A 115,343-nucleotide genomic window follows, 5' to 3' on the forward strand; every position below is an offset into this window, starting at 1 on the left:
CTTTGTTCAAACAGACGCGAATGAAGTCACGGTTGCCAGCATTGAATTCGCTGATGTTAATTCGGTAGCAGGCGGTGGTGCAAATGACAGTGTCGATTTAAATAATGATGATGCAGCGATTAATGCTGCCTCAGACTTTACCAGTAGCGGCATTCGATACACGAACGTCAACAGTGCCACGAACACCGATACTCTTACTGGTACTATTGGTGATGACAGCTTTGTTCAAACAGACGCGAATGAAGTAACGGTTGCCAGCATTGAATTCGCCGATGTGAGTTCAGTGGAAGGTAATGGTGGGAATGACAGCGTCGATTTAAATAATGACGACGCAACGATTAATGCTGCGTCAGATTTCACCAGTAATGGTATTCAATACACCAACGTTAATAACGCCATCAACACCGATGTGCTGACTGGCACGGCGGGTGATGACAGCTTTGTTCAAACAGACGCGAATGAAGTCACGGTTGCAAGCATTGAATTCGCCGATGTGAGTTCAGTGGAAGGTAATGGTGGGAATGACAGCGTCGATTTAAATAATGATGACGCAGCGATTAATGCTGCGTCAGATTTCACCAGTAACGGCATTCGATACACGAACGTCAACAGTGCCACGAACACCAATGCGCTGACTGGCACGGCGGGTGATGACAGCTTTGTTCAAACAGACGCGAATGAAGTCACGGTTGCAAGTATTGAGTTCGCTGATGTTAATTCGGTAGCAGGCGGTGGTGCGAATGACAGTGTCGATTTAAATAATGATGATGCAGCGATTAATGCTACGTCGGATTTCACCAGTAGCGGCATTCGATACACGAACGTCAACAGTGCCACGAACACCGATACTCTTACTGGTACTATTGGTGATGACAGCTTTGCTCAAACAGATACGAGTGAAGTAACGGTTGCAAGTATTGAGTTCGCTGGCGTTAATTTGGTGGAGGGCAATGGTGGCGTAAACGATACCGCTGATCTCAATAGCTTGGGAGCTAATTTAAGCGCTTCCAGTTTTGATAGCAGTGGAACTGTGTATTCGAATGTTGTTCTTGTGACTGGTACAGGTTCATTATTGGGAACTGCAAACGATGATAATTTTGTCCAAACCGGAAATGACCAGATTACTGTCAATGGATTAGAATTCTCAGATGTATCTGCTGTTGATGGTAATTCTGGTTCGAATTCAGTGGATTTAAATTCTAGGAATGCCGTGCTTAATAGCTCTGGCTTTTCGGCCAATAGCATCAGTTATGAGAATATAGCGTCTGTCACTGAAACTGCTGGTTTAACCGGACAAGCAGTGGATGATCAGTTTGAGTTTTTAAGCGAACAAGAAATTCGTGTGTCGGGAATTGAGTTTTCTAATGTCACGAGCCTTGATGGTGGTAATGGCAACGATACGATTGATGCAAATAATTTATCGATATTTTTAGGCGCGTCTGATTTTTCTGTTGGAGTTGCAAATCGCACATCCGTTTCTCAAGTTGAATTGGTAACTAACACGGGGAATTTGTCTGGAAGTGGAAGTTCCGAAAACTTTGATTTATCAGGTAGTAGTCTAGTTGTTGATACATTAGCCAGCACAGAATTCCAAAATGTAGCGTCAATTGACGGAAATGGCGGCACGGGCAGTATTGATATTAATGATAATAATGCCAGTTTATTTGTCTCCGGTTTTACGACCGACTCTGGTGTCAATATTACTGATATTGATACAGTTAATAACACAGGTGTACTAACTGGCACGGCAAATAATGATCTATTCACAGAGACAGGCAACAACTCTATCTCAGCAAGCGCTATAGCGTTCAATGGTGTTAATACCGTCGTAGGTAATAATAGTTCTGCTGGAGACGAAGTTAGTTTAAGAGCAGGCGCGACTGTATCTATTATTGATTCGAACGCTTTCACCTCCAATAGTGGTATTCAGTTCGAGGGCATTACCACAGTAACTAACGCCGCAAATATTGTGGGTACCGCTGGTGATGATTCTTTTACTGTAGAAGAAACCGGCTCCCAGACTACCGTTACTTTCGAAAATAGTGTTGATTTCTTTGATGTTGAAAGTATTGACGGCGGTGATGGTCGAGACTTTGTTGGATTAATTAACGGTACTATTAATGGTGATCGATCTTTAATTTCAGGTCTTGCCGAAAACGATATTTTTACTTTTAACATCGAAGGTGCTTCAACCATTGGTGGTGTTGCCGAAGGCTCTTCTGGGCAAGATACATTTACTGTAACGTTTAATGGCACCACTATTGATGTGTTAGTGACTCAATCGGGAGCTGAAATTAATGTTATTGGTGCAGAATCGATTAATGGATTTGATGGGGACGATACCTTAGTTTTAGATTTGTCGGGAAGTTCTGTCAGTACCTTTGATCCAGAGTTGTTGGTCGCTGCTGGATTTTCAATTTTCGATTCTTTTGAAGTCTTAAATGTAGAATTTGTTTCCAACACAGGCACCTTGGCCTCAGCAGGCAACGCAACATTTACGGTTGGTGGTGATAATCTATTGTCTGTATCTGGTATACAGTTCTCAGATACAGACTCCTTGTTTGGTGCCGCGACCGATACGCTCAGTGTTATTTCCCAGGTTAATTTGGTTTCTGGTAGTTCAAATTTATTATCCAGCAATATTTCTTTTTCAGGCTTTACTAACGTCATTAATGTTGGGTCTTTGATTGCAACCGACGATAATGAAGTCTTCAATGTTACTGGTAATGAAAGTATTAATGTCTCTCTCGCTGGAACTGACGTTAACTTTTCTGGCGTCACCTCTGTAGATAACGGTCTTGCCGGTGTTGATTCTGTTATTAATAATGCCGGTGCTGACGTTGAATTGAGTCAAACTGATTCGATTAGCGTTGCCGGTATCGATTTTTCATCGGTTGGTTCAGTAGACAATACGGGCACATTACTGGGAACCTCTGGAAACGATAGCTTCGAAATTAATGGTACCAATTCAGTATCTGCTAACAATATTGATTTTGCAGGTGTAAGTTTTATTGAAGCGGGTGGCGGTGTTTCGGATTCTCTTGTTGCCGATGGTAATGTTTTATTAAATTCCTCTGGTGCTATTGATTTTGATGCATCTGGTATTGAGGTCGCTAATGTAGAACTGGTTTCTAATACAGGTGACTTAACAGGAACAGATAATTCCGACAGCTTTGTTATCGAGGGAACAGAAAGCGTTACCTTTGATAACATCACATTCTCGGATGTACAAAGTTTAGATGCTCTAGATGGCACTGATCAGATTTCTCTCTCTAATAGCGGCGCCTTGTTGTCAGAGCAATCTGGTTCTGACCAATTCGTATCGAGTCAAATTACGGTTTTTAATGTTGAAAATATCTCAAATACAGGATTGTTAACCGGCAGCTCTCAGTCTGAAGTTTTTAACGCTAGTCTAGCCCAAGAAGTTTCAGTTGAAGGTACTAACCTGATTTTCTCTGAAGTGGATTCTCTTGATGGAAGTGGCGGTAGTGATACATTAAATGTTTTTGATACTGCAGTCAGTCTGAGCGATAGCTCCCAGTCTTTCGATTTCACGGCTCAAGATATTTCTGTTTCAGGCGTCGAGAGCATTCTTCAAATCTCTGGTTTGACTGGATCTTCAGAATCAGAGACTTTTGACGTCACGGGCCAAAATCAGATTTTGATTTCAACTGCAACAGGTTCAAACTTGACCGTCGAAGGCGCTGGAAGTATTTCTGGTGGCACTTCTGATGACGATATTGTTATCAACACGTTGGCCTCAGATGTCGTCTTGTTAAATGATAATTCAGTCGCACTTGGTAACTTTTCTTTCTCTGAAATCAACACAGTTAATCTAACCAGTGCTCTGGTAGGTACTCAAAACGATGATCAATTTATTGATTTAGGCACGGGTACAATTAATGCTGGGAATATTATTTTCAACAGCGTGAATCAAATTGATGGCTCCGGTGGCAACGATAATTTCGTCATTGACGACAGTAATTTAACCATCGTCGGCGGCAACGGAGCTGATTCAATTTCCGGGGATGGAGATTGGAATATTACTGATGCTTCAGTTAGTGCAACCGGTCAAGTTGCTAATGTTCAATTCAGTGAAATTGAAAGCTTAGTTGGCGATGGTAACGATGCTACTTCATTGACTGGGCCGAACCAATCGGCGGTTTATAATCTTGAGAGTGATGGTACGGGCAGTTTCCAAGTCACCGGTGGTAACGAGATTAGCTTCAGTGGAATCAATAACATCAATGCAGGTGATGGAGCCGATCAAATTGTTCTTGCTACAGGGACTGTTTTTGGTGACATTGTTGGCGGCGCTGGTAATGATGTTATTACCCTCAACTCTTCAAGTGTAGGGTCTGTTTCTGGTGGACTTGGGGATGATCAGTTTAATCTTTCCAATTCCGAATTTGCGACGATCAGCGGGGGTGATGGATCAGATTCAATTTCTGTTGCTAGTGGCGATAACATTATTAGTATCGATAGCGACTTTGCAGGATCATTAAATGGCGACGTTTTTGATGGAATCGAGAGTATCGCTACTGCTGACGGACAAGATCAAGTTACTGTACTTGCGCAAATTACCAATGTATCAACCGGAGCAGGTGATGACGTTATTACTGTTAACGGTGGCGCTATTTCTGGATTATTAGATGCAGGTGCTGGATCTGATAACCTTCAAGGTAGCGGTATTTTGGAAATCGTAACATTGTCTAACTTAGGTTCAATCGACGGTTCCCTTAATGACTCTGCGATTAGTAATTTTGAATCGTTTACCAGCATCGGTGATTCGATCCTATCCGGTTCTGATCAAGATTCCGAGTATGAATGGGATTCTGAGAACAATGGCGCTGTTTCGTTAACCGGTGGCAGTGAAGCTTTTGTCTTTACTGGTGTAAACACATTGCGAGCTGGATCGGGAGTTGATTCTGTTACGATTGGTGGCGAAGCTCGCGAATATACCATTACTAACGGTGACTCAACCGTCGGTGACAGCGTATTTTCTGGTTTTGAGAATATTACGGATACTACAGGAGGACCAATCGAAATTACTTCGTCTCTTGCGGCCGTTTTAGAATCAAACAGCCAGTTGACACTGGGTACTATTAATTTTGATTATTCCGGCTCTTTGTTAACCCTTATCGGTGCCCAAAGTGTAACAGCCACTGATATCGTCGCCGAAAATGACTTTGTATTAAATGATATTGTCGGTGATATTAATTTGTCGGGCGACTTTATGAGTGTTACTGCCTCGGTAACCGGTGCTAACTCTTCGATTACGATTAGCGAGACCGAAAACGGTATTATTTTACCTAGTTTGGTGACCGCTGGGGGCAACGTTTCAGTTACCGCGGTTAACGATATTTCCTTTGATTTAATTGATACGGGTACAAATAATGGATCAATGGTAGAAGTTACAAGTACCGTTGGAAGCATTCTCCCCGTATTTGTTGGCGGAGAGTCCGGTGACTTAAACTTGATTGCCGATACAGCTAATTTTAATGCCATTTTCGGCGCTATTGGTGCTCAGATTAATGCCTTTAATATTGATGTAACAACCGAGTTTTTGTCTGCTTCATCTACATTTGTTCCCGTTATTGAAATTAATGGGCGTAATTTAGCGACTCAAACAGGTGTTAGAACAGAATCCTTTGCCCAAACAGCGGGTAATTCGGGTGTTCGAAGTGCCACGCAAAATAATCTAGAAAACGCTGGTAATGTTGACCCTGCTATTTTTGCTGAGTTGCAGCCATTTGGTGTTGGAGAGGATCCAGTTCAGTTACCAGAAGATCAGCGAGAGGAAGAGTTTGAAGAAGAATATGTTGAACTCGAAGAGAAAGATCAATTGACTTTAAATTAAAATCAACTGTAATTCTTGCGATAAAAAAACCAGCTTAATTGCTGGTTTTTTTATGCCTGTAAAAATTTGATAAAAAGTAAATAGGAAGTAAATGCTAACTGAGTGCTTTGTTTATTAATATTTTTTGCGTTTTGTTAAAAATTTTTAACGATTCGTGACTTTATATTCTTTGTCCTTTAAGTCCTATTTTGTGTTACTGGAATTTATGATTTTTATCAAAAGATAGGTCATTTTATTTTTCCAGATTGATTAAAACACTGCGTCAATACGTCACAATTCAATTGTTTTAAATTAATTACGAATTTTCCAGGTCTTGTGGGGAAGGTTCAGTTATTGATTGTTTGACCGGATATAGGAGGCTTTTTAAATACAATAATGGAAATTATGAGTTAAAAATACCGAAACGTACCAAAACAATTAAATGAATTATATTTATGAAATTTAATAAGATTAAAAATCATTTAGAAAAAAGATTGGTCCTTTTGGAAGCCCATTTGAATAAGATTGACCGAGAGCTGTCAAATAAAGTGGTAGGTGATGGAGTTGAGGTTTCAGCTAATGTTAAAGTAATCAACGAAAATGTTGTTGATAAAATTCACAACGAAGTGCGATTAATTAACCTTGCGCTGGATCAAATGGTAGAAGGATCTTATGGAATCTGCCGATACTGTGGCAAATTAATAGCTGTTGAGCAGTTGGAGCGGTTTCCTTATTCGCAACAATGCGCTAGCTGCCGCAATCACTAAAAGGTTAACAGCCAAACTTCTTATTTGAGGTTTGGCTGTTAAGAGTTTTAATGCAATTACAGTTTCTGAACGTCAAGCTCTAACTTATCAAACACCGCCGCATTATTTGAGTTACTAACGACTGCAATACTTGCTTTATCCTGTGTTAGATATTGTTTTGCGACTCGTTTCAGATCTTCAATCGAAACCGCAAGAATTCTTTTACGAAACTCTTCGCGTTGGCTTTGGTTTTTGCCAAACAATTCTGCATGGAACGTTTGCTTTGCTTCGCCCGCGGGTGAGCTGGGTTTATCCAACGATGCAACTACGCCCAAAATAGCTTCTTCTAACGACTGAGCACTGTGATCATGTGTCAGTAACCAGTCGATAGAGGCATCAAAATCCGTGAGAGTTTCTTCTAAGCGAGGGTCGCGATAGGAGAAAAAGCGAAAACTGCCTATGCTGCTGTCGTGACTCGCACCACCACCGTAGGCACCGCCTTGCTCACGAATAGAGCGATGTAAAAAGCCATTTCTTAAGAATCCGGCTAATACCGTTAGCACGGGAGCGTCGGCGTGAGTCATCGGAACAGTCGGATACGCTTTAGCGCAAAAGTTAACTTGGGTATTGGTGATCCAAGCTTGATTAACGGTTGTATTGACCGGTTCACAGGAGAAACGACTTGGATTTTCTCCCGAAGGCTTGCGCCAGTATTTTTCTATTTCAGCAATGCTGTTATCTAGGTGATGTTCTTCGGTTGCTAGGAAAAATTGTCGCGTTTGTTTTTTGACAACATTGTGTATTTTCGCGAGGTTCTCTGCAAAATCAGCAAGTTCGGTTTCACTCGATTTTATGCTGTCATCCAATGCTTTTAGCGCTTGAATACCTGCAAGTCCTGAAAGTGTGTGAGAAATTTTCGCTCCAGCACTCATACCGGCACACGCCGCAGCCATTGCTAAGCTATGCCCTGAGCCAGTGACACTCATTTCTCTTCGGGCTCTGATTTGTGCAACCAATTCTTTGATTCGAGCGTGTTCATCAAATCTGACGCCGTCGAGGGTTTGTTGCATTAAATCGGTCAGTTCTGATTGATTTCTTGCCAGAGCTTTACCCGATAAAGTAATCACACCTGACACGTTTTGAACATCGTCAATTTTACCGCGAATAGTCGAAAAAGCGTTGAAGCTACCCGCGACATTTGCTTGCCATTGCTGCACAGCTAAGTAGTCTTTTTCACCAACACCAAGTTCGGTTAAGCAGACGGAATATAACGGTAAAAGTTGTAAAAGTTCAGGCGATAATTCTGGTAAATCAATAACCATTTGTTGATAGACCAGACCGTTAGTTCCTGCGTTGTACACGCTCAGTGAACTATCACCGACTTGGCGAGTATTTCCTTCGCAGTAGTGGGTAGATGCCGGAACATCGCTGACGGTTACTTTAGGTAAAATGCTTTCGTCATCAACCTGGTTTTGACGCTCAACCAGTTTTGCCGCTTGATCGACAATTTTGCTTTTCTGTTCATCGCTCAGAGAGTCTTTTAGCAGCGACAAACGCAGTTTCTCGGCGGCTTGTTTGCGATCACTGATCTGTGTGTCAGGGCGCATGGCCAAAGTAACGCGGTGCGGATTGTTCAGTAGCAGCTTCTTGATGAGGTTTTGAACGAAATCAGGAGCTTTTGCAGCATCACGTAATCTCTCAAGTGCCGGTTCTAAATCGAGGAGTTCGATTGGATTACCGCGGTGAGTGGCGGAATTTAGTGCACTGAGAATGAGCTGCAGTCCATACGGGTAACCATCTCCGCCAATTTCTCGCTGATGCAATTCCAATTGGTGCAGACAAGCGTCCAGTTGTTCTTGAGGAACACCTTCTTCAGCGATTTTTTCAACGAGTGACAAAATCTGTGCTTCAAACTCATTGATCTTGTCGGTGTTGCTGCCCTCAATACCGCACAAAAACGACAGCTCTTTTTGAGAGTCATCGAGGCCACACATCGGTGAAGGCGATGTGCCGAGGTCTGAGGTTTCCAGTAAATGTTGCAGCGGAGAAGCACTGTTGTCGAGCAAAATACTGTTTAACAACTGAGCTTGAAGAACGGAGTCCAGATCGGTGCTGGTGCCTAATAGCCAACCAATAACAATGTGAGTTTTATCGTTCAGGTCATCACTGTCATCGAGCGGATAACATTCCTCGACTCTTAACGGCGCGTGATAGCGTTTCTCTTCGCCCACGCTCACAGTGTAGTTTAAGCGGTCAAACTGAGAGAGTGCTTGATTTTCAAACTTCTCTTGATGCTCCGCCGCACTGATATCCCCATAAGTCATGAAGATAGCGTTACTGGGGTGATAATGGTTTTTGTAGAAGCTTTTTAACTGATCATAAGACAGATCGGGAATCGCTTCTGGATCACCGCCACTGTTGTAGTGGTATGTGGTGGTTGGGAACAAGTATTTACACATCGTGTGCCAAAGCTGAGACGGCACAGAACTCATTGCACCCTTCATTTCATTGAAAACCACACCTTTAAACACCAATGGTGAGGTTGGATCATCCGGCTTTTCAAACTCAACTCGATGGCCTTCTTGAGCAAAGTCTAATTCGTCCAAACGAGAGAAAAATACTGCGTCTAAATACACATCCAGCAGATTATTGAAATCCTTACGGTTCTGGCTGGCAAAAGGGTAGGCGGTCCAATCAGAGCTTGTGAACGCATTCATGAAGGTATTCAATGAACGGCGGATCATCATGAAAAACGGATCTCTCACCGGGTATTTTTTACTGCCGCACAGAGCGGTATGTTCCAGGATATGAGCCACACCACTCGAATCCATTGGCACCGTTCGCAATGCTACCAAGAACACATTTTCGTTATTGTCTGCCTGAATGTGAATGTGTTGAGCCCCGGTTTTTTTATGAGCGTATTCCTCAACCGTGATATTGAGTGATTCAATCACTTTGCTTTGGATTGGTTCAAATGCTGGATGGGCGGCAAGTTGCATAAATTTCCTCGGATCGTTTATAAAATCGCGATGACGAATGAGTCGTTATTGTGTGCTTATCACTAAAATATAGTCAGCGGTTTGAAGCAATGAAAATCCGCTGGTCTCGCGAAAGACTAGATAGTTTTATTCGCTATCTAGTCAGTAATGTTCAATTCTATTTCTGAGCGATAAACACTCAATTTATCGGTGTTATCGGCCTCTTAGCTCTCACTGGCTAAATCCCCCTGTTTAATATAGGCACATGCTATAAACAGGTAACGCCTTATTATGCCTAAGTTAGCTAGGTTTCTTGAGAATTAAAAGCAGTTTATCGGGGCGCGCACTAATAGAGTACAAATGAGTACGATTGATTTCATCAATAGGATTTGAGCTAACACTCTCTTTTGATCATTGGGAAAACGCGAGATGCCCAGAACCGTCAATGATATAGGCACGCAAGACGGTGTTGGGACTAAAATGCAGAGCTAGCGGTATTGAAGTCAAAGTATTGAGCCAAAAATTCTGGGCTGAAAAAGTGGAACAACTGATTTATTTTTATAAGTCTGGCTCGTGTACTGGTTATCGTAAAAAAATCTTTGTTGGCTTATCTAGAGTTAACACCAGTTTTTTGCGCCTTGGCCATTTCTTTATTTCATACTCTCGCTTGCTGGCGCTGGACCTGGTATGACCCGATTCGCTCCAGACGATAAATCTTGGTGGGTCGCTGCGAAAATACTTGGCACCTTTGCCTCGGTAATGAGCTTGGAATCTTTTTTCAAGATTGTTTGTTATCCCGGTGTATAATTTGCCGGATTGGGTTTCAATGATGTAAACACACCAAGTCTCCTCGGTATTTATTGCCATTTTGTCGATATCTATTGTGTCTTATTCAGTCAGTGTGAGTAGGTCTGTGTTTGAGAGATCATCATATCATCGTTATCTTCCCGATCTTGTTCTCAGTTTGTCTGAGCCGCGTGAGCAGTAAATTTTGAAATTGAATTTTATATGACCAGTGATAGAAATTTTGATGATTTGGCACACCGTTTTGAGAAAAACGTGTATCAGTCCCTAAAGGGGCGTATTCGATTGGGTGTGCTAGAGCGGGATTTAAGAGAATTTGAATCGGATTTGTTTGTTGGCGAGCGTAAAAACGCTTTAAATATTCTCGATGCCGGGGCGGGGAAAGCCCCTATGTCGCTATCTTTTGCCGCCGCCAGTCATAACGTAACCTTAGTTGATTTATCGGTTGAAATGCTTAAGCACGCAGTAGCCGAGGTGGAATCTAAAGATTTTAGTAATCGAGTATCGGTTTATCACGGTTCGGTGCAGCAGTTTTGTGAAGAAAGTAAAACCCGAGATGACAATCAATACGATCTGATTTTATGCCATGCAGTAGTTGAATGGCTGAGTGATCCCTTGTCGGTAATCACAGCATTGGTTGAGCGTTTGTCTATTGGTGGAAAATTGTCGTTAAGTTTTTACAACAAAGACGGTTCGGTCTTTAAAAATTTACTGCGCACGAATTTTAAAAAAATCGAAACCCAAGACTTTTCCGGTGGACGACGAAGCCTGACTCCGAGCTTTCCCCGCGAAATTGATGAAGTAAAGGCGTGGTTGAGTGATTTACCGCTAAGGCTTTTGTGTCACAGCGGTATTCGGGTTTTTCACGATTATATTTTTAATCGCGATGATCTAAATCGAGATCCCGATTCGCTTTATCAATGGGAATTGCATTACTCCAGAATTTCCCCGTTTCGGGAGTTGGGTCGTTACCAGCATTTTTTGCTTGAAAAAACTACTGGTTGAATCAGAGTTTGATTTTTTATGCACTCGAAACACAAGTTATTTCCGAAACATAAGCCATTTCTGAGATATAAGGTCATTTGCAGACAGATCACAGTAAATCGAGTAGCACGTCTTTTGCCGTGTTAATTTTTGCGGCCAAATAATCTGAACCACCACGATCCGGATGAAATTTTTGCATCAGCTTTCGGTGGGCAGCGACCACCTCTGTTTTTGAATAATCCCCCGCTAATCCTAAGATTTCCAGAGCTTCACTTTCGCTCATGTCGCTTTGGGTTCGTGATTTCGTCTGAAGCAGGTGCGGGTGATATTTTCGAATAAACGCGGTGATGAGCTGGTGCGAATCACGATCCTGCTGACAAAACTGCATTAATTCCAGCAGCTCTGATTCGGATAAATCATCAATTTTTCTGCCCGAATGTGGGCCGCTAATCACGGTTCCGCCCATGTTGCCTGAGTCATCAACAACAAAGTGCAATATCGTGGTATTGGCTGATTTTGCGTCGACATTTTGAGAACGCATTTTTCGCATAAACCACGGTTGGATAAAAGGAAAGATTCGAGGCGTGTAAGACAGCAGTGTTCGCAGTACTGGCAATATTGCTGCGAACGCTGCACCAATCCAATGAACCCGCCCGGTGAGCGCTAACACAATCAGAACCGCAGCCGTTCCGTAAATGGCTACTTGAATCCACAAGCGTTTTTTCTTCGCTGGTGGCTGCCGGTTAATGTACTTTGCCCCCCAAATTATTGCGATTAGGGCAAGAATAACCAAAATACTGCGAATCATCGTGATAGCTGCCGAAGTTAAGCGGGTGAGATACTTTTCATGGGTTTAATGCTTAGTAATAGTTTAATGTAATCCCAATGCGCGACAAATACTCGGCTTCCTGCGTTAAAGACCGCTGCGTTAGCGGGTTGTTTTCGAGCCATTGTGTTTCAAAGGTCAGCGTGATGCTCTTATCTGTCCACGCGATTGAAGGTGGAAACTCCAAGTCGTCTCGTTTGCGATTGAGTACGGTGGCCAATCGTAGGCAGATTGCCATCGAAAGAATCGCGTCTCTGTGAGCAGGGTTGAGAGCTTCAATGCGGTTTTGATTGATTTTCCGGCGGTGCATGCCTACCAGCGTTGCCAGCAAATACTGCTCATACCGATTGAAACCGGCTAAATCAGAATTTTCTAAAATATAGCGGCCGTGATGGTGGTATCCAGAGTGAGAAATCGTCAGGCCAATTTCGTGCAGCAATGCCGACCAACCCAACACGCTGGTGCAATTTATGCCGTCTACACAGGCGGGTTGAAGTTGCTGAAACAACGACAGCGCAATGTGTTTCACGCGTTCGGCTTGTGAGCGATCGACGTGGTATTTCGCGATGTGTTTAGTCACGGTTTCATCGCGAATATCGTGATGCTTGAGTCGCCCGATGGTTTCGTGAATCAATCCCTCTTTAAGGGCTGCGTCTGAGACATGCAGCTCTTCAATATCCAGCTGATCTAAAATCGCCTTTAGAATCGCGATACCGGCGGGCATAACAAAACGACGTTGCTTGGTAACGTTATCGATTTTGATTTCTTTGTTTTCGCCCAACTGTCGATACAGTTCGTTCACGCCCTCGCGGCTGATAATGCCCGCTGGCGTCATGATTGGCATGATCTCCGTTACCGATTTCATGGTTCCCGAAGCGCCGTAGGTGATGTCCCAGCCTTCACTGCGGTAAATTGAACGTATTCCTTCCAGCTCTTCACTGGCAGCGATGTAAACGTTATTGAGCGTTTTAGGGGTGATGTCTAACTCACCTTTGGCGTTGGTCAGATACTTTTCGGTAAACGTGACGCAACCAATGCTGAGGCTTTCTAGCAGACGAGGTGAATAATCTTGACCGACGATAAATTCTGTACTGGCGCCGCCGATATCAATCACTAAGCGTTTTTGATGATCTTGAGAGATATTATTGGAGACACCAACGTAAACCAGCCGTGCTTCTTCGTAGCCCGATACCAGTTGAATAGGTACTCCCAAGGCTTTTTCTGCTTGATACAAAAATTCAGGGCCGTTTGACGCTGCTCTTAAGGCTTTGGTGCCAACTGCCTTGATGTGTTCGGCGGGGATTTCTTGGATTCGTTCGTTGAAGCACTGTAAACATTCGAGTGCGCGGTTTTGTGCTTCTTCTGATAAAACACCGTTTTTTAGCCCTCGGGCTATTTGAACCATGTCTTTGACGCGATCGACCACTTCAATCAGTCCACGATTTTCTCGGACGATGAGCATGTGAAAACTGTTTGAGCCAAGATCTATGGCTACGTAATAGTGATCTGTTTCGTTATTGAGCGTTATATCCACATTTACATCCATCGATAATTTAATCCAGTATATCAATCTCAGTGCACCCAGAAGAAGATGAAATTACACTAAAATCTAAGGCTCTCTCTTTGAATGATTGGTACGTTAAGCTTGAAAAGGTGAGGAATTTTCATTGAGCGATAGCAGTGGTTAAAAACTGCACGTTGTTATCCGATTTATTGATTGGATTAATTCTAGGAATAGTTTGTGCGAATGCGAAAGAAAGGGAAGACTGAGAAGGTGGAAAGATAGAAAAGGAAAAGAAAGATTAGGTGTTAAAAGCTTTCAAAACGTCAAAAGAATTAAAAGAGTGAATCATTGGCTCCTAAACAAATGGTTAACGTGTTTTGTGAAGACCGTGTTCTGTGCAGACACGCTGACAGTAATTGACTGCTCTTTTAACTGCCTGATTAGGTCAGGGTTAGTACAGATTGTTGCTTGGGCTTTTGTGTTTTAGAGAAATCTTTGGAATGTATTACCTTTAATGAACGTCTTTAATAAAAACGCCTGGTGTTTATGTCTAATCAGTATTTAATGTCTTGTTGGGTCATTTCCGCGATGATGTATCAGTTGTATATCGATTCGTAAAATCCATAATTCATCGTCAATACGTAATGATACCATTGTAATTTAATGACGAGTGCGTATTAGGCATGATGTAAGGAACGTCATACAATCATTAAATAATTTGTTTTATGCGAGACACTATGTTGTTTGATAAGCGACAAAAGCTACAATTTCCTGAGCCGAGCCAATGCTTGCCAGGCAGAACTGAAGCCCTTGAGATAGAAAACACCCATTATGTGTTCGGAACACCGCTTAAAATGACCGACACAGAGCTAGAAAAAGCCTACTTCGCTATGGGGTGTTTCTGGGGGGCTGAACGAAAATATTGGCAAATACCCGGTGTTCGATCAACATCGGTTGGTTACAGCGGTGGTTACACGCCAAATCCTACCTACGAAGAAGTCTGTTCTGGCCTAACCGGTCATACAGAAATTGTCCAAGTTTATTACGATCCAAAAATTGTTAGCTATACTGAATTGCTCAAGGTGTTTTGGGAATCTCACGATCCAACACAGGGTATGAAGCAAGGTAACGATGTTGGTACACAGTATCGGTCTGCAATTTATTGCACTACGCCGCAGCAGTTAGCGCAGGCAGAATCTTCAAAAAGCGAATTTCAAAACAGCTTAGATAAAGCGGGTTTTAGCTCAATCACAAGCGAAATCAAAATGTTAGTTCATTTTTATTATGCCGAAACTTATCATCAGCAATATTTAGCAAAAAACCCCAGAGGTTATTGCGGCCTAAAGTCGGTTGGTGTGGAGTTTGCGAGTACCAATTAATCAGCCATGATTAGCTGTGATATTTATAATATTCGTTATTTGATCAAAAAAAATTCATAGAATTTCGATGTGCACTAGGTTAGTCTTCATCTGCCAGTGCGAATGGGTTGGTAGTTCATATTCCTTAAAGCAATCGCTTTTAGAATTTGATTTGTATTAATTAGATCTTCAAATAGTTGGTGTGCAAAAAGAGAGCATTATGTCTGAAATTATTTCTGGTAAAGTTAAGTGGTTTAACGACGAAAAAGGTTACGGTTTTATTGAACAAGAAGGCGGTAAAGACGTTTTTGTTCATTTCAGTGCAATTAATGGTGAAGGGCGCAAAACCCTAACCGAAGGCCAACAGGTAACCATGGAAGTGACTCAAGGACAAAAAGGTCCTCAAGCCGAGAATGTTACGCCACTGTAACAATTTAGCTTGCCTAAATTAAGAAGTGTTAAGTTTAAGATTGATTAGGTCAACATTTCGTTTTCAGATATAAAAGATTCATATCTGATATTTGAAAACAAAATAATTGCTTACTGAACGATTCACGCACTCAGTAATTCTTTTGATCAATTCAACAGTACTTATCGTTTAGTGGGCTTGTAATTATTAGCCCACGAATATTCTGCTGACCTTATAATTCTGATTTTTTCTTATTTATTAAGACTTAATCGGTTTTTTAGGATTAACTCCGCACCATTGGCTCCATCCTCCGCTGTATAAGGCCGGTGGTTTGTGCCCTGCAATAATAATCGACAGTATGTTCACACACGCGGTCACGCCTGATCCGCAGTAATGGACAGAGTCACTGTCTTTTTCTTGAAGAAAACTCCAGTAGTCTGCGAGAAACTCTTTAGATTTAAAAAATCCCTCAGAATCGATTACATCCAGCCAGGTTTTGTTTATTGCACCAGGAATGTGCCCAGCGTAAGGATCAATAGGTTCTACTTCACCGATAAAACGTTGATTTTCTCTCGCGTCAATTAAGAAAAAACTGTCTTGAGATTGCGCTGTTTTTACCTTCTCAACAGACGCGGTAGGAAGCTGCCAGTTGATTGGCTTTTGACTGCTTATTTGTTTTTCTGGAGGCTCAGGTATTTCGCTGTTGGTGGTAAATCCTTGTTGTTTCCAATTCGAAAATCCGCCATTTAATACGACTGTTTTGGTGTAGCCCAAGGCGTGAAGCATCCACCACGCCCTTGAGGCATAACAGTGATTCTTGTCATCGTAAACAACTACCGTTGAATCTGGAGTTATTCCATATGACGCCACCAGTGCTGAAAATTGTTCTGGCTTGGGAAGTGGGTGTCGACCGTTTTCTGAAGCAATTTGTCCTGACAGGTCATTGTTTAAGTGGAGATAGTGGGCGTTCGGAATGTGTTCCGATTGGTATTGGTTAAAGCCGACGTCGGGATTGAAGAGGTCAAATCGACAATCGAAGATAAACACGTTGTTATCTAAAATGGCGTTAAGTTCACTGGCAGAAATTAGCGTATTCGTCATAGTGTCTCAGCGGTAGGGGTCAATGAATTTCATAATACAAGTATGTATTAAGAGACTTTAACGCTTGAGTGTACAACAGATATTGACACCAGTGCCATTATTGCAAAATGGCGTTAATTTCCTGATGGTTTGCCAATGATTTCGGTGTTATCGAGTTCCGAGAAATTCGATAAAAAATTGAGCGTAATAGCCAGTGATTCCAGGATTTCAATGGGGATATCTTCCTGATTTTCCAGCGCCAGTAATATTTCTGCTAATACTTTATTTTGCAGAGTATTGGATTTGAAATAATCTGAGTTTGCGTGTTGTTCTAATTCGCTTGTTTCGTCTTTTTGGCTGACAATTTTAAACGTGTCATTCTCTTGATAGAACAGCGCAATCAGCAAATCGCTCGGTGTTATTGTGTTCATATGTGCAAATCTATTAAATTGATTTCAACAGCTTTTTTCATTGTTTTGGGAAGTCTTTCAAAAAAAGACAGTGTGATTTTTATGCCCTGGTTTTTGTGTTGTTCAGTTAGTCGATGAGAGTATTGTTTTAATTTATTTAAGGTGTCTGCGTGCTGGCAAAAAATCGATGTTCTATTGATTAGTCGATTCGCTGGTTCCCTTTGGAACTCAAGAGTAAAGTAGACTTGAATGTTGTTTTTTAGTGTTGTCGATAAATTGATGTTCCATTTGGTGGTTTGTTCTTGGTCGGTATGTTGGTTTTTGTCGCTGTTATTTCTCGTCAGCTTTTTTATAAATTCAATGTGAGTGTTTGTTGTTTGGTTGAGAACCGTTGTTGGAATGTCGACGTCAAACGAATATGTGTCGCTGTTGCGATTTTTCTCAATATTTTCCCATTGCTTAGTGTGAATGGAAAATAAGTACTGCAACAATAAGGTAGTTAACTGATTTCTTAATGCGGGTGATTCAGTTGAAGGAAGTGTTAATAACGAAGTAATTGATGAGCTTTGCGTGTGTTGTTGAATGTGCGCTAGTAATTTTTTAGCGATTGCTTCTGCACTTTTGGTCGTGCTTGCGCTGTTATGAACATCAATCAGCGCTGACGATAAAAGATTCTTTAAACTAGCTGTACGTTGTTGGTTGCTCGACATCGATTCGTGTAAATAACCAAAGTTTTTTATCAGGCTTGGAAGGTTAGAAGAACTGAACGTGTTGTTGTTTCGTAAAAAAGATTGAATATTTTCCAGCGTTTGTTCTGATAATAGCTGGCGTGTTGACTGCGTTTTTGTCAGCAACTGTAACGTTTGAAAAACTTCGTGCGCTTTGAATTTTTCAGAATAGGGCTTCGAAAACTGCAATTGATTTTTAACAATTTGATTAATTAACGTATCTTTTGCCAGTAAATAAGTCGAATTATTTAACGTTGCTTGCTTTTGAGATAGATGTTGTAAGGGTAAAAGTTGCCCTAATTGAAATTCATGCGTTGTCGTTAGAAAAAGTGGGGATGATTTTGAGGTTGATGTCAGGTTTTGGGTATTTGCTTTCGCGAGCGTGAGAATGTAGTTCACCGGACTATTTGATTTTCTTTGATGACCAAGTAATTGGTCGTCAATAAGTCGGGCAGCGTTATTTATTGATTGTGCTGATTGAGAATTTATTGATCGAACGTTGATGACCTTGTACCACGTGGTGTTTTGAGAGGAGATAGTCGTGTTGGTCTGAACAGCGTTAGCATTTTTGTTAACTTCACCCGTGTTGGGTGGTGACCGATGGCTGTTGAGAATCTGTGTTGGATGATTGGATTTAGGAATATCCATTGGGTGGTCGAATGTTGTGAGTTTTGCACCGCGCTGTTTGTCTATTGTTAATGATAGATCATTTTTTGATATTCAATTTTCTTTATCAGAATTACCAAAATCTGAGCAAACTTACCTCAGTGGTATTGAGTAAAAAATGTGGTTTAGTAATTGATCTAAATCAGATGCTTGCGGTGTAGAGTTTCGTATAGACGATCCTAATATTGCCGATTATAAAGATATTCAAATCGACTAATGGATTAATATAAGGTACTTTACGCCGCCTTTATTGGTTCCTTAGTCGTGTTTTATTGCGTGTACCTTAAAAAATCTCTGCAAGGCGGTATAATCGCGCACTCTCACGGTAAATGATGTTTTTGTTTGTTTGTTCCAAATGGGGCTAGTGAAAAACCTTGTTAGATTTAAGCTTGGAATTGCGTGACTTATCTTGTGAACGAGATGATCGGGTATTATTCGCTGGTCTTTGTGCGCAGTTTAACAGCGGTGATGTTGTTCAAATTGAAGGCCCTAACGGCAGCGGCAAAACCACATTACTGAAGGTTTTGACGACCATATCAAACGACTACCGTGGCGAAATCTACTGGGACCGAAAGCCATTCTCCCAATCAAAGTTCGAATTCTTATCTCAATTGCTGTTTCTCGGCCACTTACCCGGCATAAAGAAAGCACTTTCCCCTGTTGAAAACTTGCTCTGGTACCAACGAATTTCTGGTGAGGTATCGAAAGATCGAATTTTCTCAGCGCTCACCCAGGTTGGCTTAGCGGGTTACGAAGACGTGCCGTGTTATCAATTATCGGCAGGCCAGCACCGACGTGTCGCCTTGTCTCGACTTTATCTCGATCCGTCACCGGTTTGGATATTGGATGAGCCTTTTACAGCAATCGATAAAAAAGGGGTTGCAGCACTTGAGCGCTTGATCGCCGAGCGGGCTGAAAAGGGAGGATTGGTCATTTTAACCACGCATCAAGATATCAATTCACCCTCGTTAAAGAAAGTGAATTTGCAAGACTTTAATACTGTTGAGGCGCAATCATGAGTTCAAAGCCTCAATCGGTTGGCGAAACCCGTGCCGAATCACCGCAAGCGCAGAGTTTGAGTAACGTTGGCTTATTTTCTGGATTTGTCGCCGTTTTCAAACGCGATTTAACTTTGGCCTACAGAAACCAGGGCGAATTGTTCAACCCTCTGACGTTTTTCTTGATTGTTATAACGATGGTGCCATTGGGTATAACACCCGACCCAGAAGTTTTGGCAGAATTGGCCCCCGGAATGATTTGGGTAGTTGCGTTATTGGCAACTCTATTGTCTTTAGATGGTCTATTTAGGTCAGATTTTGAAGACGGTTCATTAGAACAGTTGTTAATCAGTCCGAGCCCCTTGTATTTGTTGGTGTTGGGCAAGGTCGCGGTGCATTGGCTTGTCACGGGTTTACCGCTGACGTTGTTGGCGCCACTGCTTGGGGTGATGTTGTTTTTACCGGATTCTGGCTACGGCCCATTGGTTTTATCGTTATTTCTTGGCACCGCGTCTTTGAGCTTAATTGGCTCCATTGGTGCGGCACTGACGGTAGGTTTGAGAAAAGGCGGGCTGTTGTTGTCTTTAATCATTATGCCGCTGTATTCACCCATACTTATTTTTGGGGCAAGCTCTGTAGCCAGCGCCATTGATGGTTTTGGTTATACCAGTCAAATCGCTGTGCTGGGTGCTTTTTTGTCAATTGCTTTGATTTGCGCGCCGTTTGCTGCCGCTGGTGCATTGCGCGTTAGCGTCAATGGTTAATCGCTAGGATTAAACCATCGTGTCGCATGGTCGATTATCTCTAGATCGACGTATATTTTAGGAGAATTATGCATGGCCTGGACGTGGTTCCATCAATTCGGTTCACCGCGATGGTTTTACGAAAAAACCACGGCGTGGATGCCTTGGCTGTTTGCGCTTTCAATTATATTGCTCATTGTGGGAAGTGCCTGGGGGTTGGGTTTTGCGCCCTCTGATTCCAAACAAGGCAACAGCTACCGAATTATTTTCATTCATGTTCCGGCCGCGTTTTTAGCTCTTGCGGGCTATTACATCATGGCGATCAGCGGTGCCATAGGCATGATTTGGAAGACGAAAGTCTCATACTTAGTCATGCGCTCGGCCGCGCCTATCGGTGCTGTGCTAACGTTTGTTTCATTATTTACCGGCGCCGTTTGGGGGAAGCCGACCTGGGGTACTTGGTGGGTTTGGGATGCACGCATTACCTCGATGTTGATTCTTTTCTTTCTTTATTTGGGTGTTATGGCTTTGCAAAACGCCTTTAATCACGAAGAGTCAGCTAATAAAGCCAGTGCGATATTGGCGTTAGTTGGAACGGTCAATATCCCTATCATTTATAAGTCGGTTGATTGGTGGTACACGCTTCATCAGCCTGCAACAATCAAATTTACAGAAGACAGTACGATCGATCCGTCCATGAAATACCCGTTATTGTTGATGGTTGTCGCGTTCTACGTGCTCTATGCAACGGTTTTGATGATGAGAACTCGTACCGAAATTATTGCCCGTGAACGGAAATCAAAGTGGGTAAAAGAGATGGCGACGGCGAGTTAGTTAAGCGCTCATCCGTTGTGCTAATTGTGTTTTAAAATTTACATGCAGTGAGTCTATTTGATGCAATTTCAGTTTGAATCATTGGCTGATTTTTTTACCATGAGTGGACACGGTCCGTATGTGTGGGCGTGTTACTTTGTAACATTATTAGCTATTGCTTATTTATTAATATCTCCTATTACCGCAAAACGTAAATTGATCAACGATATTAAAAAACAACAAAGAATCGTAGACGCTCAAAATCAAGATTTGAGTGATCAATCGAAAAGTTGGTAGCCGTCAATAAGGTTTAGTTATCATGCACCCCGCTAGAAAGCAGCGTTTGTACATTGTTTTATTCATTGTCGCTTTTGCCTCAATTGCCATTGGTTTAATTGTTTTTGCATTGCGGCAGAATTTAGACCTCTTTTATCCGCCTTCCAAAATCGCCGCGGGCGAAGCGCCGTTAGAAACGCACATTCGCGCCGGTGGCTGTGTGTTGCCGGGCTCAGTTGTTCGTTCAACAACAAATCTTGATGTCGAATTTGAAATCACAGACGGCCCAGCAAAAGTGAAGGTCTATTACAGCGGAATCTTGCCTGATTTGTTCGAAGAGGGCGAGGCCGCCGTTGTCAGCGGTAAGCTCAACCCTGAAGGCCACTTTATGGCCACCCAAGTTCTCGCAAAGCACGATGAAAACTACACGCCGCCTGAGGTTGCCGATCTTGCAGGCGAAGGCGCGGATCATCAAAAAACGTGCGAGGTGATTTCGTATGATTCCTGAGTTGGGTCATTTCAGCTTAATCCTGGCACTTTTTCTGTGTGTTTTGTTGTCCATTGTTCCGTTAGTGGGTTCGTACACCAATCAAACGGTGCTGATGAAGTCGTCCACTTCATTAGCCAGTGGATTTTTCGTCTTCACAACCTTGGCTTACATCTGTTTAACCATTGCCTTTGCGCAAGATGATTTTTCGGTTAAATACGTAGCGTCTCATTCCAACACCTTGCTGCCCATCTATTACAAGCTGTCTGCGGTTTGGGGTGGTCACGAAGGCTCACTGCTGCTTTGGGCGTGGATGCTTGCCGGTTGGACTTTTGCGATCACGCTATTCAGTCGTCATTTGCCATTAGAAATGTTCGCGCGGGTTCTATCCGTAATGGGTATGGTCGCAGTGGGCTTTTTGTTATTTACCTTACTCACTTCAAATCCGTTTGATCGCTTACTGCCTGATCAACCAAGAGAAGGCTCCGATCTAAACCCCTTACTTCAAGACCCAGGCTTTATTTTCCACCCGCCAATGTTGTACATGGGTTATGTCGGTTTCTCGGTAGCGTTTGCGTTTGCGATTGCCGCGTTGATGGGTGGTCGTCTTGACAGTGCTTGGGCGCGTTGGTCTCGTCCTTGGACGACCGTTGCTTGGGTTTCCCTAACCCTAGGTCTAGCTCTTGGCAGTTGGTGGGCGTACTACGAACTCGGCTGGGGCGGCTGGTGGTTTTGGGACCCGGTAGAAAATGCTGCCTTTATGCCCTGGTTGGTTGGTACTGCGTTGATTCACTCTTTGGCGGTAACCGAGAAACGAGGTGTGTTTAAAAGCTGGACAATATTGTTGGCAATCCTGGCGTTTTCGCTCAGCTTGTTAGGAACGTTTTTGGTTCGCTCCGGGGTGATTACCTCGGTACACGCGTTTGCTACCGATCCGGCTCGTGGTGTCTTTATTCTCGGCTTCTTGCTGTTTGTTATTGGTGGCTCACTCACCTTGTACGCCTTTAAAGCCCCGCAGGTTAAAAGCGTAAGCCGTTTCTCCTGGTTATCCCGTGAGTCATTACTGCTCGGAAATAACGTTGTGTTCGTCATTATCACGGCGACTGTATTGTTGGGAACCTTGTACCCAGTGTTTGCCGATATGCTTGGCTGGGGGCGCGTGTCTGTTGGGCCTCCGTTCTTTAACTTCTTCTTTGTACCGTTGATGTTTATTGTGTGTGTGCTGCTTGGCATTGGGCCGATGGTCGCATGGAAAAAGTCACCGCTTAAAAACATCGGTGGGTTGTTGTTGAAGCCCCTGACCATCAGCATTGTTATTGGATTGGTGTTTCCGTTTTTGTACGCAGATGAGTACTCCATTTCGGCGGCGATCAGTGTCATGATTGGCATGTGGGTGGCAACAACGACGTTGGCAGAAGTCATTCACAAAACCCGAAACGCGCCGAGCTTTATGGCGGGACTCAAAAAGCTAACGGCCAGTTTTTACGGCATGGTGCTCGCGCACATAGGCGTGGCGATTACCGTGTTAGGTGTTGCTCTGAACACTATTTACAGTGATCAGAAAGATTTGCGACTGGCGCCGGGCAGTGTCGTGACAGTTGGTGGTTACGAGTACTTATTTTACGGCGTTAAAGAAGTAAAAGGCCCGAACTATATCGCTCAAGAAGGCCGAGTAGAGGTCACCAAAGACGGACGCTTAATTGCCGAACTTAAGCCGCAAAAACGCAATTATTTGTCTGGCGGGAATTCCATGACCGAAGCCTCGATCAAAAGTAGTTTTCTCCGCGATATCTACATTTCCCTTGGCGAGCCTTTGCAAGAAGGTGCCTGGGCGGTACGAGTGTATTTCAAACCATTCGTGGTTTGGATTTGGCTCGGCGCTATCTTTATGTCGATAGGCGGAATCTTAGCCATTTCTGATAAGCGTTATCGAGCACACGTAAAACGTAAACAAGAAAAATTGGCTGCCACCCAAAATTTGGCGGGTGCTAGTTAAGAGTTAATTGAACCCATTGATACTGTAGGTTAGTAAATCTTTATGAGTAGATGGAAACTGTTTATACCATTGGCAGTATTTCTTGCGCTTTCGGTTCTGTTTTATCGCGGTTTGTTTTTAGATCCGACGGAATTGCCGAGTGCGCTAATCGATAAACCTGTGCCAGAGTTTGAGCTGGCCTCTCTCGGGCAGCCGGGTCAGACGATCGAAAATGAAGATTTACTGGGTAAGCCTTACTTGCTCAATGTTTGGGCCACGTGGTGTGTGTCTTGTCGATACGAACATCCCTACTTGATCCAACTGGCCGAGCAGGGCGTGAATATTTATGGCATTAACTACAAAGACGATACCGATGAGGCTGTGCGGTGGTTGGAGCGGTTAGGTGATCCCTACCAGATGAACATCGTTGATCAGGACGGTCGATTGGGTGTTGATTTGGGGGTGTTTGGTGCTCCTGAAACTTACGTAGTCGATAGCCAAGGTGTGATTCGTTACAAGCATGTGGGTGTTGTTAATCAAGAAGTATGGCAATCAACAATGGCACCGATTTATTCTCAATTGTAGTTCTGGCCAATTCTAGTTCTGCTCAAGGGTAATTTAGTACGCAATACAACGCTAAGTTGTGCGATTCAAACAGCAACTTAGCGTTTTCAATCTAAACCTCTCCCAATACGATCAATTATCCTCGGCTAATTATTTTGGCTGGAATTCCCGCAACCGTTAGGTCAGATTCGACCGGTTTTGTAACAACCGCATTCGCACCTACTTGAACATTATCGCCAATGGTTAAGGGCCCCAATACTTTTGCGCCTGCGCCGAGATCCACGTGATAGCCTAAATCCACTTTCCCCGCTAAAGTCACTTGCTGAAAAATAAGGCAATTCGGCCCAATGGTAGAATCTGGGTGAATGACGATGCCGTGTGGATGAGGTAATAATAAACCGCCGCCAATTTGGCAATTAAGATCAATCTCTGCGCCACAGACAACACTCCAGAATCGATGCCTAATTACGCATGTTTTCATGAGAATTTTGCTGAGCACGCCGCCCTTATTTTTCAAAGATTGATAATTGCGAATGGACTTTAATAGTTTTCGGCTTGGGTCCCAAAAACGACGAGGTTTTTCTCGGTCCCACATTGGCGTTTGCCAATCAACAGGTTGCCTAACTCTATCATCCATTAGAAGTGTTACCTCATATAAGCTACATCATATATTAGATATTAAATTCGCTAGCAAAAATAGCAAATAAAAACTGACAAAAATTAGGTGTACAACTCAAATTTGAACATTCTGTTATCGTAATATTAGTATGAGTTTTTGTTCAAAAAGATTTTCAATTCTCTTTTTAATTATACAGCTTATTTACAAACCTATTTTAAAGACAAAGAATTGATTGTGACTTCTGTTTAGGTGCTTAAGTACCCAGGTGTTTAAGTGTTTAGGTACATAGCTGTTTAGATGCTTAGAAAGCTAAATGAACAATTTGCCAGAGAAGTTTATTTGAGAGGGTCGCCTGAAAAGATTGCTGGCAATAACCGTAGGGATTGAATAAAAACAAAGGTGGAGTATTTGTCAAAGATGAATTTAAATACACTTAATCCATTCACCTAATACGCACGAAATAAAATCACTCGCTTAAAGGAAAAATGTGTTGCACGTCCTTGTGCTGAAAAATCTGTGTGTTGAAAAATAGTACTCGTTGTAGAGTATTTATCAGTGACTTGTAAACTCGATTTGCTTTAACGCAATATCAAAGTTTTGGAACGTCATTAATGCTGATTCGATTAATACATTGCTAGGGTGTGAATCAATGTTGATTGAATTTATAGCGTTTAATAAAGATTGCCATTGGTATTCATTGGTTGTAATCGAAAAAAATCCAACAGGCAAATCAGCGTTCATTCTTTTAATGGAATTAGACATCACGGTCGCGCCGGCTTTCGATCCGTGAAATACATACAGCGCGCCGAGTAACGAAAATTCGTCTTGTATCCATGATGTGTTAAAAACGGGTAATTCTTGAGTGTTAATATCGAGCAGCGTTAAATCGTCGGTTAATCGTACGCACTCATGCTCCAGAGAAAAGCTTGGCCACAGGTTGAGTTCCTTTCGTATTCCTTCAATAGACGATACAGCACTAAAGTAACAACTCAGCACTTTAGCGTAAGCATCGTGAGAAATTTCCCTAGAAAACAAGCGTCTCAATGCTGGATTTACGTGCAGTGAGTTATGGGCATGGTTGGTTTTGTCTATTAAATAATTATGCATAATCAATTACAGACTCACTATCAACCAACCTTGGGGAACGTTAATACAATTCGAGTGCCGTCTTGGTAATCGTTGTCGACGTGAATGGTACCGTTGTGCAGTTGAACGATTTGTCGACAAATGGTTAGTCCGAGGCCGGATCCCTCAATATTTTTACTTCTTGAGGCTCGTCTAAACGGTTCGAATATTTCAGATTTATCGGATAACTTAATGCCCATTCCGTTATCTGTGACAAATAGGGTGATATCGTCATTTTCCGTTTGTGAAGAGACAATGACATGCAGTTCAGAATCGGGTTTTTTGAACTTGATTGAATTGCTGAAAAGGTTCTGAAAAAGCGTCACTAGTAAATCATAGTTTCCACGCAAGTCATTCGGTAAGTCTTGTTCGGCAATAAGATTGCATTCCTCTTTAGGGCCTAAAATTCCCCAAGCGTCATCCAAAACACTGTTGAGATCGATCGGTAAAAAATTAATTTGCTGTTGTTCAATAACCAAAAAATCCAGCATAGCGTCAATAGACTTACTCAACCGATTAGCCGACTTCAACGCTTCGTTGCCCATTTTTTCTATGGTTTTATTATTGATTTTTTTGTTTTCTTCACCAATGGTATCGGCGGCAATTCTGATGTATCTCAGTGGTCCTTTAATATCGTGCGCTGCGGCGTAAGAGAAAGTTTTCATGTTTTTATTGTGCTGAATTAGCTCAATTTGGCTAGAGACAATATTAAACATGCGCAGCAGAATTTCTTTTGCTGCGTGAGTATCCGTTGTTGTCCAGTCATCGGATAAATCCTTGTGCACCGACACCCATTTTGAAAACGAATTCCGAGGCATTAACGTATCGGAACCGTCCGGTTGTTTTTCCAGTTGTTTCTGAGTGGGGTCACCTGCCCAATGCTCGGTTTTTGCAATTGGAGGTCTTATCCAAATTAGGTGACAAATCTGATTAAGGTGAATTTGCTCGTAAAGAATGCCGCAACAATTATCAATGTAATCCAACGCGCGCGGCCAATGTTGGTGGAGAGCGTTGGTTGAAAACGACTCATTTTTACTGGCGTATTGTTGCCGTAACCAGGTTACCAACTCTTCAACAAAATCTTCGTCGGGTGTTTCGCCATCGTAATAAGTTTTCATTCCGTATTGGAACACAATGCCTGTACTGTTCAAAAACTCTCTTAATTCAGGCAACACTTGATGAATGGAGTTTTCAAAATCGTCGCCCGAAATAATGCTGTTATTAATACCTTCTTCGATTAAGCGAATATTGTTGATGGTAATAGCACTTTTTTTGGCGTCGATTTGGCGCAGTTTCGACATCAATGTAATCGCCAATTGATTCACAATTCCCCAGGTGTCGAACGGTATCGATTTTTCTTCGTCATGGTGACAAGCAATACAACCCCAGAGGTTGTCGTCATACATTAATGATGTCGTAAAAGAAGACTTGACCCCAAAATTGCGAAGATAGGCAAGGTGCATATTCGAGACGCCTCTGAGCAGAGAGAACGTCAAATCCAGAGCGTGTTCAGACTCATTACCGACCGCAACAATATTTGAAATACTGTCTTTCTCAACACTGGTTATTGCTCTAAAAGGCAATAAAGACATCATTACCCTAGCTTGTCTGGGAATATCAGACGCGGGAAACAGCAATCCTATAAAGGAAGCCATGTGATCAGCGCAAGATTCAGCAACCACTTTTCCGGACCAGTCGGGTTGAAACTGGTAGATCTTAATTCGACTGAATTGCGTAATGGTTCGTATTGCCTTCGCCGCCGAATCCATCGCCTCCTGAAAGGTATCACTTGCCATGATTTTACTGGTGGCGTTATTGAGAACGGTTAAGTTGTCGCGGATGTCACGGGTTTCGATATCTACCTGAGGGATAAACTCCAAAAATCCCAGCGATTGCTGTTCGTGATAAATGCACTGGAACGGGTTGTTCTCGATGCTGATGTCCGCAACGATGGAGTGCACGCCTTGAGATTTTCCAACATGGGGATTCAGTACTTCGTTGATAACCGGTAAAACGTCTTCAAGGGTTTGATTGGATTGCGTTGTGTTTAGGTTGATTAATTTATCAATATTATCCGACGCTGCTACGATTTGGCGTGAATCAATATCGATTGCCAATAAAACGCCGTAGGACTGAATGGTGTTGATGCAATGAATAGGTTCTTTTTCGCAGTTATCGAGCGTGACTTTTTGCTGGTTGTAAAAAAATTCGTCAAGTGAATTTAAGTGGTCGAGGTCTGTTTGATCAGATTTTCTGTTACTGGAGAAAAACTGAATCGGGGCGTTGTGTTTTTCTTCCAAAATTTTTTCCTTTATATAAGTTGTAAGAATAGAAATCGGCGGGAATTATAGAATTAGGTCAAGATTTTGACATCATACTCAAAGTCAATCGTTATGCATACCTAAGTTTGCCACCTTGTGTTTGTCTAAGAATTTACAAAAAACAGTACCGAGGAATTGCCGACTCAATTCAGAAGAATTAACAGCGGTAATTTGTTGTTAAATTGTTAATTTTTCAATTTTTTCCTAATAATTGAGGTTGCTAATTCGAAACCAGAATGTCTATTTGATTTTTATATTCATATCGTTACTGAATGGAATTGGATGAATCTTTTTATTTGTAAATTTATTTCATCATAGACTGACGCTTTTTTGACGAACTAGGGTGTGTTTACTATAAAAAAAATATACTTTATTGGGATAGGTGCGCACAGTGCATTATGAGGGAGAATTACTGACCCAAGCGTCTCAGATTGGAGGACTCAGTTTCCTTGACAGTCTGGATACAGATTCAGTGCTGCTGAGTTGTTTGGATCAACTGATGAACTTTTATCGGTCGGATTACGGCTTCATTTATATTGATACCAACGTCCGCACGAAAAACCTTACACCGGACGTTCCTCAAACTTGGGAGCTGGTTGCTTCTTGTATTATTGATAAAGACCGGCTTCGAATTGTTAAGAGTAGCGTCAGCAGTGCTGGGGTTTCACCTTCGCTTCTTTCTTATTTGAATAATAAAGATTTCTTTTATTCTAATTCTGAAATTCCGGTAAAAATACCTGAGCCAGAAAAAACGGTGAATTCTCTGGCGTGCTTCCCCTTGAAGATTTCCGACGTTGTTTGCGCCGTTTTTTGTTTATGCAATACCGCAACGGAGTTAAAAGAAGAGCAGTTGGTCAGTTTGAGGCCGTTTTTATCGTCTGCCGCGTTGATCTTGCAAACTGAAAAACAAACGAGCCTATCGAATATTTATCCCGCTGTGTTCGATGACCGCCAGTATTGCAGTTTGCTGGCGATTTTAAATAACTTGTTTAATGGTGTTGTTTTCGTTAATGACGACTGTGAAATAACATTTTGTAATAACAGTGCTCTTAGATTGTTGGCGTTATCTCATTCAGAAGCGATTGGCAAACCAATCAAAAATTTTATAACGTCTGATTCGAGTTTAATTCAAGCGTTGGTTGCCAATAATCGGCGGGCAGACGATACCTTTTTTAACTCGGATTCTTGCGCAAAACGTTCGCACTTTCCCGGTGTGCTTATTTCATCGTTTAAGGGTGATAAATCCGTTGTTAACGTTAATCTAATTCGTTGCGTGGTTTCTGAAAGAGTCGTGCGAGGCATTGTCTTTAGCGATTCTGTTGACGATAAAATTATATCCAACGACTACCACTCTATCGTACAGCGATACCAAGTCATTACTAACTATGCACCCGTCGGTTTAATTCAGCTCAACAAAGATTGGGAATGCATTTATGTCAATGACGCCTGGTGCGAATACTGTCATTTAACACCGGATGAATGTTACGGGCTGGGTTGGATCAATGGCATCAACAGTGATGATTTAGAAGGCACCTTAAATTCCATTCGCGTCGATTTAAGTTCCAAAGGTCGATACAGCAACAAGTTACGTTTAAAAACCCCGTTGGGTCGCATTACTTGGGTTACTTTAGATGCTCGCAGCTTATTTTATGAAGATGGCAGCATCAACGGTGTTGTGATTAGCGTTCAGGATATTACCGATTACCTGAAAAAAGAACGTGAATTAAAAGACATTGCTGAAACCGATCAGTTAACCGGGTTGGTTAATCGAAGTTTTTTCAACGATCGTCTCGAAGTTGCTATTAATGGCATCAAGCGCTTTGGTGCCATTGCCTTGCTATTTATTGATTTGGACAAATTCAAACAAATTAACGACACATTAGGCCACGAGTTTGGCGATGAACTGCTAAAGCAAGTGGGTGAACGGTTAAGAAGTTGTTTGCGGCGGGTGGATACCATTGCTCGTATTGGTGGCGATGAATTTACCGTTCTTATGACGAACATCAGCAATGTGCAATCCATCACAACCGCCACAGAAAAGTTAATTGATTCGTTCAGCGAGCCTTTCATTTTAGGGCAGCAGTCTGTTTATGTGACGTGCAGTATTGGTATCACCGTAGGTGAAGACGACCACACTCGATCAAAGTCGTTACTGCGTCAAGCCGACGCTGCTTTGTACAAAGCAAAAGAGGCGGGCAGAAATCAATACAAGTTCTACACGCCTGAATTGGATAAAAGTGTCAATCTGCTAATCGATTTAAGAAAAAGTTTGCGCGAATCCCCTAACGACGATTTTCGCGTGGTTTATCAACCGCAAGTTCATTCGGTTACTGGAAATATTGTGGGCATAGAAGCACTGTCGCGATGGTCTTCGCCTTTGGGGGAAGACATTCATCCAGATATGTTTATTCGTATGATCGAAGATTCTGGCTTAATCAACGAATTTTCTGAGTGGTTGTTTGAAAAGGTTTTTAAAGACGTTCATCAATTAAGAGAGCAATTTACTGAAGCGTCGGATATAAAAATATCGGTTAACTTATCAGTTAAACAGTTTAGAAACCGAGATCTGGTAAAATACCTCGGAAAATTGTGCGTTGAATACGCAATTTCTCCGGCGTGTTTTGTCCTGGAAGTTACCGAGACGGCATTTATTGATGATCCGAAACTGGCAAATTTAACATTGGCGCAATTAAAAGAATTGGGCTTTTCTATTGCTTTGGATGATTTTGGCACCGGTTATTCGTCCTTGTCTCATTTACGGTCCATGCCCATTAAAATTGTCAAAATAGACAAAACCTTTGTTAATGATGTAATTCATGATCCAGAGGATGCAAAAATCGTGTCGTCGATTATTTCTCTGGTTCATACGTTAGAGATGGATGTGATTGCTGAGGGGGTAGAAAATATTGAGATTAAATCTTGGATGGAGGCAAACAACTGCTTTGTTCAACAAGGATTTTATTATTACGAACCTATGCCCTTAGAAGATATTTGTCATTTATTAAAAAATCGATCGTAACCGCTTGATTGTTGACAAAAGATTAATAGCCTATTCATTAAATAAGCGTAATTTTCGGATTAAACGTACGTGTTTTATCCCAATGAATAACTTACAATCAACACAATCTTTTTTGGTAACTGATTTTAAACAATCAGTACTCAATCATTTTTATTTATTTTTTAGTATTTGTTGTCATTATAGAATCTTTAAATAACAAACCGTTATTGATGATTCATTCGGTGCTAAAAATGAGTGAAATTTATCCTACATAGGGCCAGCATGAATAACAAAGTAGATCTTTCTACAGAAATTGTGCCTTCTTATTATATTGGAATTGGGGCATCTGCTGGTGGATTGGAAGCTTTGGCGGATTTTTTCGGTAATTTACCGCCAGAAACCGACGCTGCCTACATCGTGGTTCAGCATTTGTCGCCAGACTTCAAAAGTATGATGCCAGAACTCTTGGCAAAACATACGAACATGCCTATTTTTCCCGTTGAAGACGGCGTTTTGGTGCGTCCGAATTCCATCTATTTAATGCCGCCACGAAAAAATATGTTGTTGGCTGAAGGTAAATTGCTGATTTCCGATCAAATGCCGGCAAATCATCCGCATATGCCGATTGATATATTTTTCCGTGCCTTGGCCGAAGATCAACAGCATAAAGCCATCGGCGTGATTTTATCCGGTACCGGTTCTGATGGCACTCGCGGTATTAAAGCAATTAAAGAATCCGGCGGCTTAATTATTGTTCAAGAGCCAAATTCCGCTAAATTTGACGGCATGCCGATCAGTGCCTACAAAACCGGTTTGGCGGACCTTTCATTGCCGCCAAGCGAAATGGGTGACAGTATTTTGAGATTTATCCGCCATCCTTCCATTTCTGGCGATCACTCTGAGGCGAAACTGTCGAAAAGTTTCAAAGACGAAACCTTAGATGAAATTTTTAAATTACTGAAACAGCAGTCGTCGATTAATTTTTCTCATTACAAAGCGTCCACTGTTGCCCGAAGGATCGAGCGGCGACTTGGTGTTAATCAGCTTGAGTCTTTAGAAGCTTACCGATTACTGCTGTTGGAATCTCCGCGAGAGCTGCAAATTTTAAGTCGTGAACTGCTCATTGGCGTTACGCGATTTTTTCGTGACGAAGAAGCATTTTCGATTTTAAATACTCAAGTCATTCCGGATATCATCGAGAATTCTCTGGATACCCGCGAAGGTATTCGCATTTGGGTGGCGGGGTGCTCGTCGGGCGAAGAAGCCTATTCATTGGCAATCTTGTTTGACGAACATTTGAGAAGTAAAGGGCTTGATATTTCGGTCAAAATTTTTGCCACCGATGTCGATGAAGAAGCCATCGCCAATGCTAGCTCTGGCGTTTATTCCGCCGATATTATTCAAGACGTTAGCTTGGAGCGTTTAGAGCGTTATTTTGATCGCAAAGAAACCACCTATTGTGTGAAACCTAAAGTTCGGCAAATGGTAATTTTTGCCGTGCACAATATGATTGATGATCCACCGTTTTCAAACATTAACATGGTGTGTTGTCGCAATGTCTTAATTTATTTCCAGCACGCCACACAGAAAAAAGTATTGTCATCGTTGTACTTTGCCCTCAAAACCAGTGGTTACCTCTTTTTGGGAACCTCGGAGTCCTTGGGCGATTTACAAACTCATTTTGAATCGGTCAATGAGCGGGCGCGTATTTTTGTCAAAATCAGTAATGCTCGCATTCCGCTTGGCAATCATCCGCCTTCGCTCAGCTATACCTCGTCGAATTCAGAATCGCGCGTGATGTCGCCCGTAACGCGGGTTATTCGAGCCATGAAAGGCAATAACGGCACAAGATCCGGCATTGTGAATGTGCTCGAACGCTTGGTTGAAGAATACGTGCCCGATTGTATTGTGTTGAATGAGTCCTTCGATGCGATCCATGTGTACGGCGATGTTTCAAAATACACCAAAGGCATTCGTCACGGTAAAGTCAGCAATAATATTAAAGATATTATTATTGATGACTTAAGCGTTGCAGTTTCTACTGCGTTATATCGGGCGGAAAAAAATAATTCCGATGTGTTTTATAAAGATGTCACCGTGGGTGATTTATCTCAAAATCCGGCTTATATCGATTTATCGGTTTTGGTCGTTTCCGACAGTGATCAAGCCAATGCAGCCCGGCATTACCTATTGCAGTTTGTCAGTCAAAAAGAAGAAATCCAAAAAGATACGTCCAACAAAAAGATTTCCTTTGACGCTTCCGAACAGTCGCGGCAACGCATTATTGACCTAGAAAATGAACTGATTAAAAAGCAAGAACATCTGCAAGTAACCATTGAAGAACTGGAGACGACCAACGAAGAGTTGCAATCGGCGAATGAAGAGTTGATGTCTGCCAACGAAGAATTGCAAAGCACGAACGAAGAATTGCAATCTGTTAACGAAGAACTGTATACCGTTAATAGCGAGTATCAACAAAAAATCATTGAATTAACCGAAGCCAACGAAGACTTAGACAGCGTCGTTAATGCCACCAAAATTGGCATTATATTCTTGGATGATCAATTGGCCATTCGCAGATACACATCGTACGCAACCAATTACATTAATGTCAGAGAGTCCGATATCGGTCGACCTTTCCATCATATTTCACACGACTTGAGTTATGAAGACTTCTTCTCAGACATTCTGAAAGTCAGCAGCAGTCGCGTTGAGATTGAAAAGACGTGCTCCACTTACATTGGCCACGAAATCTTGGTTCGCCTGATTCCGTTCCAAAGCATTGATGAGGAATCCGAAGCGGGCGTCTTGATTACACTCACCGATATCACCAAGCAGAAAAATATCGAAAAATCGCTCAAAAATACTCACGATAAAATGCTGAGCTATTTTACCACGTCGGGACGACCCAATAAGCTGCTTGAATACATCGGTAATATTTCGCTGTTGGTAATAGATGACGAAGAATTGGATTTGGCCAATATTTGTCAGTTGCTAAAGAAAATTCCCGGCAGAAAATACACCGTATTTACGGCACAAACCATCGAAAGTGCTGTTGAAATTATCAACCAAAACACCATTGATTTGTGTTTGGTCGATTACATTCTTGAAGACTTTACGGCCAAGGATTTTGTTGCAGAATTAGAAACACAAGAAATTAGTGTGCCTATCGTGATCTTGTCGGGTTACTCAGAAAATGGTCTGGATGCGAGCTTTTTAAGAACTCAAGCGTTCGATTTTTTGAGCAAAGACGAACTCAATAGCCAGCTGTTAAAACGCAGTATCGACTACGTTTTAGAGCGTCGAAATCTTCAATCTGTGTTTGAAGAAATTGGGATTGAATAGCGGGGTTTTATCGATATTGTTACAGTAGAAAGGCGAACTCATAGGTCATTAAGATCAACTCAGACCAATTCGGATTGATTCAGGTTAAAAGTCACACAAAGTGACTCGCCTGAATCAATTTCTTGTATGGTCATGTTTCCGTGTTCCCCTTGATTTAGCCGTTCAATTTAACCATTCAATCTAACCGTTCAATACAGTTCCTCAGGTTAGCCAGCCTAAAGGCAGAAGCACAAACTCTGTCTTTGGGTGCAAATCTTATTGCTTTTCCAACAACGCTCTTCCAACACTTTGCCGCCTTCATATTGAGTGGTTTTTGGCAAAGTTCGTCTACTACTGGCTATAACTATCATAAAAAGACCCATGTTAGGGTAACAAAAAAGCACTTACAGAAACTCTTAAACATTTAGCGCCAATTGGTGTTTTTAATTAATCGTGGTGTATCGCGTAGTAATTAAGATGAACCTTAGTTTTTTAGGAAGGCGTAATGATAAACCAAACAATAAGAGCAGCTTTAACCCATTTCTTGCCTAAGCGGAAAGTATTTTATACGGCAAGTAAAGCGGTGCTAGTAACGACGTTATTCAGCAGTTCAGGTTATGCACTAGACGTAGAGGAAGATGCCAATTATCAAAAAGTGTTTTCTAATTTGGCATTACATTGTATTCATCAAGAATTTCCAAATGTAGTTAAACACACCATGAACGCCGCAGCAGATGTAAAGGCGCCCAGTAAATTATATCCGGCGTTTTATGGCTGTTTAGATTGGCACTCGTCGGTACATGGGCATTGGTTGTTAGTGCGCATGCTAAATACCGCAGGCGATAAAGTCGACCGTGAAGAGATTATCCAAAAACTCGGTATTAGTTTTACGAAAGACAATATCGACGGCGAATTAGCTTCATTAGTTCGGGATAACAATTCGGCTTTTGAACGCCCTTATGGACTCGCTTGGTTTTTACAGTTAACGGCGGAATTGCGTCAGTCAACGTTGCCGCAAGCACGCCAATGGTTAGCGATATTAATGCCTTTAGAGGAGGAAATTGTTGCGCGGCTGACGAACTGGTTAGGAAAGCTTACTTATCCAATACGTACAGGCGAGCATAGCCAAACCGCCTTTGCATTCGGCCTAATGCTCGACTGGGCTAAAACGGCAAACAATGCCAGCTTTGAATCGTTGTTAACACAAAAAGTGAAACACTATTATTTAAATGATAAAAATTGCCCGTTGGCTTATGAACCTTCCGGCCAAGATTTTTTATCGCCGTGTTTGGCGCAAGCAGATTTAATGCGACGGGTTTTGCAACCGAAAGAATTTAATGCGTGGCTAAGCGAATTTTTCCCAACGTTGACAGAGCGCTCGTCAGGGTGGCTTGCTCCGGCGGTTGTTACCGATAAAACAGATGGCAAGCTGGCTCATTTGGATGGCTTAAATATCAGTCGAGCCTGGATGTTAGAAGGCATCATCAGCGGCCTTGATAAAAATGACCCAAGAGTGGAAGTGCTTGCTTCAAGTTTAGCAGCGCATCGGTCGGCGGGGCTTAATGCGGTTTTTGGCGATATGCATTATATGGGGAGTCATTGGTTAGGCAGTTTTGCAGCCTATTTAGAGACCCAGCGAGGTGTTGGCGAGTAATTGAAATCAGAGTGTTCACTTAGTAACACGATTTTTTCAGTTATTCTCTTAATAAAAAGGCGAACCCTTGGGTTCGCCTTTTTTGTTACTAATTTACTCTAGCTATACTCTAGCGCAATTGATCAGTTCTTCCTTGAACCGATCAAAGCTCAAACTTAGAGCGGGCAAATACTAACGTCATCAATACCGCATTCAACCAAGTCGCCGCCTGCTGTGCCATCGGAACACTGGGTTCGAATAATCACGTCGGAACCACCTGGAATGGTGCGTGTGGCGGTCTGCCATGCTGCGTTTGATGTTGTATCACCATTGCTCGCCAAGGTTTGGAAACTCACGCCACCATCGGTTGAAACTTCCAAACGGAAGAAATCACCCGCGTCACCGCCAGAATCTCGCTGACCGTGGAAATAAGCCACCGACAGCGTTGAGTTTGAAGGTACAGAGTAGGAAGGCGATTCTGCGATACAAGTACCACCGTCGACATCGTTGACACCCGCAGAGGTATTGGTTGCTGTGAAGATAGCGTTGATACCGCTGTTAGCGCCGCCGACTTGCGTAGTGACTCCGCCGTTGACGATCTCAGTAGGCGTACCCAATACGAACGCGCCTGTTGAACAGGTTGAGGCCGCAGAGTTAGACCAACCGCCTGCGTCGGTTTCGAAGTCTTCTTCAACCACACAACCCGCTGGCGGTGGTGGCGGAGGCGTGGCGTCGGCTGCACAGAATAGAACGCGGTCAACACCGGCTTCAATTAAGTCGCCAGCGCCAGCACCGTCAGTTGCGCGAACACGCAATTGCACATTGCCGGGGTTGTTAAGCACTGTGCTGGCGGGTGTCCATGCGGCGTTGCTTACGACATCGCCAATATTCACCAGTGAATCAACCACGCTTCCATTGTTAAGCACATCAATGGTGAATCCATCAGTAGCATCGTCACCGGCGTCGCGCTGGCCGTGGAAGTACATCAATTCGATGTCAACCGCGCCAATACCCGCTAAATTAACCGACGGAGAAAACGCTTCACAGGTTCCGCCATCGACATCAGCCGTACCTGCTGCGGTGTTAGGTTGGGTAAACCAAGCACTGTTACCACTGAAAGCGCCGCCCACTTGGGTTGTAACGCCAGAGGCAGTAATTAAATTTGGCGTACCTAAGGTAAATGCACCCGTGGTACAGGTGTTAGAGCCAGTAAACCAACCGTCGGCACTGGTTTCAAAGTCCGCCACATACAGCGGCTCTGAGCCGTCGGAACACTGCGCGACCGGTGGTGGCGTAGACGAACACTGCGCCGGTACTGCAAAGCCGTTGGTTGGGTTAGTGCTGTTTGAGCCTCCCGAAATGGCGTCAACACCCAAACCGTAGGCGGCAAATGCATTCCAGACGGTACACATATCTTCACCGCCAAAGCTGTTGGCAACCGCCGTGATAATACCGTCGCGCGCGTCGGTGAAGGTTGGCGAACAAGCGGTGTTTTTCAGGCCTTCGTTAACATAAAACAACGCGCGTTTGTTACCGGCTTCGTTGGCATCGTTTAAATCGAAATTAATTAAATCCGACTCAAAACCGTGCTCGTCGACTAACGCCCAATACACTTCCCAAAGCGCTTGCGCCCAAACGGAACCAACACCGTGTGGAATAACGGAACCGCGCACGGATTCGTAGGTGTAGTTATTAACGGCAGGATCAGTACTGTACTGCTGTGGGCGAATGGTGCCTGTTGGCGGTAGATTAAATAAATAAGCGCCAATGCCGCGAACATCGGTTGCTAAATCGGAAGGACGTGCGGTGTAGACCAAACCGAACCAATCACTCCAGCCTTCGCCGCCTTGCTGGCTGTTGTTCAAACAGCTTGAATTGCTCGGGCCACCCACTTGTCGAGTTGAAATACCGTGGCCGTATTCGTGGGCGATAACGCCGTTATCGAAATCCCCGTCTGCCGATGGATTGCTTTCGTCACACAAAAACATTTGCATACGTGGATTGCTGCCGTCTGCGGGTGTGGCAAAGTTGGCGTTACAGTTTGAGCCGCCAGCAGCGTTATCTTGAGCTTCGGCATTGACGGAGTCTGAACCAAAGCCGCCGCGTCCGAAATTATTTTCCTGGAAATTACCGCCGGATTCATCGAAGCCGTATTGGTATTGCACATCGTGAATTAAATTACTCCAGTAAAATAAATTCGTGATGGCAGCGGGCAGGGAGTTGACCGGATCGCTGTTTAAATTCAGAGGGAAATCACACACTTGTCCTGATGCACAGGCAACCTCAGGCGTATCACAGGCGTTGTTGCCGTTGCGATCGGCACAGGCGTGAGCATTGTTGCCCACCATAATATTGGTGCCGGCATTAAACCATCCGTTAGGTGAAGCCGTTGGATCTTCGGGATCAACGACTAATTGTCGCGCGTCGTTCGGTGGCAGTGGTGTTGTGTGAATTGGGCTTTCGACGGGTTCGGGATAAACGCGGTAGCTCGCGTCTTTCATTAAATCAAAACTGGTCAGCAAAGCGCCGGTTTCTGCATCGATGGTTACATTCGGCCACGCGTGATCCATTTCGAATTGAAAATTCCAAGCGAGCGTCACATTGCCTGGTGCAATCGGTACCAAAACCAAACTGGCTTTAAACGGTTTTGGTGATAACTGTTGCTGACTAATCATCACTGACGATTGAGCATCAGAAAGTGCTTCCATCATCACCGGTTGATTGGTCATTGGAATATTTAATTCCCGCGCCGCATTACTGACCGCGCTTTGCGCATTGATCACAGGTGTCATGGATTTGATCGATTTTGCCAGCTCTGGAATAAATCCGTTATTCACGTGACTGATCGCGCCCGCCTTGGTGACGTGAACTTGCATTTGGCCGTTATAAACCGGAACACCATTGAATGTTTGGCCGAAATAAAAGTGCGTAACGCCACTGATCGACTCGACCACATCCGTAACCTGCATGGCTCGAACGTCTGAGGGCACTAAGCCCAATAAATTCATGTTGCGATTCACAAACGCTCGCGCAACCGCGTTTGGATTTCCGGCATTCGCCGAAGGCCCGGTAAGGTTGCCCATGGCATTGGTCAGTGTTCGAGTTGCACCGAATTCAGAAAATGTCGTCATTAAATTCGGAGACTGCTGGCGCATTGCGTTAATGGCCTGCATTTGTAACGCACTTGGCGCTTTTTGAGCTGTACGAGGAACATTGGTAGGGCGGTTATCAATGTCTCGATTAAAGGTTGTTTGCCCAACTTGTGCAAACACGGTATTGGATATCGCTAAACTTAATAATGACAAGGATAAAATTTTAAACGATTTTTTATGGGGAAAATTGAAACGCTTTTTCCCGCGAGACGTCATGGCATTGTGTATCACAAACACCTCCAAAGGTTAGTATTGATCAAAGCAGTTTGACGAAAAATTCCGCTGAATTATTTTTAATTAAAATTGGGATTATTATTATGAGAAGCACTGATTAACTCAGCGCTTTACGTGAACAAGGACTTATCGAAAATATTGCGACTGCAAATTTCTTAAAAATACAATCAAAAGAAATTGTAGTCAGAATTTTCATTAACATCCTTGTATTGATGCGAGTGAAATGCTCTAAATACCTTTTTAAAAAATTATCGATTAAAAATCTTTGTTCAGACAGCAAACGTACTTTATCTTCTTGTCCTCAACCAAAGAACTTTCTGATTTTCAATAACGGTAAGTATTTTGGAATAATCTGACAGATATGACAGTAAGAGAATGGAAAATATAAATGGCCAAGCATTTAAAACTTGACCATTAAAAATTAAAAGCTTTAAAAAATTATTTTATTTTGCGATGTTATATCGTAGCAATTTATTTTCTGATATTAACAACAAGAGTCTGATTTATTGATTTAAACCAGCGGCTTTATTCGCAATGCCTTTTAATGCGTTGGTGATAACCATCAGGTTTTTTTCGCAACCCGATAATTTATGACGAGCGGCAATGTAATCAGGGGCATTGTAAGAAACGAAAACCTCGCCTTCGCTGTTTTCAGAAATTAACATTTTTTGTGGTAAATCCAGAGCGACGGATTGCTCGCATTTCATCAGTGGCGATCCGGCTTTTGGATTGCCAAAAATAAAAAGCGTAGTTGGCAATAAATCAATTGATACTGATTCAGCCCCTTTTGCGTGATCGACCACGGCAAAAATGGTCATCCCTTTGGCCTTTAAAGTGGCTTCTAATTCTTGAACACTTTGTTCAAAATTCAACTGACTCTTGATGGTTTTAACGCCTTCGGCGGCGATGGATTGAGAGGCACCCACCAACAATGCAATGGCAAAACAGGCTTTCTTAACGGATGAACTGAATTTTACTGGCTTAATCATGTGTCGTAGTTCCTGATGATCATAGAATTTTGGCCAATATTATGGGGTGATTATTAAAACATTTGTGTTAACCGGTCCTAGAGATAACAAATTATGCTCGGGTTAAATTCATTCGGTGTTCATAACTGGCGAGGTATAAATCGTCTTAAAAGCCAGATTGGCAGGCTTGTATTTTTGTCTAACTATTCAATATCTGAGAATTGACACAGTCAATGGATGAACGTCGGTGTAAACGCTATTATAGAAGCATTCTAGTTAGGCTTGATTTGTTTAAAAATCAAACAGTGAAATGAATAAACAGGAGAAACAATGAAGAAACTAATCTGCGCCGTATCTGCAATGGCGATTCTTGCCGGTTGTACCACCTATGATGCGTACACAGGCGAGCAAAAAACGTCAAACACTGCGATTGGAGCCGGTATTGGTGCGAGCGTAGCTGCGGTAATTGCGTATATTGATAACAAAGACGACGACAGTCGTACACGTAACAAGCGTATTTTGGCCGCAGCGGCAACCGGTGGCGCTATTGGTGGTGGCATTGGTTATTACATGGACGCACAGGAAGCAAAACTGCGTAAGCAATTGCGTGGCAGTGGTGTGAGTGTTGAGCGCGTTGGCGATAACATCAATCTAATTATGCCTGGCAACATTACTTTTGCTTCGGCGCGTTCTGAAATCGCCTCTGATTTCTACCCAGTGCTTGAGTCAGTAACCCTAGTACTGAAAGAATACGATAAAACATTGGTTGTTGTGGGCGGACACACCGACAGCGACGGTTCAGAGTCTTACAACCAATCGTTGTCTGTACAGCGTGCAAACTCTGTCTCTGGTTACTTCCAGTCTCAAGGCGTAAAACCAATTCGTTTAGAGCCAATTGGTTTCGGTGAATCTCAGCCAATTGCCACTAATTCAACCCCAGCCGGCAAGCAGTCAAACCGTCGTGTTGAAATTACGTTGGTTCCTGCAACCACCTAATCCCGTTGTTTTATAAAAAATGCCTTGCCGTTTTTACGGTAAGGCATTTTTTGTGTCTAACAGGCGAATTTGTTATTTAGTCGTTACCCAAATAGCGTGAATAATGCCCGGTATATAAAATACAAAGCACAGCAAAATATTAATCAATAAATCTTTGCCAACACCGCTTTTAAAAAATACCGCCAGTGGTGGAATCAAAATCGCCAGAATCACTAATACCGTTTTATTCATTACTCTCTCTTTCGCTGATCTACTTAGTCTTTTTGTTTAAACACGCAGTTTTTTGCGTATTCACCCGCTTCGCTTGCTGTCCAGTCGGATTTCGATTTTTCATTCATATCGTCACACCACGCTTTGCTGCCAACCTCTGGTGCGCAAGCCGATAGTGCGAATACCGTTGCCGAAAGCAATACCGTAAAAAGAATCTTGTTATTCATATTGATGCCCAGGTTCGATAGAATTTGAACAATAGTTATATCGATGTTTTTGTACAGTTTGGGAATCATACTCTTTATGCATCGAAAAACGACGCTTTAAAACGGCTAAAAAGAGACATTTTGCAGTGTTTTACAATGAACACGCATTCGAAAACAGATAAAACCTTAGACGTTGCTTTATTAATGAATTGCTCAAAACCTGGTGCTAATACAATGCGAAAAATGTTAATGGTTCGATTAATTGCTTCTTTTCTTGGTTGTTTATTATGGAGTGGCTTAATAGAAGCAGACGAAGGTAAGGCTAAGTTGAAGGCCATCGGCGAAGATTACTTTTCGGTGTATGCCAACAGACGTGATATTGATCGGTTGATGACTTTCTATGATCCAAAGGTTGTATTGAATGATATGGTGTATGGTAACCACATTCAAGGTCGAGAAAACCTGAAAAAATTTTTTGATTGGGGCAACGATAACTTTAAGCTGGTCAATGGTAATGAATCGTTAAAAGTAACGCGTCAATATTATGATCAGAATACGATCTTTACCGAAGGTTATTTTTATCCGTTTCATTATTATGGTGAACAGTTAGGGCCTGTTCACACTAATTTAATCACACCTGCTGGAGTGTATTTTTTTCGTATTTTTGGCGCAGTGAGTGTGATTTGGTTGTTCCAAATGAACGAGCTGCAACACGAAATACGGGAAAAATACGCCGAGCCCCTAGGGTCGCCCCTAAAACACGCCATTCGTTGTTGTTCGTCGCTTATTTAGCGCGCTAAACTGCACTCCTCACGCCTAGACTGACGCGTTTTAGGCGCGACAGGTGCGGTTAAATTAGTGTGAACAGGCCCTAAGACCTTGGTATTTTTTGATTGTTTTAAAATTAAACTCAGAGCTTAAAATTATTGAGCAAATCGATTGGATTAATTACACACCAAAATCGAAATTTACTGGGGGTGAGAATCTAAACCAACTTATTGTTGAGTAAAAATAAATGTGCCTGTCTTAGTTTAATCGAAAAAACACCCAGAAAATTCTGTTTTTGTGAATTTCTGGGTGCTAGTGCATTAAAACCTAACGTTGTATTTGAGTTTCTGGTGCGTTTATTACCCCATTGAGAACCGCTTTGTATCTTGCAGCTTCTGTACTTTCCGATACGTTCTTAACAATGGCACTGCGCGTAACCGAGGTTGCTCTTTCGGCATGCAGAAAACCGGCATTCAGATAGAAATCGAGAAAATCAATCAACGCTTCTGCTTTGATTATGTTATCGCCTTCGGTGGAATTCCAAATTGACTCCAGCAATTGTTGATTCCATCCCGTTTTGTGGTTATCCACTGTAAACGGCAGAAGAAATGAATTTTGTTCATTTACGGGGAAGGATCGACTCAGGCTGTTGTTGGTTAACCGATGGTAATAGTTAAATACCGAAATTAACTGGTTGTCAGTTTGTAATTGCTGTTCGGGGGCCACAATACCTTCGTCGGCCAGTAAACCGGCTGGCGAGAAGTTGGGTGAATAAAAGTTAAATACGCTAGGAGCGCCCATTATCTGTTGGCCTGTATTCGATAAAAGCCCGATACGCAGCAATGTTGCGTCTTGCTCAAAATTATCGAAATTTGCCGCGTTGATACCGAATTCTCGTTGATCCAAATAAATTCCAGATTGTGCTTCTAACAATCGGAATAGATTGGTTAGCATCAACACGGGCTCTTTTACCTTTCCAAAACGATCACTGTTAACGTTGTTTGGATCTCTTGCTTCTGGGTCTAATAAAATGGCTTTAATAGTTGCGGTCATATCGCCATTGTTGGCAAACTGCGTTGCAACTCGTTCTATGTATTGTGGGCTGGGATTAGACGTAACCAAGCGCTGAATTAAAATACGACTGATATAAGGCGCTGTGCTGGAGTGAGCGGCTAAAGCGTTAGTCACGGTTTGGATTTCTTCTAAAGCGGCGAGAGCGGTTTTTTCTGTGGCCGCAGGAAGAGTCAGCGTAACGCCTTTGTCAGTAAAGAGTACCTTTTCGTCATAGTCGTGCTGGCTGGTAAAAATTTTCATTGGCGCAAGCCATTGGTTTTGGCCTCGATTGAACGGCGGTCTTACGCTTCGGTTAAAACTGGTGTTTTCAATACTTTCACCGTTTGAATCAAACCATCGACTGAACGATAAACCCGTAAATACGCGAGCCATTCCCTCAATCACAGAATTATCGTAGGTAGGAATTGGATTGCCGTTATCATCAGTAATCACCGAACCATCCAACCGTCTTTGCACCAATCCCATACTGAATAACTGCATAACTTCGCGGGCGTAGTTTTCATCGGGGTATATTCCCGTGCCCGGTACGGCTTTGGGATTACTAATGTGGCTCAACCACACTCCCATAACAGGGTGAATCGATACGTCGTAGAGTAAATTTTTGTATTCACCAAACGCGTGGTTCGACAACGTATCCCAATAGGTGAAAACACCTCGGTAAGCGCTTCTAACGGCAACTTGTTGTGTGCTAATTACCAGAATTTGGCTCAGAGCAAAGGCGACTCGCTGACGCAACTGATCTTTTGCCGATGTAAATGTTGTCCAATAGCAGTCGGGTACATCTCGAATCGCAGCGCGTTGAATGTCTGATGTAATACCAGTAATTGCGCTGTTGCAAAATGTATCCATATTGGAGGGTGTTTGTGCGATTTGATCGTTAATCCACTGATCGTAAATTGCTAAACGGTTACTGCCATCGTTGGCTATTTGTGAGCGCAGTGAAGTAAAAGATTCAGGTGTTGCCCCAAAAGTCGCTTGGTTTAAAAATCGAATTACATCGGTATCCACTTGTTCTGACGTGAGTGATTGCGACTGTGCAAATGCACTGTGAATACACAACAAACAGCAAATTTTTATTGTGATTAATAGACGGCTAAACGGTAAAAAATTCATGTCTAACACTCCTTACGCCATAAAATTCAAATTCGCGTTAACAGAAAACGGGCTGTCAAAGTTAGCTAAATTGGGGAACAATTCCGGTAGGTTTTCTTCGGGAACGCCAAACCAATTTGCCAATACAGCGCCACACTGTGACACGCTTGTTTGTGGTATCCACCGACCGCGACCCTGACGATCATCGGAATCCAATTCTTCGCCAATACGTAAATCAGGGTAGGTGCCGTAGAAGTTGCCACCGTTCACAGCGCCGCCCATTACTAAAAAGTTGCCTCCCCAAGCGTGATCGGTTCCAGCAGAGTTGGTGGTACTGTTTGGGGCGAAGGTTCTGCCAAATTCGGAACTGACTAACGTTGTTACGTTATCAAAACAATTTAATTCAACGAGCGTATCTCGAAAGGCTTTTAACGCGCCGTTTAATTGTTTCATCAAAGAGGCCTGAGTAGAAAGAAGATCTTTGTGAGTATCGAATCCACCTAGGCGAACATAAAAAATGGTTCGGTCATTGTTGAGAGTTTCTCGACCAGAAATAATTTTGGCAACCGATTGCAGTTGTCTGCCAAGATTGGTAGAGGTTGCGTTATTATTGCTAAAAATTTCATCGTAATTAACAGTGCTGGCATCAGCGTCATCGAATACGGTTGAAAGCGCTACTTGGGCGTTGGTGGCTGAAAAGAATCTTTCCTGATAATTTCTCGACATTAAATGGTTGGTCGGTGTCGACATGTAGGTAGTATACATATCGGCTGTGGCTCGAATGTTAGAGATGATACGAGGTATTTTTCCTGGGTTCATCGCATAAATATTGAGTAGACCCGATTCTGTAGTCTGAAAAGTATTCAAGCCGTTGAGTGATATTAACGGCGATACTGGCGATCCAGAAATATTAACCCCACTGACACCCGTTAAAATTTCGAGCATTTTTCCGCCCCAACCAAATTGACTTTGCAACATGGGCTGGCTTTGTAATTGTCTGGCTTGGTCGGAGTGGGAAAATAGTTGCGGCGGTAAGGCAACGGAATTGTTTAAGTATTGAGTTCTTGTAACAGGAGCCACTAAATTACCGGCGTTACTGATCACTGCCAGTTCTTGGTTGTTGAACATATCCGCCATATCGCCACAGTTTGGATGAAAACCAAAACCGTTATAGTCAACACCATTAAATATTTTGGGAGCGTTCAAAGCTGTTACGGGCTTCATTAAGTCTGCGTTTAAAGCAACACTACGTCGACCCGATTCGTAGTTATCTCGTAATATTCCAGGTTCTTTCGGTGCAACCATATTAAAACTATCGTTGCCGCCGGCAAGATTAATAAATACTAATGCTTTAAAATTATCAGTCGCAGCAGATACAAGGTTGGAAGCTAATAACGCAGAAGAAGGTACCACAAATTTTTGTAACCCTAGAAGACCTGAATATTTCAACAATGATCTTCTCGATTTGTCTATAGCCATCGTATTAATTCCTGTAAGAATTTAGAAAAATTCTGAAGCTCAAGGACTGGCTTCAAGGTAATTTTATTGATTTAAATGAATCGAAGATTGTTTTAAATCACGAATGAAATATTCAGTTTTATTTTTCTGGTTATATAAACAATATTTTTAATAGGTTTGGTTTTGATGTGAATTTTTGCGGTGATTATAAAAATATTTTAAATTTCTGGTGGGATTGATTTTTTCCTTTTAAATAAAAATAAGAAATATTAATAGTGAGTGGTTCTTATTTAAAAGTTGCATGAGTCGCAAATTTTACAGTGAAGGTTCTAGTGTTCTCGGCTTTTAATCAGAAAAATTTTTAAGCAGAGGGTAGGGTAAATAAAGCTCAAAGATTCAGAGTTGTTGCAAGAATGAAAACGTAAAAACTTGTGAATTGTTCGAGCTGTTCAGTGTGGCAGTGAGACACTGCCAACAGAGAATGGATTGTACTGATTAATGAGTATTAGAGCGTCCATGATTATTAAACGCTAAACTAAAATTCTGACGATTAGCGTTAATCAGAAATTTCTTGTTCTGAATCACTCTCGTAATAATTCATTCCCCACTTACACATTCCATCCAGCATAGGTTGCAATGTTCGGCCTAATTCAGTTAATGAGTATTCAACTTTAGGTGGCACTTCTGGGTAAACTTTGCGATTGATTAAGCCGTCTTTTTCCAATTCTCGCAGTTGTTGAGTCAACATTTTTTGAGTCACGCGGGGCAGGCGCCGTTTGAGTTGGCTGAATCGCAGTGTTTTATGGCATAGGTGCCATAGGATCACGCCTTTCCATTTCCCACCTATAAGCTCCAGTGTAACGGATACGCCGCAGACGTATTCAATGGCGCTGTCTTGGGGTGTATTAACTTTTGTCATTCGTACATCTCAGCAGTGGGTTCCAACAGTAGGTTTTAGCAGTAGAGACTAACAGTAGGTCCTAACAGTAGATCCGTTCAGTTCAATCAATGGTATCTTTTTGGTAACTATACCACTTAAAAGTGCATACTTGATAATTTAACTCATACCGGCAGAATAGTCTCGTACCCAGAATAATATCAAAGAGGAACTTATGTCGGAATCATTCAAGGCACTCGTTGTTGAGCAGGTAGAGAAACGAAAATTCGAATCATCGGTGACGCAGCGAACATTAGATGATCTTCCAGAAGGCGACGTTCTAATTCGGGTTAGATACTCGTCTCTCAATTTTAAAGACGCGCTTTCCACACAAGGTAACCCTGGTGTGACCACCAAATTCCCTCACACGCCAGGAATCGACGCGGCGGGCGAGGTGGTTGCCAGCGAAAGCTCAGATTTCAATGTTGGCGATGAAGTGTTGGTCACCGGCTTTGATTTGGGAATGAATACCTCGGGCGGGTTTGGGCAGTATATCCGCGTACCCAGCAGTTGGGTGTTCGCTTTACCGGAAGGTTTGTCTGCGCGTGAAGCCATGATTTATGGAACCGCCGGATTCACCGCAGCAATCTCGGTTCAAAAACTGGTGGATGCGGGCGTAAAACCTGAGCACGGCGAAGTATTGGTGACCGGCGCCACCGGTGGTGTCGGCTCCGTTGCTGTGGGTATTCTCGCAAAAGCCGGTTATACCGTGGTGGCACTTACCGGCAAGGCGTCGCAAGTGGATTTCTTAAAGCAACTTGGGGCGAGTGACGTAATAAGCCGAGAAGCCTTTTTAGAAAACGCTCATAAACCATTAATGAGAGAGCGTTGGGCCGGTGTTGTCGATTGTGTCGGTGGCGATTATTTGGCGGCGGCCGTGAAATCCAGTCGATACGACGGCGTAGTCACCTGTTGTGGACTAACCGCATCGACCGATTTACCGCTTAACGTATTCCCATTTATATTGCGCGGTGTTTCTTTATTGGGTGTTGATTCTGTTCAATTCCCGAGTCAAAAGCGTTCGCCAATTTGGCAGAAGCTTTCTCAGGAATGGAAACTCGATTCTTTGGATTCACTGGTAAAAGAAATTGGTTTCTCTGAGTTGCAAGATAAAATTGATTCAATTTTAGCGGGTAACATTGTTGGTAGAACCTTACTGAACCTCGATTCAGACGCATAATTTTTTGTAGTTAGAAAATGTAACGGTTGGTATTAGTATTTTCTAATGTCAGCCGTTGCTCTATTGTTTGTTTTTTTCCTTTCTTTTTTACCGTTTTATTTTTCCCTTTCTTTTGGCTTCTTTGAAAAAACCTTCATAACTTGCCGCTGCATAACGGCAAAAGCTTGCCATTATTAACGCTTCAATAACTAAATGATTGATTTTGTTTGAGTATTCGATCTTGGTACGGGTTTGGCATTCTTTCTCGTACAACAGGAATACGACAATAAATATTTAATGTGAGGTTTGGAGTCGATGGCAATTAATTTCGAAACTGCACTGGGTGTTCATCCGTTAGCCTTGATGAAAAGAACCGAGCGTGCAGACATTCTTGCAAACAACATTGCCAACGCTGAAACACCCGGATTTAAAGCGCGTGATTTTGATTTTAAATCTGTATTCGAAAAAGTCGACCAAATGCCGGCGAAAGGTTTGTCAATGAATACCACCAATGATACTCACCGACCCGGTGGTGCGGTGGTCATTGAAAATGATGATTTATTGTATCGGTCACCATTACAACCATCCATTGATGGCAACACCGTTGAAGAACACATTGAGCACGCAGAATTTATGAAAAACTCGCTTGCCTTTGAAACCAGCTTTTTATTTTTGAAAAGTAGCTTCGGCGGAATGTTAACGGCGTTAAGAGGTGAATAAGCATGTCATTAGGTAATATTTTTGCAACCTCTGCTACGGCTCTAAATGCAAACAGTGTTCGTTTAAATACTACGGCCAGCAATTTGGCCAACGCGGAATCTGCGGCATCGAGTATTGATGAAACCTATCGTGCGAGACACCCGGTTTTTTCTGCCATTGCTCAGCAAGTGTCTGATATTCAATTTGAAACGCTGGACGATGGAATAAAAGAAAACAGTGGCGTGCAGGTGCTTGGAATTGTTGAATCGCAAGCGCCATTGCAACAACGTTACGAACCTGGGCATCCGCTGGCGAATGAACAAGGTTACGTATTTTATCCGAACGTAAACGCAGTCGAAGAAATGACAAACATGATAGCCAGTTCCAAAGGCTATCAAATGAATGTTGAAGTATTAAATACTGCAAAAACGATGATGCAACGTCTTTTAACGTTAGGGCAATAACAGAACGTCTTAGGTATTCTCATTATGGATATCTCCAATGTTGACTCGGTTCTCAATCAGTTTTCGATCCGAAATCGCCAAAGCGACGAATCGGAAAACGGCGATGATCTTGGCCGCGATGTATTTTTACAACTGCTGACAACACAGTTGCAAAATCAGAACCCGCTAGAGCCACAGGAAAACAGCGAGTTTGTTGCGCAGTTAGCGCAGTTCACTCAAGTTGAAAGTTTGGATGAGTTGAGCAATAACTTCAGCGATTTTACGGGATCGTTTTTATCGAATCAGGCATTAGCAGCGTCATCGTTGGTGGGCACATCAGTAACTGTGCCGTCGAGTTCGACGTTATTATCGGCCGGTGGTGTGGTTTCTGGGCGAGTAGAACTGCCTACCTCGAGCCCTGATGTGAATATCAGTATTTTCGACGATAACGGTTCGCTCATCGACAGAATTCCGTTGGGAGAGCAAGCCAGTGGTGAATTAATTTTCCGTTGGGACGGTTTGTTTGCTGAATTAAATGGTGAGTTACTCGACTGGCAGTCACAAAATGCTGAAATCCCTCCGGGCGAATACGAAATTAGAGTAACTGCTTTAATCGGTGGGGAATCTACCCAGTTAGACACCGGATTAAGTGCCAATGTTAATAGCGTTACGGTCGGCAATAACAACGAGCTTACGTTGAATTTAGCGGGCATTGGTTCATTCAGTATCGATGACGTTATTCAGTTTAATCAGTAATTTAAAAAGGATGATAAAGAGTCTCTGCAGTAAAACGGCTTTTTAATGTTGTATTTTTGTCATTGGATTTAGGAGTACGTTATGTCTTTCAATATCGGTCTCAGCGGAATTCGTGCAGCGAATATTGATTTGGAAGTAACCGGTAACAATATTTCGAATGCTTCGACAATCGGCTTTAAAGAAAGTCGAACCGAATTTGGAGATATTTACGCAAACTCTTTATTCGGTTCCGGTTCTTTTGAAGTTGGTGATGGTGTTCGAGTGGCAGATGTCGCACAGATTTTTGACCAAGGCAATCTAGCGTACACGGAAAACGAGTTGGATATGGCAATCAGCGGTGAAGGGTTTTTTATCATCGAAGATGCCGGTGAATTAAATTACACCCGCGATGGAACCTTTGGCTTAGATGACAACGGATTCGTGATTAATAACACGGGTGGAACGGTACAGGGGTTTGGTGCAGACGAAAACAATAATATTGTTGGTGTATTGACGGATTTAAGAATTTCTACCGACAATATTCCGCCGCAGCAAACCGGTCGGGTTGACTGGATTTTAAATTTAGATGCGTCACTAGAGGCACCGCTCGTCACACCGTTTGATGCCACAGACGCAAGTACCTACAACAGTGCTACGTCCGTTACGTTATACGACGCACTGGGTGTGAGCCACACCCTGACTCAGTACTTTGTGCAAAATACGGCTGCGGCAGGCAGCTCGCAATGGCAATCGTATTCTTTTATTGATGGTGTTGCGGTAAATCCCGATGCTATGGGCAACGCCATTCCTAATATCTTAGATTTTGATACCACCGGAAATTTAATTGCCGTTGATGGTGTTGCCGGTGGTACCACTTTTGCAATTACTAACTGGACACCGCCAGAAGCAACCGATGCGGCAATCGGTGATTTAATTATCGATTATCGAGGAACCACGCAATTTGGTTCTGATTTTGGGGTAACCGATGTTGAGCAAAATGGATTTGCAACGGGGCGATTGTCAGGATTAGAAATTGACGCCGAAGGAATTATTTTTGCGCGCTTTACCAACGGTCAATCCAGCATTATTGGCCAAGTGGCACTCGCGGAATTTACCAACACCCAAGGTTTAGAACCAGTAGGCAATAATTCATGGGCGCAAACCTTTCGCTCGGGCGAGCCAAACGTGGGTGCACCTGGCTCGGCGGCTCTCGGTTTAATTAACTCCGGTGCATTAGAAGAGTCGAACACTGATTTAACGGAACAACTTGTGCAATTGATTATTGCACAACGTAATTATCAAGCGAATTCGAAAACGGTAGAAACCGCTGACCAGGTAACGCAAACGATTATTAACATACGATAAACAGAATTGACTGTGCGATTTTGGGCGACGAAAGTCGCCTTTTTTTTGCCTTTAAAATTATTGTTTGGCATTTAATTTGCGTAATTTGTGAACAGTTAATTATTGATAAATAAACGATAAATTCTTGGAGTAGTTGGGAATGGATAGAGCAATTTATATTGCCATGACCGGTGCCAAAAATAATATGCTTGCGCAAACCGCACACGCCAATAATTTGGCAAACGCCAATACTCACGGCTTTCGGGCAGACTTCGAACAAGCTCGTAGTATGGGCGTTTATTATGGCGATGGTCTGCCCACACGTGCTTACTCGCAATCCGAACGGCCAGCAACGGATTTTAGTTTTGGCTCGTTAAGTCAAACAGGGCGAAATTTAGACGCGGCCATTGAACGTGACGGATTTTTTGTCGTCACGGCACCTGACGGAACCGAGGCATTAACTCGGGTAGGAAATTTTGTGGTCAGCCCAGAAGGCGTACTTCATACCGGTAATGGTTTGCCGGTCATGGGTGAGGGCGGAATCATCAGTTTGCCGCCCATTGAAAAAATTCAAATTGCCCGCGACGGAACGATTTCAATTCAAATTCAAGGACAAGGCCCAGAAGCATTGGCTAATGTAAATCGTCTTCGTTTAGTGAATCCAGATTTAGATACCATCGAAAAAAGCACCGATGGATTGTTCCGTTTAAAAGACGGTGGTGAATTTTTTGACGACCCGAATGTAACGGTTGTAGCGGGCTTTCTCGAAACCAGTAACGTGAACGTTATTGACGAATTTACCAAAGTGTTGGCGTTGTCGCGTCAATACGAAACGCAAATTAAATTGATGTCCACGGTAGAAGAAAATTCTGATGCTAGCGTTCGCTTATTGCAGTTAACGTAAATTGGTATGCACGATGTTTGAACTGTTCCAATCATTTTAAATTGGAACGTTTTTGGCTTTTATTTGTAAGATTGTGCTTTTGTAAACACGTATCATAATTTTTTTTAGAGAAATTTTCTTACAATATAAATATCGGTAGATGGATCGAAAGCTTTAATAATTGAGGTTACTTATTATGCATGCAGCTCTTTATGTTAGTAAAACCGGATTGAGTGCCCAAGACACTCAATTAACGACGATTTCAAATAATTTAGCGAATGCATCTACTGTAGGTTATAAACGCGACGCTGCTGTATTTGAAGATTTAATTTATCAAATTACTCGTCAACCCGGCGCCCAGTCAACGCAAGATACAACCTTACCTTCGGGTTTGCAGTTAGGCACGGGTGTCCGTGTTGTGAGTACACAAAAGCAATTTACCGAAGGCAGTTTGCAAGTTACGGATCAGGCATTAGATGTGGCAATCAGCGGTCGAGGTTTTTTCCAAATTGCCATGCCCGATGGAACCACAGCCTACACCAGAAATGGTCAGTTTCATTTAAACGCCGACGGTAATATTGTCAACGGAAACGGTTTACTGTTGGAACCTGCCATTGCCGTGCCGCAAAATACCAGCACAGTAACCATCGGTACAGACGGTATTGTTACCGCGAGCATTACCGGTGAGGCAACGCCCACACAAATCGGTACCATTGAAGTCGTGGATTTTATCAATCCTTCGGGTTTAGAAGCCTTTGGCGGAAACTTATTTTACGAGACTGCTTCCAGTGGTAACCCGCAAGCGGGCGTGCCCGGACAAAACGGTTTGGGTGAACTCTTACAAGGTACGCTAGAAAATTCAAACGTCGATATCGTTGAGGAAATGGTGAATATGATCACCACTCAAAGAGTCTACGAATTAAATTCCAAGGTTGTGACTACGGCCGATCAAATGTTGCAATTTATCAGTCAAAACCTATAGCGGTAAATTTCTGATGAACCTAAATACAATAATGCAGTGGAGTTTGTTGGCAGCGAGTTCTTTTTTTATCGGTTGCTCCAGCCAATATTCCGTTCCCGAACCCGATAGCGATCCTTATTACGCACCGGTGGTTGCACCTAACGAAGCAAGAATTCCACCGGAAAACGGATCGCTGTACAGCCGTAACTATTCAGTGTCTTTATTTACCGATGCTAAAGCCATGCGTGTTGGCGATATTATTACGGTAATTCTTGAGGAGCAAACAACGTCGAGCAAATCGTCTAACGTTTCTTTGGCAAAAGACAGTGAATTAGATGTTGATGAAGGCACGTTGCTCGGCACCGGAATCAGTTTTAAAAATTTAAGTTTATTAACGGATTTAGCCTCTGAACGGGAGTTTACTGGCGAAGCCGATGCCGATCAAAGCAACAGTTTAATCGGTGATATTACCGTTACTGTTGCTGAAATTTTGCCGAACGGCAACTTGGTTATTCGCGGAGAAAAGTGGATTACGATTAATCGCGGCGACGAGTACATTCGCATTAGCGGTATGATTCGCCCACAAGATATTGGCACGGATAACAGTATAGTTTCGACTCGCATTGCCAATGCCAGAATCTCCTACAGCGGCACCGGAGAATTAGCCGATACCAATCGTATTGGCTGGTTAGCTCGCTTTTTCAATAAACCTTATTGGCCATTCTGATGTTAGTTAAACTGAGAGTTGGATTACCGATAAAATCAATGTTACCGATAAAGTTAGCATTACTGATAATTTTATTGTCGGTTGTTTTTAAAGCCAGTGCAGAACGCATTAAAGATATTACCAATATTCAAGGCGTGCGTTCGAATCAACTGATTGGTTACGGTTTGGTGGTTGGTTTAGATGGCACCGGTGATCAAACCAACCAAGTCCCATTTACTGCGCAATCGTTTAATTCGATGTTGCGTCAGTTTGGCATTGCCGTGCCCGAAGGTGCTCGTCTGCAATTGGCCAATGTTGCTGCGGTAGCGGTTCATGCCGAATTGCCAGCGTTTTCAAAACCCGGCAACGAAATAGACATTACCGTATCGTCCATTGGTAACGCCGCGTCGCTGCGCGGCGGCACACTGTTATTAACACCGCTAAAAGGTATCGACGGTGAAATTTACGCAATTGCACAAGGTAATTTGGTCGTTGGTGGATTGGGGGTTGAAGGCGCTGACGGTTCACGGGTAACTATTAACGTTCCCAGTGTCGGACGTATTCCCGATGGTGCTACGGTTGAGAGAACCGTGAAAGGTGATTTTGCTTCCGGCGGGCCTATTATTTTAAATCTTCACGAACCGGATTTTACCTCTGCCAAACGCATTGCCGACATTATTAATTTTACCCTAGGGCCAGAAACCGCATTTCCGATGGACGCCGCTTCAATTAATGTTCGCTCCCCGGTTGATCCCGCACAGAAAGTTGAATTTCTCTCGTTAATAGAAAATCTAGAAATAGAACCCGGTGCTGCGCCTGCTCGAGTGGTGATTAATTCTCGAACCGGAACCATTATTGTTGGCAGCCACGTTACCGTTGAACCAGTAGCAATAACCCACGGCAGTCTTACAGTCACTATTCGTGAGAATCCCCAAGTGGTACAACCGAATCCACTGGCCGAAGGGGAGACAGCAATCGTTCCGCAAACGGAAATTGTTGTCGAAGACGGACCCCGGCCCATGTTTCGTTTTGCGCCTGGCCCAACACTCGATGATATTGTTCGGGCAGTTAATGAAGTCGGCGCGGCTCCCGGTGATCTTATGGCGATTCTTGAAGCACTAAAGCAAGCTGGTGCATTACGAGCCGAATTGATTGTAATTTAGGATAATCCAATGTCTATTGCAGGATTAACAGGTCAGGCAACGAGTGAATCTTACACCGATTTGTCGGCGCTCAATAAGATTAAATCGTTGGGGCGAGAAGACAACCCTCAAGCGATTGCCGAAGTGGCCAAACAGTTCGAGTCATTTTTTATTCGAGAAATGCTGAAAGAAATGCGCAAAACCGTGGATGTATTGGCGTCGGATAATCCATTGAATTCCAATGAGTTGCAGTTTCATCAGCAAATGTACGATCAACAGCTTTCTTTAGAATTATCCAGTAATGGCGGTATTGGTTTAGCCAAAGTGTTGGAACAACAACTGACTCAACAATTTAATCTGGGTAACAATCACTCGGAATCCAATACAAAGATTGCGCCGTTAAATGCAGATCAAAAAGAGACCCATTTCGATAAATTGATTGAACCATTAACCGATAAATCCACATCCGTCGAAAATACGAACATCAACGATACTAAGATCAAGGATACCAACACCAACGATACCAACACCAGAGATACACTCTCGTTTGATAGCAAACTGGATTTTATTCGTGCATTAAAACCCATTGCTGAAAAAGCCGCGCAAGATCTGAATTTACCCGCTAATGTGTTGTTGGCTCAGGCAGCGCTTGAAACCGGTTGGGGTAAATTCATTAATTCGCTGGGTGATCGCAGCAGCTTTAATTTATTCAATATTAAAAGTGACGCTCGTTGGTCGGGTGACAGTGTTCAAGTCAACACATTGGAATACCGCGATGGTGTGGCTCGTAAAGAAAATGCGTCGTTTCGAGTGTACGATAATTTCGAGCAGAGTTTTCAAGATTACATAGAATTTATACGATCCAATCCACGCTATGACAGCGCGGTAAAAGCGGCGCATTCACCCGAGCAATATTTGCAGGAACTGCAAAAGTCTGGTTACGCCACAGATCCTAAATACGCGGAAAAAATTATTAATATACTTCAGCAATCTGAATTTAATTAACCTGTTTTAAACGGTAATTGTAGCGAGTGTTTCGATGTCATTAATTAACGTAGGACTTACAGGTTTGCGATCGACTCAAACCTCGCTCGCAACAACCAGCCATAATATTTCTAATGCTAATACAGAAGGCTTCAGCCGACAAAGAACCGAACAGATTACTCAGTTACCCAGCTTTTCGGGAGCCGGATTTGTCGGTAATGGTTCAAGAATTGTTGCTATCGAACGATTCGCCAATGAATTTCTAAATGAAGAATTACGCCTAGCGGGAGAGGCATTATCGGCTTCGGAATCGTTTTTAAACCAGGCGCAACAATTAGACTCACTGCTTGCATCGAGCAATACCAGTTTAACCGGCAGCCTAGAGCGGTTTTTTGCTTCTTTATCCACTGCCGCAGAGGATCCACAAAGTGCCGCCACTCGCCAATTAGTGCTGAGTGAGGCCAGTGGACTGGCAGACCGATTTAATATTTTGCATCAGGAAATTTTCGATCAAAATCAGTTCGTAAACAGTCAGGTGGTTGCTTCTGTTCAGCAAATTAATCAACTTGCCGAAAACATCGCCAGCATTAACGCGGCGGTCGCGGCATCATTTTCGAACGGTCGAGAACCCAATGATCTACTCGATAGCCGAGACGTTGCGATACGTGAATTGAGTCAATTAGTGGGTATTACCGGTGTTGAACAAAACGACGGTACCATCAATATTTTTATTGGAACCGGGCAGCCGTTGGTTGTCGGTGAAGAAGTCACTCAACTTTCAACCGCGTTGTCGTTAGATTCAGGATTTACCCTAGATATCATCCAGCCGGAATCAGGCACCATTGTTACTTCGGTAATAAGCGGCGGTCAGCTCGGTGGTGTGTTAGGCGTTCAGCAAGATGTGCTGCTGCCAGCATTAAATGAAATTGGCCGCCTTGCCGTGGTAACCGCAAATTCAATTAATTTGCAGCAGGCGCAAGGTTTGGATTTAGAAGGCAATTTTGGTTTAAATATTTTTTCTGATATTAATACCAATTCTGCTATGGAAGATCGTGTTTCGGCCAGTTTAGAAAATGTGGGTACGGCGCAATTACAAGTCGCCATTGACGATACATCGTTATTAACGGCTTCTGATTATTTAGTTCGCGTGGTTGGTACTACCTACGAAATCTCCAGATTAGACGATAATACAGTGCTAACCACAGGGGTGCTGCCGATTCCGGCAACCATCGATTTGGCCAGCGAAGGGTTCGATATTCAATTGGTTGGTGGAACCGCTGTTGATGGCGATCGATTTTTGATTTCCCCCACTCGGCGCGGAGCCCAGGGCATCGAATTGGTGTTAAACGAGCCGTCGCAGTTGGCTTTTGCCGATCCCGTTCGCTCGTCGAATGTGTCATCGAATCGCGGTGATATAACGGTATCAACGCCGAATGTTGTCAGCGCCTTAGACGTTAATAATCAATCGCTGCTTGCAACGACCGGCGGTGCCTTACCGTTTGAATTGGTGTACTCCGAGGCAACCAATCAATTCCAAGTCGCAAATTTGCCCGCAGGGTTTACCGCAACTCCGGCCAATTTTGCCTACACCAGCGGTGTAGAAAATACCTTAACTATTAATTTGTCCGACGCCTTGGGTAATAATCTTGATTTAGAAATTCAAATATCCGGTCGGCCGGAAAATTCCGATACAGTGCTGATCGAATTCAACACCGATGGCGTTTCTGATAACCGCAACGCCTTAGAAATGGTTGCCGTACAAACCACGGATTTAATTCGCAGCTCCAGCGCAGTTGCCAACGCTAATCAAAGCTTGGTGGATACCTACGGCCAATTGGTGGAGCGGGTGGGTGTGGTGACGTCGCAAAAAACCATTGAGACCGAAGCCAATCAGAGTATTTTTGATCAAGCCTTTGTTAACCGAGAAGAAATTTCCGGCGTAAATCTGGATGAAGAAGCGGCAAACTTAATTCGCTTTGAGCAAGCCTATAATGCATCCGCGCAAGTGATCGCTATCGCCAGAGACTTGTTTGACCGTATTCTTCAAATTTAATTTGAGTTCATTGTTATGAGAATTTCAACCACTCAAGCATTTACCGGCGGTGTAAACAGCATTCAGGATATTTATGCTGAGTTATTGCGAACACAAGAACAAATCAGTACTGGTAAAGAGGTACTGTCGCCCTCAGACGATCCCGTAGCGGCAACTCGTATCTTAAATTTGCAAGAAGACAACGCGCTTCTGTCTCGCTTTCGATCCAATATTACCTTGGCGTCAAACAGTTTGTTCGAACAAGAAGCGTTACTAAATTCGACATTAATTGCGGTTCAGCGTTTGGAAGAACTCGCTATTCAAGCCGGTGATGGCGCTTTGAGTAATGTTGATAGAGTTGCTATTGGTTTAGAAACGCAGCAAATTTACGAACAGTTGGTCGATATTGCTAACAGCCAAAACGCACGTGGTGAATTTTTATTTGCTGGAAGCCAAGCACAACAGCAACCTTTTTTAGTTCAACCCGATGGCAGCGTTAATTACGCGGGTGACGAAAATGTTCGTGCAGTAGAAATTGCCGGTGGCAGTTTTGTTTCTATTCGCGACAGCGGCCATGAAATTTTTCAGAATATCGATAATACCCAGCGCGTTGTCACGAGTTCCAGCAATGAAGCCATCGCCCGAATTGGCGCTGGTGCTTTGGTGGATGACGATGCCTTCGACAATTACTTTGATTTATACGCAGCGCTGCCAGCACCGCAAACAACCACACTTACATTGACCGATAATCGCGATGCAACCGATCTAAATTTTCCCAATGTTCCTCTCAATTACAGTTTGGAATATTCGCCCCCTGATGGCTCAGGGCCCATCGCCATTACCAATTTTAATTTGGTGAATGAAAACAGCGTTGATTCCGACGGGTTTTTGGAAATTCAAGTGGACTTAAGCGCAGAGTTCGGACAAACGTTTTCATTGTATTTGCCGACGGATGAAAATGGTTTTGTCGTCGGTGCCGGTGATCCCGATGGGGCCGGTGCTACCGTTGGTGAACAAACGCAGTTTTTTATTGAGCGGCAAGAAACTCAAGGGTTATTAAATACAGCGTTTGAACTCACACAATTATTAAATGCGCCCGCAGATGAATCGTCAGCCAATCAAAATCTTTCTGATCGACTGGGCCGAATTTTATCGAATTTAGATTCGGCGGGCAGAAATATCGATAACGTTTCTGCCAGTATTGGTGCGCGATTAAATTTACTGGAATCCACCGATACACTGCACGAAGATTCCGAACTGTTCAATGCCGAAGCGCTATCGACCATTGAAGACCTAGACTTCGTAAGAGCGCTCAGCGATTTAAGTTTGCAACAAACCGTGCTTGAAGCGGCGCAAGCGAGTTATGTGCAAGTAACGCGATTAAGTTTGTTTGATCGCTTATAAACAGTGAATTAAAAATATAATTACAACAGTTTTTTAGACGCTAATTTTAGCGGTCTCTTGTAAATAGGACTCTTATAAACAAGATTCTTATAAAAAACAATCCGTTGCCCAGTCATTAAAGTTTTTTCCGTTTCTGCCGATGCAAAACGACAGAACGAAAGCGGTACTTGCGCGTAGGCTTTATAAACGCGTTTACTCTAATAAGCTATGATGGTGGTAATTATGATCCCTTTGATGATTCCAGATTTACCCACAACCGATGATATTATTCCTTGGTTGCATCAAATTGATCAAAATAAGTGGTATTCCAACTACGGTCCGTTGTCGAAACAGTTCGAGCGTGAAATTGTTGAATTACTAGAAGCGGAAAATTCTGGCGCGCTAGCCTCTGGCATGGTGTCCACGTCTTCAGGTACTTCGGCGTTAGAAGTGGCGTTAAGCGCGTATCGCTTGCGCCCTGGATCCAAAGTATTATTGCCGTCGCTGACCTTTCCGGCAACCGCAACGGCGGTTATTCGCTGCGGTTTAATTCCGGTATTTACTGATGTCGATCCAAATTCCTGGGTGTTAACACCAGACATTGCTGAAAGCGTAATAAAAAAATGCGACGCCGACGTCGTGATTCCCGTATCTGCTTACGGCGTTAAAATTCCCGAAAAACCTTGGCAGCAATTTGCTCACAAACACCAATGCAAAGTGCTTATCGATGCGGCCGGTGCGTTTCCTGGGCAAGTGGCAATGGAAGGCGTTGATGTTACCTACAGTTTTCATGCAACAAAATGTTTGGGTATTGGTGAAGGCGGGGGCATCGTCTCTGTTAACAACGCCTTTTTGGATTGCTGCCGTGAAGTGACTAATTTCGGTTTTTCCCAAGGTACCATTCATACCTCGGGCATTAACGCCAAACTCAGCGAATATCACGCGGCCGTTGGTTTGTGCCAAATCAGACGTTTTAAATCCACTATGCTGAAACGCATTAAATTGCGCAATAAATACGTGGCTGGGTTTTCTCAAAGCGACAATACCGTGGTATTTCAAGAGGGCAAAACCGCAATTTCACCGACGTTATTTGTTGTTTCTGTACCGAATAAAGCCAGCGCTTGTGTAAAACGTTTAACGGAGCAGGGCATTGGTGTACGGCAATGGTATTGTCCGCCGTTGCATCGTCACAAGGCGTTTGCCAGTTATTTACGTAATTTGTCATTAAAATACGGCGAGTTATCGATCAGTGATTACTTGGGCGAGTCTTTGGTGGGTTTACCGTTTCATCCATTTTTAACCGACGCGCAAATTACGACCGTTGTAAACGCCGTGATTGAGGTGGCCAACAATAAACAAAATAACAATAAACAAGCTGCACCAACACGAGCGTTTATATAAATCGGGTGTTAATTTATAGGTTCTGGCGCAGCTTTCTGAAAAAAATGCGTACTAAAAAATAGTGCATTTGGAAAAATGCAGTTGAATAAAAAAACCTCTGATCAAGTCGTAAAACTCAATCAGAGGTTTTTGAAAACTTTTAAAATAAAAAGTTTAAAGAGACGTCAGCAATTACAGCTTAAACTCAGACCAAACCGGGCAGTGATCAGACGGTTTCTCCATGCCACGAACATCGTAATCCACACCTGTGTCGGTACAGGCTTCTAGGAGCGAGTCCGTCACTAGAATATGGTCAATACGCAGGCCGCGTTTAGGCTCTCTCTCAAAGCCTTTTGAGCGGTAATCAAACCAGCTGAAGATTTGATTCTCATCGGGGTTTAAATGTCTGAAGGTATCGGTCAAGCCCCAGCTTTTAAGTGTTTCTAACCATTCACGTTCTTCGGGTAAAAAGCTGCACTTTTTAGTGCGTAACCAACGCTTGCGATTATCGTCGCCAATACCGATGTCAGAATCTTCCGGAGAAATATTCAAATCACCCATAACAATCACTTTTTGCTCGGGTTTGTATTCCTGAGCCAATAAGTCGGTTAGGTTTTTATAAAAGTCGCGTTTGTTTGGGTATTTGGTGGGGTGGTCTTGGCTTTCGCCCTGCGGAAAATAACCGTTAGCGACCACAATTTCTTGGCCGTTAACGTTGTAAGTTCCAAGCACTAACCGGCGCTGAGATTCGTCGGTATCACTGGCAAAGCCTTTCTGAAAAGACACAGGCTCAGACTTTGACAGTAAGGCAACGCCGTAGTGAGTTTTTTGGCCGTGAAAAATCGCGTGATAACCTAGCTCTTTAATGGCCTCAAGCGGAAAATCTTTGTCTTGTACTTTTGTTTCTTGCAGCCCGATAAACTCGGGCTGGTGGGTATTTATAATGGCTTCTAGCTGATGTAATCGAATTCTTAAGCTATTAACGTTGAATGATACTACTTTCATTGAAAACCGTTTCCAAAATTATCGGTTGCTGCTGTTTTGTTTCGGCTTCGTAGTGTAATGAAATCGGCAAGAATTTGCCCGCTCTCTTTTAGCAGAGCGTCATCGGTATTAATTTCAACGCTGGCAACAGCTTCTTCATTTTCTTTGGAATCGTGGTCTTTTAGATCGTCAAAGGTTTTAAACGGCTCTTCGCCTTTGGCCACACGGCGTTTGTTTTCCAGCTCTAGCAATGTGTTTTCTCGATCTTTCTTCTCTTGCTTGCGTTGTTTGATGTTCAACGACAACTCTTTTTGGTCTCGGTTTTCCTGAGCCAAATCGTAAGAATCGGCAATAAAGTTAAGATCTGGATCTTGATCGATTCTAGAGTTGTGTTGCTCTTTCAAAATGGGCAGCAACTGAGAGAAATTGATGTACTTATCGTGGCGCACTGGGTGAATTTGGTCCCACTCTAATGCGGTTTCATAGGTGCTCTCACCAACTTCGTCTGGGTCAATCACCTGCGGCAACATAATGTCTGGAATCACACCACGGTGCTGTGTGCTGTCACCAGAAACGCGATAGAACTTAGATTCGGTAATCTTTAGCTGACCTTCGTGAACGCGAGTCAGAGTTTGTACCGTGCCTTTACCAAACGATTGTGTACCGACAATCAAGCCGCGGTTGTAGTCTTGAATGGCACCGGCAAAAATTTCAGAAGCACTGGCGCTCAAACGGTTGATCATTACCACAAGTGGGCCGCGATAGGTTGCCTTGCGACGGCTGCGATTGCGGCGAGAAATCTCTTGGCTGGTTTCACGAATTTGAACCACTGGACCAACGTCGATAAACAAATCGGTTAATGCCGTAGCTTCTGTGAGTGAACCGCCGCCGTTGTTGCGCAAATCAAGAATGATGCCGTCAACATTTTCTGCTTCTAGCTCTTTCAATAACCGACGCACGTCGTTGGTGGTGCTTTTGTAATCCGGTTCTCTGCGACGATAGCCTTCAAAATCCAGGTAGAACGCAGGAATATCGATGATGCCAAATCGGTAGGCGCTGCCGTCTTTATCTTTCACATCAAGAATGGCTTTTTTGGCGCCTTGTTCTTCCAATTTAACCTTATTACGCTTAATGGTAATGGTTTTGGTGTCGCTCTCGGTGGAGGCTTCCGAGGGAATCACTTGCAAGCGAACAGTTGAACCTTTCGGGCCGCGAATCAAGTCGACAACTTCGTCTAAGCGCCAGCCGATTACATCAACCAGCTCGCCACTTTTACCTTGGCCAACAGCAATAATCTTATCGGCGGCTTTCAGTTCACCTTGCTTATCGGCCGGGCCTGCAGTGACAATGCGAACCACTTTTGTGAACTCGTCTTCGTTTTGCAATACCGCACCAATACCTTCCAACGAAAGCGACATATTAATGTTGAAGTTTTCTTCGGTGCGCGGTGAGAAGTAGCTGGTGTGTGGGTCGTAAAGCTCAGCCAGTGAGTTCACTAGGGTTTCAAACACATCTTCTTGATTTTGCTGATTGATGCGCTTGAGTTGATTGGAAAATCGGCGAACGAGGGTTTCTTTGGCTTCTTCTTCTGTTTTACCGGCAAGAACCAAGTTCAGCGTGGAAGACTTTAAGCGTTTGCGCCAGTATTCATCGGCTTCTTTCTTGTTTTTCAACCAAGGCGTGTTTTCATCGCGATCCAACTCAATGGCTTCGTCTTTACCAAAATCGAACTGAGTTTCTGGGTTTTCTAAGATGGCGACCAGCTTATTCAGTCGGTCCGTTACGCGGTCACGGTAGGTGTTGTATATTTCGTAGCCAGGAGTAATGTTGCCGCGCTTGAGGTGATCATCAATTTTGGTTTCGTATTTTGAGAACTGTTTGATGTCTGAGGCAAGAAAGAACGCTCTGGAAGGGTCAAGATTATCGAGCAGGTTATCGTAGTAGTTCATCGACAGCTCATCGTTCACCGGCTGGGTGCGATAATGCTTGTTGGAAAGCGTGTCGACAATCTCAAAAAGGGTTCGTGATTGCGCTTTAGAGATTTCTATTTGATCTGTTTTGGCCCAAGAAATTGATGTTGGGACACTGATTAAAACGAACGCTGCCGCTTTGAAGATTCGATGCATATTAAAATAACCTGTCCTGTTCTTGCGAACCAATAATCTTAAGAACCTATACCCTTAAGTTAGATAAGCTCAAACTACTCATTGTTGCTAGCTGGTGTCAACCGCCTTTCACCAAAACCGTTTAAATACTCAGCTAATGAATGTGGTAATAATGATTATAAAAGACCACGGATTAGCGATAGTCGTTCCATAATTTGCTTTTTCTTAGGCAAGAATCCCTGACTCAGCCGTCAAATGCTCAACCTAACCTCAAACTGGGCGTTACAAAGCGCATTTCTATCAATTCAGAAAACCGGAGCAAATAGCGGATAAGTGGTTTTTAGTGTAGTTGAACCGAGCCGCATCTGCCTTCAACGGCACACAACGGACCATTGAAGTGGCGTTAGAATCAACTGAGAATTAATCGTTATTGATTGTATATTCAATGACCAAAAGCCCATATTTACACGAATGAGTGTGATAGTGTGTTGATTATGAATGGATAGATAACCACGGTATAAATAGGTATTAGGCAATGTTTTGGAATGAATTTCTTCTTGGTTTGGCAATTATTGTTGTTTATTGGATTCTAAGAAAAAATCTTCACGTGTTGGTTGAACGTATTGGCCTACAAAAGCGTATTGAAAATAAACGTATAAAGTACGTCAATGCGGTTTTACAATTTGTCGTAACCGTATTGTTGTTCATTTGTTTGGGACTGATTATTGGCCTTGGCTACAGCGACGTCAGTATATTTTTGGGGTCGGTGATTGCTGTAATTGGCGTGGCATTATTTGCGCAGTGGTCAATTTTGAGTAACGTTACGGCCAGCGTAATTGTCTTTTTCTTTTTTCCGTATCGCGTGGGCGATTACATTAAAGTTTACGACGGCGATGATTCCGTTGAAGGCGAAGTGCACGAGATTTCTTTGTTTCACGTGATTTTAGATACCAACGACGGCAACCTTGTCACTTACCCAAATACCTTGGTGTTTCAAAAAACCGTAAAAATCTATCGCAACCGAGCCACGCAAGAAACAAGTAAACAAAAAGAACCCGCCGATCAGCAAGACACCCGGCCCGATGCCAAAACCACTGATTAAATCACCGCTAAGTTATTAGGCGAAATGAATGCAAGGACCTTTGGCGGCGTTCGCGTCTTCTATATCGTGAGTTACTAAAACACAAGGTAATTTTGCGGTTTGTATTTTCTCAAAGACGAGCGCCCGAATTTCTGCCCGCAGTTGGCTGTCGAGTTTTGAAAAAGGCTCATCCAACAACACAGCTTTTGGTTCAGAAAGTAATAAGCGGGCCAGTGCGATTCTCGATTGCTGGCCGCCCGATAACGTCGCTGGATCGCGTTTGTTAAAACCGCCTAAACCCACAGATTCTAAAATTGCATTCACTTTGCCTTTGCGATTTTTTTTATTTTTATCCAGCGCGAATAATAAATTGCCTTCGACCGATAAATGCGGATACAACAACGGGTCTTGAAACAACAAACCAATGTTACGTTTTTCTGGCGGTAATCGAGTGATATCTAATCGATTTAAAATCACTTGTCCGTGTGCTGAAAACTCTTCCGGTAAAAAACCTGCAATGTACGCCAACAGCGTTGATTTACCCGAGCCCGACGGCCCCATTACCGTCATCACTTCGCCTGCTTTTATTTCCTCGTTAAAATAAATGAGTGGCTGATTGCCTAATTTAATCTCTATATTGTTGAGTTCCAGCGTATTCTTATTCATCTCTAACAGTCATTCTGTGTTGGCTTGTGAACACCAAAATTTTGCAATTCAGTGTATTACGCGAGTCTGGACCTGTTAACACTAATACATTCAAAAATTTAATGATTAATCATTGATGTTTATAGGTTTGTAGCTCAAGACCGTATAAATTTCCAATTTGGCATTGATTCTGCGTAGCTCAGAAAATTCCATTTAAATTCATCCTTCTTATTTTTAGCGTTAGCGAAATAAGAGCAGTGAACTGCTGTGACGTAATATCCATTCTTAACAACCAGCCACCCTTAACAACAATCGATGCTTACCGACAATGTACGTATTTCTATGCAATTATCGGCCTAATTTTATTTTTAATTAACGTTCAAAATAACAAGAACAGTATTCGCTAATTTTGATTAAGTATCATTATTCAAACTCAGTCACATTCGAATCTTCACATATGGCAAACAGAATGTTTTAATGTAACATTTAGGTGCAAGCAAACCCCTTAATGGCGGCCAAGAGTAATTTGAATGGATCAGTCTAATCTCCCGAATATTGAAGAAAAAAGCTTCAAATCAATCGAACAAGACAAGCTTTTCGTAACCGATAGAAGCATTCATAAACCCAGAATTTTGCTGTTATACGGATCATTGCGCGATCGCTCATTCAGCCGATTGGCCGTAGCCGAATCTGCAAAAATTCTTGAAGAGCTGGATGCAGAAGTCAAAATTTATCACCCAAACGGATTGCCATTACCCGACGACGTCGACGACAGTCACCCAAAAGTACAAGAACTGCGCGAGCTAGTGACTTGGTCTGAAGGCATGGTGTGGTGCAGCCCAGAGCGTCACGGATCAATGACCAGCGTTATGAAAGCCCAAATTGATTGGATTCCTCTCGCCTTAGGTAGCGTTCGACCAACACAAGGTAAAACCTTAGCCTTAATGCAAGTGAGCGGCGGTTCGCAATCATTCAATGCGTTAAACCAAATGCGCATTCTAGGGCGTTGGATGCGTTTATTCACCATTCCCAACCAATCCTCAATTGCTAAAGCCTGGTTAGAATTTGACGACGAAGACAATATGAAACCCTCGTCTTTTTACGACCGTGTAGTTGACGTGATGGAAGAGCTGATTAAATTCACCTTAGTATTGCGTGACAACAAAGATTATTTAGTTGACCGATATTCTGAACGTAAAGAGTCCGCAGAAGAATCTTCAAAAAGAGTAGGAGCGTCGCGAGCCAGTTAATTTTTCTGGTTAATTCCGCTTTTATTTTATCTTTTATAAAAACAAAAAGCCTTAACGAATGTTTAGTTGCATTTATTGGGGCTTTTTTTATGCCTGTGTTTTTTAGTTTAAAAATAGCGAGAGGTATTTATAAGTGATACTTATTTTGGTTTGATAGAGTAAAAATTACGTATTTAAATCAGTGTTAATAAATGCTGAATTTTGTCACCGAATTTTTTGTTCAAGCAAAAGATGATGATATTACTTTTAAAGTTAAAATAATAAGAATTTACCTGCCGAAAAGTTATAAGTGCTAACGTTTACTCAAGCTAGAGTTTAATTTCTTAGATTTTACAAACCTGATAATTTAGTCAGCTGTTAATAAAATTGAAATGATTAATGTTTCTAAAACATAGAAAATGATGAATGTCTAAGCGTTGCCATGTAACCAGAAAAAATACTGTATTTTATTGTGTTTATTTTCCCAAGTTAGAGTGGAAAAATGATTTTTGTGCCAGGTGTAGAAGCTTTAATGTGATTTATGAAGTTTGCTGAGTTGGTGTGACGGATTGAGGCGCAGAATGATCGTGTAAATTACAGGCCATTTTAATGGTGGTAACTAGGTTTCGACTGCGTTTGTTGTAGGTTGTTTTCCAAAACTTTGGTGGTTGATTGTGATAGTGACTCGTTAAAAAAGGTGAGAGGATAGTGGAATTTTATATACTGTTTGGTGTTATTGTTGCTGCTGGGTGTATTTTCTTGGTCCTTACAAAGAGAAAAAATCAGGAAGAATTGAATTCCATAAAAGTTAAGCTTTCAGCAAATGAAAAGTCAGTGAGTGAAGATCCAGTAATTGAAAAAACTCCTGCTGCCGTTGTGCACGAGAAGAAAATGTTTCTCGCAACTGAGAATGAGAAAAAACTATATTTTGCGTTGCAAAAAGTATTAAACAATAAATATATTGTCCACTGTCAAGTGCCTTTGATATCAGTTGTAGTGCCTGTTGAGTCTAAAAATAACTGTAGATCATGGGCTAAAAGAGTTGATTTTGTTGTTACGGACAAAGCTACAAAAATATTGGCCGTGATCGAGCTTGATGATTCTTCTCACAATTCGGAGAAAGCGCAGAAGCGTGATCTATACGTAAATGAAGCTTTAAAAGGTCACCATCCTCTAATCAGGCTTAATACTGAGAAATTTTATGATCCAAAAATCATAGCTAAAAAGTTATATGAAGAAGCAGGTATAGAAAGTACATATTGTTATGGGAAAGTCTCTGTATGATGATGTTTTTGGTTTTTCTCTAAATGTTTTTGAATGTGTTGTTAGAAGGAAAAGTTAAATGGAAGTTTCTGTATTAATTTCATTGGTGATCATATTTTTACCGTGGGTTTTATTTGTAATATATAAAAGAAAAAATAAAAAACTAAAAAAGCAACATATTCATATGAAGGAGCAGTTAAATGAAAAGTTATCTGAGCTAAATGAAATTAAGGAAAAGTACAGCTCAATTATCGATTTAGAAAAGTATTGTAAAGAAGTTGAGGATGAGGCCCAAGAGCGTTCCGAATCATTGAAGGATGAAGCCGAAAAAATTATAGCGAAAGCAGAGCTTGAGGCTGATGATATAGTATTGAAAGCTAAAAGCGTAAAATCTGAAGCACTCTTGAAGGTCAATGCTTTAAAAGAGAAGGCTGAAACCATGAAGATGGAAGCACGAAAAGAGGCTGCTAAAGTAATTTCATTTGCTGAAAAGAAAGCTAAGGAAATTGCAGGTGATGCTTACGAAGCAAAAGAGAAAGCAGATTTGTATGAAAATGCGATTAGAGCAATGCGCAATACTATAGAAGGCTATAAAGATGACTACATCATTCCGAATCACTCAGTATTAGATGATCTTGCAGACGAATACAGCCACAAAGAAGCTGGCGAGAAGTTGAAGGCTTGTCGAAAGCGTATGCGAATGATCGTTAAAGATGGGCATGCTGGAGATTGTGATTACGTGGAAGCGCACAGAAAAACTCAAGCTATACATTTTGCTGTTGATGCATTCAATGGCAAGGTAGATAGTGCGCTGTCTAAGGTCAAGCACGACAACTATGGAAAAATAAAACAAGAAATAATCGATGCTTATGCCCTAGTAAATCACAATGGCAAACCGTTTCGGAATGCAAGAATTAACCAAGAATTCCTAGATTTAAGGTTGGTTGAGCTCGAATGGGCGGTAAGAGTAATTGAGTTAAAAAATATCGAAAGGCAAGAACAGTCTGAAATTAAAGCTCGAATTCGTGAAGAGGAGCGTGCAATTCGCGAGATGGAAAAAGCGCGTAAAGACGCTGAAAAAGAGGAGCGTTTGATTCAGAAAGCTCTTGAAAAAGCGCGTGCAGAGCTTGTAAAAGCATCTGATGAACAGAAAGAAAAATATGAAGCACAATTAATCGAGCTGGAAACTAAATTACATGAAGCCGAGGAAAAAGGCCAAAGGGCTTTATCTATGGCACAGCAAACACGTCGGGGTCACGTATATGTAATTAGTAATGTGGGAAGTTTTGGTGAGAAAATATTCAAAATTGGTATGACTAGGAGATTGGAACCGATGGACCGTGTTAAAGAATTAGGTGATGCTTCAGTACCATTTTCATTTGATGTGCATGCAATGATTTACAGTGAAAATGCTCCCGAGTTAGAAAAACTGTTACACCATAAATTTTACCATCAGTCCGTAAATAAAGTTAATCCACGCAAGGAGTTTTTCAAAACAACTCTTTCAGAGATCAAACAAGCAGTAGAAAAAACAGATACAGAAAAGGTTCATTGGACTTTAAAGGCGGAAGCAGCTGAGTACAGAGAAAGCTTGGCTATAGAGAAGGAACAACAAAAGGAGGCTGTGGCTTAATTTCAGACTGTTGTTTTAGAGATGTATATTTTTTCCCTTTAGAAACTGAGGTTTAAATGTCAAATATTTTAATAAAGTCTAAAGAAGAACAAAAGGAAGTCGAATTGCTCCTATCAAAAGACCTACCTTCATACAGACAAGCATACAGTGACAGATCTGCCTGGGTGATGGCTTGTATGTCTGAATTAGCCTATGTTCGTTTTAATCCATTATTCAAAGGTGTGAATACGAATGAAGTTATACAAAAAATTTCTGAGCTTGATGTAGGATCTTCCGCTTTATCAAAATTACAGGGTTTGTTAAGTACTTTCTCGTATGATCATGTTGAAGAAAGAAAGTCTCTTGAGTTTGAGTTGAAGCAATTAGACTTTAAATTATTTCAAACTTTTGATAGTGAAGGTACGCAAGCAATATTAGTGGAAAACGATAAGCATGTGATTCTGGCTTTTAGAGGAACAGAATCTAACAGTATTAAAGATATAAAATCCGATGCGAAAGCAATTTCCAAGAAAGATGCCAGTGGTGGAAAAATTCATAGTGGGTTCGAAGAGGCTTATCAAAAGGTAGCTTTTGATATAGAGATTGCACTTGATTCACAGGCTTTGAGAAAAAAGCCATTATTTATTACTGGGCACAGTTTAGGGGGCGCTTTAGCGACCATCGCTGCCAAGAAAATTAATCATAAAGCTGGAATTGCGGCTTGTTACACGTTTGGTTCTCCTAGAGTCGGCGATGAAATTTGGATTTCAGATATTAAAACCCCTTTATATAGGTTGGTTAATGCTGCCGATTGCGTAACCATGTTACCACCTAGTTCAGAGCTAATAACTGTATTTGGATGGCTTTTAAGTTTAATACCGAATATTGGTAAGCAACTTAGGTCATGGGTTTTGGATAGATTTAATGGATATATTCACGGTGGAAATATGAGGTATCTCACTAATTGTGCAAATAGCGACTACCAAAATGTTAAATTACTGTATTCTGTGAGTTGGTTCCATAGAGCAAAAGCTCTTATTATTAAAAAGCTTCCGTGGAAAAAAATGTTAGCAGATCATTCGATAAGCGTTTATAGAAAAAAGTTGTTGATAGTGGCGCAAGCCAGAAATAAGTCTGACTAGCAGCCTAATATTATGTTATAGCTACCTCGCTCTAGATAAATTCTTCTAATAGTTCTTAAGGTAACACAATGTGGGTAAAGGAAACCAAAGCAGGCCTTTGAAGTAAAATTAACGGATTATCGAGTGTTTGTAAGGTTGGCTTAAGTGAGAGTGTTGTAAAGTCTTTGATGGTTCCAACGATGGTTTATTATCAATTCTAAAGCCCTTGCATTTGTTCTTCTTCACCACTTTCAATCGGTAATCAATTCAAGCACTCAAACCCGACAGTTTCATGGTAAATTATCGCCCAAAGACCTCGATCTACGGAAGAGCTATGAAACAAAACATCATTCACATCACATTGGTCGTAAAAGATTACGATGAAGCAATTGATTTTTACGTAAATAAATTGCGGTTCGAACTGATTGAAGACACGTATCAACCTGAGCAAGATAAGCGCTGGGTTGTTGTTGCACCACCAAATTCTCATGGAGCAACGCTTTTGCTTGCGAAAGCTTCAAAGCCTGAGCAGGTTGATTTTGTTGGTAACCAAGCCGGTGGGCGTGTGTTCTTATTTCTCAATACTGATGATTTTTGGCGAGATTACGAGTACATGAATTCCGTTGGTGTTAAATTTATTCGTGAGCCATCCAAGCAAGATTACGGTATGGTTGCGGTTTTCGAAGATCTGTATGGAAACCGATGGGATTTGTTGCAGTTAAACCCTGACCACCCAATGGTAAAAAGATAAATACACTAGATACTCAATTCCTCTATTTTGACGCTTTCACATATTGAAGATTGTAGAATTTTGAAGTACAGCTTCTTGATGATATTAATAGTAACTTTATTGAATTCAAAGAACAGTTTGTAAAAACTGTATAGTTGTGTACTTAATTTATGTAGCTGTATTTTTCAGATTAACCAAGTGCGGTGAGACATATTCCACCGTGCCTGAAAAACAAGTATAAGGATTGAAGATGGAGTTGGGGGTGCTGTTCAAATTATTAATGCTATTTGTATGGTTCTGTATTGTTGCTTTATCCGCCAGAAAATTTTTCCAAGGCAGAGCAAGTGTTAATTGGCCAACAACAGTTGCCTCAGTGAGTTCTTCTGAAATTTTGGAAAAAAACGATGGAAATGGACTAACTTTTTATTCTCCTATTATTAAGTATCAATATTTCGTAAATGATGCGGTTTACCAGGGTGCAACTTTCACATTTATGGGTACTTTTGGCGTAACTAGATACCATGCGGAAAAATATATACCTATGTATCCGTCGGGTAGTAAATTTAACGTGTACTATAATCCTAAGAGCCCGAATATCTCAGTGATTATTCCCGGCGTGCATTGGGGGCAATATTTGAGTGTGGCTGTTATAACTCTTGTGTTTTTTGGTTTGGCTCGTATCGTAGAGATTCTAAGTCTCTTTTGAGCGGGTTATATATAATAAGTATTTATCTAGTCGCAGAAGTAAATCGTGTGTATTTAGAAATTATTGAAATATTTGGAATTAACGAAGAAAATCAAATTAATGATGAGTTCATTGAATCTCACGCTGATCCTATGTGGGAGATAACCGATTTCGAACCAATCAAGTACTTGCCTTCTTATATGGTATGGTGCGTACGCAACGGTAATAGAGATGGTAACTTGGTATGTGCAGGCACTATAAATGCTATCGCAGAATCAGGGCGATCGAGAAGCCCGAATATTACCCATTTAAATTTTAAATATCGTTGCACAGAACAGCAGAAGCTAATCGTTACAAGGTTTCTAATTTGGTGCCTTTATAACTTAAGTTACGAAGACGAAAATCAGATTAAACGCTCAATTAAGCAATGTTATAGCAGCTAACAAGCCTATGATCTATTATATTAAGCCCGTATATTTAATTGGTTGAAGTTCTAGGAAAGTAATTGATGAAACAGATTCCACTAAACAAAGAAGCTTATTCTGACAGTTCTAAGAGATCTGTTGGTTTCGAGTTCCTTGGAGAGTTTTATCGAGATATTCATTATCAGTGTAAGAGATGTGCAAAAAGCGAAATTTTCACCGCAGAAGATCAAAAATACGCTTATGAAATAAAAAAGAAATATATGTGGCAACAACGGTTCTTGTGTAATAAATGTCACACTGAAATGGTGGCTATTAAAAGCGAGTTGCAAAAGATGGAGAAATACTATTGTAATAATAAAGAGCAGTCCCTTAAAGATCGAGAATTTTTGCTTAAATGGCTTAGGCTTCTTAAGAAGTATCCAACTTGTTGGAAAAAGAGTAACTCTAATAGAGTAAAGTTTATAGAAAAAGCACTAGGTTTGAGCTAGAGGGTTACTATATGAAAAGTTGACTGTCCATGCTTACACTGAATTTTACCCTTGTCATATCAGATCTCGAAATAGTTTTGATTTTATTCATAGAGTTATAATCAAAAATTTCGATATTTCTCCCCTTAGATAAACTAAAGTATTAAGTGTTCTGTTGTGCTAGAAGATTATGCTTTTTATTTAGGTAACTATTCTTATTTTGGTTTTCTCCAATTCTAATGTACAGATTAATTCCTTTCTCAATGCTGCCAATTTCATGGTAAATTATCGTTAAATTTCTGTAGTGGTGTTTAATACATGCTCAATTAGATGAATTGAAAAATGTATTGGCGCTTCTGATTATTCGTGTTGTAGGCATTATCATGAATACAAAAATAATGTACATAGAAATAAAGTTGGATGGTTTGAGGGGAGAAGGTCGAATTGCTCGTGTCACAACGTCTAAATCAGGTAAAACTATCTACTATGGCCGAAGGACTCTTGTACCAACAGCGGGATCTCCGTTAAAGGCTAATTTTTATGATGAAAGCACCTTTGAAGATTTTTGGGTTTCTAACCCTAAGAAGGATGGCTCAGATTCTCTATTTCCAGCGAAGATAACTATTGATGAAGATGTGAGAGAAAAATACTGGTTAGAAATACGAAATCAACCGAATAATATTCTAAAGTCATCATACCGTTCTCCTGGAAAATCAAAAGCTGAACGAGAGAAGTTAGAAAAAGGTTTACGGCGTCGACAAATGGATAATGGCTGGTTATCTAATTGAGGGTAGGAGTGTCTACATCGATTATGACGTCATCTCGATAGAGGATATAAAATTTTTATTAATCTTAATTCTATTGAAATGAGATTGAATAAAAAATGACGCTGCAGTGCATATTCTATTTATTCAAGTAGCACGGTAGCCAAGTGGCTACCGCAAGTCTAAACCACACAACAAGGTTATAGGTTTCAACCTTGTTGTAATGTTATTGCAATTATTACTTATTCTGTTGGAACAAGAGTAAAGCTGTCGTTGGGCACTACTGGTAATACGATGCTTGATGGGTACCAGCGGTTGTTTTCAACGGTTAACCAAGTGGGTAATAGTTGCAATAAACCTTCTGCGCCAAAAATAGTTCCTTGTGGCAAATTGCTCGGTCCAACAGCCACTCGCAATCGGTGTCCTTTTTTAATAACGGCGCTGGTTGGTTGAATTTCAATTGGGAATTTCGCGGTTATGTTGGGTATCACGACTGATTCATCAGATTCGCTAAACGTGTGCCAAGGCTGAATAGTTTCTCCATTGAGTGTGCGGCTGCGTGAATTATCGGTAGCGCGATGTTTCATATTGATTAGGCCATTGGTGATCGGTGTTACTGTGCCGTTTGGTGCTACGTCATCAACACGTACTGATACCAAGCCAGCAAAGTTAGTTGTTGAGGCATAAACATCGGCTTGGATAGGTCCGTTGATGGCGAAGTCTTCGTCCATCGGCGAGGTTTGATAAATCACGTTAAAGAATTTTTCGGTGAAGCTGTTATCTTCAAAACATTCCAATGGAATAAATCCGAGTATACCTAACGACCATTGCGCCGAGCTGATAGAACACAACCCACCCGCAGGAAATGCGTAAACGGTTTCGTCACCGCCAAAAAGACTGGCTTTGCTTTCTTTTAAGCCGCCAAACGGTTGGAAGTAAAGACGGGTTGCTTCAGCTTCTGGTACTGGCCAATCGGTGGATGTCGCCATTTGATCCAAGCCGACCATATATTGGGTTACCTGGGGAATGTCTTCAACGCGGGCGTCTATACCGCGCAAGTATTGATCGTACCACTGCAATTCGATGTGATTGGTTGGTGGTAAACCGAATGAACCGTTGGGGCTAACTGTGGTTAGAATCGCTTCGAAATGCGTTCCCGGTAAAATCATCAAACGGCTATCCACTTGGGTTTTTAATTGCTCATAAAGCATAGGTACGCCGCGCTGAAAGATGTCGTGAACGGCGCCCACTACAAATGTAGGTGCTTGCACCTGATCTAACCGAGCAATGGGCGATCGTGTTTCCCAAAATGGTCCGTCGTTGTTTAGTGCGTTATCTCCGAGCAATGCCTGGGTAAATATCGGCAATTGGAATTCCAAAAAGGAGTTCGCTAACACGTTGGCGACAACCGGAAAACCCGAGGCTGGATCTAAGATTAAATCCGGATTGGCTACACTTGCCAGGGTGGTTAAAGATAACCACGTAGAGATAAACAGCAAGTTACCAGCGCCACCGGTAAAGGCGGTATCGCGATAAGTATCAGCTGCGGGCACAATCGAAAATACCGCTTTAATCGCCGGGTGAGCGGTTTCCGCTGCAAACAGAGCCTGAATACCAAGATCGGAAATACCGCGCACGGCCAAGTCGCCGTTGGTCCAAGGTTGATCTAATATCCATTCAATGATTTGTTCGTAATCGCCCTGGCTCGATCCCCAGGCGTCCCAAACGCCGCTTGAGTTACCGGTGCCTCGGCCGTCAATCGAGATGGTGGCGTAACCACGCTTAACGAGGTAAGGGTCGGCCGCGCCAAGGACAATGCCCAAAGAGGGGCTTACCTCGCTGACGAGATTACCCAGAGTTACGTTGTAATCACTGATTACTAAAATGGTGGGAAATTCTTCGTCGATTGGATTGCCAAATTCGTCCGCTGGCAGAGTCACAAATGCCGCCAATTCAATGCCATCGTCTAAGACAATAGTATCCATCGGTAGACGAACTATATTGGGGTAATCTTCGGGGCGGTCGTAGTCTTGCCATGTGTCTGCGCCACTAGTGACGATTTGGTTGGGTTCGGCTAACTCGTTCCGAGTCCCGGATGTTGTCCAATTATTTGTAGCCAGTGCATCCTGCAGCGGCACAAGTGCCAAGGCGGCGCCGGCCAGAATAGAGCGTAGGTTTTTTAAACCAAACATAGAGCGTTCCTTTATTTTAATTTGTTGGAGTTGGGTCTAGCGTTTCGTTTAGGAGTAAAAGCCAGTTTTTATTTTTAATTATGATTAAGAGTGCTCGGGTATTTTTGTCATTGCTTTAATACATTCCGTCAGTTATTTAACCGCCTATCGTTGTTTCTCGATAACGTTTGGCAAAGCGATGCACTGCCTTGGCAATTAACATAAATTGCCGTGCTGCAATTGCCCGATAAATGATGTTTTTATGGGTGCTGATAACGCAATTTTCTAACAGACGTGACAGGTCCGGTGATCAATATCTTGATTACCTGAAACTATTTATGGTCAGTTAAATTGCATCAATGTGAAGGGCTTACCTCAGAGTACGAAACGCTATTATTAGAATTTTTGTGCGCGTTTTAGAGGCAAAACAAGCCTGATAAATTAGGATTATTCTAATTTAAAGGTCTATGAGCAGAGTCCGTAATTCAAGAATAGATGGCGCTGGATGTATAACTAATCAGTCAGCACAGCGAGTGATTGAATTTTTATGTCATTGTTAAAGTACTCCAATTTATTATATTTTTCGTTTTGATCAAGACCGATTCAATGTAACGAACCAGCACAGTTTCTTCGATGAAAACTGCGTTATTCGTGTGTTTTGGCGACCATCTTAATAACGTGATTGTTCGTTCTAACTGGCTTCAACTGCAATTTTAGAGATAAGCCAAAATTGCATAAGGTTAGCGTAAGACATTGTTGAGTCATTTATTGACAGAAGCCCAGGTGTTCAATTTTATACTTATTTAAAGGGGATTGTTTGATGCAAAAAACGGCAATGACATCTGCAGTTCAGCGGGAAGTACTGCATCCTATCTACATCGAGTTGTTGTTGCATTTAGCTCAAGATAAAGGCGTTAAACCTCACAAGCTTGTGTCTCCTAAGCTGGCTGATTCACTTAAATTTCGCCATAAACCGGCCACTTTTTTTCATTTGGTTGAACGTTTTATGGAGTTGTGCCCCGATAAATATCTGCCGGTCAATTTCGGTCGTCAGTCCGATCTCGCCGCGGCTGGAACCATTGGTTCTGCGGTAATGTCTGCGCCAACCGTGCGTGATGCCTTTGAGATTATTTGCCGTTTTTACCCACTTACGGGCATGTCTTACGATATTAACTATAAGCGAACCGCCAGTGAAACCATCGTTCAGATGGACATGTCCGACCCCGAAGTGCCATCGTCAGCGAGAAATTTCTTATTGGAATCCCTCGTACACAGTTGGGCAGGTTGTTACAAAATTTTGCGTGGTGAAGAAATTCGGATTAAATCGATTAGCTTTGATTTTCAGCCCACAACGCCGAGTGACTACTACAGAGAGCATTTTGGCGCTGAGGTGTTTGTCAGTACCGGCCGAAATATTGTCGTATTTGATAATTACCTTTTTGAACAAGCAAACCTAACTAAAAATTCCAGTGTTCATTCTCGCTTTGTTGCTCGTTGTGAAGCGGCACTGCAAAGGTATCGCGGAGGTGTGACCTGCTCGCAAATTGTACGTAGGTATCTTAAATCGGAAAATAATTTAACTTCAGCGATTTTGGCGTCCATTGCCAGTTCTATGAACATTTCCAGTCGTACACTCAATCGTCGCCTACAGGCAGAGAATTATAAATTTAGTCAGTTATTGCAAGAAGAGCGTCTTTCAAGAGCGTGCGAACTCCTAAAAACCAGCGCCATGACCACCGCCGAAATAGCCGAACAATTAGGTTATAGTGATGCCTCTAATTTTAGACGTGCCTTTAAAAAATGGGTGGGTTTTAGCCCGAGTGAATTTCGAGAAAAATCGCCGGAATTGTTGAATGGTATTTAATAGCAAGATAGAAAGTATTTGATCAAAACAAAAAATAGTAAGCGTTAATATTATAATACAAGAAAAAAGCCTGCCGGGTAGGATTCTTTACTCATCATAATTGAGAAATTACGACTGGGAAAGTAGTACTTTTATGAAAGAGCAATTAGGTGTTTAACAGTATAGAAGCTGGTAATGTTGCCAGCTTCTATACAATGACTGATTAATGCTTTTTCAAAAATTGCAGTAAATCTTTGTTTAATCTGTCTTTGTGTGTATCGGCTAATCCGTGTGGGGCACCCTTATAGATAATAAACGTTGAATCTTTCACGATGTTTGCAGCAGCTTGCCCTGAGGTTTCGATAGGAACAATTTGATCATCGTCACCGTGAATAATTAAAGTCGGTACATCGAATTTAGCCAAGTCTGGTCTCAGATCAGTTGCGGAGAATGCAGCGATAGAATCGTAAGTATTTTTGGCCCCGGCCATCATGCCTTGTCTCCAAAATGATTGAATCATACCTTCGGATTTTTCGCTCCCTTCCCGATTAAAACCAAAGAAGGGGCCTGACGCAATGTTTAAATAAAGCTGAGATCTATCGGCATTTGAGGCTGCTCGTAAGCCATCGAATACGCTTAACGGTACGCCTTTTGAATTGTCATCGGTTTTTAACATCAAAGGCGTTACGGCACTTATGAGTGCAACACGCTTAACATTTTCTGTGCCGTGCCTTCCAACGTAGCGTGCTACTTCGCCACCACCGGTTGAGAAACCGACCAAAGTAACTTCTTTTAGTTGCAGTGCATTAATGACTGCTGCCAGGTCATCAGCGTAATGATCCATATCATTGCCTTCCCAGGGTTGGCTTGAGCGACCGTGTCCACGACGGTCGTGCGCGATAACTCGATAACCGTGTTCTGCTAGAAATTGCATTTGCGATTCCCAGCTGTCGGAGCTGAGCGGCCAGCCGTGGCTGAAGGTAATTACTTCGCCATTTTTGGGTCCCCAATCTTTATAATAGATGTCGACGTTGTCTTTGGTGGTTATTGTACTTGCACTGCGATTGTACTCACCGGCGAAAACACTGGTTGATAAAAGTGAAAAAGCCACTGCGCCAGCGATTAGTATTTTTCGAGCTATACGGTTCATTCTAATTCTCCACGAAGTTTAAATTTGTTAAGCGTTATTCACTTAAAACCAAATGTACGTCGATGTTGTTGCGTGTTGCATTGGAATACGGACAAACAACATGAGCTTTTTCAATTAAATCTTTTGCTCGTTCTTTATCGATGCCAGGTAGAGTAATATTCAGGGTTACTTCTAGAGCGAATCCTGTAGGAATTGGACCGATACCAACATCTGCAGAAACATGGGCTGATTCCGGTAAGCTTAACTTTTCTTTTAATGCCACAAATTTCAGTGCACCTAAGAAGCAAGCGGAATAACCTGCTGCGAACAATTGTTCAGGGTTGGTTCCGTCGCCACCATTACCGCCCAGAGCTTTTGGTGTAGAAAGCTGTACTGATAAGGCTTTATCACTGGATTCAGACTTACCTTCACGACCTCCAGTAGAGGTAGCGTGCGCGATATACAAAATATTTTCTGGTTTCATAATTCAACTTTCCTCAATTAGGTTTTCGGTATGTCTTTAAGACGAAACGAATTTTGCTTTATTATTTGGTATCAAATGCTACTATTGGTACCAAATATGTTGCAGATCGTACTTTCCGGTTCACATTGAAGAAAGGTAACTCGTTATGACAGATCGATTGGCAGCTTTGTTTAGTCATTTCTCCTTGAAAGCTTCTAGCTTTAATTCAGGGCCTTTGTGCGGTCTTAACGAGATTGAAAATTCAACTCAAGGTCAGTTACACCTTATTCGTTCGGGAAATGTTGAGGTTTGGCACGGACGACGAAAAAAATATTTTATTGAAGAACCCAGTTTATTATTTTATCCCAAACCACTTCGTAGACGATTTCAAACTAACGAAGAATTCGGTGCTGAGTTTCTTTGCGCGAATGTATCGTTTGAAGGCGAGCAGGCAAATCCTATTGTTAATGAATTACCAGAAAGCCTGTGTCTACCACTGTCATCGCTTCCACATTGCGAACAGGTTTTAACGTTACTTTTTATTGAAGCTGACGCTTGCTATTGCGGCCATCAAGTTGTCTTAGATCGACTTTTTGAAGTGCTATTAGTGCAGTTATTGAGAGAGCTGATGGAAAATGAAGAAATCAAAGTTGGAATGTTAGCTGGACTGTCTGACAAACGCTTACGCAGAGCAATTGTTGCCATTCATGATAGACCTGAAGAAGAGTGGACAGTGCAAACATTGGCCGAAGAGGCGCATATGTCACGTACACCGTTCACCAATCTGTTTCGAGAGAAAGTTGGCGAGACACCGGTAAAGTATTTGCAGCGTTGGCGTATTGGTTTAGTAAAAAAATGGCTCAAAGGCGGTCAGCCATTGAGATTAGTCGCTGAAGATGCCGGTTACAAAAGTGAATCTGCGCTATCTCGCGCATTTAAATCACAATGTGGTGTTTCTCCAAGAGAGTGGCTATTAAATGCTAATGAATAGTTTTGCACAAAATTAAATACAGAATAGATTTGTCAAAGGTGCCAGAGCGATAACTTTTATTACTCCGTGCGAATAATACTTTATTACTGATTTCTGTGAAGTTTATGAGTCGAAAACAAGAAATATACGCAAAAATGTTGTCGTTGTCTGTTCCTTATATCAGGAATGTGCAAACGCATTCTGCGATAACGAAAGGATTTAACAAATCCTGCTACCAGGAAGCAGAGCTGGTTCACAACCTATATGTTAGTATTCTTGAGCCAGAATTTACTTTACACGATATTCATTTTTTAAACCATCAAGCTAGATACTACTACGAAAAGGCAGAAGTTACTAAAACGCCGTGTTTTCACACTCAATGTCGTTTAATTGCTGAGTTGTTTTTGCTTGTGCCTGATGATATGAAAAGCAGTTTGGAGTGGTCGGGTCCACAAATCTTATAATGTGAGTAATGTCGGTTCTTGAGTTTTATTTTATTCTAATTTTGCAAATTTCTTATCTGTTTTATATTTAAGCGATTTTTAAGTCTACATTTTCCTATTTTCTTGATAAATTATAGTCCAACCAGACAGTTTGTATTCGTTAGCTACCGTAATAAACTGTTTGGATCTATAAATATAACATCAAAAATTTAAGGAAGTAGGTCTATGCCAATTGTGACAATTCAACAATCTCCAGGAAGAGCCAAAGAGCAACGACAATTACTGATTAAGAAAATTACCGAGGCTTTTGAAGAAGCGTACGGATTAAAATCGGAATCGGTGACGGTTTTCTTCCAGAATTTTGACGATTCTCATTGGGGTAAAGGAGGGTTGCTTCATGAAGATCGCTCAAAGAATACGTGATCAGAAATTCCTATAATAATTCTCGATAAATGCATCTATAATGCCTGGCATGGCCTTGAGCCATGCCTTGAGCGATTATGAGAATCAACGAATGAAACTAAATCATATTAATATTCGAGCCAATATGGAATTGCTTGACGCAGTAAAGCAATTTTACTGTGACGCTTTTGGTTTGAAAGAAGGATACCGACCAAAGGTGACTAGGAAGGGTTATTGGCTGTATTCAGATGATGCCGCGTTGATTCACCTGGAAGAAAGTCGGGACGATTTGCAAGCGGCACGTCGCGGTCATTTAGATCACGTAGCATTTGAATCAACGAATGTGAAATCTTTAATCGATAGATTAAATTGCATGAACGTGTCTTATCGTTCAAGTTATATCGAAGATCTTCATTTAACGCAGTTGTTTGTATTTGACCCGGTAGGCAATAAGATTGAAATTAACTTTCCCAGCGAAAAGCTGGAATAAAGTCTACTTACAATATTCGGTGTAAGTAGACTTATTGAGCGAATCATTTTTTGTAAACAGCTATACGTTTTTAATCAACCTAAAACCAATGTGGTTTGTTGATGTATCAATCGCTTCTGGATAACGTGCTGCCGGACGATATCGTGCGCAATAATTAGGTGCGCATAAAAACGAACCACCTTTTAGTACGCGTCTTGGTTTTTGTTCACCCGCTGGTGCATTTTTGTCGATACTCTCGTTTTCAGACCCACCGTTTGGATTTTTGGGTGAACAGCACGATTTGCTTGGATTATCCGGGTGGCGTTCACGGTAAAAATCTTTGGTCCATTCCCAGGTATTGCCAATCATATCGTAAAGGCCGTAACCGTTGGGTTCGTAACAGCCAACCGGTTCTGTGCCTGGCGGTTTGTCTTTTGTGCTTTCATGTGGGAATTGACCCTGCCAGGTATTTGCCATAATTTTTCCGTTGGGTTTTAGCTCTTTGCCCCAGGCAAACGTTTGGTCTTCCAATCCTCCTCTTGCGGCGAATTCCCATTGGGCCTCGGTGGGTAATTCTTTTCCGGCCCAGTCGGCGTAGGCTTTAGCATCTTCATACACAATTTGAACCACGGGGTGGTTTTCCAATCCATCAAGATTGCTTTCTGGCCCGCGTGGGTGTTTCCAGTCGGCGCCAGGAACGTAGTGCCACCAACACAATGAATGTGGATTTACTCGATGCTTTGGCTGAATAAAGACAGCAGAACCGGGTACGAGTAAGGAAGGGTCGGCGTCGGGATAATCTTCGGCTAGGGGCGCTTTTTCTGCGAAGGTAACGTAGCCGGTATCTTCTACAAATGCGCTGAATTCTTTATTGGTAACAGGGTATTTTTCCATCCAGAAACCACTGACGGAAACGCGGTGAATTGGGCCTTCTTCTGGGTAAGAGCCAATGTTGGAACCCATATTGTAAGTGCCACCGGGAATCCAAATCATGCTATCAGTAGAATTGGATTGGGTTTTTTTCGTTGTTTTTTGCGGTGCAGATAATTCAACAATACTCATGATGATTCGCCAAAAAATAATAAAATGATAAAAACTCTTTAATGCACGTTGCTGGTTTCTAAAACTTTGTGTGAGTAAAATAACCCCGCTTTATGGGTTACCTAATTTATGAAAGCCGTAAAAAGCGGGGTTATTGTTTAACGCTCTAAATGAATGGCTAGCTCCTTGTGTTAATCACGCCACAGCATGCCTGCAAATTCTTTTTCGGCATTGGTTTCTGCGGCATCATTTTGAATAGTAACCGCCACATTTTTAATGATTGCACCTTCAAACTCCGCAGGTGTTTCATAATCTTCTGTTACCGGTTGACCATTATCTCTACCGATATTCATGCCTTCACCGCAAAGAGAGAATTTACCCGGTTGGGTGATAAACTCATTGGTATTGAGATTAAGGAATGAATCGTCATCAAATGGGTTATCCCAAGTGATGTTTTGCTCGGTGCCGTCAACGAATAATTTAATGGTACCTTTGGTGCTGGAACCAAAATCATTATTTGCGGCGGTCGAATCCAGCGTTTCGATTTTATCAAACGCAACTCTTAGCTTAGTTGGGTTATCTGGATCAGAGCTAATGTTGGCAGTATCAAATTCGCAACTGGCTTTTTGTTCGCCTCTACCAATCCACTGATACACGTAGTGAAGTTTCGCTGTGGTGGAGCCAACTGCCGGAGCTTCGACATACAAGCTGTGACCACCAAAGCGACCGCCATGAGAAAATAAAACACCGTTCGGCTGCTGTTGTTGGGAAAGGAACGTGCGAATGGGCTTTTTATTTTTCTTAGTGTCTTGAGTTGCAGGTGCTTCAGCGGGTTTGTAAATTGAAGCCTCAATGGTGTAAGAACGTGTTCTCACATTGGGTGCTACAGCTTCTGGAATTTCCGACCCGCCCGGGAAATACTCGTAGGTGTAAGTAGCCGTGTCTGCATCGCCATCTTCAAACGGAGGCTCTCTCAGTTGAGGTCGTTCTTCACCCAATACTGCACTGGTAGAGCGATCATCCAATGGCATGCCATTGAGTTCTTCGGCTTGTTTAAACCAAAGTAATTTCATTTCTTCCAGTTTAACGAGCAACGCGCTTTTGTGATCTGGGTTGGCTGTTAAGAACGCTTCGGAAACCAAATTGGTTTGCTGAATAGGATCGGCCGCTAAGCTTAAACCATCAATTTGAGGAATGGCTGCGGGGCCATCCATGCAGTAAAGCTCCCACGTGTCTTTATCGAAGTTACTCCAATCCGATGGCGTAGGTGCGTGAACGGCACAAGCAAACCAGCCTTTGTGCCAGATGCCTCGTGTTCCGAGCATGGAATAGAATTGGGTGTCTTTCACCTCGTCAGGAATGAGAGGGTTTTCTCCACCAGCTAAGGTGTATGGGTACTGGTATTCTGGTTTATCCAATTCAGCGTTAAACGTGTATTTAAAGCTCACGCCTTCAATAGGATTTTGCACGTATCCGTTAACGACATCTGGCGGTTCAATTCCTTCAATCATTTCATAGATGGTTGGTACCAAATCCACTGCATGAATGTATTGTTTGCGGAATCCACTGTCGCCCGCATCTTTGGTGATGCCTGGGCCGCAGATCATAAATGGTGTGGCGTCACCACCTTCGTAGTTTGACCAGCGTTTCCAATATTTAAACGGTGTATCAAAACCCCAAGCCCAACCAGAAGGGTAGTGGTTGTAGGTTTTTAATGTGCCTAGATCGTCAATTAATGCCATATTCTTATCGATATCATCTTCAATATCGTTAAAGAATAGGTTTTCATTGACTGATCCGTTCGGACCACCTTCACCGCTGGCGCCGTTATCCGCTACGGCAACAATAATGGTGTTGTCGATCTGACCGGTTTCTTCCAAGTAGTCCAACAAGCGCCCAACTTGTTCATCAGTGTAGGTAGAAAATGCCGCGTAGATTTCTGCCATGCGTACAAACAGTGCTTTTTCTTTGCCAGAAAGTGAATCCCACGGTTTAACCCATTCCGTTGCCGGCCATTCTTTGCCATCGGGTACGCATTGAATATCGTTGTTGTTTGGATCGTAATCTGGGTTGCCTAATTCGCCTTCGCCGTGCGGGTTAATTTCGGCGGGACCATTGACGAGTTCATCGAAAATACCCAAGGTTTTCATGGTGGCGAAAACGTCTTCTCGATATTGTTCATAACCTTCTTTGAAAACACTGAAATGCTCGAAAGAATTCGCAGAGCCTTCTTCGTATTTGAGTGTTGTGTTGTATTTATAATCGAGAATTTTTTGCGGCCAAATTTGGTGAGGTGCGTGGTTGGCGCCTGGGCAGAAATACATCATCCAAGGTTTGTCTGGCGCAATGGCTTTTAAATCTTGGATGAATGAAATGCCTTTGTCGGCCAAATCTTTTGACAGGTGATATCCGCCTTCGGGATCTTCCATATCGGGTTTATAAGGCGGTTCAATTAAGTGATTATCGTAAACTAAATCTGGATACCACTGATCAGTCTCGCCACCTAAAAAGCCGTAATAACGTTCAAACCCACGACCTAACGGCCAATTGCGTTTATTTGCCGCTAAGTTCGCTTCTTCTTCAGGGCATAAATGCCATTTACCCAAGGCAAACGTGCTGTAACCTTGTTGATTTAGCGTTGCAGGTAAAAATGCATTTTCGAAAGGAATGCGTCCATTAGAACCAGGGAAACCCGAGGTTGCTTCTTCAATACAAGACATACCATTACTGGTAGCGTTGCGGCCGTTTAGCAAAGAAGAGCGGGTGGGAGAACACAGCGCTGTAGTGTGAAAATTGGTGTACACCAAACCTCGATCAACAATGCGTTTAAAGTTTGGCATTTTAATTTTGCCGCCAAACATTTCCCAAGCGCCGAAGCCGGTATCGTCTAAAACGATGTATAACACATTGGGGGCTTGTGCAGGCGCTTTGGGTTCCGCGTAAGGGGTCCAATCTGGGGTCGAGTCTCGAATATCGAGTTTGATAACACCAGAAAAGTCGTTATTGGAAGAACTACTTTTAGACATTCGTCGTGATCCATCCTTAATTATGATTAATAGTAAATGAAATATGTAACAACATTTTTCATTATGGATATCCACAGAAATAATTATGCGATTACTTCATAATTTATGTGTGAATTCGTGCGCGCAGTAATTAATTACACATAACTTGTGTGCAATTAATAGCGGTCAATAAACAGCGGGCAATGAGTATAAGAATTTAATATTCAATGCTTTATTTTTATAAATTAAGGTCGGACGTAACCGTTGTTAAGCGAATATGATGGATGAAAAGCTATCAGCTATGAAGAGTGTGAAATAACTGTACTTTACGACAGTGTCTGATTTTATAGGTCTGAAAGGGTTGAATGTAAAATAGAAGTTACGGTTTTTATTTTACAGTTTAAATATTTAATGTCGTTTTGTGGTGTGGTATTCGGGGTTTGAAAATAGACTCGAAAATATATTGTTGTTAAACGAGTTGGCGCTTAATTCATTCCAAAATTTCTTATCGCTATTTAAATTTATTTTTTAAAAGATTTTTATTTTTTTGGTTTTATGCAAATTTACTGTTTGTAAATTCTAGTGATTAGAAAAGGGTGGGGAGTTTCTCGATTTAAGGTTGGATTATTAACTAAATTGTAGCACTAACGCTAAGGCGCCGTGAAATTCTCAATTCCATGGAGTAAAGGCATCACTTATAATCCGCTTTAATAGGATCAGTGTGAGTTATTAAAAGTCCATAAAATGAATATATTTTTAAAAGATGTTGATAGTTCCAACTACGAAGCAGTGTGTGATTTAGAGGTTTTCGAAGGACAGGAAGAATACGTGGCTTGCAATATGTGGTCTTTAGTGGAGTCTCATTACAATAAAGGACACACTTGCAAGGCTATCTATCAGGACGATACGCCAGTAGGTTTTCTTATGTGGGTTCAGGAATCACCAGAGCAGGTGTCTATCTGGCGTTTTATGGTGGATAAGAACTATCAAAAAGCAGGTATTGGTAGTGTTGCCCTGAAAATTGCTTTGGAAGAAATCATGCGTACCTCAAATCTAAAAATAATCGAAATTTGCTATAACCCTCAAAATCCTGTGGCGAAAGAATTCTATTCTCGGTATGGTTTTCAGGAAGTGGGTATGGATGAAGAAGATGAAGATATGTTGGCTCAAATTTTGTTATGAAATTTTGACGCTGGTTAATGTATAAACCGTAAATATTAATGAAGTTCGATAAAATGAAAACAATAATGTGTTCTAGGAACCTCTGACTAACTCCAAAATCACTCAGCGTGATCTCAAGCGTGCAGTTGCAAGGCGCCGTTTGTAATTAATGGCCTGAGTCCTTAATAAAAACGGCAACGCCGCAAATGTGCGCTTGAGAACACGCCTTTTCAGGGCCTGCCAGTTTTTTCCTGCTCTGCGTTGTGCTTTTTCGATTTAACCCGTTAGACCTTCAAAAGCACGCCTTGATCAGAAAAAAACTTGTTGGCCTGAGTGATCTTGGAGTTAATCAGAGGTTCCTATAGACCATTAGGACAAGGCGAGTTGGATCTTGTTATTGAGTCTGGCTACAAAGCTTGGCCACCTAGATTACCAGAGCAACCCATTTTTTACCCCGTTACCAATGAAGAATACGCCGTGGAGCTGACTCGGTGGAATGTTATGGATTTTGGGATAGGTTATGTCACAAAATTCGAGGTTGCTCAAAGCTTTTTGGATAAGTACCCAATCAAGTGTGTTGGTGCAAAACATCATACTGAATGGTGGGTGCCGGCAGAAGATCTCAATGATTTGAATGCAAATATTGTCGGTTTGATTGAGATTATTGGCGAATACAAAAACTGATAAAGCGATTGACGCAACGCCGGTGTTGTTTGCTCAATTTGAGTGTTATGCTTTTTCGTCCAAGCTTTAATTGAGTTAATCCCTGATTGATCTGGAAGCGGCGAACACTATGCAGCAAATTCTTATCTATTCAGATAGCCTCACCTGGGGAATCATTCCCAATACTAGGCAGCGCTTGCCGTTTGACAAGCGTTGGCCCGGTGTTTTCGAAAATACGTTCAATGCTTTAGGGCAAAATATCCGGGTTATTGAGAATTGTCTCAATGGTCGCAGAACGGTGTGGAGTGATCCGTTTAAAGATGGCAGAGACGGTTCGAAAGGTTTGGCGCAAGTCATTGAAATGCATTCTCCCTTAGATTGGGTGGTGTTGTTATTGGGGTCGAATGACTTTCAGTGTACGCACGACAATAACGCTTGGCTCTCGGCTCAAGGCATGACCAAATTAGTTCGAATTATTCGCCAAGCTCCAATTGAGCCAGGTATGCCCGTTCCTGAAATAATGATTGTAGCTCCGCCGACAATCGTGAAACCCAAAGGTGTAATTGCGCATAAGTTTCTGGGTTCAGAGGTGCGTTGCGTGGGTTTAGCTGCTGAATTAGAACAAGTGGCGAACGAAAACTCGGCGCACTTTTTTAATGCTGGCGACGTAACCGAGGCCAGTGTTGTTGACGGAATCCATTTGGACGAAGATCAACACGAAGTTTTAGGTAAAGCGCTGGCTCACGAGATTGCCAGAATTACTAACCTTTGATGTAACTCTTTACTACAGGTGCAAGTTCTTAAAGACACCAGTTATTAAAGGAAAAAAATCAAACTTGCTATTTGTTCTGTTTGATCAGTTCTTTGAGTATTTATATGAAACCTAATGTGGTCTTCGGTAATATCCTTGATCAACCCGTAGATGTCATCGTTAATAGTTGGAATCGCAATATTATTCCTTGGTGGTTATTGATTCCTCAAGGCGTTTCGGGTGCTATTAAAAAGCAAGCTGGATTGCAGCCTTTTGTTGAAGTGGGGCGAATGGGAGCGATTCCATTGGGTGAGGCGAGAGAAACTTCGTCGGGTAAATTAGACTATCAATCCATTATTCATGTGGCGGGCATTAATATGTGTTGGTTTGCCACGGAATATTCCGTTAGACGATCGGTTGAATCGGCTATGGAAATTATCAACGCTAAAACTTAAGGAGCCTCTGATTAACCTCAAGATCACTCAGGCCAAAGAGTTTTTTTCTGATCAAGGCGTGCTTTTGAAGATCTAACGGGTTAAATCGAAAAAGCACAACGCAGAGCAGGAAAAAACTGGCAGGCCCCGAAGGGCGTGTCTCAAGCGCACATTTGCGGCGTTGCCGTTTTTATTAAGGACTAAGGCCATTAATTGCAAACGGCGCCTTGCAACTGCACGCTTGAGATCACGCTGAGTAATGTTGAGGTTAGTCAGAGGCTCCTAAGCGTGTTGCGTTTCCGTTGATTGGATCAGGTTCGGGTAATCGTGGTCAGGAGTGGTCGTTTAACATTATGCTCGATACGTTTGACGGTATCGATTCTGATTCAGAAGTAACTCTCGTTCGCTATAAAAAGTAAATATTTTTAATTTAAGCGAACGAGGGTTAAACCGCGTTATTTTAGTTGCTGGTCGATAAACTCAACGCTGGTAGTCATCAGTTCGGTCATTACCTCGGGCTCAAAAAAGTGGTGACCGGAATCTGGGTAAATCTTCCATTGATGAGGTTTATTGTGTTTTTCGAGCAACGCTTTAAATCGGTGTGCGTGTTCAACATCAACAATGTCGTCTTGGCTGCCATGAATAACAAAAATAGGCCGTTGTAAATCCTGAATTTTATAGATGGGAGAAATGGTTTTTAGCTGGTCGTAGTCGATTAGTGAATTCCCGACTTGTTCTTTATACCATTCATCAACGCTAGAACTCAGAAAGTGGGCGTTTAAATGCAGATTTAAATCGCTCACACCCGATACATTCACACCACATTTGAACAGTTCAGGGTTGTCTATCAACAACATGCTGGCGGCGTAACCGCCGTAACTGAAGCCCATAATGCAGACTCGTTGTTCGTCGACTTCTGGCATTGCAATGACTTTTTTTGTGGCCTCTAGAATGTCACGTAACATGCCGTCACCCCACTGTTTGGTACCGGCTTTCTCTAATGCTTCTGAGTATCCACTAGAACCACGGAAGTTAACTCTTAATACGCCGTAGCCTTTTTCCACCAAAAACTGGCTGTGAAGGTCAAAGTATCGGTCGTCATGAACACCAATGGGGCCGCCGTGTGGCATGACTATCAACGGTGCTTTTTGAGTCGATGCGTTTTTCGGCAAGCTCAATAAGTAGGGAATAGTTAAATCATCGACAGCAACGCTTCCTTCGATTAATTGACTGGATGTCTTTCCTAATACCGCCGGATAACGGCTGCCCAACAGTTTGGATTTTTGGGTTTTGTTGTCGATTAATAAATAATGGCCGGGTTCGTCGTGGGTAATTCGATACGCCAGTGTGTATTGGCTTGAATAGTTGGCTCCAATACGAAGGTTTAATTCTGCTTTTTCTTGGGCAGACGTTTCGTCTTTTGCGTTTGCAGTTTCAGTAGCGTCGAAATATTCAAAATCAATAAAACCGTTTCTTAAAACCTTAACGCCGTAGATATTATTGTTGTCGTCGTCCGCAATAAAATCGGTGATTTTGTATGAGCTGGTTTGATAAAATAATTGAATATCACCCGTTTTAAAGTTAACTCGATAGATAGAGCGTTCAATATCTTCGTTGAGATCTAAACAATAAAACTCATTGGCTTTATCGGCCAAGGCAATTGGGAAAAAGTCTTTTTCTTCCGAGAGTACTTTATCGTTTTTCCAGGAATATAAAACCGTCGCTTCACTATTTTCGTCGATGTAATTCAGTATTAACTCATCGTCTGAGTGATAACTTAATACCGCTTTGGGCTGGTCCGATTGTGAGTACCACGCTAAGGCGTAACCGTTAATCGAGGCTATTTCATTTGCTTTGGTAAATTGACCACCATCAATGCGGGTTAACTTGTTTAACTTTTGATTGTAGTTGTTTAGCAACGAGATTTTTAAACGATAAATTTTAGACGTAGAGCCGTTTTTAGCGTATAGAAATTCCCCTGCGGTTTCTTCAAGTGGATTGACTAATCTACCCGAGGTGCGCACGCTTTTTATATCGAGTTCTTCGAAAGGCGTTTGCAGTAATTTTCCGTTGTCTTGTGGAATATTAATAATCAGCAAATCGTGTCTAACTTTGGTGTCTTTAAGCTGATGAATGCCTTCTCGATAAAGGGAATACTGAACCGCAAGATGGTTGTCATCTAACCACAGCATGCTCGATATGGTGCTTTTTTCGTGGTCGGTAAACGTTTTGGTATCCAGCAGTGTAAGGCTTTGGCTTAGATCGGTGCTTTTAATTTCGATACGTTGGTGTTTATTGTCAAATGATAACAACGCAACCCACTGACCGTTGGGGTTCATGACCGCTGTCGATAAACCGCCGCCGTTAAAAAAATCGTCTGCTTCTAGGGCAGAGGCGCTGTGAACAGAGATCAATATTGAAACGAACAGAAATAATACTTTGTTGAGTCTGCGTGGCGTTTTCATCATTGCTGTAGCTCCTGATAGAAGTCGTCGCGATAACCTAGTCCGATTCTTAAGGGCGTTTGTACCGACGCTTTTTCTAAATGCTGGGTGAGTTCTGGTAGCGATTGCGAAAATCGATTGATTAAACCCACATCAATTGCGTTTACCGAACGCTCTTGTTCTATTTTTAATCTGCCTGCGTAGTTAATGTGAGCTTCTTCGATGCTCACCCGCCAAATTCTCCGGCCGTCTGTTTGTATTCGGTAGGGCAAATTATACAACGGCGCGGTTACTTCTTTTATTTGATACAAGCCTGCGGGAATGTCTGCTACGTAAAAACCGTTGTTTAAATTCTTTAAGTTCACCGAGTAATCGGTTCGTAATCTACGACCAATGGTGTAGGTGTAATTGTCGGCTTTTTTGTCCAATCTGGATATTTCCAGCGACGAGGCGGCGCTGGTGGTTGCAAGTTCAATGAGTAAGAAGCCGTTTTTTTTGGTTTCAATAAAATTAAAGTTTTGTAGAGGGGTTAGGCGCAGTTCTTTCTTTGCCGCGATTGCTGCATTGCTTGCCAATAAGGTAAGTCCGGTGAACAGCAAAAACAGAGGTATTCTGATGTAGGATGGTTTCATATCAACGGTGTTTAATGGCTAATATCAAGGGGTGTTTACGGTTATTCCGTGAGGGAAATTCGGTGTGTTAACAGAATTTAGTGTTACCACGTTGGCAATTAACTCACCTAGATTCGATTTTTTAGTATTCATGATAGTTCTGTTATTGAGAGGTACTTTTAACTCTATAACATCTTGAATTAGGTTTCACATAAACCTTAGAATCTTGATCTTAACAAATGCACGGTAAGATTCTGTTGTTCGTTGTTACCTAATACTTATGTTACCTAATACCTATAAAGATTAGATTCGCGAAAGCATGCTTAGCATGCTACTGCGATGTTTGAGTTCGCCTACCGTTGAGAAAATGTGTATGTCTAAATTTCTAGCTCGCCTTAAAGTGCCAACAGCGGCTTTGTGTTGCGCTTTCCTACTGGGTTGTGAAACCAGTCAAGTTAATATGAACGATGCAATCACGGATTCTACGCCAATTGCAGAAAACGAAGGATTGGTAGTTGCTCGTATTATCGATGCGCGCCAGAGATCTCTGCCATTTAATCACCTGACGCTGACTCCAGAAAATATCAACGCCGCCAGTGATATCAAGTACGAGCGAGCAGTTTCATCACCACCTCGGGCAAATGCCTCAACGGTGTTTGCATCGGCTATTCCTGCGGGTAAATACGCGGTTTCCAGTGTTCGATCTTACTACGCTAATTCCCAATATTACTATGATACGGGTGCCCGCGCCGAAACAACGATGGGAACCTTTGAGGTTCGTCCGGGGCATATCACCGATCTAGGAACGCTGGTTGTGTATCCCAAGGTTAACGACGATACCTACAATACGATTGTGTTTCGTTTGCCAGAGAATAATCTTGGTGAAATCTTAAGCATTCACTACCCATTTTATACTTTTAACCCTCATAACCTATTAACCTGGGACGAGGACGGTCGCGCCGACGATCGACTCAATACTTATATTTCGGCGGCTCAAAACCCAGTAGTCTTTAACGATAATTTAACCACAGACAGCGGCCACACCTATTTCTTGAGCCAGTTTGGTGTATTGGTTGAAAGAAATCCCGATGGAGAGTGGAATTTAGACGCCGTCGATACGCATTTTGGTCTTAAGACCATTGCGGAAAACAGCCGTGGCGATACCGCAGTGGGCAGCGAGGAAGGGCTGATCTATTGGCGACAATCCGGCGGTGAGTGGAAAGAAGCCCCTCTCGATGAACACCTTATCGTCAATCATCTGTATTTCACCGATGATGATCGAATCTACGCGATTGCGAGTTCGGCAACGGATTTAGAAATCTATCGAGCCGATGCGTCTCAAGAAATCTTGGATTGGGAATTATTCAATAGCCACAATTCCGTGAGCGGTTGGTTAACCAACCCGATTCCTGCGGAACAAATTAAGTCTTTTAAAAAGCGTTCTATCATCAGTTCTAACTTTTATGAATTAAATGGCGAATTTATTCTGACCCACAGAACAACGCGTAACGCGGGTGACTTGGCGTCTTACAATGTTAAAACAGAATATTTCCGTTACGACCCAGAAACTTGGGACGTAGAACCGTTGGAAAAGAAACCAGAGATGGTTGCGGTTTTAGCGGCGGGCAGCGAAACACTGGGTATTAATGATCCGGGTTTTTGGTCTTTTCAACAAAAATCCAATTATTTCCGTTATCAGTCCAGTGATGATGCCTGGGTGAAGATTCCAACGTCTATTACTTGTCCTTCGTGGGGTGAAGAGTTCAGCCCTTCATTGGAAGGCATTTGTCGTAAAAGTACTAAGCCGGAATCGTCTACTAAAAAATCCACCAAAGGCTTTGATTTTTTAAGTGTGCCTTGGTTTGAAGAAGATGGTCACGGTGTTGCGATCGTTAAGTTCAGCATTGGTAATTTTTGGGCAGCGCAAGCCGACGTTGAAGTGAGAATTCTTGAAACCAAAGACGGTGGTTTAAGCTGGAATATTACCGATAGAGAGCTGCCCAAACCCTATTGCAGCTCCATTGTGGGTACGGTCTCAGACGTATTATTGTTGTCTTGTAATGGCGCTACCGGTGATTTCTACGAATCAACCGACCGCGGTGAAACCTGGAATCACGTTCGTGAGCATCAAAATCTCTAAGGTTTGATAACAATACGCGTTGTTAAAAAGCCTTCAAATCTTAAAAGTTTGAAGGCTTTTTTGTATTAGGGCCTGTTCACACTAATTTAACCGCACCTGTCGCCCCTAAAACGCGTCAGTCTAGGCGTGAGGAGTGCAGTTTAGCGGGCTAAATAAGCGACGAACAACAACGAATGGCGTGTTTTAGGGGCGACCCTAGGGGCTTGGCGTATTTTTCCCGTATTTCGTGTTGCAGTTCGTTCATTTGGAACAACCAAATCACACTCACTGCGCCTAAAATACGAAAAAAATACGCTCTAGCAGGTATGATTAAATTAGTGTGAACAGGCCCTAGGTTTACTTTCGAAATCATTAAGCCGTTGCTAAAGGTTAGGGGATGGTTAACTTGGCAATGTTATGAATGGAATAATTTTTATTGGGCTGCAAGCCAGTGGTAAATCCTCATTTTATCAACAACAGTTCAGTACAACGCATATTCGACTCAATATGGATATGCTGAAAACTCGGCATCGAGAAAATATATTGTTTCAAGCCTGCTTAAACTCAAAGCAACCGGTGGTTATTGACAATACCAACCCTACGGTGGCACAACGAGAAGCCTATATTGAGGGTTTTAAAGAACATAAATTTAACATTACCGGTTATTACTTCGAAGCTAATTTATCAAAATGTCTAGACAGAAATGCCGCCAGGCAGGGTAAAGATAAAATTCCTGAAATAGGAATAAAAGGGGTATATAAAAAACTCGAACTGCCAACGTACGGTGAGGGTTTTGATTGTTTGTATTACGTTTCCTTAACCGGTGATGGTTTTAATGTGAGTGAGTGGAAAAGTGAAATTTAGTGAACTTGATGACAAGATGCGAGTGTTCGAAACAGCACACGATCACTGCGTGTTACCTGGTATTTACATAGTTGTTCGGCTCGATGGTCGATGTTTTACAACACTAACAAAAGACAAGCACAGCTTTGAGGCACCCTACGACCTAACATTTAGGGATATGATGGTCGACACCGTTAAACATTTGATGCAGTGCGGCTTTAATGTTGTTTATGGTTACACCCAAAGTGATGAAATCTCATTATTGCTCAATTTGAATGAGAATACATTTGATCGCAAAGAGCGAAAATTAAATTCGGTATTAGCCGGAGAAGCGAGCGCTAAATTCAGTTTACTGCTTGGCGATATGGGCGTGTTTGACAGCAGACTTTGTCAATTGCCGAACAAGCAGCTAGTGATCGATTATTTTCGCTGGCGCAATGAAGACGCACACAGAAATGCGTTGAATGCGCATTGTTATTGGTATCTTCGAAAAGAAGGCGTCGCTCCAAAAGAGGCAGCGGCAGCTTTTTCTAAATTGTCGGTATCGGAAAAGAATGAATTTTTATTTCAAAGGGGAATAAATTTTAATGAATTGCCGAGCTGGCAAAAAAGAGGAGTGGGTGTATATTGGCAATCTTATGGAAAAGAAGCGATGAATCCGCTCACGGGCGAAGTTGTTAACGCGTCACGCAAGCGCCTTTATACGGATACCGAATTACCAATGCGTGAGCAATACAGCGATTTTATCGCTGAGTTTTTATAGAAACCGGTACTTTGTTTTGGTAATTTTATCTTAAATTTCTTGATTCTTGTTCTACCATTAGACGTGCGAAACCGTTCACTATTAGAGCTTATCGTCACTTATGGTAAATCAACATGACTGATCATCAATCGCCGGTTTGTGCTCATCCTCAAGCGCACCGTTTGCACCGAGCCGGTTGGCTGAGAGCTGCGGTTCTCGGAGCAAATGATGGCATTGTTTCAACGGCGAGTTTTATTGTTGGAGTGCACGCCGCTGGCGGTTCCCACGCTCAAATTGTACTTTCAGGAGTTCTCACTTTAATTGCTGGCGCTGTGTCAATGGCGGCGGGTGAGTATGTTTCGGTGAGTTCTCAATCTGATATCGAAAATGCCGATTTGGAATTGGAAAAAACCTCTTTGGCTGAAAACGCAGAGTTAGAGTATCAAGAATTGGTTGAGATATACCGCTCCCGTGGTTTGAGTGATTCGTTGGCTCGCGAAGTAGCGCGAGAGCTGATGGCAATTGATCCGTTAAAAGCTCACGCAAGAGATGAGATAGGTATTCAAGATGTATCTCGTGCGCGACCTTTTTTAGCTGCGCTGGCGTCTGCGTTCGCGTTTATGTTGGGGGCGGCTTTACCATTACTGGCCGCAGGCCTGAGTTCTCTTGCCTATTTACCCTGGGTCACTGGTGTTGCGTCTGTTGTGGCATTGGTGATTCTTGGTTTGTGGTCGGCGGTATTAGGCGGCGCCTCAAAAATACGATCAATGTTGAGAGTGGCCTGTTGGGGTGTGATTGCTATGGTAGTAACCAGTGGCATTGGTGAGTTATTAGAGGCGCTTATTTGAGCTATAGGCTCTTAAAGAAGGCTTCTGTATTTTATTAATGATTATATTTTTTGGGTTATTAATAAAATAGATGTTTTAATAATTTTTTATTTTTTAAGTGCAAGATGCTCGTAATCAAAGCGGTTGTTGAAGGTTATTTTAATACATTTGTTTTGTTAAAATAACCGCTGTGTTGTGTTTTGGTATGCCTGCCTTTTCTGTTTTAAATCAATTAATTTATCGTTCCAAGGTTTATAGTTTTCTCACTTACAGCGAAAAGTGCTTTGCAATTAACTGGCTTGGCTTTTTGGAAACGATCATTGTTTCATTTACAGTTGTTTTATTCATTATTTTTTCTTCAATATTTCTATAAAAATATTTTGTTAATGCATAAGTGAGTTTGACTGGCTTTTACAAGCTGGCTGTAATCAAATTTTAAATTATAGAAGCTCAGGAGAATCTCTGATGAAAAATTTATTAAAGTTTGCTGCTGCAGGAATACTAGCGGGTAGTTCCTTGTGGGTTCATGCGTTTGAAGAGCAGCAACTCTACGGTACGTGGTGTTTCTACGAGCAGGAAGAATCAGGAAACATTGCTCCAGCGCAAGTTAATGTCACATTTAATACTGATGGCACCTATCAGTGGATGGATACTCAAGTACAACAAAAAGGTACTTGGCGCATTCGTGAAAATGATTTAGTGCTTTCTGAAGCCGGTGCTCATAAACTTGTTTCTGTATCTGGTCATCGTATTGTAATGACACGTGATGTCACCATGAAAATGAGAAAGGATTCTTGTTTTTAAGGATTAATCTTTAGATTCTTGTGTTGTTGTACACAAGCTATGAGACCATAAAAAGCACAGAAAATTTCTGTGCTTTTTTAGCTGGGGCGGCTTGGTTGTTAGATAATGCCTTGGTTTTTCTGATAGATATAAATCGCGACTAAAATAACAATGCACCAAAATAATGTGCTGACAATCAATACTCTTCTGCTGTCCATTGTTGTCGACCTAGAAAAAAGCCGACATAACACATACCCCGGACCTTTAAAAACAAATTCAAATATTATATCTACGATAAAATAGATCAAAATTCGTATTAAAAATTTTATGGGTTCGAATAAGTCGTCAATCATAGGTTTGTTTTAACAAAATTTTCCGGCGAGCTTAGGAAATAATTGCGGTAACTCATCTTCGTCCCAGGATTCACCGGCTGGGTTGTCAGGTTGCTGTAAATTGGGTTGCGGCAAACTTGCGCCCGTTTTTTCGGTATAAGCATCGTCTATAGCGTAACGAAAATCTTCCAGTTCTATTTCGTCTTCGTATTCCAGTTCGGCGAGAGAGTCCGGATTTTCTAGGGCTTGTTTATAAACCTGTTCGCCTTCAGAAATTAGAAAATCTCTAAAGTAGTCAAAGCCGTCATCAGAGCAACCACCGTTAATTAAATAAGCCGCACCCCAAAGATCCCAACGGTAGGTTTCGACTAATTTTTGGCGATATTCAACGTTAAATGATTCAATGTCTACAGGGGAAAGCTTGTTTAATACTTGTTTTAATGATTCCGGTCGTAGGTAGATATCGTTGTTTGATAACGATTTGGCTTTACTGATAATTTCCCAAAACTGATAGCTCATTGTTTTCCCTTATTGTTTTTGATGGCGCTATTTTGTTTGATCGGGTACAAAAAAGCCACCCGAGGGTGGCTTGGAGGCTTTAGGAGCTTCTGATTAACCTCAAGATCACTCAGGCCAAGGAGTTTTTTTCTGATTAAGGCGTGCTTTTGAAGGTCTAACGGGTTAAATCGAAAAAGCGCAACGCAGAGCAGGAAAAAACTGGCAGGCCCCGAAGGGAGCGATCTCAAGCGCACATTTTCGGCGTTGCCGTTTTTATTAAGGACTATGGCCATTAATTGCAAACGGCGTCTTGCAACTGCACGCTTGAGATCACGCTGAGTAATGTTGAGGTTAACCAGAGGCTCCTTATGAATTAGTTGTTAATTTTTCATTAAAAAGTTGTGCTGAATCTTAGTCCAAATTCACTTGGATCGTTGCTTAGAATACGTAAAACATAGTCACCGGTATTCAAACGTGCATTGTCGTAACGTTCATCGGTGATGTTGCGTCCGTACAGTGATAGTGACCATTTATCGTCTGGCGATTGGTAAGAAATATTGGCGTTTATCAACTCACGGCTGTCGATTTGTGTGAAGCGGCCTGGGTCGTTGCTTGGCTCGCCGAACATTTCATCACGATAAGAATAGTCGATTCGTGCGGTAATACCGGCGCCGCTTTCTAGAGTCCAATGGAATTCAGGTCCAATCGATAGGGTTACCTCAGGCGTTAACGGTGCTTCTGGTTGTACGCCGTCTTGCTCGTCGACATCCACTTCAATCAAGCCAAGGCTCGATTGCAACAACAGATAATCGGTAACGCGCAGGGTGCTTTCCCATTCGAAACCCACCGAGGTTTGTTCAACAACTAGGTTAGTTGTGGCAAAGCCTTGCCCGGTGGTGGTGCTCACCTGGTATGGCAGGTCTTCGTATTCGGTGTAGAAGAAGGCAGCGCTCATTTGTAAGCCAGGAATCCATTCGCCTTTGATACCAACTTCGTAGTTGATTGCCGTGATATTGTCACTGGCAAAGAAACAGTTAGCATCGCCGAACAGGCAGAACGGGCGGGCTGGGAATTGCCCGGATTGATAGCCGTTTTGAATCGCGCCGTAAATACTGTTGCCATTGTCGAAGGTATAAGTGGCTGAAATATCCCAACTCACTTCGTCAAATTCGGCGCTGTTGGTGAATAAGCCGATGCCAACATCGGTTTCTGCGTCTTTTTCATCTTCGGTGTAACGAACGCCCACGGCCAATCGAAATTGCTCGGTCAAATCAAAACCAACGTTGGCAAAAACGGCGTAACTTTCAACTTCTTGGCCGATAAAAAATGTACCTGGGCCGTCGCCGTTAAAGAAGGTATTAACTTGGCTGTTCGAGCCTTCTTCTTCGTAGTAGTACAAGCCTGAAACAAAATCCCAGCTGCCAAGATCGCCGTTTAACTGGAATTCAATCGAGGTTTGATCAGCATCGCCTTGCTCTGGGAAAGCTAAGAAGTTTGCTTCCAAACTGTCGTCGTCGAGACCGGCTTGGTATTCAGATTCACGCTGGCTTGCGACAATTTTTGAGGCAAGTGTTTCGCTCCAGTCCCAATCGGCGGTGATGGAAATGCCGCTGGCTTCGTTGGTGACAACGGTTTGATCAACCTGCGCGGTGGCGTTATCGAACGGGTTTGGCGCTTGGTCTGAATTCCGAAATCCTGCCTGGAAAAGCGATCCGGTAGGAATTTCATCAATAAGCGTGTCGTAGGGACGCAATCCACCTTCACCGTCGTTGGCGTCGGCAGCGATGACTAAACGGAAAGAGTCGCTGGGTTCGTATTTGAAGGCAATGCGTGAAAAGACTTCTTCGTTTTCACCGACATCGAAGCTGGCGTTAGGCACGTTGGTGAAGTCGCCGATGCCGCCGCGTTTTTTAAATCCTCCGGTAACGCTGAAGGCCAACGTCTCAGAAAGAGCAACATCGGCGTAGAAATCGCCATTTAAACGATCACGGCTGCCGGCTTCAATACTGACTTTGGCGCCGGGATCGGAACCTGGGTCTTTGGTGATGATGTTGATGGCGCCACCAATGGAGTTGCGACCGTAGAGCGTGCCCTGCGGACCGCGCAGTACTTCGACACGCTCAATATTGGTGAGATTCCAGTTTTGCCCGACTTGACGACCGAGGTAAACACCATCAACGTAGACGCTGACGCCAGGGTCTGTGGTAATCAGGTGGTCTTGTAAGCCAATGCCGCGAATAAACGGGTTCGACGAGGAGTTGTGACCGGCTGAAAACTGGGTAATGTTAAGATTTGGGACGAATTTGCCAATATCGACGATATCAATAATGCCTTGCTCGGCCAGTTTATCACCATCGAATGCACTGATTGCGATGGGTACTTCATAAATACTTTGCTCACGTTTTGTTGCTGTAACGGTAATTTCTTCAAGCAACTTTTCTTCTTGAGCGTAAATGAAATTGGTAGATAAAAGACTAGTACTAGCAATTGCAGCAGTGATTAGACGTCGTTTATTCGTCATTAAAATCCCCCTGGGTTTGAGTTTGTGTGCTTCAATTAGGGCAAAAATGAATCTATAATTTGTGTTTCGGCTTAACCGTTTAAGCTATATTTGTTCCAACTAGTATCGAAATGTGTTTAAGTTAAGGAAATGTCAAATTTAAGGTTATTACTGAATGAATACGGCATTTGTAATAACGTGAATTTATATAGTGTTAGAAGAATGATTATGGACGGCCTTTTTTTTGATCAAAATGTAAATGGTTATTTTTTAAATTTTTCTGATTCTTATAGGCTAGCTCCTTCTAAGCATTAGTACAGGACGATCAACCCAAATAGAGCCTCATATGAAAGTTGTTCTATTAAATTATTTTATTAATAAAGTGACTGATTGAGTTTTTAATGACGCCCGCTATTGGGTGAACGAGCATTGAGAAAAATCAAGAAGATAGAAATTATGGATATTGAAAAACTAAAAGCTGCAGCAAAAGGCGTAGCAAAAAACAGTTATTCTCCGTACAGTAAATTTACCGTTGCTGCTGCGTTCTACAATCAACAAGGTGAAATGTTCACCGGCGTTAATGTGGAAAATGTTTCTTATGGTTTAACGATATGTGCGGAGCGAAATGCGATTTGTGCGTCAGTTACTCAAGGGTCTACCTCGATTCACACATTGGTGATTTATACCCCGACGCAAACGCCAACGCCACCTTGTGGTGCATGTCGTCAATTTATCAGTGAATTTTCTAAAGACGCTCGAATTATTTCGATTTGTGATTCCGAACAAATGACTGACACAACCATTGATAAGTTGTTGCCGAGTTCGTTCAGTGACTTTTAATCACAATGTAAGATTTCCACTTATTTTTAGAGAAAATATTTATGTCAGAACTTAGGAAAGTTCCTAAATTAAGTTTGAAGGAATACCAAAATCCCGAAACACAAGCGGAATTTGCGCGTCAGTTGTATAGCGGTTTATCGGAATACGGCTTTGTTGTTATCAGTGATCACGGCATTGGCCAAGAAGTATTTAATCAAGCGTACGAGCTGTCGCAACAATTATTTGATTTGCCACTTGAAGCAAAGTCGCAGTACGAAACAGGATCAGGTCAGCGCGGCTACATCAGTTTTGGTAAAGAAAGTGCTGCGGGTAATCCGTACCCAGACTTAAAAGAGTATTGGCACGTCGGCCCGGAACTCACCGAAGACAGCGACTATAAAACTGAATACCCAGATAACGTTTGGCCGAAAGAAGTTGAGCAGTTCCAGCCGTTTTTCACCAAGCTTTATTCCGATTTGAATTCAGTGGCTGAAACGCTGTTTTTAGCGTTGGCAGAAGCAATGGATCTCGACAGAAACTTTTTTACGCAAATGATTTCTGAGGGCAATTCCATTCAGCGTTTAATTCACTATCCGGCCTTAACGGGATTGGAAGTGGGAAACAGTATTCGCGCCGCTGCTCATGCTGACATCAATTTAATGACTTTGTTAATCGGTGCAACCGATTCAGGGTTGGAACTGTTAGATCGCGACGGCAATTGGCTGCCTGTTGAAAACCAAGAAGGTGATTTGGTTATCGATACCGGCGATATGATGGCTCGATTAACCAACAATCAATTACCGGCGACGATTCACCGCGTGGTTAATCCAAAAGACGGCTCCAAACCGCGCTACTCGATTCCATTTTTTGTGCACCCAAGAAACAGCGTTACCCTAGAATGTATCGAACAGTTCAAAAGTAACGGTTCTAACGATGCACCGATCACAGCGGGAGAGTTTTTAGATCAACGTTTGAGAGAAAACGGTTTTTAGGTTTTCGGAAAATTAAGATCAATAAAAATTGTTGATTGCACACGGACGTGTAAAAACAGAAGCTTTGCTACCACGGGCCAATTACCTTAACAAGATAATTGGCCCGTTTGTATTCTTAAGTAATTAGCTGAGTGATAGGAAAAATCCGGCGATTGCCGCGTTCATTAAGTTTGCTAAGAATGCAGCCAGTACCGCACGCAGACCGAGCTTGGCAATATCGCCTCGGCGATTCGGTGCCATAATTCCTAAGCCGCCTAATTGAATCGCAATGGAAGAGAAGTTGGCAAAGCCGCACAGTGCAAAGGTAACAATGGCTTGACTGTGTTCACTGAGCTGATCTTTTACGCTGCTGAATTCCACGTAAGCAACAAATTCATTTAACACGATTTTTTGCCCAATTAAGCTACCGGCAAGTGTACTTTCAGACCAGGGAACACCCAATAAAAATGCCAACGGCTTAAACACGTAACCTAAAATTTGTTGCAGTGTTAAATCTTCAATGCCAAACCAACCGCCAACGCCTCCTAAAATGCCGTTGAGCAAAGCAATCAAAGAAATAAACGCAAGTAACATTGCGCCAATATTTACCGCGAGCTTTAAACCGTTGCTCGCACCACCAGCGGCGGCGTCAAATACGTTTACGTACTCGTCGCGATTGTTGGCAATAATGTCGTTGTGTTCGGCTACTTTTCCGGTTTCTGGCACCATTAATTTTGCAATTAAAAAGCCACCGGGTGCTGCCATAAAGCTCGCTGCGAGCAAGTATTTTAATTCGACTCCCAAACCGACGTAGCCTGCCAATACCGAACCGGCAACCGTTGCCATACCGCCAACCATCACGGCAAATATTTCGGATTCGGTCATGCTCGGAATGTAAGGGCGAATTACCACGGGTGCTTCGGTTTGGCTAACAAAGATGTTGGCTGTGGCAGACATAGATTCTGCTTTACTGGTGTGCAGTAATTTTTGCAGTGCACCACCAAGGCCAGTAACCACTTTGCCCATGATGCCGACGTAATAGAGAACCGAAATTAATGCTGAGAAAAAAATGATGACCGGCAATACATTAAACGCAAAGATAAAACCGATTTCTTTACGGCCAATGTTACCGAATAAAAACTCAATGCCGTTGGTTCCATAACTTAATACTTGAGAGATACCAGACGAGAGGCTATTCAGTATTTGTTGTCCCAGCGGCAAATACAGCGCGAAGGCGCCCAAACAAAACTGCAAAGCAAAGGCGATAGAAACAGTCCGCCAGTTGATAGCACTGCGCGATTTCGAAACTAGGAAGGCAAACGATAAAATGACTACAATGGCGAGCAGGCTAATTAAGGTGGTCAAGGCGGAATCTCGTGACTGAATCTAGATCGTGGAAAATGAAAGAATAACTCAGTTCGCTCAGTTAGCTCAAATTTAGTTCTCTGATTTTATAGAACGGCCAAAAACACATTGGCGATTATGCTAATAAGCGAAAACATTCAAAGCTGATGGTTTTATTGGCTGAACAGTCTTGTTATTCATGATGTACGACATTTTGTGTTAAACGTACAAACCTTTTTAAACATCAATTATTGAAAAATATATGAGTAATAAACAAACAATTGAGGCCGTGATTGCACACAGCCCAGAACAGCCGTTAACCGTAGAGCGTGTTGAATTAACGCAGCCTCAAGGCACAGAGTTATTGGTCCGAGTGGTCGCGGTGGGTATTTGTCACACCGATATCATGGCGAAGAACAAAGGCTTGTGTCAGTTTCCAATGGTGCTTGGCCACGAAGGCGTGGGCATTATTGAGTCTGTGGGGGAGAGTGTTCAGGGCTTAGCGCCGGGCCAAAAAGTCTTGATGAGCTTTGACAGTTGTGGCCATTGCCCGCAGTGCTCAGACGACAAGCCGTCTTATTGTAACGATCACGGCAGTTTGAATTTTTCCGGCACCCGCCCAGACGGGCGCTTGACGCACAATTATCCGAATTCTGATGCGCCCATTTACGGCTCCTTTTTCCAGCAATCTTCATTTGCGAGTTTCGCATTGTGTCATCCGTCGAATGTAACGGTTTTAGACGACGATTTACCACTGCCACTGATGGCACCGCTCGCTTGCGGTATTCAAACCGGCGCGGGCACCGCATTTAATACTCTGGACGTAAAACCAGATACTGCCATTGCCGTTTTTGGCTGTGGTTGCGTGGGTTTATCGGCAGTTATGGCGGCCAAGGTTGCCGGAGCAAAGCACATTGTTGCCGTTGATTTGAACGAAGATCGCTTGGCAATGGCGCGCGAGCTAGGAGCGACACTTGCTTTAAATCCGTCTGGGTTTGAGAGTGCGCAATTGCTCAATGAAGAAATCCAACGTCACTGTGGCCGAGGCTGTCACTACAGCATCGACACCACGGGCGTGCCGTCGGTATTGCGACAAGCATTCGATGTGTGTGGTCCGTTGGGCGTTACCGCGATGATCGCACCGGGTGTTCCCGGAACCGAAGTAACTATCGAAATGATGGGCTTGTTACCCGGCAAATCACTGCGCGGTGTGGTGCAAGGGGATTCAGTGACGGCGGAATTTATTCCAAAGCTGATCGAGCTATGGCGTGCGGGTCAATTCCCGTTTGATCGTCTGATTCAGTTGTATCAATCCATCGAAGAACTGCCGCAAGCGTTTGAAGATATGCGAGAAGGTAAGGTGATTAAGCCGGTGGTGATCATTGACGAGCAGTACTTTGATGCCGCAACAGCTTCGTAAAAGCGTGCTTGAGGGTTCGTGTGCTTGAAAGTTGCAGTCTGAATTCTCAATGATTGTTAACATGAGCGGTAATAAACCGTCAGCGTTTGATGTAGCTGTTTGAATGATCAATAAATTAGCGATAGTTTTGTAAGACCGATGTGCGCATCTGTGGTACATTTGTAAAATTAACCGATTAACTGGCGTTTCTGCTTTCTGGATTGAAAGTGTTCGACGTTTGAGCGGTATTGAGCGAATGTGCCTTGCAGCACACGATATTTAACGGACGCCGCCCTAGTTGATCGTCGTTCGTTGCGTCACTGAATTGAACACACAGGCATAGGTATAGAAAGTCACATGCAAACATCCACAGTCTATGAAACCATGGCTGAGCAAGGCTATGTTCGAATTGCGAACTTGTATTCGCCCGAGCAACTTGAGCAGTTGAAAACAGAGTCTGAGGCGTTGATTGATGAGTTCTACAATCTGGATCAGCTCCACGCACACGCCGTTTATCCTTCCGATTCTACCGAAACACGCGTCAGTCACGCGGTTATGTTATCCGAAGGGCCTTCCGATCTACCCACCGTTGATCATCTAAAATACCCGGCAGTTGATCAATTTTTAAAAGACCACAACGAGCTTCTTGCTGCTATTACGAAAACTCCAGTAAAACCATCGTCGCGCTGTATGCTGAATTATCAAAATTATTTCAGTGGCAGCAAACCGGTGGGCGAGCATTTTGATGGCGAATATTTAAAAACCCAGCGCGCAGGCGATGGTGTTGAATTTAAACTCTTAGAAGGCATTTTGCCGCGTTACGTGGCAGTGCTTGTAGTCGCCAATGAAAACGACGGTAAGGGAATTGAGCTGGTTGATAATGGCAGCAACGACGTGATTGCTCCTAAGCTCTATGCCGGTGATTTGGTTATTTTCGATAATATCTCGCTAAGACACCGAGTGCCGACGCTGGAAAATCCACGTACCACCATAGGCGTGCGCAGCTTTGATCATTTGCCGTTGCATTTTGCAGCCAACGAATCGTATTTCTTAGGCGATGAATACCAAGAAATTCCCGAAGGTTGGGTGTCTCGATCGATCGATTGCAACGCGCGTATGCACAAATACATGAATGAAGAGTGGCCGTTAGTTAAAGACGAATACTCTCACTATTTTTAATCGCCGTTGAGCGAATAACTTAACTATTATTGTGTGAAAACGACCTTGGCACTTTTATTAAATTCTCCCGACTTATTGCTGACGTTTCCTTGGATTAATAATCAAGAAGCGCGCGTTAATACGCTTTTTTCGGTCATCAATCCCTATACCGGTGACACGGTTGCCGAGGTGGGTGCGGCGGATTCCGAATTAACCGCGCAGGCGATTGAAGCCAGTGAAAACGCATTTTCACACTGGAAGCAGGTCGCTCCCAAACAACGCGTGGCGATTTTAAATCGTTGGTCGCAATTGCTTCTTGAGAATGTCGATGATCTGGCAAAAATTATGACGTCAGAATCCGGCAAGGTATTTAGCCAAGCCCAAGGAGAAATTACTCATTGTGCCAATATGCTGCGTTGGTACGGTGAGAGTTTGTTGCGAATGACTGGCGAAACTCTGCCGTCACACAGTGCTAATTTACGCGCTCACACGATTAAGCAGCCGTTGGGTGTGGTTGCTTGCATTACCCCGTGGAATTTCCCCGCAGCGGCGGTCATTGTTAAAGCCGGTGCGGCCATTGCCGCTGGTAATGTCTGTGTTCTTAAACCGTCGGATGAAACTCCGTTGATTGCTTTGGCCTTGGCAAAATTGGCTTCTAAAGCGGGTTTGCCCGACGGTGTTTTCAATGTTTTGCCCTGTCAAAATCCAGAAGCCGTGGGCGATGTGTTGTGTGCTCACAACTCGGTTCGGATGTTGTCGTTTACCGGTTCAACCAACACCGGTAAAAAATTGTACGAACAGTGCGGAAAAACACTCAAACGCTTAGCGTTTGAACTCGGTGGCAATGCGCCGTTTATTGTTTTCGACGATGCCGATATTGATTTGGCGGTTCAAAACGCAATCTCTGCTCGCTTTTACAACAGCGGTCAAATTTGTGTGGGTGCGAATCGATTTTTTATTCACGAGAGCATTCACGATAAATTTATTGAGACATTGACGGCGGCGGTTCAACAACTTCCCGTTGGCGATCCAATGGCGGAGTCGACCTTTATCGGTCCCATGATCAATGACCGCGCAGTTAATCGCCTCAACGATTTAATCTCCGACAGTTTGAACAAAGGCGCCAAGTTAGTGTTGGGTGATGTTTCTTCCAATGAACACGGTGTCATTTCTCCGGTTATTCTCTGCAATATGAATGCTTCGATGACGGCCTATTCACAAGAGATTTTTGGCCCTATAGTTTGTGTGTATTCTTTTAACAGTGAAGACGACGTTGTTACCGCCGCGAACGATACCGACGCGGGATTAGCCGCGTACGTATTCAGCCAAAATTATTCGCGATTGTTACGGTTGTCTGAGTCACTTGAAGCCGGTGCCATTGGCGCAAATACTACGGCGCTATTTTCCGAAGACATTCCTTTCGGTGGTATTAAGCAGTCGGGAATTGGCAAAGAGCAGGGGATTCACGGATTGGAAGAATTTGTTGATACTAAGGCAGTGTGTCTTGGTATTGAGACATCGAATTAATTGTCCGCTTTATTGCAGACCACAGTGATCATTTATTAGGAATCAAGATAATTATGGCAATCATTTCTTGTCGCCAAGCTTGGGAAAACATGACCAAAGCCACCGATGGCGGTTCAGTTCGTAATTACACACAAGAATTGGATATGTCTGATTACCTTGTGGAAACCGAATTGTTCTCGAAGCCGGTATTAGAAGCTTACAGTGCTTGGAATTTAGAACAAGAAATTACTGACGATCAAAAACAATATTTCAGTGATTTGCGCGGTGGCGGCCAGGGCGATTACCGCGACGGTATGGCGGCAAAAATTAACAATGTGGTTGAGTGCTTAACGGAATTCCCAAAATCAAAGCGCGCTATTATCACCATCAGTAATTTTCCTAATCACAATCATCAAAGTGACGATCAAGCAAAGTGTTTGCGTGAGATCCATTTGGCGTTAAATGACGACAACCAATTAATAGGCACAGTTTTCTTTCGCGCCCAAGCGTCATTGATTTTTCCAAAAAATATTCATTTTATTGGTTCTGTGATGAGCGAAGTTGCGAAAGCGCTCCCTTCCAAACCTACACTGGGCAGTTTGTTTTATTTGGCGACAATTTTGGTTTCTGATCGCAGTTAATCTGGGTGCTATTAATATAATACAACCGTCCAATCAAGCTTAATGAAATCGTTTTGGTAAGTAAGGTTACCTATCTAATCTGCATACTTTACCATTAGCTTTGCCATCATTAAGCTTGATGAATCTCCTTTCATTTTTTGTCCCTTTCCGATTTTTTCCGTGTTTATTTCTTTAGCGTTTGATAGTTTATTTTTCACTGTTGTAGCAAAAATATTGCATTTTTATCGGTGAATTTTAAATGTAAACGTCAATAGTTAATTAGAGGTTACTTAAAAATACAATTGTAATATTAGGGCCTGTTCACACTAATTTAATCACACCTGCTGGAGCGTATTTTTTTCGTATTTTTTTCGTATTTTAGGCGCAGTGAGTGTGATTTGGTTGTTCCAAATAAACGAGCTGCAACACGAAATACGGGAAAAATACGCCGAGCCCGTAGGGTCGCCCCTAAAACACGCCATTCGTTGTTGTTCGTCGCTTATTTAGCGCGCTAAACTGTACTCCTCACGCCTAGACTGACGCGTTTTAGGGGCGACAGGTGCGGTTAAATTAGTGTGAACAGGCCCTAGTATAATTACGGGATTAGTGTGGGGAATTGTGAGGTAGAATCGCTTTATCGTCAGTTTTTGAAAATTCTTGTCGAATTTACTGTTACAGACTTTTATACATGTTGCTACAATGGCTGTTTACGCCTCACTTGGGTGTTACAACTAAAACTAGTGTTCAACAGGTACAATAATAATGACAAATAAGCTGTTTGTAGCTTTATTCCTGGTGGCATCAATACTCACAATCGCCTTGCTTTTGCGATTGTCGGGGTATGCAACCGATTCCAAAAAGCTCACATCTACTGCAATGGTGGATGGCCTCTTAGCGAAATGCCCAAATACACCAAATTGTGTTTCCAGTGAACTCCATGAAGACGATAAACATTCTGTCAGAGCAATAACTCTATCACGCCATTTAACAGAAAACCCTTGGCCTTTAGTCAAAGAAACCATAGAAATTATGGGCGGAACCATTGTTGATGAGCAAGACATGTACTTGTCGGCTCACTTTAGCTCAAAGATTTTTAAGTTTGTTGACGATTTTGAAGTGCGTTGGGATCAACCCGCAGGATTGCTGCATATTCGATCAGCATCGAGAGTGGGTTACAGTGATTTAGGCGAAAACAAACGACGCATTGCGGAGTTTAAGTCACGTCTTATCACGCTCGATAAAAATCGAGCAAATAACTAAATTCCTGTCTTAATGATTAAAAATTAGAGAAGTGCTTAAAAATTATGATCTAAATAGACGTCTTTAGGGTCGAATTTATAGCTCATTTTATTTTGCAGTTTTGTCTCTCTAATTTTTGCCGCCACACCCTGTGCGTTAATTTCCCAAATTGCGGGATTATCCGTTAGCGAAAATCCAGTTCTCACTAATTCATTATTAATAGCTGATTGCGCCGAGCGTGCGTGGTTATAGGTATAAAAAGGCCCTTGTTTAATAGTCTTATTTGGCAAATGTTGATCGATGCCTGATAACGCGATTAACGTAAAGGTATTGTCTTGGTTATCTTTAATGTGAATTTCTACGCGATGATTGGAATGGCTATTGAGTGCAACCGTTGGCAGCTTTGATGTTGTCGAGTTTGCATCAGAATCGTTAAAATTTAATCGCATTACCTAAACCCCTGGTTAATCAATTGTTGACACAGTTGCAGTTGTTTTGCTTCTTTTCCTTTCTTTATATCGGCCGTAAGTATTTATGCTATAGCAAATTTATTCTATAGAAAGTAATAGTTCTAGAAACTTCTGTTTAATCACCTTACCACAGTATTTATAGATGAGTTCTAATCATTCGATTACTTCTATCTATGATGAACTGTGGTGATGGCTGGATTAAATCGCGAATAAAACTTGTTTTCTCGCAATTAAGATGCGTGAGTGTCGGAAATAACTCTCGGCCAACGTTGGCTTTTGTGAGTGCTTTGTTCATTTAATTCGGTGACAACGTACAAGCGTCTTTCATTGCCCAGTGTGGCAATTAATCCTTGAATAAACTCACCGTCTTTTAAATCGTACCATTGGCTTTCATTGTTCATGTCTTTTTCCATGAAAGCTTGAACATCAATTTTGACTGGAATAGGGGTGTATTGGCTCCACTTGCCAGCGCGTATGGAATCCAATCTTGCCCACCCACCACGGGGCATAAATCCCGGTTGGCTTTCGCGTCTGCCCCAGGGAACCAACAGGTGAGAGCCGTCTTTTTGCCTGACGGGCAATACCGCTTTGGGGTTGGGGAAATAGACTTTAAGTTCGTCGCCATCAACGTGAAATCTAACGCCGCCGCACATAATGTTTTACTCGCTAGGATTGTCAGTAATTTTTTGCGCCAACTGCTCGGGTGTCATATTAAGCCGAGAGGCGTGGTAATGATGATTAAATACCTGGAAGTACTCGTGCAGCAATTGACTGGGTGCAGATTTCCCCAAATATTCAAGCGTATCAATAAATGCCTCTGCCGTAGAGGTTTGAAATTCCTCGGGCGCTTTTCGCATGTTGTATTGGCTTGTGGTGGATGGCGTTAATGACAGCGCCGGAAACTGGTGCAACCAAGGTGATTGACCGTAAATTTTTCGGGCTTGTTTCCAAGTGCCATCGATAATTAACAGCGTGGTTTTCTTTGTCGCCGCAGTTGGCTGTGGTGTTTCTTGTGAGGAGTTATTGATCTTATATTGGGGATTTTTCTCCCCCGGAAAGACCAACAGCCAGCTTCGTTCAGAATCATCCAGCAGTGCTTGCAGTTGATTATCAACGTCGGTGCGCGACCAGACAAACGCATACGTATTATCAGGAAAACAATCGGCAATTAATCGACCGGTGTTGGTCGGTTTTAATACTTCATTGCGATGCATGAGCAAGACGATATCAAAATCAACCGCGACGGCTTTGCGGTGATCGCAAATACAATGACTGAGTTGGCAGCGCGGGCAACGTTTAATTTTATTGCCCCGTGCTAAGAAAGGTCGTGTAGCTTCTGATAAGCGCTTTGAGCGCAGTTGTTCAAAACGGGTATCGTGACTCATTGAATCGAGTGTCATCAAATCAGGCATTCCAACAACATTACCAAGGCAATTGTTCACCGTTTGAATGCCAAAAGCCGCCGGTATTGCTCAACGACAATTCTTCAAGCCTTTTGATTAATCCGTCGGCGGCGGTTTCTGGAGGAATATCACCTGCACCGCCGACCATATCGGTTTGCACAAAGCCCGGATGCAAAAGGGCAACGGCAATTCCGTGAGGTTTTAAATCCTGAGCCAACGATACGCCCGCAGAATTTAATGCCGCCTTCGACATGCGGTAACCGTAATAGCCGCCGGATGAATTGTCGGTATGCGATCCCATACGGCTGGTAACCAGGCCAATTTTCGAGCCTTTAGACAACAACGGCAGTAACGCGGCGGTGACTTTGAGCGGTGCAATGCTGTTGATATTGATTTGCTCGGCAATGGCCTCAAAGTCCATTGCGCCTAGGGATTCATTGGTGAGAATGCCAGCGTTGTTAATCAGTACTTGGATAGACTCGCCAGAGCCCAAAGTTTGTTTTAAGTGCTCAGCAAGGGTTGCTAGGGCTGAGTCGTCAGACACATCAATTCCCTCGATCACCTCGGCGGTGGTCGCCGACAATGCTTCGCTGGTTGTGCGACACAGCGCAAATACTCGGGCACCCTGAGAAAGATACGCTTTAGTGAGTGCTAAACCGATACCACGGTTTGCGCCGGTAATAACAATATTCATGAAGGCTCTCTCGTGCGTTCAAGTAATTAAACGGATTAATCGTTGGTTATTGAATGTTGGGCCGTGCTACTGGTGGCATCGCTATTTGCGATTGTCTCGTTGGCACAATTCGGTAATTGCACGCATAAACCACTGTTTCGCTTTACCCATTTGACGGTTTTTCCAGGCGAGCACCAACGGTATTTCTTGGGGAGCACCGTCGCCAATGCGTTTCAATTTGTTGTCGTTCAACAGTGGTTGAATCCAGGATTCCGGCGCTGACCCCAGACCAATACCGTCCAGTAAGGCGTCAATTTTTAAATGCAGCGTCGAAACCGTTAGGCGAGGTTGTTTATCAAAAAGTCGGAGTTCTCGTTTCGGGCGACTGATGGCCGAATCGGCGACCGCAATAGCGCGATATTGACTGAGTGACGCCTCGGCAAGCGGATCTTCATGGCCGTGAATGGGGTGGTCAGGCACCGCGAAATAAGACATGGTTTCTTTATACAGTGATCGAGTTTGAACTTCCGCGATTTGAATTCCAATGTCGGGTGCGATGATCATGTCGGCTTCGTCCTGTTCGAGTAACTCCCAGGTTCCAGACAGCACCGAGCTGTGCAATTTAACGCGGGTGTCGGCCAATGCTTCAAACTTAGAAATCAACGGGAACAGTCGTCGTTCGTCGAAAATTGCCTCAACGCCGATAATAATTTCAGGTTCCCAGCCATCGGCCATAGAACGAGCGTCATTAATCATCTCTTCGGTTGCCAGCAGAATTTCTCGGCCTCGTTCGAGAATCAGTTTTCCAACCGGCGTTAGCAGGGCGCGGTGACCGGATCGATCAAAGAGAAGTAAATCCAGTTCTTCCTCTAATTTCTGAACACTGTAACTTAATGCAGACGGTACTTTTGACAGTTCCTCTGCCGCTGCCGCAAAGCTGCCTCGGCGGTCAATTGCATCCAACGTTCTCAGTGAATCTAAAGTGAGTTGAGGTTCTCTGCTCATTTCTTATCGTCTTTGTGATGGCCTGTTTATTAAGAGACGAAGTTAATCATGTCTTAATTTGAATGGAAAGCTATGTTTTCGACAGGTTTAGGTATTATTTATCAAATAACCATCACGTGTTGATCTTATCAGCGTATTTCATTGTTAGGGCCTGTTCACACTCATTTAACCGCACCTGTCGCCCCTAAAACGCGTCAGTCTAGGCGTGAGGAGTGCAGTTTAGCGCGCTAAATAAGCGACGAACAACAACGAATGGCGTGTTTTAGGGGCGACCCTAGGGGCTTGGTGTATTTTTCCCGTATTTCGTGTTGCAGTTCGTTCATTTGGAACAACCAAATCACACTCACTGCGCCTAAAATACGAAAAAAATACGCTCCAGCAGGTATGATTAAATTAGTGTGAACAGGCCCTGGTCAGTTAAGTAACCCGTTGTATTTAAAGGATTTTGCTTAATTAGTCAGTAATTTAGCATACTCTTAAAAGGGATCAGTAACAGTTCGCTTGTAGCATTGATGATTAATTAGATCTTATTATTTGACCACAATGATTTTATTGCGCATTTGAAGGTCAAGATCAAAACGTATTGCTTAACTTTCAAACCCGTTTTGTGAGTGGTGTCTGAAGGTTAAAGCGAATCGTGCCAAGCTATTGTGCACAAACTCAGCGGGTTTAATGGTCTGTTCGTTGAATAAAAAAGAGATTGTTAGCTGTTAAACCAACAAGCAGTTTGATTCGAATTGCGGGTTAAACGGTGTGTGTCTATTAATCAAATATAATTAATAAATTAAAAATTTTTTAATTTGAAATCTTGGCTTAATTTAAAACGTGACTCATCCAAGTTCGGTTCTATTTTTAGAATTTTTCTTGGATCTTTTTTTAAATTTTAGTTTTAAGGTTGTTTAATAAGGCTCGCCTATGTTTGTGTTTGTGCATAAGTGCATTTAATTATGTCTGTTTACATTGATTATTTTTCTACAAAACGGTTTTAATGTCGCTGAATTTTTGCATTGTGGTTAGCGTCGGTGGTAGCTTTGCGAAAAGATAATAAAATAAAATTCTGTCAGCTTCTTAATTTTCAAAATATTCTTTTGTTTTTGTATTTTTTGGTATTAGATATTAAAAGTTACAAATAACTTAGGTTACGATTGATTAACGTTCTTCTCATGGATGAGCGGAATAACCGCGCAGTCTTTCTCGATGTTTCCATTGATGTGAGAATTCCTAGCACACAATTTTATCATTTTATGCATCGATGTTTTTTCATGTCGATACGGTATTTAAGGAAAAAACGGAATGAATAAGGTAATTTTTCCACGAACAGTTCAGGCACCCGCTGCTGTGGTAATGATTCGCCCGCATTTTTATACGTCTAATCCAGAAACTCTTCAGGACAACGCGTTTCAGACATTAACAAACAATGAGTCAGATAACGTCGCTAGTTTGGCGTTTGAAGAGGTCACGGTGTGTCGCGATAAACTGGAAGAGCACGGCATTAAAGTGCATTTGTTTGAAGATAAAACAAAAGAAACTCCAGATTCTGTTTTTCCCAATAATTGGTTTTCCACTCATTCGGGTGGTCATGTCGCCATTTATCCGATGTATCCTGTTAATCGTCGTAAGGAGCGTCGCCAAGATATTATCGAGATGTTAAAGCGTGAATATCGCGTGCAAGATGTGGTTGATTATTCAGGTTTAGAAATGGACAACATTTTTTTGGAAGGAACCGGGGCAATGGTGTTAGATCACCTAGATCGGGTCGCTTATGCGGTGAATTCTAATCGAACCAATTCTCTGGCGTTGGAGCGGTTTTGCTCGCACTTTAATTAC

At 42.5% G+C, this 115,343-nt stretch carries 96 protein-coding genes (1 of these 96 running past the window's edge); 61 read left to right on the forward strand and 35 right to left on the reverse strand.

Annotation, left to right across the window (positions count from 1 at the left end; all coding sequences use genetic code 11):
- Nucleotides 1-5,860, forward strand: a 5,860-nt coding sequence (locus LU361_RS16675) for a beta strand repeat-containing protein (RefSeq protein ID WP_233090049.1), incomplete at its 5' end; no start/stop codon positions are given.
- 434 nt (nucleotides 5,861-6,294) lie between these two features.
- Entirely contained in the window at nucleotides 6,295-6,606 is a 312-nt protein-coding gene (locus LU361_RS16680) for a TraR/DksA family transcriptional regulator (protein WP_233090051.1), read from the forward strand.
- A gap of 56 nt (nucleotides 6,607-6,662) precedes the next feature.
- Here the strand turns inward: LU361_RS16680 and LU361_RS16685 are convergent, their stop codons facing one another.
- Together LU361_RS16685 and LU361_RS16690 are read right to left on the reverse strand one after the other, a co-directional pair.
- Entirely contained in the window at nucleotides 6,663-9,584 is a 2,922-nt protein-coding gene (locus LU361_RS16685; RefSeq protein WP_233090054.1) for an insulinase family protein, read from the reverse strand.
- Between the two features lie 561 nt (nucleotides 9,585-10,145).
- Nucleotides 10,146-10,430 carry a GIY-YIG nuclease family protein gene (locus LU361_RS16690; RefSeq protein ID WP_233090055.1) on the reverse strand — a complete coding sequence of 95 codons (285 nt, stop codon included), beginning with the start codon at nucleotides 10,428-10,430 and terminating at the stop codon, nucleotides 10,146-10,148.
- A 141-nt stretch (nucleotides 10,431-10,571) separates the two neighbouring features.
- Here LU361_RS16690 and LU361_RS16695 point away from each other — a divergent pair, with 141 nt between their 5' ends.
- Nucleotides 10,572-11,372, forward strand: a complete 801-nt coding sequence (locus tag LU361_RS16695; RefSeq protein ID WP_233090057.1) for a methyltransferase domain-containing protein — start codon at nucleotides 10,572-10,574, stop codon at nucleotides 11,370-11,372.
- An 88-nt stretch (nucleotides 11,373-11,460) separates the two neighbouring features.
- Here the strand turns inward: LU361_RS16695 and LU361_RS16700 are convergent, their stop codons facing one another.
- Together LU361_RS16700 and LU361_RS16705 are read right to left on the reverse strand one after the other, a co-directional pair.
- On the reverse strand, nucleotides 11,461-12,159 hold the full coding sequence (locus LU361_RS16700) for a J domain-containing protein (protein ID WP_233090059.1): 699 nt from the start codon (nucleotides 12,157-12,159) through the stop codon (nucleotides 11,461-11,463).
- A 52-nt stretch (nucleotides 12,160-12,211) separates the two neighbouring features.
- Nucleotides 12,212-13,723, reverse strand: coding sequence for a Ppx/GppA phosphatase family protein (locus tag LU361_RS16705; protein ID WP_233090060.1), 1,512 nt, complete (start codon nucleotides 13,721-13,723; stop codon nucleotides 12,212-12,214).
- Between the two features lie 695 nt (nucleotides 13,724-14,418).
- Here LU361_RS16705 and msrA point away from each other — a divergent pair.
- Both msrA and LU361_RS16715 read left to right on the forward strand, forming a co-directional pair.
- Nucleotides 14,419-15,060, forward strand: a complete 642-nt coding sequence (msrA, locus tag LU361_RS16710; RefSeq protein ID WP_233090062.1) for a peptide-methionine (S)-S-oxide reductase MsrA — start codon at nucleotides 14,419-14,421, stop codon at nucleotides 15,058-15,060.
- 199 nt (nucleotides 15,061-15,259) lie between these two features.
- On the forward strand, nucleotides 15,260-15,469 hold the full coding sequence (locus LU361_RS16715) for a cold-shock protein (protein WP_250647818.1): 210 nt from the start codon (nucleotides 15,260-15,262) through the stop codon (nucleotides 15,467-15,469).
- A 237-nt stretch (nucleotides 15,470-15,706) separates the two neighbouring features.
- On the opposite strand, the gene LU361_RS16720 is transcribed toward LU361_RS16715, so the two are convergent.
- From LU361_RS16720 to LU361_RS16730, 3 genes are all read right to left on the reverse strand, one after another.
- Nucleotides 15,707-16,549: a sulfurtransferase gene (locus tag LU361_RS16720; RefSeq protein WP_233090064.1), complete on the reverse strand. Its 843-nt coding sequence runs from the start codon at nucleotides 16,547-16,549 to the stop codon at nucleotides 15,707-15,709.
- Between the two features lie 113 nt (nucleotides 16,550-16,662).
- On the reverse strand, nucleotides 16,663-16,959 hold the full coding sequence (locus LU361_RS16725; protein WP_233090066.1) for a hypothetical protein: 297 nt from the start codon (nucleotides 16,957-16,959) through the stop codon (nucleotides 16,663-16,665).
- Complete coding sequence (locus LU361_RS16730; protein ID WP_233090067.1) at nucleotides 16,956-18,314, reverse strand: hypothetical protein; 1,359 nt, start codon at nucleotides 18,312-18,314, stop codon at nucleotides 16,956-16,958. The genes LU361_RS16725 and LU361_RS16730 overlap by 4 nt, the downstream gene beginning before the upstream one ends.
- A gap of 392 nt (nucleotides 18,315-18,706) precedes the next feature.
- Here LU361_RS16730 and ccmA point away from each other — a divergent pair, with 392 nt between their 5' ends.
- The 7 genes from ccmA (at nucleotide 18,707) to LU361_RS16765 (ending at nucleotide 24,209) form a co-directional block, all read left to right on the forward strand.
- Nucleotides 18,707-19,351 carry a cytochrome c biogenesis heme-transporting ATPase CcmA gene (gene ccmA, locus LU361_RS16735; protein WP_233090068.1) on the forward strand — a complete coding sequence of 215 codons (645 nt, stop codon included), beginning with the start codon at nucleotides 18,707-18,709 and terminating at the stop codon, nucleotides 19,349-19,351.
- Complete coding sequence (gene ccmB / locus LU361_RS16740) at nucleotides 19,348-20,094, forward strand: heme exporter protein CcmB (RefSeq protein ID WP_233090070.1); 747 nt, start codon at nucleotides 19,348-19,350, stop codon at nucleotides 20,092-20,094. The genes ccmA and ccmB overlap by 4 nt, the downstream gene beginning before the upstream one ends.
- Before the next feature lie 72 nt (nucleotides 20,095-20,166).
- Nucleotides 20,167-20,907: a heme ABC transporter permease gene (locus LU361_RS16745; RefSeq protein WP_233090072.1), complete on the forward strand. Its 741-nt coding sequence runs from the start codon at nucleotides 20,167-20,169 to the stop codon at nucleotides 20,905-20,907.
- A 99-nt stretch (nucleotides 20,908-21,006) separates the two neighbouring features.
- Complete coding sequence (gene ccmD, locus LU361_RS16750) at nucleotides 21,007-21,183, forward strand: heme exporter protein CcmD (RefSeq protein WP_233090670.1); 177 nt, start codon at nucleotides 21,007-21,009, stop codon at nucleotides 21,181-21,183.
- A 22-nt stretch (nucleotides 21,184-21,205) separates the two neighbouring features.
- On the forward strand, nucleotides 21,206-21,670 hold the full coding sequence (gene ccmE / locus LU361_RS16755; protein ID WP_233090074.1) for a cytochrome c maturation protein CcmE: 465 nt from the start codon (nucleotides 21,206-21,208) through the stop codon (nucleotides 21,668-21,670).
- Nucleotides 21,660-23,645, forward strand: a complete 1,986-nt coding sequence (locus LU361_RS16760; protein ID WP_233090076.1) for a heme lyase CcmF/NrfE family subunit — start codon at nucleotides 21,660-21,662, stop codon at nucleotides 23,643-23,645. The genes ccmE and LU361_RS16760 overlap by 11 nt, the downstream gene beginning before the upstream one ends.
- A gap of 42 nt (nucleotides 23,646-23,687) precedes the next feature.
- Nucleotides 23,688-24,209 (forward strand): DsbE family thiol:disulfide interchange protein, encoded by a 522-nt coding sequence (locus tag LU361_RS16765; protein WP_233090078.1) that lies wholly within the window; start codon nucleotides 23,688-23,690, stop codon nucleotides 24,207-24,209.
- 115 nt (nucleotides 24,210-24,324) lie between these two features.
- Here LU361_RS16765 and LU361_RS16770 read toward each other — a convergent pair whose 3' ends face one another.
- The 3 genes from LU361_RS16770 to LU361_RS16780 form a co-directional block, all read right to left on the reverse strand.
- The gene (locus LU361_RS16770) at nucleotides 24,325-24,825 is read right to left on the reverse strand and encodes a serine O-acetyltransferase (RefSeq protein WP_233090080.1); all 501 of its coding nucleotides are present in this window, start codon (nucleotides 24,823-24,825) and stop codon (nucleotides 24,325-24,327) included.
- A 534-nt stretch (nucleotides 24,826-25,359) separates the two neighbouring features.
- Complete coding sequence (locus LU361_RS16775; protein WP_233090081.1) at nucleotides 25,360-25,914, reverse strand: heme oxygenase-like domain-containing protein; 555 nt, start codon at nucleotides 25,912-25,914, stop codon at nucleotides 25,360-25,362.
- Nucleotides 25,915-25,934: 20 nt separating this feature from the next.
- Nucleotides 25,935-28,232: an ATP-binding protein gene (locus LU361_RS16780; protein WP_233090082.1), complete on the reverse strand. Its 2,298-nt coding sequence runs from the start codon at nucleotides 28,230-28,232 to the stop codon at nucleotides 25,935-25,937.
- Nucleotides 28,233-28,644: 412 nt separating this feature from the next.
- Between LU361_RS16780 and LU361_RS16785 the strand changes: the two genes are divergently transcribed.
- The 3 genes from LU361_RS16785 (at nucleotide 28,645) to LU361_RS16795 (ending at nucleotide 36,229) form a co-directional block, all read left to right on the forward strand.
- Nucleotides 28,645-31,272, forward strand: coding sequence for a sensor domain-containing protein (locus LU361_RS16785; RefSeq protein ID WP_233090084.1), 2,628 nt, complete (start codon nucleotides 28,645-28,647; stop codon nucleotides 31,270-31,272).
- Between the two features lie 261 nt (nucleotides 31,273-31,533).
- Complete coding sequence (locus LU361_RS16790; protein ID WP_233090085.1) at nucleotides 31,534-34,596, forward strand: chemotaxis protein CheB; 3,063 nt, start codon at nucleotides 31,534-31,536, stop codon at nucleotides 34,594-34,596.
- A 484-nt stretch (nucleotides 34,597-35,080) separates the two neighbouring features.
- Nucleotides 35,081-36,229 (forward strand): DUF2891 domain-containing protein, encoded by a 1,149-nt coding sequence (locus LU361_RS16795; RefSeq protein ID WP_233090087.1) that lies wholly within the window; start codon nucleotides 35,081-35,083, stop codon nucleotides 36,227-36,229.
- A 155-nt stretch (nucleotides 36,230-36,384) separates the two neighbouring features.
- Here LU361_RS16795 and LU361_RS16800 read toward each other — a convergent pair whose 3' ends face one another.
- Nucleotides 36,385-39,591, reverse strand: a complete 3,207-nt coding sequence (locus LU361_RS16800; protein ID WP_233090089.1) for an extracellular metalloproteinase — start codon at nucleotides 39,589-39,591, stop codon at nucleotides 36,385-36,387.
- Nucleotides 39,592-40,097: 506 nt separating this feature from the next.
- Nucleotides 40,098-40,583, reverse strand: a complete 486-nt coding sequence (locus LU361_RS16805) for a DUF302 domain-containing protein (protein ID WP_233090091.1) — start codon at nucleotides 40,581-40,583, stop codon at nucleotides 40,098-40,100.
- Between the two features lie 309 nt (nucleotides 40,584-40,892).
- Here LU361_RS16805 and LU361_RS16810 point away from each other — a divergent pair, with 309 nt between their 5' ends.
- Entirely contained in the window at nucleotides 40,893-41,558 is a 666-nt protein-coding gene (locus LU361_RS16810) for a YiaD family glycine zipper/OmpA-like lipoprotein (RefSeq protein WP_233090093.1), read from the forward strand.
- A 72-nt stretch (nucleotides 41,559-41,630) separates the two neighbouring features.
- Here LU361_RS16810 and LU361_RS16815 read toward each other — a convergent pair whose 3' ends face one another.
- Together LU361_RS16815 and LU361_RS16820 are read right to left on the reverse strand one after the other, a co-directional pair.
- Entirely contained in the window at nucleotides 41,631-41,789 is a 159-nt protein-coding gene (locus LU361_RS16815) for a YqaE/Pmp3 family membrane protein (RefSeq protein WP_233090094.1), read from the reverse strand.
- 23 nt (nucleotides 41,790-41,812) lie between these two features.
- Nucleotides 41,813-41,995: a DUF3012 domain-containing protein gene (locus tag LU361_RS16820; RefSeq protein WP_233090096.1), complete on the reverse strand. Its 183-nt coding sequence runs from the start codon at nucleotides 41,993-41,995 to the stop codon at nucleotides 41,813-41,815.
- Between the two features lie 213 nt (nucleotides 41,996-42,208).
- On the opposite strand from LU361_RS16820, the gene LU361_RS16825 reads away from it, so the two are divergent.
- A complete protein-coding gene (locus LU361_RS16825; protein ID WP_233090097.1) occupies nucleotides 42,209-42,766 on the forward strand; it encodes a nuclear transport factor 2 family protein in 558 nt (185 codons plus the stop codon).
- A 303-nt stretch (nucleotides 42,767-43,069) separates the two neighbouring features.
- On the opposite strand, the gene LU361_RS16830 is transcribed toward LU361_RS16825, so the two are convergent.
- The 3 genes from LU361_RS16830 to LU361_RS16840 form a co-directional block, all read right to left on the reverse strand.
- Nucleotides 43,070-44,929: a DUF1800 domain-containing protein gene (locus tag LU361_RS16830; RefSeq protein WP_233090099.1), complete on the reverse strand. Its 1,860-nt coding sequence runs from the start codon at nucleotides 44,927-44,929 to the stop codon at nucleotides 43,070-43,072.
- A gap of 12 nt (nucleotides 44,930-44,941) precedes the next feature.
- The gene (locus LU361_RS16835; protein WP_233090100.1) at nucleotides 44,942-46,387 is read right to left on the reverse strand and encodes a DUF1501 domain-containing protein; all 1,446 of its coding nucleotides are present in this window, start codon (nucleotides 46,385-46,387) and stop codon (nucleotides 44,942-44,944) included.
- A 535-nt stretch (nucleotides 46,388-46,922) separates the two neighbouring features.
- Nucleotides 46,923-47,285 carry a winged helix-turn-helix transcriptional regulator gene (locus LU361_RS16840; protein ID WP_233090102.1) on the reverse strand — a complete coding sequence of 121 codons (363 nt, stop codon included), beginning with the start codon at nucleotides 47,283-47,285 and terminating at the stop codon, nucleotides 46,923-46,925.
- A 193-nt stretch (nucleotides 47,286-47,478) separates the two neighbouring features.
- On the opposite strand from LU361_RS16840, the gene LU361_RS16845 reads away from it, so the two are divergent.
- From LU361_RS16845 to LU361_RS16905, 13 genes are all read left to right on the forward strand, one after another.
- Nucleotides 47,479-48,483: a YhdH/YhfP family quinone oxidoreductase gene (locus tag LU361_RS16845; protein ID WP_233090104.1), complete on the forward strand. Its 1,005-nt coding sequence runs from the start codon at nucleotides 47,479-47,481 to the stop codon at nucleotides 48,481-48,483.
- A 294-nt stretch (nucleotides 48,484-48,777) separates the two neighbouring features.
- Nucleotides 48,778-49,182, forward strand: coding sequence for a flagellar basal body rod protein FlgB (gene flgB, locus LU361_RS16850; protein WP_233090106.1), 405 nt, complete (start codon nucleotides 48,778-48,780; stop codon nucleotides 49,180-49,182).
- Nucleotides 49,183-49,184: 2 nt separating this feature from the next.
- Complete coding sequence (gene flgC / locus LU361_RS16855; protein ID WP_233090108.1) at nucleotides 49,185-49,625, forward strand: flagellar basal body rod protein FlgC; 441 nt, start codon at nucleotides 49,185-49,187, stop codon at nucleotides 49,623-49,625.
- Between the two features lie 24 nt (nucleotides 49,626-49,649).
- Entirely contained in the window at nucleotides 49,650-50,360 is a 711-nt protein-coding gene (locus LU361_RS16860; RefSeq protein ID WP_233090109.1) for a flagellar hook assembly protein FlgD, read from the forward strand.
- A gap of 81 nt (nucleotides 50,361-50,441) precedes the next feature.
- Nucleotides 50,442-51,704 (forward strand): flagellar hook protein FlgE, encoded by a 1,263-nt coding sequence (gene flgE / locus LU361_RS16865; protein WP_233090111.1) that lies wholly within the window; start codon nucleotides 50,442-50,444, stop codon nucleotides 51,702-51,704.
- Between the two features lie 139 nt (nucleotides 51,705-51,843).
- Nucleotides 51,844-52,587, forward strand: coding sequence for a flagellar basal-body rod protein FlgF (gene flgF, locus LU361_RS16870; protein WP_233090112.1), 744 nt, complete (start codon nucleotides 51,844-51,846; stop codon nucleotides 52,585-52,587).
- Nucleotides 52,588-52,762: 175 nt separating this feature from the next.
- Entirely contained in the window at nucleotides 52,763-53,548 is a 786-nt protein-coding gene (gene flgG, locus LU361_RS16875; protein WP_233090114.1) for a flagellar basal-body rod protein FlgG, read from the forward strand.
- A gap of 13 nt (nucleotides 53,549-53,561) precedes the next feature.
- Nucleotides 53,562-54,254 (forward strand): flagellar basal body L-ring protein FlgH, encoded by a 693-nt coding sequence (gene flgH / locus LU361_RS16880; RefSeq protein ID WP_233090115.1) that lies wholly within the window; start codon nucleotides 53,562-53,564, stop codon nucleotides 54,252-54,254.
- 38 nt (nucleotides 54,255-54,292) lie between these two features.
- Complete coding sequence (locus LU361_RS16885; protein ID WP_233090117.1) at nucleotides 54,293-55,396, forward strand: flagellar basal body P-ring protein FlgI; 1,104 nt, start codon at nucleotides 54,293-54,295, stop codon at nucleotides 55,394-55,396.
- Between the two features lie 9 nt (nucleotides 55,397-55,405).
- On the forward strand, nucleotides 55,406-56,380 hold the full coding sequence (flgJ, locus tag LU361_RS16890) for a flagellar assembly peptidoglycan hydrolase FlgJ (protein ID WP_233090118.1): 975 nt from the start codon (nucleotides 55,406-55,408) through the stop codon (nucleotides 56,378-56,380).
- Nucleotides 56,381-56,414: 34 nt separating this feature from the next.
- Nucleotides 56,415-58,412: a flagellar hook-associated protein FlgK gene (flgK, locus tag LU361_RS16895; protein WP_233090119.1), complete on the forward strand. Its 1,998-nt coding sequence runs from the start codon at nucleotides 56,415-56,417 to the stop codon at nucleotides 58,410-58,412.
- A 15-nt stretch (nucleotides 58,413-58,427) separates the two neighbouring features.
- Nucleotides 58,428-59,795, forward strand: a complete 1,368-nt coding sequence (flgL, locus tag LU361_RS16900) for a flagellar hook-associated protein FlgL (protein ID WP_233090121.1) — start codon at nucleotides 58,428-58,430, stop codon at nucleotides 59,793-59,795.
- 222 nt (nucleotides 59,796-60,017) lie between these two features.
- On the forward strand, nucleotides 60,018-61,175 hold the full coding sequence (locus LU361_RS16905; RefSeq protein ID WP_233090122.1) for a DegT/DnrJ/EryC1/StrS family aminotransferase: 1,158 nt from the start codon (nucleotides 60,018-60,020) through the stop codon (nucleotides 61,173-61,175).
- Between the two features lie 171 nt (nucleotides 61,176-61,346).
- Here the strand turns inward: LU361_RS16905 and xthA are convergent, their stop codons facing one another.
- Both xthA and LU361_RS16915 read right to left on the reverse strand, forming a co-directional pair.
- Nucleotides 61,347-62,159: an exodeoxyribonuclease III gene (xthA, locus tag LU361_RS16910; protein ID WP_233090123.1), complete on the reverse strand. Its 813-nt coding sequence runs from the start codon at nucleotides 62,157-62,159 to the stop codon at nucleotides 61,347-61,349.
- Nucleotides 62,156-64,264: a carboxy terminal-processing peptidase gene (locus LU361_RS16915; protein WP_233090125.1), complete on the reverse strand. Its 2,109-nt coding sequence runs from the start codon at nucleotides 64,262-64,264 to the stop codon at nucleotides 62,156-62,158. Before LU361_RS16915 ends, xthA begins: the two co-directional genes overlap by 4 nt.
- Before the next feature lie 514 nt (nucleotides 64,265-64,778).
- Here LU361_RS16915 and LU361_RS16920 point away from each other — a divergent pair.
- Complete coding sequence (locus LU361_RS16920) at nucleotides 64,779-65,345, forward strand: mechanosensitive ion channel family protein (RefSeq protein ID WP_233090126.1); 567 nt, start codon at nucleotides 64,779-64,781, stop codon at nucleotides 65,343-65,345.
- Between the two features lie 15 nt (nucleotides 65,346-65,360).
- On the opposite strand, the gene LU361_RS16925 is transcribed toward LU361_RS16920, so the two are convergent.
- Complete coding sequence (locus tag LU361_RS16925) at nucleotides 65,361-65,990, reverse strand: ATP-binding cassette domain-containing protein (protein ID WP_233090128.1); 630 nt, start codon at nucleotides 65,988-65,990, stop codon at nucleotides 65,361-65,363.
- A 509-nt stretch (nucleotides 65,991-66,499) separates the two neighbouring features.
- Here LU361_RS16925 and arsH point away from each other — a divergent pair.
- The 8 genes from arsH (at nucleotide 66,500) to LU361_RS16965 (ending at nucleotide 74,289) form a co-directional block, all read left to right on the forward strand.
- Entirely contained in the window at nucleotides 66,500-67,219 is a 720-nt protein-coding gene (arsH, locus tag LU361_RS16930; RefSeq protein WP_233090130.1) for an arsenical resistance protein ArsH, read from the forward strand.
- A gap of 687 nt (nucleotides 67,220-67,906) precedes the next feature.
- Nucleotides 67,907-68,482 (forward strand): DUF2726 domain-containing protein, encoded by a 576-nt coding sequence (locus tag LU361_RS16935; RefSeq protein WP_233090131.1) that lies wholly within the window; start codon nucleotides 67,907-67,909, stop codon nucleotides 68,480-68,482.
- Between the two features lie 58 nt (nucleotides 68,483-68,540).
- Entirely contained in the window at nucleotides 68,541-70,094 is a 1,554-nt protein-coding gene (locus LU361_RS16940; RefSeq protein WP_233090133.1) for an SNIPE associated domain-containing protein, read from the forward strand.
- A gap of 176 nt (nucleotides 70,095-70,270) precedes the next feature.
- Nucleotides 70,271-71,215, forward strand: coding sequence for a lipase family protein (locus tag LU361_RS16945; protein ID WP_233090135.1), 945 nt, complete (start codon nucleotides 70,271-70,273; stop codon nucleotides 71,213-71,215).
- A gap of 313 nt (nucleotides 71,216-71,528) precedes the next feature.
- Nucleotides 71,529-71,945: a VOC family protein gene (locus tag LU361_RS16950; RefSeq protein WP_233090137.1), complete on the forward strand. Its 417-nt coding sequence runs from the start codon at nucleotides 71,529-71,531 to the stop codon at nucleotides 71,943-71,945.
- 229 nt (nucleotides 71,946-72,174) lie between these two features.
- Nucleotides 72,175-72,630 (forward strand): DUF3592 domain-containing protein, encoded by a 456-nt coding sequence (locus LU361_RS16955; protein ID WP_233090139.1) that lies wholly within the window; start codon nucleotides 72,175-72,177, stop codon nucleotides 72,628-72,630.
- Between the two features lie 487 nt (nucleotides 72,631-73,117).
- On the forward strand, nucleotides 73,118-73,522 hold the full coding sequence (locus LU361_RS16960) for a zinc-ribbon domain containing protein (RefSeq protein WP_233090140.1): 405 nt from the start codon (nucleotides 73,118-73,120) through the stop codon (nucleotides 73,520-73,522).
- A 362-nt stretch (nucleotides 73,523-73,884) separates the two neighbouring features.
- Nucleotides 73,885-74,289: a hypothetical protein gene (locus LU361_RS16965; RefSeq protein ID WP_233090141.1), complete on the forward strand. Its 405-nt coding sequence runs from the start codon at nucleotides 73,885-73,887 to the stop codon at nucleotides 74,287-74,289.
- A gap of 218 nt (nucleotides 74,290-74,507) precedes the next feature.
- Here LU361_RS16965 and LU361_RS16970 read toward each other — a convergent pair whose 3' ends face one another.
- Nucleotides 74,508-76,457 (reverse strand): CocE/NonD family hydrolase, encoded by a 1,950-nt coding sequence (locus LU361_RS16970; protein ID WP_233090143.1) that lies wholly within the window; start codon nucleotides 76,455-76,457, stop codon nucleotides 74,508-74,510.
- 799 nt (nucleotides 76,458-77,256) lie between these two features.
- Between LU361_RS16970 and LU361_RS16975 the strand changes: the two genes are divergently transcribed.
- On the forward strand, nucleotides 77,257-78,300 hold the full coding sequence (locus LU361_RS16975; protein WP_233090144.1) for an AraC family transcriptional regulator: 1,044 nt from the start codon (nucleotides 77,257-77,259) through the stop codon (nucleotides 78,298-78,300).
- 202 nt (nucleotides 78,301-78,502) lie between these two features.
- On the opposite strand, the gene LU361_RS16980 is transcribed toward LU361_RS16975, so the two are convergent.
- Nucleotides 78,503-79,429: an alpha/beta fold hydrolase gene (locus LU361_RS16980; RefSeq protein WP_233090145.1), complete on the reverse strand. Its 927-nt coding sequence runs from the start codon at nucleotides 79,427-79,429 to the stop codon at nucleotides 78,503-78,505.
- 34 nt (nucleotides 79,430-79,463) lie between these two features.
- Complete coding sequence (locus tag LU361_RS16985) at nucleotides 79,464-79,892, reverse strand: organic hydroperoxide resistance protein (RefSeq protein WP_233090147.1); 429 nt, start codon at nucleotides 79,890-79,892, stop codon at nucleotides 79,464-79,466.
- A 145-nt stretch (nucleotides 79,893-80,037) separates the two neighbouring features.
- Between LU361_RS16985 and LU361_RS16990 the strand changes: the two genes are divergently transcribed.
- The 4 genes from LU361_RS16990 (at nucleotide 80,038) to LU361_RS17005 (ending at nucleotide 82,176) form a co-directional block, all read left to right on the forward strand.
- Nucleotides 80,038-80,862, forward strand: a complete 825-nt coding sequence (locus tag LU361_RS16990; protein ID WP_233090149.1) for an AraC family transcriptional regulator — start codon at nucleotides 80,038-80,040, stop codon at nucleotides 80,860-80,862.
- A gap of 104 nt (nucleotides 80,863-80,966) precedes the next feature.
- Nucleotides 80,967-81,305, forward strand: coding sequence for a hypothetical protein (locus tag LU361_RS16995; protein WP_233090151.1), 339 nt, complete (start codon nucleotides 80,967-80,969; stop codon nucleotides 81,303-81,305).
- 204 nt (nucleotides 81,306-81,509) lie between these two features.
- The gene (locus LU361_RS17000; protein WP_233090152.1) at nucleotides 81,510-81,707 is read left to right on the forward strand and encodes a tautomerase family protein; all 198 of its coding nucleotides are present in this window, start codon (nucleotides 81,510-81,512) and stop codon (nucleotides 81,705-81,707) included.
- Between the two features lie 91 nt (nucleotides 81,708-81,798).
- The gene (locus LU361_RS17005; protein WP_233090154.1) at nucleotides 81,799-82,176 is read left to right on the forward strand and encodes a VOC family protein; all 378 of its coding nucleotides are present in this window, start codon (nucleotides 81,799-81,801) and stop codon (nucleotides 82,174-82,176) included.
- Between the two features lie 60 nt (nucleotides 82,177-82,236).
- On the opposite strand, the gene LU361_RS17010 is transcribed toward LU361_RS17005, so the two are convergent.
- Together LU361_RS17010 and LU361_RS17015 are read right to left on the reverse strand one after the other, a co-directional pair.
- The gene (locus LU361_RS17010; protein WP_233090155.1) at nucleotides 82,237-83,217 is read right to left on the reverse strand and encodes a formylglycine-generating enzyme family protein; all 981 of its coding nucleotides are present in this window, start codon (nucleotides 83,215-83,217) and stop codon (nucleotides 82,237-82,239) included.
- 170 nt (nucleotides 83,218-83,387) lie between these two features.
- On the reverse strand, nucleotides 83,388-86,222 hold the full coding sequence (locus LU361_RS17015) for a sulfatase-like hydrolase/transferase (protein WP_233090156.1): 2,835 nt from the start codon (nucleotides 86,220-86,222) through the stop codon (nucleotides 83,388-83,390).
- A gap of 723 nt (nucleotides 86,223-86,945) precedes the next feature.
- Between LU361_RS17015 and LU361_RS17020 the strand changes: the two genes are divergently transcribed.
- The 4 genes from LU361_RS17020 (at nucleotide 86,946) to LU361_RS17035 (ending at nucleotide 89,231) form a co-directional block, all read left to right on the forward strand.
- On the forward strand, nucleotides 86,946-87,383 hold the full coding sequence (locus tag LU361_RS17020; protein ID WP_233090158.1) for a GNAT family N-acetyltransferase: 438 nt from the start codon (nucleotides 86,946-86,948) through the stop codon (nucleotides 87,381-87,383).
- Nucleotides 87,384-87,746: 363 nt separating this feature from the next.
- On the forward strand, nucleotides 87,747-88,046 hold the full coding sequence (locus tag LU361_RS17025; protein ID WP_233090159.1) for a hypothetical protein: 300 nt from the start codon (nucleotides 87,747-87,749) through the stop codon (nucleotides 88,044-88,046).
- Nucleotides 88,047-88,155: 109 nt separating this feature from the next.
- Nucleotides 88,156-88,797, forward strand: a complete 642-nt coding sequence (locus LU361_RS17030) for an SGNH/GDSL hydrolase family protein (protein ID WP_233090160.1) — start codon at nucleotides 88,156-88,158, stop codon at nucleotides 88,795-88,797.
- A gap of 104 nt (nucleotides 88,798-88,901) precedes the next feature.
- Nucleotides 88,902-89,231, forward strand: coding sequence for a macro domain-containing protein (locus LU361_RS17035; RefSeq protein ID WP_233090162.1), 330 nt, complete (start codon nucleotides 88,902-88,904; stop codon nucleotides 89,229-89,231).
- A 434-nt stretch (nucleotides 89,232-89,665) separates the two neighbouring features.
- On the opposite strand, the gene LU361_RS17040 is transcribed toward LU361_RS17035, so the two are convergent.
- Entirely contained in the window at nucleotides 89,666-91,678 is a 2,013-nt protein-coding gene (locus LU361_RS17040) for an alpha/beta hydrolase family protein (RefSeq protein WP_233090164.1), read from the reverse strand.
- Nucleotides 91,675-92,286, reverse strand: coding sequence for a hypothetical protein (locus tag LU361_RS17045; protein WP_233090166.1), 612 nt, complete (start codon nucleotides 92,284-92,286; stop codon nucleotides 91,675-91,677). Before LU361_RS17045 ends, LU361_RS17040 begins: the two co-directional genes overlap by 4 nt.
- Before the next feature lie 352 nt (nucleotides 92,287-92,638).
- On the opposite strand from LU361_RS17045, the gene LU361_RS17050 reads away from it, so the two are divergent.
- The 5 genes from LU361_RS17050 to LU361_RS17070 all read left to right on the forward strand — a co-directional run bounded on the left by LU361_RS17050 (nucleotide 92,639) and on the right by LU361_RS17070 (nucleotide 97,600).
- The gene (locus LU361_RS17050) at nucleotides 92,639-94,405 is read left to right on the forward strand and encodes a beta propeller repeat protein (RefSeq protein ID WP_233090168.1); all 1,767 of its coding nucleotides are present in this window, start codon (nucleotides 92,639-92,641) and stop codon (nucleotides 94,403-94,405) included.
- A 396-nt stretch (nucleotides 94,406-94,801) separates the two neighbouring features.
- A complete protein-coding gene (locus LU361_RS17055) occupies nucleotides 94,802-95,248 on the forward strand; it encodes an ATP-binding protein (protein ID WP_233090170.1) in 447 nt (148 codons plus the stop codon).
- The gene (locus tag LU361_RS17060) at nucleotides 95,238-95,990 is read left to right on the forward strand and encodes a tRNA(His) guanylyltransferase Thg1 family protein (RefSeq protein WP_233090171.1); all 753 of its coding nucleotides are present in this window, start codon (nucleotides 95,238-95,240) and stop codon (nucleotides 95,988-95,990) included. Before LU361_RS17055 ends, LU361_RS17060 begins: the two co-directional genes overlap by 11 nt.
- A gap of 113 nt (nucleotides 95,991-96,103) precedes the next feature.
- Nucleotides 96,104-96,817, forward strand: coding sequence for a VIT1/CCC1 transporter family protein (locus LU361_RS17065; RefSeq protein ID WP_233090173.1), 714 nt, complete (start codon nucleotides 96,104-96,106; stop codon nucleotides 96,815-96,817).
- A 444-nt stretch (nucleotides 96,818-97,261) separates the two neighbouring features.
- Complete coding sequence (locus tag LU361_RS17070) at nucleotides 97,262-97,600, forward strand: hypothetical protein (protein ID WP_233090174.1); 339 nt, start codon at nucleotides 97,262-97,264, stop codon at nucleotides 97,598-97,600.
- Between the two features lie 341 nt (nucleotides 97,601-97,941).
- Here LU361_RS17070 and LU361_RS17075 read toward each other — a convergent pair whose 3' ends face one another.
- Both LU361_RS17075 and LU361_RS17080 read right to left on the reverse strand, forming a co-directional pair.
- Nucleotides 97,942-98,430 carry a DUF4240 domain-containing protein gene (locus LU361_RS17075; RefSeq protein WP_233090176.1) on the reverse strand — a complete coding sequence of 163 codons (489 nt, stop codon included), beginning with the start codon at nucleotides 98,428-98,430 and terminating at the stop codon, nucleotides 97,942-97,944.
- Between the two features lie 370 nt (nucleotides 98,431-98,800).
- A complete protein-coding gene (locus LU361_RS17080; protein WP_233090177.1) occupies nucleotides 98,801-100,930 on the reverse strand; it encodes a TonB-dependent receptor in 2,130 nt (709 codons plus the stop codon).
- A gap of 435 nt (nucleotides 100,931-101,365) precedes the next feature.
- Here LU361_RS17080 and cdd point away from each other — a divergent pair, with 435 nt between their 5' ends.
- Together cdd and LU361_RS17090 are read left to right on the forward strand one after the other, a co-directional pair.
- Entirely contained in the window at nucleotides 101,366-101,749 is a 384-nt protein-coding gene (cdd, locus tag LU361_RS17085; RefSeq protein WP_233090179.1) for a cytidine deaminase, read from the forward strand.
- A gap of 41 nt (nucleotides 101,750-101,790) precedes the next feature.
- A complete protein-coding gene (locus LU361_RS17090) occupies nucleotides 101,791-102,720 on the forward strand; it encodes an isopenicillin N synthase family dioxygenase (RefSeq protein ID WP_233090180.1) in 930 nt (309 codons plus the stop codon).
- A gap of 123 nt (nucleotides 102,721-102,843) precedes the next feature.
- On the opposite strand, the gene LU361_RS17095 is transcribed toward LU361_RS17090, so the two are convergent.
- The gene (locus LU361_RS17095; RefSeq protein ID WP_233090181.1) at nucleotides 102,844-104,064 is read right to left on the reverse strand and encodes a NupC/NupG family nucleoside CNT transporter; all 1,221 of its coding nucleotides are present in this window, start codon (nucleotides 104,062-104,064) and stop codon (nucleotides 102,844-102,846) included.
- A gap of 241 nt (nucleotides 104,065-104,305) precedes the next feature.
- On the opposite strand from LU361_RS17095, the gene LU361_RS17100 reads away from it, so the two are divergent.
- The 5 genes from LU361_RS17100 to LU361_RS17120 all read left to right on the forward strand — a co-directional run bounded on the left by LU361_RS17100 (nucleotide 104,306) and on the right by LU361_RS17120 (nucleotide 109,986).
- A complete protein-coding gene (locus tag LU361_RS17100; protein WP_233090183.1) occupies nucleotides 104,306-105,463 on the forward strand; it encodes an NAD(P)-dependent alcohol dehydrogenase in 1,158 nt (385 codons plus the stop codon).
- A gap of 336 nt (nucleotides 105,464-105,799) precedes the next feature.
- Complete coding sequence (locus tag LU361_RS17105) at nucleotides 105,800-106,621, forward strand: phytanoyl-CoA dioxygenase family protein (RefSeq protein ID WP_233090184.1); 822 nt, start codon at nucleotides 105,800-105,802, stop codon at nucleotides 106,619-106,621.
- A gap of 45 nt (nucleotides 106,622-106,666) precedes the next feature.
- Nucleotides 106,667-108,127 (forward strand): NAD-dependent succinate-semialdehyde dehydrogenase, encoded by a 1,461-nt coding sequence (locus LU361_RS17110; RefSeq protein ID WP_233090185.1) that lies wholly within the window; start codon nucleotides 106,667-106,669, stop codon nucleotides 108,125-108,127.
- 53 nt (nucleotides 108,128-108,180) lie between these two features.
- A complete protein-coding gene (locus tag LU361_RS17115; protein WP_233090187.1) occupies nucleotides 108,181-108,747 on the forward strand; it encodes a thymidylate synthase family protein in 567 nt (188 codons plus the stop codon).
- 741 nt (nucleotides 108,748-109,488) lie between these two features.
- Nucleotides 109,489-109,986, forward strand: a complete 498-nt coding sequence (locus LU361_RS17120) for a DUF1499 domain-containing protein (protein ID WP_233090189.1) — start codon at nucleotides 109,489-109,491, stop codon at nucleotides 109,984-109,986.
- A gap of 35 nt (nucleotides 109,987-110,021) precedes the next feature.
- On the opposite strand, the gene LU361_RS17125 is transcribed toward LU361_RS17120, so the two are convergent.
- The 5 genes from LU361_RS17125 to LU361_RS17145 all read right to left on the reverse strand — a co-directional run bounded on the left by LU361_RS17125 (nucleotide 110,022) and on the right by LU361_RS17145 (nucleotide 113,516).
- Entirely contained in the window at nucleotides 110,022-110,414 is a 393-nt protein-coding gene (locus tag LU361_RS17125; protein ID WP_233090190.1) for a PA4575 family protein, read from the reverse strand.
- 251 nt (nucleotides 110,415-110,665) lie between these two features.
- The gene (locus tag LU361_RS17130; RefSeq protein WP_233090193.1) at nucleotides 110,666-111,088 is read right to left on the reverse strand and encodes a hypothetical protein; all 423 of its coding nucleotides are present in this window, start codon (nucleotides 111,086-111,088) and stop codon (nucleotides 110,666-110,668) included.
- 6 nt (nucleotides 111,089-111,094) lie between these two features.
- The gene (locus tag LU361_RS17135; RefSeq protein WP_233090195.1) at nucleotides 111,095-111,877 is read right to left on the reverse strand and encodes a tRNA-uridine aminocarboxypropyltransferase; all 783 of its coding nucleotides are present in this window, start codon (nucleotides 111,875-111,877) and stop codon (nucleotides 111,095-111,097) included.
- A complete protein-coding gene (locus LU361_RS17140; RefSeq protein WP_233090197.1) occupies nucleotides 111,858-112,532 on the reverse strand; it encodes an SDR family oxidoreductase in 675 nt (224 codons plus the stop codon). The genes LU361_RS17135 and LU361_RS17140 overlap by 20 nt, the downstream gene beginning before the upstream one ends.
- 81 nt (nucleotides 112,533-112,613) lie before the next feature.
- Nucleotides 112,614-113,516 carry a LysR family transcriptional regulator gene (locus LU361_RS17145; RefSeq protein ID WP_233090198.1) on the reverse strand — a complete coding sequence of 301 codons (903 nt, stop codon included), beginning with the start codon at nucleotides 113,514-113,516 and terminating at the stop codon, nucleotides 112,614-112,616.
- 1,293 nt (nucleotides 113,517-114,809) lie between these two features.
- Between LU361_RS17145 and ctlX the strand changes: the two genes are divergently transcribed.
- Nucleotides 114,810-115,343, forward strand: the 5' portion of a protein-coding gene (gene ctlX / locus LU361_RS17150) for a citrulline utilization hydrolase CtlX (protein WP_233090200.1). Its footprint extends 405 nt past the window's final position; the window shows 534 of its 939 coding nt (coding positions 1-534); its start codon is at nucleotides 114,810-114,812; its stop codon lies off the right edge, out of view.

Source organism: Sessilibacter corallicola (assembly GCF_021290925.1).
In the GTDB taxonomy this organism is placed as follows: Bacteria; Pseudomonadota; Gammaproteobacteria; order Pseudomonadales; family Cellvibrionaceae; genus Sessilibacter; species Sessilibacter corallicola.

What these genes read in the sequence shown, in the direction of transcription:
- LU361_RS17080 (WP_233090177.1), bottom strand. Translation starts at nt 100,930, where the DNA reads ATGACGAATAAACGACGTCTAATCACTGCTGCAATTGCTAGTACTAGT.
- LU361_RS16835 (WP_233090100.1), bottom strand. Translation starts at nt 46,387, where the DNA reads ATGGCTATAGACAAATCGAGAAGATCATTGTTGAAATATTCAGGTCTT.
- LU361_RS16700 (WP_233090059.1), bottom strand. Translation starts at nt 12,159, where the DNA reads ATGATTCGCAGTATTTTGGTTATTCTTGCCCTAATCGCAATAATTTGG.
- LU361_RS16920 (WP_233090126.1), top strand. Translation starts at nt 64,779, where the DNA reads ATGTTTTGGAATGAATTTCTTCTTGGTTTGGCAATTATTGTTGTTTAT.
- LU361_RS17015 (WP_233090156.1), bottom strand. Translation starts at nt 86,222, where the DNA reads ATGTCTAAAAGTAGTTCTTCCAATAACGACTTTTCTGGTGTTATCAAA.
- LU361_RS16690 (WP_233090055.1), bottom strand. Translation starts at nt 10,430, where the DNA reads ATGGCAATAAATACCGAGGAGACTTGGTGTGTTTACATCATTGAAACC.
- LU361_RS16830 (WP_233090099.1), bottom strand. Translation starts at nt 44,929, where the DNA reads ATGAATTTTTTACCGTTTAGCCGTCTATTAATCACAATAAAAATTTGC.
- LU361_RS16820 (WP_233090096.1), bottom strand. Translation starts at nt 41,995, where the DNA reads ATGAATAACAAGATTCTTTTTACGGTATTGCTTTCGGCAACGGTATTC.
- cdd (WP_233090179.1), top strand. Translation starts at nt 101,366, where the DNA reads ATGGATATTGAAAAACTAAAAGCTGCAGCAAAAGGCGTAGCAAAAAAC.
- LU361_RS16790 (WP_233090085.1), top strand. Translation starts at nt 31,534, where the DNA reads ATGAATAACAAAGTAGATCTTTCTACAGAAATTGTGCCTTCTTATTAT.
- LU361_RS17125 (WP_233090190.1), bottom strand. Translation starts at nt 110,414, where the DNA reads ATGCGATTAAATTTTAACGATTCTGATGCAAACTCGACAACATCAAAG.
- flgB (WP_233090106.1), top strand. Translation starts at nt 48,778, where the DNA reads ATGGCAATTAATTTCGAAACTGCACTGGGTGTTCATCCGTTAGCCTTG.
- LU361_RS16860 (WP_233090109.1), top strand. Translation starts at nt 49,650, where the DNA reads ATGGATATCTCCAATGTTGACTCGGTTCTCAATCAGTTTTCGATCCGA.
- LU361_RS16715 (WP_250647818.1), top strand. Translation starts at nt 15,260, where the DNA reads ATGTCTGAAATTATTTCTGGTAAAGTTAAGTGGTTTAACGACGAAAAA.
- LU361_RS17050 (WP_233090168.1), top strand. Translation starts at nt 92,639, where the DNA reads ATGTCTAAATTTCTAGCTCGCCTTAAAGTGCCAACAGCGGCTTTGTGT.
- flgL (WP_233090121.1), top strand. Translation starts at nt 58,428, where the DNA reads ATGAGAATTTCAACCACTCAAGCATTTACCGGCGGTGTAAACAGCATT.
- LU361_RS16695 (WP_233090057.1), top strand. Translation starts at nt 10,572, where the DNA reads ATGACCAGTGATAGAAATTTTGATGATTTGGCACACCGTTTTGAGAAA.
- LU361_RS16980 (WP_233090145.1), bottom strand. Translation starts at nt 79,429, where the DNA reads ATGAACCGTATAGCTCGAAAAATACTAATCGCTGGCGCAGTGGCTTTT.
- LU361_RS17055 (WP_233090170.1), top strand. Translation starts at nt 94,802, where the DNA reads ATGAATGGAATAATTTTTATTGGGCTGCAAGCCAGTGGTAAATCCTCA.
- LU361_RS16955 (WP_233090139.1), top strand. Translation starts at nt 72,175, where the DNA reads ATGGAGTTGGGGGTGCTGTTCAAATTATTAATGCTATTTGTATGGTTC.
- LU361_RS16815 (WP_233090094.1), bottom strand. Translation starts at nt 41,789, where the DNA reads ATGAATAAAACGGTATTAGTGATTCTGGCGATTTTGATTCCACCACTG.
- arsH (WP_233090130.1), top strand. Translation starts at nt 66,500, where the DNA reads ATGGATCAGTCTAATCTCCCGAATATTGAAGAAAAAAGCTTCAAATCA.
- ccmD (WP_233090670.1), top strand. Translation starts at nt 21,007, where the DNA reads ATGAGTGGACACGGTCCGTATGTGTGGGCGTGTTACTTTGTAACATTA.
- LU361_RS16680 (WP_233090051.1), top strand. Translation starts at nt 6,295, where the DNA reads ATGAAATTTAATAAGATTAAAAATCATTTAGAAAAAAGATTGGTCCTT.
- LU361_RS17130 (WP_233090193.1), bottom strand. Translation starts at nt 111,088, where the DNA reads ATGTGCGGCGGCGTTAGATTTCACGTTGATGGCGACGAACTTAAAGTC.
- LU361_RS17005 (WP_233090154.1), top strand. Translation starts at nt 81,799, where the DNA reads ATGAAACTAAATCATATTAATATTCGAGCCAATATGGAATTGCTTGAC.
- LU361_RS16840 (WP_233090102.1), bottom strand. Translation starts at nt 47,285, where the DNA reads ATGACAAAAGTTAATACACCCCAAGACAGCGCCATTGAATACGTCTGC.
- LU361_RS17140 (WP_233090197.1), bottom strand. Translation starts at nt 112,532, where the DNA reads ATGAATATTGTTATTACCGGCGCAAACCGTGGTATCGGTTTAGCACTC.
- flgG (WP_233090114.1), top strand. Translation starts at nt 52,763, where the DNA reads ATGCATGCAGCTCTTTATGTTAGTAAAACCGGATTGAGTGCCCAAGAC.
- LU361_RS16950 (WP_233090137.1), top strand. Translation starts at nt 71,529, where the DNA reads ATGAAACAAAACATCATTCACATCACATTGGTCGTAAAAGATTACGAT.
- LU361_RS16965 (WP_233090141.1), top strand. Translation starts at nt 73,885, where the DNA reads ATGAATACAAAAATAATGTACATAGAAATAAAGTTGGATGGTTTGAGG.
- LU361_RS17065 (WP_233090173.1), top strand. Translation starts at nt 96,104, where the DNA reads ATGACTGATCATCAATCGCCGGTTTGTGCTCATCCTCAAGCGCACCGT.
- LU361_RS17105 (WP_233090184.1), top strand. Translation starts at nt 105,800, where the DNA reads ATGCAAACATCCACAGTCTATGAAACCATGGCTGAGCAAGGCTATGTT.
- LU361_RS16705 (WP_233090060.1), bottom strand. Translation starts at nt 13,723, where the DNA reads ATGGATGTAAATGTGGATATAACGCTCAATAACGAAACAGATCACTAT.
- LU361_RS16770 (WP_233090080.1), bottom strand. Translation starts at nt 24,825, where the DNA reads ATGGATGATAGAGTTAGGCAACCTGTTGATTGGCAAACGCCAATGTGG.
- LU361_RS17035 (WP_233090162.1), top strand. Translation starts at nt 88,902, where the DNA reads ATGAAACCTAATGTGGTCTTCGGTAATATCCTTGATCAACCCGTAGAT.
- LU361_RS16945 (WP_233090135.1), top strand. Translation starts at nt 70,271, where the DNA reads ATGTCTGAATTAGCCTATGTTCGTTTTAATCCATTATTCAAAGGTGTG.
- flgJ (WP_233090118.1), top strand. Translation starts at nt 55,406, where the DNA reads ATGTCTATTGCAGGATTAACAGGTCAGGCAACGAGTGAATCTTACACC.
- flgE (WP_233090111.1), top strand. Translation starts at nt 50,442, where the DNA reads ATGTCTTTCAATATCGGTCTCAGCGGAATTCGTGCAGCGAATATTGAT.
- LU361_RS16745 (WP_233090072.1), top strand. Translation starts at nt 20,167, where the DNA reads ATGGCCTGGACGTGGTTCCATCAATTCGGTTCACCGCGATGGTTTTAC.
- LU361_RS16845 (WP_233090104.1), top strand. Translation starts at nt 47,479, where the DNA reads ATGTCGGAATCATTCAAGGCACTCGTTGTTGAGCAGGTAGAGAAACGA.
- LU361_RS16975 (WP_233090144.1), top strand. Translation starts at nt 77,257, where the DNA reads ATGCAAAAAACGGCAATGACATCTGCAGTTCAGCGGGAAGTACTGCAT.
- LU361_RS16995 (WP_233090151.1), top strand. Translation starts at nt 80,967, where the DNA reads ATGAGTCGAAAACAAGAAATATACGCAAAAATGTTGTCGTTGTCTGTT.
- xthA (WP_233090123.1), bottom strand. Translation starts at nt 62,159, where the DNA reads ATGAAAGTAGTATCATTCAACGTTAATAGCTTAAGAATTCGATTACAT.
- LU361_RS17115 (WP_233090187.1), top strand. Translation starts at nt 108,181, where the DNA reads ATGGCAATCATTTCTTGTCGCCAAGCTTGGGAAAACATGACCAAAGCC.
- LU361_RS17040 (WP_233090164.1), bottom strand. Translation starts at nt 91,678, where the DNA reads ATGATGAAAACGCCACGCAGACTCAACAAAGTATTATTTCTGTTCGTT.
- LU361_RS16915 (WP_233090125.1), bottom strand. Translation starts at nt 64,264, where the DNA reads ATGCATCGAATCTTCAAAGCGGCAGCGTTCGTTTTAATCAGTGTCCCA.
- LU361_RS17070 (WP_233090174.1), top strand. Translation starts at nt 97,262, where the DNA reads ATGAAAAATTTATTAAAGTTTGCTGCTGCAGGAATACTAGCGGGTAGT.
- LU361_RS16905 (WP_233090122.1), top strand. Translation starts at nt 60,018, where the DNA reads ATGATCCCTTTGATGATTCCAGATTTACCCACAACCGATGATATTATT.
- LU361_RS16725 (WP_233090066.1), bottom strand. Translation starts at nt 16,959, where the DNA reads ATGAACACAATAACACCGAGCGATTTGCTGATTGCGCTGTTCTATCAA.
- LU361_RS16885 (WP_233090117.1), top strand. Translation starts at nt 54,293, where the DNA reads ATGTTACCGATAAAGTTAGCATTACTGATAATTTTATTGTCGGTTGTT.
- LU361_RS17000 (WP_233090152.1), top strand. Translation starts at nt 81,510, where the DNA reads ATGCCAATTGTGACAATTCAACAATCTCCAGGAAGAGCCAAAGAGCAA.
- LU361_RS17075 (WP_233090176.1), bottom strand. Translation starts at nt 98,430, where the DNA reads ATGAGCTATCAGTTTTGGGAAATTATCAGTAAAGCCAAATCGTTATCA.
- LU361_RS16795 (WP_233090087.1), top strand. Translation starts at nt 35,081, where the DNA reads ATGATAAACCAAACAATAAGAGCAGCTTTAACCCATTTCTTGCCTAAG.
- flgF (WP_233090112.1), top strand. Translation starts at nt 51,844, where the DNA reads ATGGATAGAGCAATTTATATTGCCATGACCGGTGCCAAAAATAATATG.
- ccmB (WP_233090070.1), top strand. Translation starts at nt 19,348, where the DNA reads ATGAGTTCAAAGCCTCAATCGGTTGGCGAAACCCGTGCCGAATCACCG.
- LU361_RS17010 (WP_233090155.1), bottom strand. Translation starts at nt 83,217, where the DNA reads ATGAGTATTGTTGAATTATCTGCACCGCAAAAAACAACGAAAAAAACC.
- flgH (WP_233090115.1), top strand. Translation starts at nt 53,562, where the DNA reads ATGAACCTAAATACAATAATGCAGTGGAGTTTGTTGGCAGCGAGTTCT.
- LU361_RS16940 (WP_233090133.1), top strand. Translation starts at nt 68,541, where the DNA reads ATGGAAGTTTCTGTATTAATTTCATTGGTGATCATATTTTTACCGTGG.
- LU361_RS17020 (WP_233090158.1), top strand. Translation starts at nt 86,946, where the DNA reads ATGAATATATTTTTAAAAGATGTTGATAGTTCCAACTACGAAGCAGTG.
- flgK (WP_233090119.1), top strand. Translation starts at nt 56,415, where the DNA reads ATGTCATTAATTAACGTAGGACTTACAGGTTTGCGATCGACTCAAACC.
- LU361_RS17120 (WP_233090189.1), top strand. Translation starts at nt 109,489, where the DNA reads ATGACAAATAAGCTGTTTGTAGCTTTATTCCTGGTGGCATCAATACTC.
- LU361_RS16810 (WP_233090093.1), top strand. Translation starts at nt 40,893, where the DNA reads ATGAAGAAACTAATCTGCGCCGTATCTGCAATGGCGATTCTTGCCGGT.
- LU361_RS16685 (WP_233090054.1), bottom strand. Translation starts at nt 9,584, where the DNA reads ATGCAACTTGCCGCCCATCCAGCATTTGAACCAATCCAAAGCAAAGTG.
- ccmE (WP_233090074.1), top strand. Translation starts at nt 21,206, where the DNA reads ATGCACCCCGCTAGAAAGCAGCGTTTGTACATTGTTTTATTCATTGTC.
- LU361_RS16805 (WP_233090091.1), bottom strand. Translation starts at nt 40,583, where the DNA reads ATGATTAAGCCAGTAAAATTCAGTTCATCCGTTAAGAAAGCCTGTTTT.
- LU361_RS16985 (WP_233090147.1), bottom strand. Translation starts at nt 79,892, where the DNA reads ATGAAACCAGAAAATATTTTGTATATCGCGCACGCTACCTCTACTGGA.
- LU361_RS16765 (WP_233090078.1), top strand. Translation starts at nt 23,688, where the DNA reads ATGAGTAGATGGAAACTGTTTATACCATTGGCAGTATTTCTTGCGCTT.
- LU361_RS17100 (WP_233090183.1), top strand. Translation starts at nt 104,306, where the DNA reads ATGAGTAATAAACAAACAATTGAGGCCGTGATTGCACACAGCCCAGAA.
- LU361_RS16730 (WP_233090067.1), bottom strand. Translation starts at nt 18,314, where the DNA reads ATGGATATTCCTAAATCCAATCATCCAACACAGATTCTCAACAGCCAT.
- LU361_RS16760 (WP_233090076.1), top strand. Translation starts at nt 21,660, where the DNA reads ATGATTCCTGAGTTGGGTCATTTCAGCTTAATCCTGGCACTTTTTCTG.
- LU361_RS16775 (WP_233090081.1), bottom strand. Translation starts at nt 25,914, where the DNA reads ATGCATAATTATTTAATAGACAAAACCAACCATGCCCATAACTCACTG.
- LU361_RS16825 (WP_233090097.1), top strand. Translation starts at nt 42,209, where the DNA reads ATGCGAAAAATGTTAATGGTTCGATTAATTGCTTCTTTTCTTGGTTGT.
- msrA (WP_233090062.1), top strand. Translation starts at nt 14,419, where the DNA reads ATGTTGTTTGATAAGCGACAAAAGCTACAATTTCCTGAGCCGAGCCAA.
- LU361_RS16720 (WP_233090064.1), bottom strand. Translation starts at nt 16,549, where the DNA reads ATGACGAATACGCTAATTTCTGCCAGTGAACTTAACGCCATTTTAGAT.
- LU361_RS16970 (WP_233090143.1), bottom strand. Translation starts at nt 76,457, where the DNA reads ATGTTTGGTTTAAAAAACCTACGCTCTATTCTGGCCGGCGCCGCCTTG.
- LU361_RS17045 (WP_233090166.1), bottom strand. Translation starts at nt 92,286, where the DNA reads ATGAAACCATCCTACATCAGAATACCTCTGTTTTTGCTGTTCACCGGA.
- LU361_RS17030 (WP_233090160.1), top strand. Translation starts at nt 88,156, where the DNA reads ATGCAGCAAATTCTTATCTATTCAGATAGCCTCACCTGGGGAATCATT.
- LU361_RS16925 (WP_233090128.1), bottom strand. Translation starts at nt 65,990, where the DNA reads ATGAATAAGAATACGCTGGAACTCAACAATATAGAGATTAAATTAGGC.
- LU361_RS17145 (WP_233090198.1), bottom strand. Translation starts at nt 113,516, where the DNA reads ATGAGCAGAGAACCTCAACTCACTTTAGATTCACTGAGAACGTTGGAT.
- LU361_RS17090 (WP_233090180.1), top strand. Translation starts at nt 101,791, where the DNA reads ATGTCAGAACTTAGGAAAGTTCCTAAATTAAGTTTGAAGGAATACCAA.
- LU361_RS16960 (WP_233090140.1), top strand. Translation starts at nt 73,118, where the DNA reads ATGAAACAGATTCCACTAAACAAAGAAGCTTATTCTGACAGTTCTAAG.
- flgC (WP_233090108.1), top strand. Translation starts at nt 49,185, where the DNA reads ATGTCATTAGGTAATATTTTTGCAACCTCTGCTACGGCTCTAAATGCA.
- LU361_RS16990 (WP_233090149.1), top strand. Translation starts at nt 80,038, where the DNA reads ATGACAGATCGATTGGCAGCTTTGTTTAGTCATTTCTCCTTGAAAGCT.